The organism is Wolbachia endosymbiont of Rhagoletis cingulata (genome assembly GCF_048537655.1).
GTDB lineage: Bacteria > Pseudomonadota > Alphaproteobacteria > Rickettsiales > Anaplasmataceae > Wolbachia > Wolbachia pipientis.
This window is the reverse complement of sequence record NZ_CP175927.1, coordinates 403,701-519,043: the sequence shown is the minus strand read 5'-3', so window position 1 is coordinate 519,043 and position 115,343 is coordinate 403,701. Positions and strand designations below refer to the sequence as shown.

Below are 115,343 nucleotides of genomic sequence, written 5' to 3'. Positions count from 1 at the left end.
TTTCTCTCTTTCTGCTTGATACCATTCTTTCTTACCAAACTTTACTATTTTTGTTTTATTTTCAGCTATTTCCAACCCAAATTTACTTAGTCTTTGTTTCAGTAATTCTAGAAATTCTTTTGCGTCTTCTTCCCTCTCGCAGCCAACTACAAAATCGTCGCAAAACCTTATTAGCTGTAAATATCCTCTGGCTTTTGGCTTAAATTTCTTTTCAAACCATAAGTCCAGCACATAGTGTAAGTATATATTAGCTAATACAGGGCTTACTATACCACCTTGTGGTGTGCCTTGATCGGTTGCTTTATAACATCCAACTTCGACTATTCCTGCCTTTAGAAATCGTTTTATTAACCACAATAAATTTGGGTCAGCTATTCGTTCCCTTAGACAATTCATTAGCCATTTATGTTGAACATTATCAAAGAACTTCTTGATATCCACTTCTGCAATATAGTTAATTGGTTTGTGCATAACTGCTTTATCTAGAGCGTTTATCGCCTGATGACAATTTCTTCCTGGTCGAAATCCATACGAGCTGTCCATAAAGTTTGCTTCATAAATATTTTCTAATATCTTCTTTAGCATTACCTGTACCAACTTATCTTCCGTTGATGGTATTCCGAGACCGCGCTTCTCTTTGCTCCCGGCTTTGGGTATGTATACCCTTTTCACTGGTAGCGGTTGATATTGTTTTCTCTTCATACTATCCACTAGTGTTTTAAGTTTCTCTTCTAGATTTTCTCCATAAGCTTCCACTGTCACACGATCTATACCACAAGCCTTGTTGCGTTTTAGTTCCTTATAACACTCTGCAAGATTCTCTTCATTAATCAAATGAACTAATGATGTAAATTTTACTCGCTTATCTTGCTTAGCCCTTACTGCTATCTGGTTTAGTTTTCCTTGCATACTCCTCTAATCTCTGTTGTATTGGTATAGCAATCCCTATACCAGTCACTATATTGCTAACCGCTTCCCCTTGTATGTGGCTTTCCCACACTCCGAGTACTATCAGTTAGTCCGACTTCCTTTGCATCTTCCTCCAGTCCTCGCCTTTATTGACTTGTTCCAGAGTACCCTTACAGGAATACAAAGGATCTCCCAAGTTCACGTAAGGTCCATCTCAACACATGACGCGGCCTTCGATCCCGATGAGGTGAGTAATATCTTGCCTTAGCGTTATTACCCATGTTGCCTTCCACCAAATGTAAAGTGTCAGCCCCCATGACGCGTGAATTACGGGACTCAATACCTTCACTTTCGTTGCACCCTATGTTGTCCATTCCATTAGCTTTACTACGCTCGTTACCTTACGCAGCATAATGGTTTGTTCCAGGTTGCCGGCTAAGCTTTACCCGTGTTGGATTTTCACCAACTGTTCCTTACGCACTTCTTGGCGCACACACTTCTTGCACCCACCTTTTTCAATTAATTCACTTGAGTCTTGAATTGGCTGTTCTTGTTTATCTGTTGTGTTTAAATTCATACTGTAACTCCTATATTGATTGATAAATTCAGAATATATCATAAGAGGTTGTCCGGAAACTAGTAAATTCAAGCATATTCCCTCTTTAACATAACCCTACTCATAGCTAGGTATATGAAATTCTCAGTGGATGTTGTGAGTAAATCATACTCCTTCGATAGCCTTCTATTCCTATTAACCCAAGCAAAAGTCCTTTCTACAACCCATCTTCTTGGCTGTACTTTAAACCCTTGTTCTCTTGTTGGTAGTAGCTCAGGTGGCGTATCTTTGTGCACCCAAAATCTACATGGAGGCCTTTTAACAATTTCAATATCTATGTCATATTCTTCCTTTATGTGATTCTTTAAATTTCTTCCTTGGTATCCCATGTCAGCCCACATTTTTTTAACTTTAGTATATTTTGTTCTCATATTGTTTAATGCTATTTTAATACCATCTCTATCATTTTCGTTAGCAGCGCCTACGTAACAACCTAGTATAAAACCCTGAGTGTCTGTAATTATATGCCTTTTTCTACCCTTTACTTTTTTACTTCCATCATAGCCTTTGATCCCCCCTTTTCTGTAGTCTTTACAGATTGACTATCTACTATACAGGCACTCGGCTGCTCATTCCTTCCTATTTTTCTTCTACTATATTTTGTAATTTCATAATTCATTTTCTCAAAAATTCCCTGCTTCTTCCATTGCCTGAACTGCTCATACACAGTCTTCCATAGCGGAAAATCATTTGGTAAATACCGCCATTGACACCCTGTACGCAATACATAGAAAATTGCTTCTAATATTTCTCTTTTGCTATACTTTGGCGGCCTTCCTCCTTTCTTGTATGATACTCTGAAGTGTTTTTCTATTCTTGCCCATTCCCTTTCGCTTAGATCTGTTGGATACTTTTTTCTCATCTTTACCCCGTACTAAAATTTCAGATATTATAGCCTTTTACTTGTTTCCGGACAACCTCTAATTCCATCGGCAAGCCCTACTTCTGTTGCATTTTCTCCAAAATATAGCCCTGCCTCTGTTGATCGAATCTTTTCAATTGAAAGACCTCTGTTCCTTGCTATTAGCTGCACAAACATTTCATATAGTCGGTCTACTTCTTTTTGTAAGCTTTCCAGACTTTCAGACGTCATTGGCTCATGCGGATTTAAATCATTCTTTCGACTACCAGCAAAGATTGTGGTGTACTTAATACCTTGCTTTTCATCAAACCTACTTTGATCTATATGACTTGCTATTACTCCTATACTACCAACACCAGAAGTTCTGCTCACAAATACCTTTTCGCTACTCGAAGCAATTGCATACGCAGCAGAATACGCATCGTCATTTGCTATCGCTATTATCCTCTTTTTTCCTCTTGCACTATAGATAAAATCAGCTAAGTCAAATACACCGTTTACCTCTCCTCCTGGACTATCTATATCAAGCAGAATAGTTTCTATATCTTTGTTTGATAATGCTTCTTCTATTTCTTCTTGAATTTTCTCATATGATGTCATTCCCAGAAAATCGTCAAAAGCTCCTGGTTTTTTGGTCAAAATTCCATGTATTGCTATTACTGCTGTTTTTTCTATATTCTGATTTACTGCATGTTTTATATTTTTAAAGATAGGTTGTTTTCCTTTATATAGTGACAACAAGTCAAAGCTTTTTTGCTCTATCATCATCGGCCTACATAGCCAATTGGTTTGTAAAATTTCCATAAAGTAAACGAGATTTATTTTTTTTGTGTCCTGACATCAGAATCAAAGAAAAGGTTGAGAGAATCAGCACGCTTTTGATCTTCTGCTATTTCTTGATCAATTTCTTCTACATCGTAACCCATTTCTGACACTACTTCTGACCTACTCTTAAATCCATTTCTTACTGCCATTTGCTGTGCTTGCTGGTCTTTCAGTGGATCTACCCAATCAAATCCCTGTGGTATCCATTTTACATCTTTAAATATTTGATTATCTGTTGTAGAAAGCTCTCCAGATAAAGTGGCAAGTTCTAGCCATCTACTCCATACTGGTCTGCAAAATTGGAATACTATAATGTTATGTTGCAGCATAGCGCATCTACGACGAAACTCTATTAATCCTGCTCTGATTGATGAATAATTAACTCCTGTTAAATCTCCTGTTAGCTGTTCATATGTTATCCCTGTACCAATCGCTATTGCCCTCAGTTGCTGTCTCATAAATGCTTCATAACTTCCCCCAACATCAGACGGCTCTGAAAATTTTATGTCTTCTCCTGGGTCTAAAAGCTGCATTGTTCCAGGTTCCAGTCCAGATAGTGCTACTCCTTGCTCATTACTTTCACCTTCTCCTAAAATATTTGCTTCTGGATCAAGTCTCGTAATAAACCCTGCAAACATCGCTGCTGTCTTTTTTCTCACTAATTCTGCATCATCGTATTGATCAAGCTCATAAAGCTTTAGCAGTATATTAGAAAGCCATGGCTCTCCTCTAATTTGCCCAGGTCTTAAAGGTTTGTAGATATGTAAAACATCATTTGCCGGTACTCTCACTGATTCTCCAAACGTACTTTCACCAGGGTGTTCTTTAAATAGGTAGTATGCTTCTCTTTGCCCAAGCCTGTTAAACTCAATCCCGTTTCTTATTACATTACCATTTCCTAAAGTTTGATTTGTTTTATTATCTAAATGTTCAGACTCAAGTACTTGCAGTTGTAATGGTACAGAAAATCTATCTTCCAGCTTTCTCGTTCTTAAACGTACAAAACATTCTCCTCCCTCTATCATACTTCTGCATACTAGAGCTTGTAATCCATAAAAATCACTCACTCCGCTACTGTCTGCTTCATCTGTCCATTTCAGCCATAATTCTTGCACCTTCTTTCGAAATTCTCCATCCCTTGCTTTTGATTGCGGTTTTATTCCTGTTCCAATAGAGTTACTTACTATTGTATCAATGATATTTGCTGCATATGGGTTTTTTCTCACCATATCACGTGATCTACTACGTAAAGTTTCAAGGCTTTGAGACAGCAAATTGTTTATACTTCCTAACTCTGGTTGAAAGTGAAAAAATCTTCTTCCTGAGCCTGCTGCATCCCATGCTGAGCTTTTTATCTTTGGTTTGTTAAATAATTGCTTGAAGGTTTTTAGCAGCATTTATAAAATTCCTTTACTCGTTGAAAAAACAATTTTCCTCTTTGGCCTCATGCCTGCAACTTTTAACTCAGCCTTAATTCGTTGTCTTAAATTCAATAAATCCTTTATTTGAACTTCCCCGTACCGCACAACATGGTCACCATATGCAATTGATACCACTCGTTCTCCGCTTTGCAGTTTTTGAATTGCTTTCTCAACTTGAGTTAAATATTCTTCACTGTACATTTTGACTACTAAGCCATTTACTCTGTCTTAATTTTTTGGGCTTTTTGCTTTCCATTTTTCCACTCAAACTATTCCATTTACTCTCTGGCCATCTATCTATTCCCAGTGCTATCGATGCTGCTCTTGCGTAAATTCGGCAATCTAGTACTTCATTTCTTTCTCTTACCTTTTGCCACTCTTGTTTGGTATAACCTTTTACTACTTTGCTGACTAATTGCTCTGCCGTTAGCTGCTTAAAATATTCAGGTGCATACTCGGGAAAATGACAATATCCTGGCGGTGTTTCTTCACCATCTTTTAAAATATTAAGTAATTGAAAAAGCTCTGACTTTAATATTGATACTCCTACTGGCCAGAGCTTTATTCCTCTTTTTAGCTTTTGACCACCAACTGTTATATCTACTCTACTTGGGCTGCTAAGTGGTACTAGTGCTTTATTTACACCTTTGACTGCCATTACTCTTCCAGAGCCTTGATGACCTCTTACCCAATTATACACTTCCTGCGTTGCATACCCGGCATCAACTGCCATCATACTTATCATATATTCAAGACCATTTTTACCGATAAAATGATGATTGAGGAGCTCCGAAAGCTTTTTCCATACTTCTCCACTTCCTGTATCTCCTTCAAATACTTGGTAGTCTATTGACCAATTTTCACGGCTTTTTCCCCATGCTACAACTTCTACTTCTAAGCGGTCTTTTTGAACATCTACTCCTGCTGTCAAAACTACTTCGCCTTTTGGTACTGTGCCAATCTGAAAAAATTCTCTCCTGTTAAATAATTGCTTCCAGTCTGGTACTTCTCCTTTATCTACCCAGGTTTCTCCAAGCGTTGTGTTGATCCAAACTTTCAGTAATTGTTCACTTTCCTTTGCATGCAGAAAATCCTCTACTGCTTGTTGCCAACTATACCAGCCAACTGGACTATAAAGACTTGAAAGATGAAATCCTTTTTTCTCACCTTTTACTCCATTAGTAGGTCTCCATTCTCCACGTTCAAGCATCTCTGTCTTCTGATGATTTTCTATTTTGCCGCTACATTCAGTGCAGACATAATGTGCTGTTCTTGAGTCATTATTTTCCCATTTTATTTGTGCCCATTTTAGAACTTGATAGTAATTACAATGTGGACATGGTACAAAAAAATATCTCTTATCTGTTGCTTCAAATTCTTTCTCAATTCTGCTTATTCCATGAATCGTTGGTGTTGATACTAAAAAAATCTTTCGCCGTGCAAATGTATTAGTTCGAGCAATACTGAGCAGTACTGGATCTCCTTCTCCTCCTGAATCTCCTGGGTAGGCATCTATCTCATCAAGAAAGAGATATTTTACTGGCATAGATCGGAGGCCTACACTGCTATTTGCTCCAGTTATTACTACTATTCCACCTGGAAATTCCTTACTTTGCACAGTATTGCCTGAATCTCTTGACCTTGGGTCTTTTACTTTATTTTTTAAACATGGTGTACTCTCTATTAACGGTGCAAATCTTCCTTTTGACCAACGTTTTCCCATTTCAACTGTTGGCTGCACAACTAACATTGGACCTGGTGTTTGATCGATGATATAGCCTATCCAATTGTTACCAGCTTCTGTTCCCCCAATCTGCGCTCCTTTCATGAATACTACTTTTTCTGCTGGTGAGGACGGAGAAAGTGAATCCATGATCTCTTTTAAATAAGGAGTTCTTTCCGTTCTCCATTTACCTGGCTCTGATGCTGCAGTTGCTGCTAAAACTCGATACTCATTCGCCCATTCTGATACTTTAAGCTCTGGGTCTGGTCTTAAACCTTCAGAAAAAGATGTGGCGTATATCATTATCTGCATCTACTCATAATTGGTTCTATCTCAACATCATTAACAGTAGAACTACACTCTTCCAATTCCATAAACATCTTTTTCTGAAATTCGTTTTCTATATATCTTTTGCTCATCTCACTTATCATTATTGCTATAATAAGTGCAAGTATTCCTGTTATTGTTGCAAAAATGATTGCACTACTTATTGTTGTTGCTGTTAACCCTATATATACCGCTATTGCTACTGCACTTACTGAGGTAAAAATACAGATCACATTATTGTATTTTCTTACTTTTGCATCTCTATATTCTATACATCTATAATAAACTGGTACAGACTTGCCTATCTCATCTGGTAATTTGATACTCTTTTCTTTAAATAAAGTTTTTAACAATTCTAAATTATTTGACTTGATTGCTGAGTGCAGAACAGGTGTATAGTTTGCTCCTTTTTTCAGTAGTAATTTTACTACATGTAAATGTCCTTTTTCTGCAGCAAGGTAAATCGGTGATAGACCTTTATTGTTTGAAATATCAATATCAATTTCTTCTTTTAAAATGGACTCTACAAGCTCAATTTCTCCTCTTTGTGCAGCTAAATGTAGTAGACTATTCTTTTCAGAACCGTATTTATTACTCATCAAAGCCTTTTTTATCTCAGGTTTAGCGTAGTCAAATGGTGTCTTACCGTTATCGTCTTTTACCAGAGGGTCTATATCTTCTCGCGTTAGTAAGACCTCTATTGTTTTAAGTCTTTCAGCGTAATGTAGTGGTGTTCTATTTTCGTAGTCTTGCAAATTGACTTGAGCATTAGGCTCCTTTATTAAGCATTTGAGGATATCAAGACATAAATCCCTTTCATCGTAATTAGTATTACTTACAGCTATATGCACAGGTGATAATTTCATCGAGTTTTGTCCTACACGTGCGCTATTTACATCTGCTCCTAGCTCCAGTAATAACTTTACTATCTCCAATTTTTTGTTGTTAACTGCATAGTGCATCGGTGTCTGATTTCGTGCATCAAAAACCTCGATTTCAGCTTTTCCTTCTTCCACTAAAATTTTGACAATATTCTCATGTCCTATACCTGCTGCTAGATGTAATGGAGTATGGTGCAAAGCATTTCGTACATTAACGTCAACACCTTTTCTTATCAAATATCTAACTGCATTAACTTCACCTATCATCGCAGCTAAGTGCAGTAAGCTATCTTCCTCTGATCCGTATTTGTTATTAATTAGCGCTTGTAATATTTCTGCTTTTTTCCCTTCTTTTGCATAATCTAAGGAGGTTTTGCCTTCATTGTCCTCAACAAAAGGATTAATGTTCTTCTTCGTGAGTAATAAATCCACCATGCTTAACTCGTCAAACTCTATAGCGCAATGTAGTGGTGTCTTTCCATTTAATCCTCTGACATTAACATCTAATCCAGGTTGATTAATGAGACACTTTATTAACTCCAAACTTAAGTTATCAGCCATTTTATATTCAAAATCTTTTTTATATTTGAAATTTAGTATTAGATAATTCTTGTAATGAGTTTGTAATCTCTTCAGTTAGCGCCATATGAATCTTTTCAGCGTCACTCAGTGATGCGAGCAGCGCTGAAACTCTATTTGGAATATTAAGCAGATTATCACGGACAACTCTTGCTACATTAAATGCTTCGGTTTTTACCTCCTCTACTGCTACAAGTTCACCAATCTCAGCTTTTGCTTTTGCCTCAAGCAGTTTACCTCGTTCCATTTCATTTTTTATTCGCGTTTTTAGCAACATCGTGGAAAGGTTATTTGTATTTTCGTTTTCTGGATTTTTCCTCCTCAGTGGCTGACTTGGATCTCTTATTGCTGCCACCGCTTCATTTGCTTGTTCTCTATTGATCAAACCATCCTCCAACTTAACTATTCCTTTTTTTACTAAATAACAGACATATTGCTTTGATACTCCTATCTCTCTTGCCCATTCTGTTTGTGTTATTTTTTCCACTTTTTTCTTACTGTTTTTCTTCTTGAATTTGTGCAAAAGTTTTGCCAGTACCAGAAAGAATTGCCTCCCTACCTGTGTATATTTGCCAACGTTTTATCGTTACATCTACAAATTTTGAATCTAGCTCTATTGTTCTGCAGATTCTTCCTGTTCTCTCGCATGCAATCAGTGTACTTCCAGAGCCGCTAAATGGATCAAGAACTATGTCTCCTGATCTGCTGCTGTTTACTATTGCTCTCTCCATGAGCTCTACTGGCTTCATCGTTGGGTGTAGTGTATTGTGCGTTGGCTTATCATAAAACCACAGATCACTTTGATTTCTTCCTCCATGCCACTCACGTTTATTGCCCCTTTTCCATCCATAGAGCATTGCTTCGTATTGTCTCTGATAATCAGATCTTCCTAGCGTAAAGTGATTCTTTGCCAAAATTATAAATGTTGACCATTTTCCTCCTGCTTCCTCAAATACTTTTTGCAAAGTTGAAAACTCTGATGATGATATGCAGATGTAAATTGCTCCTTTCGTATATGCTAAAATATGGGAACAGATATCATAGAGAAAAAGCTCATACTTTTCACCTTGATTATCGTTTAATATTTTTTTATCTTGACTGCTACCATAATCAACGTTATACGGAGGATCACACACAGTAATATCTGCCATTTTATCATCTAACAGCGCTTTATATGATTCAACTACAGAGCTATCACCACAATAGATTCGATGATCACCTAAAATCCATAGGTCACCTGGTTTTGTTACTTCTACTTTTTTATCATCAACAGCCAAGTCAGAAAGATCTTCTTCTTCACCTTCTAAATCATCAAGAAAGTTTTGAACTTTTTCTAGCTCAAATCCAGTCATTTTAAGATCAAACTGTAAATCTTCTAATTCTTGAATTTCCACTCTCAAAAGATCATCGTCCCACTTTGCCCAATTAGCTGATTGATTTGCGAGTAATCGAAAAGCTTTAGTTTGTGGTTCATTTAAATTATCACTTAAGACCACTGGAATACTCTCCATTCCCAATTTTCTTGCCGCTTTGAGTCTTAAATGACCATCAACCACAGTTCCATCGCTTTTTGCAACTATTGGTATACGAAAGCCGAATTCCCTGATTGAAGCACACATTCTATTTACTACGTCATCATTTTTACGTGGATTACGCTCATATTCGACTAGATTTCGAATAGGATAGTAGTGGATTGCTAAATTCATATAATTTAAATTCTTAATAATTAAAAAGTTAATATTTAAAATATCTCTGACGCTAAAGAAGGCCTGAGGTCAGCACCACCAAACCCGCCAGTATGGCCGAAAGGACCCACTTTTTATGAGCTTATTAATATCTTTCCATAACATAGAACATCAAAGCTAAAGCGTCTGCTTGATTATCATCTCTAGGTGAAAAACCTTTTTCACGTATCGCTTCAATAACTTCACTCTTACTTGCATTGCCTTTGCCTGTGATAAAGCGTTTTATAGTCTTAACAGGAACACTCTGATAGGGAATATGATTCTCTTCACACCAAGCAGAGAGAACTGCAAGAAAACCACCATAACAATGCGCTGCATCAGTTCCAAGGTGTCTTCTCACTTCCTCAAAATAAACTGTTTCAATACTTGGAAATTTTTCTTTCATTTCATTCAACCACTTACGAAAATTTAGAAATACCATGCCACCTCCACTAAAACGACTAGTATGAAAACTCTCACTGCCACTTTGAACTATTCCATCATGTAGAATAGCCCATCCGGTTTGTTTCCCTAAATCTAGTGTTAGTATTGACATTCTGTAAGATATTTGTTTGGAGGTAGCCTAAGCAATAACATGGACACTTAAGTTACCTCTTGAAAATAGTGGGAGTGAAAATTACGAGTTTCAAACTTTCATACCCCTCTACTAATATATATCGCAAAAACTTCACAGAATGTTCAAAAAAATATTATTTTTTATGTTTTTTCAAATTACGCTGAACAAATTCATTTCATTTTGCGATTAATTACTTATGAGGAAACAGAAAAAATCCCTGATAAGTTTTAATGGAGAATTTATGAATATTTCATGCGATTTCAACAATACTATTTCACAAAGTTATCTACCATCATCAGAAGAAACAGCGAACATAAAATTAAGGCTTCTGGCCGATCTCAGATCTTGTCTTTCTTACTTGCTACCAAATGGGGTTTTTCATGGTAATAGGTTTTATGTAGGTGATGTACATGGTAATCGAGGAAAAAGTTTAGTAGTAGAATTAACTGGTAGTAAAGCTGGGCTTTGGAAAGATTTTGCAACAAATCAAGGTGGTGATATTATTGATCTTTGGGCAGAAGTACACTCCAAAACAGAATTTCATGAGATAATGGCTTCTATAGCTGAGTGGCTTGGGTATAACAAAAAATATACAGAGAAGCAATACATTGACGAAGACTTTGAGAAATTTATTACCTACAGTTGGAATTATTATGATGAAAATGGTCAGGTGATTGTAAAAGTTTACCGTTCTGATTTTCCTGGAAAGAAAAAAGTATACAAGCCTTTTAATGTTAAAACGTTGAGTTATAAAGCACCTGATACAAGACCACTATACAATATCCCTGGTATTTTGAAGTCTGATAAAATCATTCTTGTTGAAGGTGAAAAATGCGCAGAAGCACTAATAGAAAAAGGAATTACTGCAACAACCACAATGTCTGGAGCAAATGCAGATGCGGACAAAACTGACTGGTCACAACTTAAAGGCAAGCATATTGTTATTTGGCCGGATAACGATGAGCCTGGTAAACAATATGCTGAAAATGCTACTACAAAACTTCTCAGCTTAGGTATTGCATCGCTTTCTATAGTCAAAATTCCAGAAGGTAAACCAAAAGGTTGGGATGCTGCGGACTATGTACAAGAAAACACAAATGTTTCTGACTTCATTGAAAATAACTTGAAAAAGGTAATTATTAGACCACCACTGAACATTTTAGACTGGAGTGCAGATCGTTTTGTAGGTCCAGTACCAGAGCAAAAGTTTCTTGTTGAAGGAATATTTCCTTTGGGTGTTACTTCAATAGTAGCTGCTATGGGAGATACAGGTAAGGGTATGCTACTCCTCGATTTGGCGCTTAAGGTTGCAAGTGACACAGATCAGATATGTGGTTTTGGTTCACCTGTTACTGAACATGGATCAGTAGTAATCTTTTCAGCAGAAGATGATGCAGGCGAGGTACACCGTCGGCTTGAACGTCTTGATCCTGAATGTAAAAGATTAAAATTTAAAGATAAGCTGTTTATAGTACCACTACCAAACGTAAGAGGATCACTGACAATACTGAGAAGTATTCGTGGTAAAATTATTGAAGTTTCGCCTGAATTTGAGTCTATAATAAAACAACTTGATAAAATTAAAGATCTGAAATTAGTTGTGTTTGATCCTCTTGCATCGTTTATTCATGCAGACATAAATGCTGATCCTGCTGTAGAAGATTATCTAATGTGTTTATTGTCTGATTTAGCATGTAGTACCGGAGCTTCGATAGTTACTGCTCATCATCTGAGAAAACCAAAAGGAGAAAAGCCTATATTAACTGCTGAACAAGCACGTGATGCAATTAGAGGCACATCTGCTCTTGTTAATGGTGTCAGATGCTCATATGCTTTTTGGCCAGTAGAAGGTACAGCTAAGCCAGAGATCTTTCAATCAATAGGAGAAGCTCCAAGACAGAATGCGTTATTTTATGGAGCAGTTGTTAAGGCAAATGGTTTAGCTGACCGAACTGTACGTACTTACCTGAGAAACCAAGAAACAGGGCTATTAGAAGATATAACAGTGCAACTAAAAGGTAAAAATGCTAGTGAAAAAGACCTTAAAATGTATCTTGTTGATGCAATTGCAAGATCTGCTGTTGCAGGGCATCCATTCACTCATACAGGAAATACAGGAGTATACAAACAACGGCACAGATTACCTGATATTCTTCATGGTCTAGGGAGAGATAGACTAGAGCGTATAGTACAAGAACTTCTACAAACAAAGAAGTTAGTAAAAGGAATGTCTACAGGCTCGAGAGAAGATAAATGGCTTGATGTTAGAGAAGGCCCTTTTGCTCGTGGTGTTGGAAAATTTACTCATGGAGCTGAAGGTATTATACCAAATCTCATTGCTAACAAGACAAATTAGAAACAGCCCTTTTTGACTATAATTGAAGAGTTTAAGCAAATTCATAATATGTTCTATTTGTCTTTCCAATAACAAAATTAGTTGTAGATAAAATTACGGGTAAGCTCTTCAAGCATCTGAGGGTTTACCCTATTTTTTTATTACAAGCATTGGAATACATTATATATTATAACTTCAACTAGAAGTTGATAGAATATATAAAAAATCATACCACTAATAATTGAATTATGTTCCTATTCCTGCGTTACTGAATCAGTAATCAGAAATTAAGGAATGAAAAATACCTCTAGAAACCTAAACTTTATACTCTCTATTCCTAAAAGTGTTCCTAGAAAGCACCCCTCTAAAGTTGGCCATTATGGCTGATTCTACGTTCCTAAAACCCTTATATTATTATATAATATATATGAGTAATAAATAAAAGTAATAATAAATATAAATAATAGTAAATTACAAACAGTATAAAATGTTAATGAAAGTAAAAAGACTACAAAAATATTACTAAGATATTTAAATTGAATAAAAAAGAACAAATGACTCACAATAGCGTTTTTAAAAGATTCTACGACTTTAAGGTCAATTATACTACCTTGAACTAAAGAACGCTTATAAACCACATGGAGAGTAGACCGGAGGAACTTCCCCACCAGTCTCTCACAGAACTGCGCGTGAAGTAGAGTGGGCAGCCAGCGAGTTACTTGTTAAGTACTTTTCCAACAACCCCTCTCCGAACCACGCATGATCGTTTCCGTATCACGTGGCTCTCCAATAATCTAACGTTTTAAGGAGTCACCATCATATTTTCCATATTGGATTTTCTTATGGCATTCATGACAAACAACAAGAGTCTTCCTCTGTCGTTCAATCATTCTCTTTTTCCATTTCGGTAGCTCAGTATTACGTTTACCTAGCAAATCAGCAAGTTTACGTACGTGATGTACTTCAATCTGCTCTTGTGATTTACATAATTCACAAGTTTGTGCCAATAGTCTTTGCTCTATTTCACTACGCTTATTCCATATTGGTATAAGGTTATCACTTATACTTACCCATTTATTCCATTTTAGTGACACAGCACCAAAGTGTGTAATTAATGGTATCTTTGATGGTAAACGATCTACTCTGACTTGGATGACTTTTCGTTTTTCACCTTCGTCGTTTTCAATCATTGCACCAAATTTTCTATAAATTTTCCTGCAAGTTGTTTTGTATTTAGATGCTAAAGTCTTTACTAATGATACTTCCATCACATACTTCAAATAACTTAGTGTGTGAAGGTTGTAGGCCATTTTGTAATATTGTACAATTCCTCGATATTCAGTTTGATACTGAGCAACAATACTGTAAGCTGTATCAAGTGTACGTTGAGGTAAATGTATAGGCTTTCCACAACGCATATATTCAGAACACTTTTTCTGCTTTATATGATGTGGTACACGTAACCCAATACTACCGTTAATACATCGTTGTGTCCGATGATCATGTTTATCATCTGCATGCAAGACGTGTATTTTATAACCTAAAAAATTGGCTTTGCTATCACACGCGTGTGTAATAAGCGTTTTATCTTCATTAAGCATAAGTTTGAGCTCCTCATTGAGGAATTTAGCAATCTCATTTTTAATTTGTTCAGCTTCATTTTTTGGTCCTGCAAACCCTACCAGAATATCATCAGCATACCTAACATACCAAAGACGTCGATAATTTAGATCACAAGAATCCTTAGATGGCATACCCTGCACTAATTGACGCAGTTGTTTTGCTTGATCCCAGTTCCCTTGTTTTCTCATCATCGATACTTGCATGGTTAACCTTAAATATTTTGGATTTGTCTTTCTTCGCTTACCTCGGTTATTTGCTGGTATTAGTATATGTTCCACATGTTTATCTAACCGATCGAGTAATATGTTACTCAAAATTGGACCAATAATAGAACCTTGTGGTACCCCACTATGACTCTTATTGTACTTCCAATTTTCCATATATCCTGCTTTTAGCAGTCGATTGATTAGCTGAATAAAACGGTTATCTTGGAAGCTTTCACTCAGTATTTTCAACAACATAGTATGATCAATTGAGTCATAACATGCACTGAGATCTCCCTCTATAAACCATTTTGTACCTCTGCCTTTTTGCATTACTGCTCTTAATGCAGTGTGGCATCCACGCTTTGGTCGAAATCCATGTGAACATTCACTAAATTTAGGCTCATAGTAGGCTTCCAATATTAATCGGATTACTTCTTGAAGTAACTTATTTGACCATGTTGGCAATCCTAACGGCCTGCGTTTACCACTCTTCTTTAAAATATAGATACGTTTTACTGGTGTCCACCGATATCGCTCATAGCGTAAATCCTCTATGATTTTATCGATTTTCTCCAAAGACATACCATCAACTGTTTCAGTTGTCACACCTTCTGTCATAGCACCTTTATTACGACAAAGTTTGCCATACGCTCGAAGGTAAAGATCACGCTGATAAAGTAGGCGATATACGTTTTTAACCGGCAAATTTCTTTGTCCACGTTCACGTATAATGTTAAGTATTGTTTCAGCTTTCCGCATCTTGCGTACCTCCCAATTTCAACATTCAATTATCTGTCACCCTTTGCCCTGTATGTGGCTTTCCCACGCTCCCCGGTGATTCGTTACTTTCACGACTACTACGATGACTCCGTAACCATAGAACTCGCGTTCCTTAGGTCATCCCATGTTCCGTCACTAAGAACTGTTCTAGATCAACTTAGGTTTTCCATTCATCCTCTTAAATAAGTTCACTACTTATCGTTCTACAGCCAGAATGTCACACAAACGAAAGTTTAATCTGTGCTTACCGTAGACATGGGGTTTTAAATGCGATACCCATGGATGTGAAGTCCCACCCCTGAAGATTAGAATTCAAGCAGTTTAGCTTTAACCATATTGATCAGGTGTTGCAAGCCGTTATCTTACACATCTTCAGATAACTCTCGCTTTACATACATGCTCTTGTCCTCCTTCCCTTTCGGGTTAAAGTTAGTTGTTCACCTCGAGGCCATTTATTCTGAACCCCGCTTAGCTCTGCTAAGTATTTCTTAATGCGTACCACGGCGCACCCTCGCGACTCACACAGCTCCCATTATTCAGTCTTTTGACCTAAAGCTAGTGTCCAGTGGTAAAAAGTATTTGTCCCTTCTTTCCTCATTTTTCCTAGAAGTTGCCTCGCTAGTCTTCCATGATTTCGAAGCTTCTTATACTTTCTTCTGACCCACTTTTCTAGGTGCTGCTCTATGTTTCTCAGAGGTTTATATATCTCTTTCCTGTAAAACCTGCCATAGTACTGATACCAGCCTCTGACTATTGGATTTACTGTCTTTGATATTTCCTCTAATGTTTTGTGTGTATTTCGTAGTATTTTCCAGGACCTTATGGTTGTAGTAATATTTTTCTTGGCCTTGTTGCTAATTGCGGGAAGAAATGAAACAAAATGCTTTCCTATTTTATTTCTTGCTAACCTGGGTCTAAATGTGTAACCCAGAAAATCAAAACTTTGTTTAGGAAATTCATTTTTCCTATTGTCATCCTTGCAGTACACAATTTGTGTCTTTGCAGGATGTAATTTTAGCTTATACTCAGCCAGTCTTTCTTCAATTGCTACCCTCATAAATTCCGCCTGTCTACTACTCTTGCAGTGCACTATCGCATCATCTACATACCTCTCAAATGGTATTGTTGGGCACTTTCGTCTCATCCACTCATCAAATACATGATGCATAAATATGTTTGAGATCAGCGGGCTTATTGAACCTCCTTGCGGAACTCCTTTATCCCTAACTACCTTACTTCCATCTGCTTGCTGAATTGGCGCTTTCATCCATCTTTCAACATACAGTATGACCCATTTGCAGTCTGTGTGCCTTTTGATAGCTCGCAATGCCAACTCGTGGTCCAAATTGTCGAAAAATCCTGCTATATCAAGATCTATCGTCCAATCGTACCACCAGCATCTTTTCCTCGCAGTTCCTACCGCATCCAGTGCAGATTTGTTTGGTCTATAACCATATGAATCTTCATGAAACTTCGGGTCTACTAACGGTTCTAGATACATTGTAGCTGCTGTCTGCGCTATCCTGTCCGATACTGAAGGGACACATAAAATTCTTTGTCCCCCTTCTGTACCTTTTGGTATTGCTACAGCTTCTACAGGCTCTGGAAAATAACTTCCAGATGACATTCGATTCCATAGCTTGTACAGATTATCTTTTAGATTTTCTTCAAACTTTGTTATCGTAACCTCATCTACACCAGCAGCACCCTTATTTTTCGATACTTGTTTATAAGCTCTCCAAATAACTTGCTTCGGTATATCAAAAGACTTTGTTTTACTCATTAACTCCTCCCTTTCGGTTGATAAATAATTAAAACTGAATAACTCAGCCCCTTCGCTCCATTTCCATTACAGAAATTTCTTCACTACTACGAGCTGATCCGCCCCTGTTCTTCGCATCGGTACTCTCATCCTTGAAGTTTAGCTTCTTGGATTTCTCCCTTATCATCGAAATGACAGGTTCCCGCAGTTCTACACAATAGCCCAAAATGGATCCGCGCCACCTATATGCCGGACGCCATCTATCCAGTAAACAAGTTTCCGATAGATTTATCCCAGGTTAGGCTAGAACACCTGGTTTTGACATCTTCTATGAAGTTTCGACACTTCATCAGTGGTTCATTTGCATTCGCCTCTCCATTTTACACATGACGCATAATTGCGCCTTTTCCATAACGCTCACTACCATGGCTCTTTACCAAAGCAGCTTATGGCTGTTTGAAGCCTGCTCTTGTAAACCGGCTCCGAGGGACCTACCCTCATCTATTGTGCAGCTTCAACTGATCGCTTCTACGGCACACCTAATCCTCCAAAATTTTATTTTACCCAAAAAAACTCTTTTCTTTCTCTCCACTTTTTCTGGGTAAGGTCACTACTGCTATTCCACGTCAAGAACAACCATAAGTTCATTAGGGTTCACATAACCTAAAGCATTTTTTGCTTGCTCATCAAGCAGATCTAAATCTAAGCTTTTTTCATATAAGCCAAATACTTTGTTGTCCAACTTTTCCTTTTCAGAAGAGACATCCTTTAGCAAAAGTTTATTGTACTCGATTTCTTTTTTTAAATCGATTAACGTCAATAAGCCACGTTTACCTGTAATTGTGCTAATGCTGAAATATAATGTAAGGGAAGAAATGAGTAAGGCTGCGCTTAAACACAGTAATTTTTGCTTCTTTTTAGATATAAGCACCGTACTTTCACATATAAAAAATATATAACATGAAAAGGTGAACAAAAAGCTAAGAACCTTGACGCGCTTTACACCTTGGCTTTACCTTATTTATAATGTAAATCTTACCACCCCTTTTCACAACTTTACAATTTTTATCTCTGTTACGATGAGATTTTAGCGACCCTTTGACTTTCATATCTATAGTAAGAATTAAATTACTTTACATTATAATCACTTATCAAGAGTTAGTCAATTGATAACATTTTATTAAAATATTGTATAATTGTTGCTGATACTTCTTCGATCGACTTTTGCGTGACATCGATAATTGGCCAGTTATTCTGTTTAAAGAGCTCCTCTGCTTCTTTAATTTCCTTTTCTACTTTCTCAGGGTTAGCATATATATTATTATCTTCGTTGTTAATTGAAGTAAGTCTATTTTTGCGTATTTCTATTAGCCTACTTACGTCTATTGTTACCCCTATCGTTAGTTTATTTTTTAATTTTGCCAAGTCAACATAAAAGGGTACTCCACTAACAAAAGGAATATTTGCAACTTTATAGCCTCGGTAAGCTAAATACGTACTGGTGGGAGATTTTGATGTACGTGAAACTCCAACCAAAATTATATCTGCTTTATCAATATCTTGAATATTTTGTCCATCATCATGATTAATAGTGTAGTTTATTGCCTCAATGCGCTGAAAATATTCGTTATTTATCTCAGTATGCAAGTCAAGCTTTTCGTCTTTTTCAATTTCAAGATAAGACGAAATTTCTCTAATAATATGTGATAATATTGCTCTATAGGGAATTTTCAACTTTATACAGTTATCTTTTAGATATTTTCTTAGCTCATCATCAGTAATAGTGCATATAACAAAATTATGCTCATCACTTTTCCTATTAATTTCCTCCAGAATTTTGTCAATCTGCTCTTCTCCTTTTACAAAAGACCAAACATATTCGATCGTTTCTACAGAACGAAAGTGTTTCAGAGCTGATTTTGCAACTGATATAACAGTTTCACCACTTGAATCTGATACTAAGTGTAGATTAAGCTTTTTAAGGGTCATATACTAAAAATAATAGCTAGCAATCTGCTACTGAAATTATGCTAATTTGTTGACCTACGTAAATATAGAAAAACTATCCTGTTGATAAAACTCAAACTAATTGGTAAATTCTTAACACAATTATTCTCAAAACGAATGTTTTTATTAAAGCCTACAAATTTCTCTTATTTTTCTAAGAAAGCTCTACCTTGGCTTGGGGTTATTTGTTTCGCATGTTTTTTAATTGGAATGTCTTTGGCGTTATTCTTCTCTCCAGAAGATTATAAACAAGGAGAAATTGTACGAATCATGTACATTCATGTGCCTTCTGCATGGCTTGCTCTTGGAATATATGGATTAATTGCATCACTTGGTTTCATTTCATTGGTATGGAACAATAGCATTGCTAGTGTCTTGGCACATGCTGCTGCTCCTGCAGGGACAGTCTTTTCGGCAATATGCTTAATCACAGGCAGCATCTGGGGAAAAGGAACCTGGGGCACTTGGTGGGTATGGGATGCAAGGCTTACTTCAATGCTGATTTTATTTTTCCTATATGTTGGCTACCTTTCATTGTGGAGCGCTTTTGATAATGAAGCGAGGGCAGAAAAATCAGCAGCAGTATTTGCCATCTTTAGTGCTATAAATATTCCTATAGTAAAATTTTCCGTGAATTTATGGTCCACTCTCCATCAGCCAGCAAGCATTTTGAGAAAAGGTGGAATAGCAATAGAAAGTTCCCTGCTGTTGCCACTGGTTGCAATGTTTATGTTTTGTGCCACATTTTTTTTAGTAGTGTGGATACTGTATTCACTTTACTTAATTAATTTATATAAGATAAAGAGAGAAATCAGTATGCGGTATTAGGCCGAGAGATGAAAATAGAACACACCACATCACCAAGTAGCAAAGACATTGAATTCCTACTCAAAAAGATTAATGAAGAAACCGTTGATAAAGGTACGTGTAACCCATTTGCTTTTTTTATTCGCGATGATACTGAACAAATTATTGTAGGTTGTAGCGGTTTTGTTATCTATGGTTCAATTTACACTGACTTGCTTTGGGTGCACTCTGATTATAGAAGAAAAGGTATGGGAAAGCAGCTAATGGAAGAAGTTCATGATTATGGTCGTGAGATGCACTGTAAAATAGCAACCGTTGCAACCATGAATTTTCAAAAAGCGAAAGTATTTTATGAAAAGCTTGGGTATAAGTGTGATCTTGTACGTCCAGGGTATGTTAACATGTATATTTTTGAAGAAAGTGTTGTGAGATGCACTGTAAAATAGCAACCGTTGTAACCATGAACTCTAAAATATTTAAAGAGCCTACTAATATCTTTAAGGTAAATGTTCATGTGATTCCGCAGAATAATTCTGTTTTTTGATTCTATCTGTCCATTTATCATTTTCTATATCTTGTTTGTTGGTTGCTTTTTTTTCTTGCTCAACAATTGCCTTATCTATCTCCTTATGAATTGCATCAATTGCATTAATCGCACCTCCTTTTTTGTATACTTCGCTTTTCCCTTCAATAATTAACTTAATAAAAGTATTTACAACAGACTGCACTTGATTATGATTAACCTGACCTTTTGTCAAAGAAGGTAAAGAGCCTAATTCCATCAATACTTCTGGTGCTGTTTTATCTTGAGTGGAAAGTCCTAAATTATCTGCTACTTTACTTATTAATAACTCTCTGTGTTCTTTATTATCTTCCAATTTAGCATAATCACTCAATAGATCTATAACGGTAGATACTCTGACTTCAACAACATCATCAACATCTTCATCTTCTAGAGCAACTCCTGACCCCAATAACCTCTCTCTGAGATTTTCGCTTAAAAGATTGATAAATTCTTCATTTGCATCTGATCCTGTGGTTGATATTGTACCATCTAAATAGTTACTTTGAGCACCGAAGCCATGCTCTATTTGTATTTTTGTCTCAGGTTTAAATCCTAATTTTGCACAGAATTTCTGAAAATATTCTTTAATAATGTCAAACAAGCTCTTGCCATTATCTTTATAATTTTTTAACTCTTTAGGAATAGTAAGTGACAATTTACCATCTCTGTATGTTACAAAGTCTTCACCATTGTGAGATTCAATTGTAAATTCCAATGAACTAGACAGATTACATATCTTATCGCCATGCATAACTTGATTTTTAACAGAGAGTATTGGTAGCCTCATATCAGATCTAATTCTCACATTATTTTGGTTAGCACAATCAATATTTATTACTTTTTTAGGATTTTCTACTATGAACGACTGTCCAAGTGCAAGTTGGGTTTGTATAAATGGAGCAGCCTCATACCCTGCTTGATTACAATTGGTAACTAGCTCTTCTAAAATAGCATCACTTGGAACTTCTGCCCCAGCGTATCTGAACATTTTTTTGAAAACTTCTTTTGCAAAGGAACGGTAATCCTTGTTTTCATCTTTCTCTGTTGGTAATAGATGGATATACCTTTGGCCAGCATTGTAAAATTCTTCAAATTCTTTCTTATATGAATCGGTTTTTTGATGATTGGCAGTTTTGGAATTTTCACAGTGATTTTTCCATAGCTCACCCAATGCATTACTTACAAGCTCTTTCTCAATATCTTCGAGTACTGAAGCAACAAAAGCTTTGCCATGATCCGTATCTATTTCTCTTGTTCCTTTTTTGTTAAATATTTCGTCATTATATATATCATCACTATTAAAAAGTTCGCTTTTGCGGTGCTTAGCTCCTTCCTTAAATGCAATAATAAGATTTTTATCTATTTCTTTTCCGTTAATAATAAAATTCATCCTTTGAAAATCTAAGAACATTGTTTCACCGGAATTCGCTAATTTATTATCTTGATCTGCTCTTAATTTACTAAAATTGAACTCTTTAGCTGTGGCCTTTAATCTAACTACTGGACTCTTATTATTTTTTCCTTTTGTCTCTTTCATAAATAACACCTTACTGTAAATATGCTGTAAGTTATATCATATAATGATGAATAATTTGGTAATATATTAAGAAAATCGACAGTATATTTCTTTATTTAAGGGGTGTAGGAAAGGCGTAGATTTCTCTTTCCATTTGTAGCGTACTGCATTAATATTTATGTATTAATCTAGAAAATAATGATGAATAACATTGTAATTGTTGGTCTGCAATGGGGTGACGAAGGCAAGGGTAAAATAGTAGATTATCTTTCTGAGAATGCAGATGTAGTTGTGAGATTTCAGGGAGGAAATAATGCAGGGCACACTATAGTAGTAGATGATGAGGTTTATAAATTAAATTTACTGCCCTCTGCTGTTTTGAGGCCAGGCAAAATATCTATCATAGGAAATGGCGTTGCTCTTGATCCACACGCTCTAATCTCAGAAATAGAGTCATTGAAAGTTAAAGGAGTAGACGTAAACTATAACAACTTGATGGTATCCGAGAGCTGTCCATTAATACTTAGCATACATAAGGACAAGGAAAAGCTATTTGAAGATTTAAATGGAAATCACAAAATTGGTACAACAAACAAAGGGATAGGGCCATGTTATGAAGATAAAGTTGGAAGGAGAGCTATACGCCTTTGTGACTTAGAAAACGCAGATGAGCTCAATAAAAGAGTGGATACTCTTTTGAATTACCACAATGCTATCAGGAAAGGCCTTAACTACCAGGTGGTTAAAAAAGAAGAAATATTAAAGGAAATTCAAGAGATTTCAGAAAAAATTCTTTCATATAAAAAACCTGTGTGGAAGATATTAAATGACTTGATGAAAGAAGGTAAGAAAATAATATTTGAAGGTGCCCAAGGCGCATTTTTAGATATCGACCACGGAACTTACCCTTTTGTTACTTCAAGTAATACTGTAGCATCGCAAGCAATAACAGGCTCAGGGTTATCCTCCAATGCTTACATTATTGGTGTGGTAAAAGCTTATACAACAAGAGTGGGCAATGGCCCATTTCCTACTGAGCAGAAAAATGAAGTAGGAGATAGCTTGTTTACTATAGGTAAGGAACTTGGAACAGTGAGCAATAGAAGAAGGCGTTGCGGATGGTTCGATGCAGTTTTAGTGCGCCAGGCCGTACAACTCTCTGGAGTTTCAAGCATTGTATTAACCAAATTAGATGTGCTTAATTCTTTTGATACAATTAAAATATGCACTGGTTACAAGTATAGCGGAAAAATGTATGATTATTTACCCGCATCGCATTCAATACAAGGGGAATTAGAGCCAATATATGAAGAGTTTCCTGGCTGGAAAGAAAACACTCAAGGTAAAAGGTCGATTGAAACATTGCCTATCAATTTAATAAAATATATAGAAGGGTTAGAAAAATTAATAGGTGTACCAATTCATCTAATCTCAACTAGTCCAAAGAGAGAGGATGTTATTAAGCTTAAAGATTTCTGAAAACGTCTTTGTATCTTAGAGCCTGTACGTAATCTCAAAAAAGAGATAAAGTGAGAGGATAAAGTATATAAAGTAGGATATGCGAAGTTTATAACCAAGTGACATAAGTCGAGAAAAGTTTGAGATTATTGTAGCAGATCTGGAATCTTGCAGAAAGAAGACAAAACCAAGAACACTTGATTTACATGATATATTTTGTGGAGTGTTATACGTGTTAAAAAGTGGTTGCCAGTGGAGAATGGTATCAAAAGAGTTCCCAAAATGGCGCAATTGTTACGACTATTTTAAGAAGTGGAGTGAAAAACCAGATGTAAATAAAGAAAGTGTTCTGGAGCTGGTATTAAAAAAAAATAATTGCGACAAAACAATGGTCGGAAAAGCTTCTGCATAATTGATGCACAGAGTATAAAAAATGCAGATACTGCTGAAGCTATGATGCAGGCAAGAAGATTTCAGGGCCGTATTGCAGTAGATACGCAAGCATGCAATTTATACAACAACAGCAGAGATAACTGACCGTAGCAGTGCTGTGAGAATGGTCGAAAATGCAAAAGAAAACCTCTCGGGAGTTAAAAATGTACTGGTTGATGCAGGCTATACTGGAGAGAATTTTGTAACTCAAATAAAAACGATTATTGGTGCAACCGTTGAAGTGATCAAAAGAAATGAATTACGTTCCTTTGTTGTATTGCCCAAAAGATGGGTTGTGGAGCGATCTTTTGCTTGGTTAGAAAAATGTAGAAGATTGTGGAAAAATTGTGAGCGAAAACTCAATACTAGCCTACAAATGGTAGTTCTGGCTTTCACTGCCTTACTTCTGAAAAAATTATGAACAGGCTCTTACTAACTCTTATCTAATAAAAAAAATACTTGTGTAACTTCGAATAGTCTATTATGCAAGACAACAGTATAAACATGTAGTAAGAAATGTATAATGAAAAATAAAAGCTCAAGTTTAACACTTGCAGTTATTTTTACACAATTAAGTAATCATAAAAGTTAGTGTAGGGCGAGGTTATACAGTTTGATTTCTTTTAATATATGTTAATTGGTATAATATAAATATAGTTAAGGAGGTGTATTATGATTGGAAGTTTGGCTAAAGAAGAAAAAACAGCAGAGGCAGGAAAAACAGGTGATCAACTTGAAAAGTGTATTGGACCAACTTCACTGAATAGGGAGGTTTATTACTCTACGCTTATCTACTATACATTAAAAGAGTTATATTCACAATTAGGTGATATCTCTTATGCTAATAAAACAAGATCAGAAAAAGAAATAATCAATTTTTATGTTCTACCTCAATTTGCACGTTTTAAAGAAATTATTGATGAAGATATAAAAAAAGATCCTTCGTTTGCAAATTCTGCTATTGTAAAGTTTTGCTCCTCAATTATAAAAAATAACAAATTACTTAAAGAATTAGAAGAAGTTAGTATTCCTGCCAAAAACTCTAGTGTAAAGGCAAGGGTAAGCTTTCAACTAAAAAATCTGAAAGAAAAGGTGTGGTTCTTAGGAAAACTAAAGGAAAAAAAGAATTTCACTTACGTGCAGAGGGCTTTTGGGGATAAGTGGAGTTTTTATGACCTAATAAATGATGGAGATTTTAAAAAAACGTACATAGATAAAGCAGTAACAGAGTCTGCTAATAAGAGCTTTAAGGAAGATATAGATAAATGCATAAAGTTGGCAGAGCAGGGAAAAGAAGCTGCAAGTAAATATCTTGGAGAGAAAGGCGTAGAGTTTCGAGCTTATTACACAGAAACTGATAACACTCATAGAGTTTTGAATATCAATCTTATTAATTACAATAGAAGTGAGCAAACCAGGATTAGTGACATTTTACAGCAAGAGAAAGATATTAAAGAGCTGAATATCTATTGCAATAAAAAACATGAAATACACTTTCATCGGAAAGGTAAGGAAAGATATTATGAATTTAAAGAGGGCGCATATTATGAAATGAAAAGCACTTGGCCTGTAAAGGATGGATCCGAAATGTGTACCATGATTATGAATGTGAGTAGCGATGGCATAACTGAAGTACTAAAATTTAATGATGAAGATTTTGTGCTATCGGATGAGATCTTAGAATTAATAAAGCAAAACGATGAATTATATATTCAAGGTCTCTCCTTATATGATGCTGTACTAGAAAAAGGTAAGGCTGCTGATGTTGTACCTACTGCTAATAATAATTTTCAAAATGAGTCTATAGCGGCCTATCGCGAGGAACCAGAGGGGGAATTAGACCCTAAAGTTGATGCTGACAATAGCCTTCCTCCTTCTATTAATAGCAATGCATCAACTCAAACGGAAGTCAATTTACAACACACTGAAACTCAAACAGAAGTTGCTTCACAACAAATCGAAACTAAAACGGAAGTCAATTTACAGCACACTGGAACTCAGACAGAATTTGCTTCACAACAAATGGATGAATTGATTTTAAATAATCAGATGCTGTCCGAAAAAAACGTTGAATTGAAGCAAGAAATGTCAAATTTGAAAAAAGAAGCTGTTGAATTGAAGCAAAAAATAGAAGCAGGGTTGCAAGTGATAAATAAAAAGCACCATGAATTAATACAAGAAAATCAGCGACTACAGGAGAAACTAGAAACAACCCAAGCATAAGCTAATCAAACAATTGTAAAGTTAGAGAAGCAGAATAGCAATTTACAAGACAGGTTTGAAAAAGAGGAGCAAAAAAACACGGAATTGCAAACTGAACTGGCACAAAAAAATGAAGAATTAGCAGGTGTGTTAAAAGAGCTACAAGGGAAAGCACAAGAACTTAAAGGTGTATATGAAGAAAAAAGAAAGCTAAAGGAAGAGCTGAAAATTGTTAATGCAGGAAAGAAGAATTTGGAAAAAGAGCTAAATCAAGCACGAGAAGATGCGGAACAGATAATGGTTGAACGACGCCAGCAGAAAGAGCGCTTGAAAGATCAGCTAAGAGAATTAGATCAGGAATATAAGGTACAAGTAGAAATTGAGCAAAAGATTAAAGAATCAGATAGGCAGGATAGCGATTTACAAGATACACTTGGAGAAGAGAGACTAAAACTCAACATTGAAGAACTAGAAAACGAGTACGAGGAATTTCCAGGAGATAAGGTGCTTACACTTGAACTCACTAAAGATGAAGATAAAGTCGAAGAGTTAAGAAACGAGCTAGAGCGTGAGAAAGAAAAGTGTAAACAATTATTAGAAGAAGAAAATGAATGGGGTGATGAATTGGTAGGAATGCTTGATGGACTGGAAGAAAAAATTCGTGCTGATGAACAAAGGAGCTTCAACAATCAATTAACGGGAGAAATTTCTAATGAGTCTGGTAATGCTCCACGACAGAAGAAAAGGTTATCCAAATCTTCAAGCGTTGATAATGAGTCTTATGTTCCACTGAGAGAGAAGACAACATTACTCAGATCTTTAAGCGTTGATAGTGGACTTGATAGCGATGAAGAAAATTGTGATAATGATTTATCTTTCAACATAAGTCCTATAAGTTCTATTGAGAAGGTGGCAGAGAGTAGAAACGTAGGTAGGGTATCATTGTGAAGATGGTTGGGGTTAAGTTGCAACTTAAGTGGGGCGCAAAAGGTCTTTTGTGTTGATAATAATTTAAAATCTATAGTAGACTAAAAAAGATTATTAAATTATAATATAACATATGATAAAAGACGAGAAATCGAAAACAATTTTTGAAGTGGAAGGGGCAGTAACTGCTTTACTACCTGCAGCAGAATTTAGAGTGAAACTGGACAATGAACATGAGATTATCTGTCATGTATCAGGGAAAGTGAGAAGAAGTAAAATACGCATCATTATAGGGGATAGGGTGTTAGTTGAGATGAGCATTTACGATAGGAATGCGAGAAAGGGTAGGATCATTAGAAGGCTTAAAGGTACAAGTGACAGAACGATCTCTAAATAATCTTATTCTTGCTTCATCATCGAAAAGGCGTATAGCTTTACTAAAACAAATAAACATTGAGCCAGGTTTAATTTTGCCAGCAGATATAGATGAAGCCCCTTTAAAAAAGGAACTTCCGAAGGATTACTCAATCCGTATGGCAAAAAGTAAAGCTGAGAAAATACAAAGTTTAAATCCAAATTATTTTGTGCTTGGTGTTGATACAGTTGTTGCTTGTGGTAGAAGGATATTGCTCAAAGCTGAAAACGTTGAGCAAGCAGAAAAATGTATCCGCTTGTTATCAGGAAGAAGGCATAGAGTATACACCAGTGTATGTCTATTAACTCCCGATCAATCTAAACAACATATCAGGACTGTGGTTACAATAGTGAAATTTAAACGTCTCAGTGAACAAGAAATTAAGTATTATTTAGCATCAGAAGAGTGGAAAAATAGGGCGGGGGGATGCAATATACAAGGCCTAGCTGGAGTGTTCGTATTGTTCTTACGCGGCTCCTACTCTTCCGTTATAGGGTTACCATTACATGAAACCTATTGTTTGCTAAGCAATTATTTTAACTTCAATTTATATTGAAATACCTTTATTAGTATCTTTTTTTTGTTGTGACTCAGCAACCTGTTTAGCCCAATCTAGTGGTCTTTTATTTCTGTTAGCTAATGCAATTCTATTGCGATCATAACCATCAGTGTGTTCTGTTAAAGTATCTCCTCTTTCTTCTTCTATTACTCCAGCTTTCAGTTGTGCTTCATCTTTCTCTAGTAATTTATATAGTTCGCTATTTTTATCTACAGTTGGATTAGTGTCATTATTTTCTCGTTCTGCCACTGTTTTTTCTAACCACTTACGTATAGGGTCATATTGTTTACCTTCTCCTATCTTTTCTAAAATGTTTTCTGAGAATGAATCTTTAGGAATATTTTCTTTAGTAGCCTGTTGTGCCGGTTCTCTTAACCCTTTATCCGGGTTTCCCAATGCTCCTTTTAACTCACTCGTATCTCCGATTTCTTTTGGTTCAATGTTTTCTAAGCTCTTCTTTAACTGTTCAGGATTTACTTGAGATTGTTCATTATTGTCATGAGTTGGAGATGAATAGCCCGAATCGTTTGCTTTTATGTCTGTTGAGCTGTCTTTTAGCAACCCAACTTCTCTCAAGCGTTTTTTAGTTTCTTCGCTAATCTGACTCTGATCAGCTGATTTTAACCCGAGATTTTCTTGACCTAATGTATTTTTAAGTTCTTCAAATAGAGTTAGATTACTTTGTCTAATATGTTCTTCTAATTTCCTTCCTACCTGTTTTAAATCTGTTTGAGATTTACTATCACTATTAGTTGGAGATATATAGCCTGAATCACTTATACTATTTGGTGTTGAAGCAGAGACACTAATAGTTGGACCTTCCACTATTTTTACATCTGCTAAATCGTCTTTTTGCAATCCATCTTCTTTATCTTGTGACAGTTTATCAGTAGGATCAACTTGCCTTAATCCTCTATTATCCTGCTGTGATCTATCTCTGATTTCTTTAAGAAGATTTTCAGGTGGAGTTTGATCACTTTGTTCAATGTTCTCTAAGCTCTTCTTTAACTGTTCAGGATTTACTTGAGATTGTTCATTATTGTCATGAGTTGGAGATGAATAGCCCGAGTCACTTTTATTATTGAGTGCTGTAGCAGAGAGCGGCTGTTCACTTTCTTTCCACTTAGCATCACTAGCATCTTGGTTATCACTGTTATCTGGAGAAGATGAATAAGGAATTATGTCCTTTAATGTCTCTAACGGTGATGGGTTATTTTTTCTACTTCCTGCAATTGATGCTTTTCTATCATCAACATCAATGTGCCGTAAGTTGTTTTTCTTGAAATTTCTGATGTCTTGTAACAGATCGCCTTTGCTATTTCCTTCTTGTTGCTGGGTTTTAGGTTGTTGCTGATCATTAGGTGTTTGCTCACTTCTATCTGGTTTTTGGCTTCCAGGTACAGCATGTCCAAATGTAGGATTGTCATACCGTTCATCTTCTTGCCTATTATCTTGATTGTGGCTTACAGACTTGGTGAAAGTAGAACTATCTGAAGAATCAGAAGTTGCACCTTTTTGCTGATTATTAGGTGTTTGCTCATTTTCGCGCAAGTCATCTGGTTTTTGGCTTCCAGATTTGGCTCCCCCTTGCTCATCGAAAACACCTTTTTTAGGTGGTAGTGAACTAGTTCTAGGTGGAAGTGGCGGAGGAGTTTTTTTGTTCTGAGGATTCTCCTCAAAAAGCGATTGTAGGTTATAAACTTGACCTCCCGAATTTGCTTCTCGTGCTGCTTGTCTAAGCTCACGCTTTTCTTTAGCCTCCTGAGAATTAATTTTATCGTCAAAATCTTTTCCAATTCCGCTATCGTAAGACTGCCTTCTGCTGTTAGATTGTAGTCCAAAATGTGAATGGTGGTCTTCTTTTTTTTGAGTTATATCAGTAGCTTGAACGCTAACACCTCTATTAACATCAATTCTTGTTGTAGTTTCAGATGATAGCTCGTTACTGTCTTTATTATGTTGCATCTCATTCGCTTTTCCTTGTCCTTTCTCCCTGAATTGTATTTCATGCAAGAATAAACCACCTATTTTTACATCTCTGTTTACTTCTAACCGTTCTAGAGAAAAATCATCACCTTTAACAAGGTCTACACCGTTAGCATCAATCTTAATTTTGATCTTACATTCCTTCCCCTCCGCATACCACTTTAAAGTCATTTCATATGAACCATCAGTTACGACATAATGTCTTATTTTTTTCCCTTCTTCCTCGGCAACAAAACCATGCATTCCGCTCTTTCCATCACTATGCAATGTTGAAAATCCCGAGATTTCATTCTTCTCACAAAAATCACTGTTTAAAAATTCGCTGATTTTAAACTCTTTTTTGTTATTTCCCAGCGTAATACTTGCGTGATTACCGTATATTGAAACTCCTGCAACATCATCAACATACTCTTTCAACCTTTCTTTAACTTCACTTTCAAGGTCTTGTCCAGCTTTCTTTGTCTTGTCGCATTTCTGAAGAATAACTCCATATGCTTTATCTTTGTTTTCTTCTTCGTCCCAATTCCAGTTGGCGTGTTTTGTTAAAAACTTTACTGTGTTAAAATCAACTCTAGCATTATAAATTGGGTCGTCTTCCTTTTTTATTTTATCAAATAAAGGAAAAATTTCTTGAATGCGCTCATTATAAATGTGTTCTTGTTGTGTATCGTTAGTGCCCATATATCCCTCACTAATAACCCTCTGCCTTTAGTTCTAGCTAATACTAGCTAATATAATTATCACAAGCATTGGTTGAATTTTTATTAAGGAAGGTTGTGTTACTAATGTGATGACACAAGCTATTTTATGGTAACATCAAACGATTTAAGTTGTCATTCCAGTCTGGAATCCAGCCTTTCACGCACCCCATCAAAAATGTTGTGTTTTAACATAAGATTAGCTACTTTTATGCTCACTAACTTAGTGCCAATCAAGATTCCTGGATCCCAGTGTCTGTGCACTGGGATGACATCCTTCTTGGCGGAAATCACTCTTATATCACAACAGCTGCATAGCCTAAATTGCTTTAGCTATAGCTCTGTTTTTGCAACTTCAAATATCTGCTACTCATAGTAAACACTTCTGGATCTTGAGAGGTTAGCTTGAGTATAGCGAGTATGTTGATAAACAACAAAGCAGCAATCGAGATATCAGCAACATCCCATAGCAACCGGACTTTACCTATCGCACCAAGCGGAATGATCATGGTAAAAATTACAATCCAGATTTTAGTGTATTTATTATCCATAGACACATAGCGTATTGTCTGTTTTGAGCAAAAAAACCAAGTAAAAATAGTAGTAAAGGCAAAACAAAACATTATGGCCATAATTAAATAGTCAATATAGGGCCAATTCATAGCTTTTCTAAAAGCAAATATGCACATGTTAGTACTCTCTAAATCAGTGACCCAAGAATCTGTGACAAGCAGTACCATTGTTGTAATAAACACTATGAATGCAACTATAAAAGGCGATATTATTGTGATTAGGCTCTGTTCAATAATAAATTTATTATTATTTTTCTTAGGAACAATTGAAGAATGTACGATTCCTTCGAGGCCAAGCCCTATATCTGTTGCAAAAATACCTCGCAAAGTTCCAACTTGAATAATAGTCAACATTTCTAAAATCAAACCTAGAGATAAACCAGAGTTAAAGCTACTAGTTGTAAAAAAACTGCTTGTTATTAGTTTTAGAGAAGGAAGAATATTTTCACTAAATTTAAATAATATGATACCGCAAAGTGTGAGGTAACTTACCGTCATTATCGGTATCATAGCCGATATAAAAATTTTAATTTTTTTTAAGCTGAGAGCTGCAACAACAAAAAATATTATGGCCATTACAATGCCACCAACAACTACAGGCACATCTATCATATTAAGTGGTATTGATAGAGAATTTACCTGAACAAGGTTACCAACTGTTATTGAAACCATCATCATGATAACTAGAAAGACAATTGTGGCCTTCCTAGAGTTAAACGCATCAGTCATGTAGGCTACAGGGCCACCTATAAACCGTTCGTTCTTTTCCTTTCTGGTTTTTATACTTAGATAACAAGTGACATATTTTATCACAGAAGTGATAACAATAATTATTGCCATCCATAAAATAGAGCCCGGTCCTCCGGTTTTTAGAGCAACAGCAGTTCCTGAAATATTTCCTACTCCTAAATTTCCCCCTAAAATTGTAAACAGAGCGGCTATAGAAGAAAATTTATTTTCTCCTTTTTTAGCTCCAAGGAGTGAAAGGGCGTATGGTAATCTAAATACCTGTAGCCATTTTAGTTTAATCGATAGGTAAACACCAGCAACTAGCATGAGTAATATTGTTGGCAGTAATAAAACAAACTTTACTGTATCCATCTGTAAAAGTGAGATTTTTATTTGAGTATACAACAAAAATTGAAAATACCTAACCTATTTTCTATGTATGACTTCGTTTCCGTCATTCTAGAAACCTTTTCTTGTCATCCAAGTAGCGTGACACATAACTGTACGAACATTGTAATATGGTACAATGTTAAGACGATGTCATTCCAGTGCTTGACACTGGAATCCAGCTTTTAATGCAACCCCTCACCAAAAATATTGTGTTTTAACATAAGGTTAGCTACTTTTATACTCACCAACTTAGTGTCCAATCTGGATCCCAGTGAGCTTTGTTGCATAGCAGCAGAAAAATTAGTGATTACTGACAAAATTCATTATAAATAGCGATTTAACTGTTGAAGAAAAAATATGCCACAAAAAATGAGGGTCAGTAACCATAGCGAATATAACAAATTTCTAGAAAAAAGAGGAAATATTTTTCATTATATCAACGAAGCCATAGAAAAGTGGTACGAGAATGGTCCAAAAATACCAGGTGGCAACAATATTTATAGCGATAAAGTTGTAATTTTGGTGCACATAATAACTTGTTTATTTAGAATAGGCCTGAGGCAAACAGTTGGGTTTATAGCAGGATACCTTGAGCAAATTGGGAAAAATTTGCAAGTTATCAGCTATTCACAATCATCAAGAAGGTTTAAGAAACTCAATATTAAGATCAATGATTGCAGAAAATAATATGGAAGATATCGAAATTGCTATAGACAGTACAGGAATTAGTATATACAACAACACTCCTGGTCATAGCAAAGAAAATAGCGAAGATAGAAAGTATCGCAGCTATGAACAGACAAGAAAATTGCATGTAATGTTGAATACAAACAGCAAAAAAGCCATAGCTGTAAAATACAGTAACGGCTGATCACTATGGAGCTTGTGATTTGCTAAAAGAAGTCGATTTTCAGTATGTCATAAAAGTACTATATGCAGATAGGGCATATGACAGAGAAAAGCTCTATAAGCTGTGTAATCAATATGGTATAAAAACGAAAATTCCTCCGAAAAACAACGCAACAGAGCATCCAAAGTTAGACTATATGGCTGAGAGAAATTCTGCAGTCAAGCTCATAAAGTCATATGATGAAGATGGTATAAAGAAGTGGAAAAAAGAGATGAGTTATGGAAAAAGATCTTATATAGAAGGTTTTTTCTCGCGATTAAAAAAGACATTTGGATTTAGTTTTAGGAACAAATCTGAAATGAATCGTGAGAGGGAACTGCTACTCAAATGTTATTTGCTTAACAAATTTACTGAAATAGGCATGGCTAAATTTGAGATAGCTTCATAAATTTATTGTGCGTTACCTACTATCCGAAGAGCGATGCAACAAAGCCATCCCAGTGTCTGGGCACTGGGATGACATCTTTTTTCTTGGTACAAATTACTCTTATATCTCAATGTTCGTACAGTTAGTGCGTGACACTTGTATCTTTATGATGTGAGGCATTAGAGCTAAAATACCTCACAGGGAGGGTGAAGCTGATGCGACACTAATGCCATTAAGCCAGATTTTGCTTCCCTCCCATAGAGTTAAAGACTGAACAGTATCTTTTGGAATTATATCCCGTATTACAAGGTTAGTCTAAACTCTCAGTTTATTTATAGTCTTGGAGGCAATTTTATGCAAGTAAATGCTATTTTGGGTGTGGATATTTCAAAAAAGAAATTTGATGTTTGTTTGTTAGTGGACAGTAAAAAACGACACAAAGTCTTTCAAAATAATCAAGATGGTTTTGCAAAACTTGTAGTTTGGTGCAATGGCCATGGAGCAAATCTTACTCATTTATGTCTTGAAGCAACTAGTTGGTATGGAGAAGATTTGGCTACTTTTATGCACGATTTAGGACATAATGTCAGTATAGTAAACCCAGAAAGCTTTTGGCAAAAGTGAGCTGCTCAGAAATAAGACAGATAAATCAGATGCAGCTATGATAGCTAGATTTTGTATCGCCAACAAACCTGCTCTTTGGAAGCCCATTGCACCTGAAATGAGGCATTTGAGGGAGCTTTACCGTTGCATGCAATCGCTAAAAGATGATAAGGTGCAACAGACAAATCGCTTGGAAAACAAAAATATGCATTCCAGTTGCAAAGAAGCTATATCTAAAGTAATTTTGGCAATAGAGGAGCAAATTATTGTTCTCGAAAAAGAAATTAATGAGCATATAAATAACTATCCACATCTAAAAAATATGGTGGAAAACCTTAAGACTATAAAAGGTATAGGATATCTTACTGCTGTTGCTGTTGTCGCAGAAATGCCATCAGTTGATAACTTTGACAATGCTAAACAATTTACAGCTTTTGCTGGTCTAAATCCAGGACATTATCAATCGGGATCGTCAGTAAGTAAGAGAAGTTGCATATGCAAAATAGGATCTGAGCGTATTCGAAAAGCTCTTTATATGCCAGCTATAGTAGTCAAAAACCATAATAATCATTTTCAAAAGTTTTGTCAGCGTCTAGCAAGTAAAGGCAAATGTCCAAAAGTCATAGTTCTTGCGTTAATGCGAAAATTAATGCATGTCTTTTTTGGTATTCTTAAAAATAATCAACCATTTAATTGTAATTTTGTTGGATAATTTGTTTGACAGCAGAAACAGTATCTGGGATCTAAATTTTTTATGCGAAACCATTATGTTTATATACTTGTAGGCCCAAGTTCCTCACATAGTGAACAAAAAAGTAAATGAGATTCCAGTGTCACGCGCTGGAATGACACCTACCCCATGAGAACTCTATTTTTCATACCACTCATTTATAAGTTTATTGATATCAGAATCTATAAAATCCTTTAATGGTTGCCTGATTTTTATCTCAACATTTTTAGGGATGCACCTATCTTTACATATCGCATAATTTATATGGAAGTTAAGGTCAATATACCCTTGATTTAAAAATATATTCATCTTAAAGGGAAATAATACCATATCCTCATATACGTTACTTACAAACGTCTCTCTCCCTACTTTATCTTTATGTTCCTTTGGAATAGGCCAGTGAATATTTATATCTGATGCATTACCTTTGTAACTAATAGACGTGGGAAGGCCAAAATCTCCAGGATCTTTATAATATATGTGCCAGCCTGGTTCTACTGTAACCTTTATTGCACCTTTAAGAGTGAAGCTTGCTTCATTTATCTCGCCAATAAGTAAATCAAATTTTGCAATTTCCTCGTCAGCATATAGTTGAGCGCAAGAAAAAAATAAAAATAATATTAAATATATATATATTTTCATTAAGGTAAATTTCTCCTTTTATAGAGAAAGTAATTTAGATTTTAATTATTATATTTAATAGTATTATATAGATTATTTATTAATATAGCATTATGCTATAGCTAAACTGACTTACGACAATCTGAAAAACGACAAATTCGTCATTCCGCTACTTGTTAGCGGAATCTATGCCGAGATACCGCGAATGAATCCACAACTGTACGAACATTGTGATTTTGGCCCATAAGGAGGTTGTCATCCCAGTGCTTGACACTGGGATGGCTTTGTTGCATCACACTTTATGAGATGGTGATTTATGGTAAATTCATGTAACTATCTCAAATTTAGCCATACCAATATCAGTGAATTTATTAAGCAAATAGCATTTAGTTCTTTTTCTCGATTTATCTCAGATTTATTCCTAAAACTAAATCCGAATATTTGCTTTAATCTTGAGAAAAACCCTTCAATATAAGATCTTTTCCCATAATTTACTTCTTTTTTCCATTCTTTCATGCCATCTTCACCGTATAATTTTATTAACCTAATAGCAGCATTCCTGTCAGACATATAATCTATTTCTGGATGTTCTGCCGCATTGTTTATTGGTGGAATTTTTGTCTTTATATCATATTCGTTACACAACTTATAAAACTTGTGCCTATCACATGCTCTATCTGCATATAGTGCTTTTATGGCATGCTGAAAATCAACTTCTTTTAGCAAATCACAAGCTCCATAGTGATCAGCCGTTACTGTATTTTACAGCTATGGCTTTTTTGTTGTTTATATTCAACATTACGTGCAATTTTCTCGTTTGCTCATAGCCACGATATTTTCTGTCAGTGCTATTTTCCTTCAGGAGTGTTGTTGTATATACTAATTCCTGTACTGTCTATAGCAATTTCGATATCTTCCATATTATTTTCTGCAATCATTTATCTTAATATTAAGTTTCTTTTGATGCTTGTGAATAGCTGCAAATCTCTTCCTATTTGTTGCAAATACCCTTTTATAAACCCGACTGTTTGTCTTAAACCAATTCTAAAGAAACTGACGATTATATGCACCAAAATCACAACTTTATCACTATAAATATAGTTGCCGCCCTGCATTTTTGGACAATTCTCGTACCAATTTTCTATGGCGTCATTGATATAACAAAAAATGCTTCCTCTTTCTTGGAGAAATTTGTTATATTCATGGCAGTTACTGACTCTCATTTTTTGTGGCATATTTTTTCTTCAACAGTTAAATGGCTATTTATAATGAATTTTGTCAGTAACTGCCAGTTCTTTTCACTTGAGCGATGCAACAAAGCCCACTGGGATCCAGAAAATTTGATTGTGTACTATACAACATTTTCGATTAAAAGCTGGATTCCAGTGTCAAGCACTGGAATGACATCACAGGGGCACTGGAATTTTTGTTTCAATATTTGTACATTAGCCATGCATCTGAACAGATACTGTAAATTAGCTATATTACATTAGCCCATCAGATGAGTTGTAATGGTTATAATTGTCTGATAAGTGATCTCTAACATCGTGACCTAACTCATTGGCATCAGGCTTAACTTCGTGATCTAACTCATTAGCATCGAGCTTAAACAAAGAAGGATTATCATCAGATTGTTGATTAGACTCTTTCTCTTTCGACCCAAATAACCATGAAAAGAGTGATGAGATAGAATCAATAATGGATTTAATTGTTGAAAAAATATTGGATAAGAAATTACTGGGTTGCTGAGTATCCTCTTCGGCTGATTCTGGTTCAGGCTCTTTTCCTGCTGTGTCATCCACATCTTCTTCAGGTTTACTTCTGCTTATAAGTGTCTTATCTAACCATTTGAATATATTCTTGTCTAGATTATGAAAATACATTTGACTTATCTCCTTATTTTCATCAACGTAAATCACTAAAGTTGTATTCTCATTCCCCAATCCATCACATTCACTAACGAGCGATTCATGAGAGTTCTTAATGTCTTTGATAAATTGAAGTTTTTCTTCTTCTGCTGAAAGATAATCTCTGTGTTCTGCTCTATAAGTGGTGCCTTTGTATTTAAAACTAAACATTGATTCACGATCTTCATATTCATCTAGTCCAGAATTCTTGACACGTTGTATAATTTGAAATTTCTCTTCTTCTGAAAGGTCCTTGAGGTATATACTACCAGTTGTATCTTTATATTTAAATTTAAACATCCATCCATGGTCTTCATATTCATCTAGTCCAGAACTCTTGACACGTTGTATAATTTGAAATTTCTCTTCTTCTGAAAGGTTTAGGCGGTATACACTACCAGTTGTACCTATGTATTTAAAAATAAAACTCCATCCATCGTATTTATATTCATCTACACCCATCTGCTTGCAAATAGCTTTATAATTTTTTTCTTCTACTTCTCGTCCAACAACATTTGCTATGAGTTCAGTATCCAGAATACTCAAAGTTTGGACTGTTGCCGATGGTGAAAAACACAATTGAAATATGTGGCCTAGCTCATGACCTAGAACAAAATCCATGGCACTTTGCTTATATGTCAGAATATTCTGACAATCTGTTACTCCTCGTGTAATATATCCTGGACCACCATCTTCATCTAAGCCGAGAAGATTGTTATACTTTGTATAATCGCTTCTATTATTAAAAATGTGAACCGTTATATTGTAACTTGCATTACTATTTTTCAAGCAAAACTTTTCTTTAAATGCTTCATAGGCAGTTTTAATGTCTGTTTCTATTTGGTTTTATTCCTGCTCAGATAAGTTGTCGTATTTTATAGTACAATTTATATACCCGTATTTAACGGTAAAGCTGTTAGACAAAACATCATGTATATTTGTGGAAAAATAATTGAACTGCTTTGACTCAGCTTCCTTATACAATTGATGCCCATATTTATCCCTAGAATACTTTGGTAGTTTAGGTACTTTGGCAATTAAGTTTTTGTTACTATCAAAAAAAGAAATATCAGAATTACCAATCCTAAAATCCTTTATAGATTGCCCGCAAGTGCCATCATTTGCACAATCATGATTATCTTTCTTATTAAACCATGCGTTGGTGTATTTTTCCATTTTGATACCTCACTACCAAACCTTACTATATTATTATCTTGGTAAAAATCATAATAATTCGTTAACTTGTATTTTAAATCTGTATCAAATGTGCTTTTCTCGTAAGGTATCAATTGTGAAGTAATTAACTTTATTTGTTTAAAATTTTGCTAAAATAGCTCTTTTTATACTATGTTTTATATAGCTAAACTGACTTAGATTTACTGACAATTTGAAAAACAAAAATTCGTCATTCCGCTACTAGAGGTTGTCCGGAAACAAGTAAAAGGCTATAATATCTGAAATTTTAGTACGGGGTAAAGATGAGAAAAAAGTATCCAACAGATCTAAGCGAAAGGGAATGGGCAAGAATAGAAAAACACTTCAGAGTATCATACAAGAAAGGAGGAAGGCCGCCAAAGTATAGCAAAAGAGAAATATTAGAAGCAATTTTCTATGTATTGCGTACAGGGTGTCAATGGCGGTATTTACCAAATGATTTTCCGCTATGGAAGACTGTGTATGAGCAGTTCAGGCAATGGAAGAAGCAGGGAATTTTTGAGAAAATGAATTATGAAATTACAAAATATAGTAGAAGAAAAATAGGAAGGAATGAGCAGCCGAGTGCCTGTATAGTAGATAGTCAATCTGTAAAGACTACAGAAAAGGGGGGATCAAAGGCTATGATGGAAGTAAAAAAGTAAAGGGTAGAAAAAGGCATATAATTACAGACACTCAGGGTTTTATACTAGGTTGTTACGTAGGCGCTGCTAACGAAAATGATAGAGATGGTATTAAAATAGCATTAAACAATATGAGAACAAAATATACTAAAGTTAAAAAAATGTGGGCTGACATGGGATACCAAGGAAGAAATTTAAAGAATCACATAAAGGAAGAATATGACATAGATATTGAAATTGTTAAAAGGCCTCCATGTAGATTTTGGGTGCACAAAGATACGCCACCTGAGCTACTACCAACAAGAGAACAAGGGTTTAAAGTACAGCCAAGAAGATGGGTTGTAGAAAGGACTTTTGCTTGGGTTAATAGGAATAGAAGGCTATCGAAGGAGTATGATTTACTCACAACATCCACTGAGAATTTCATATACCTAGCTATGAGTAGGGTTATGTTAAAGAGGGAATATGCTTGAATTTACTAGTTTCCGGACAACCTCCTATAGTATTTTCTAAAACGAATGATAAACGTCTAAAATGGTATTACCAACTAAAAGGTGTAAGTTTGTACATTGATGCATTAGAGGTCTGAGGCGACTTTTGATGGTGTGCCAACAATGCTCTATCGGATTTAGATCTTACTATTACCCACAAATATAAATGTTTGTTGCATAGCTCTTAATGGCATAACTTTTGCTTGAAATAACTGTTTATATGGTGCAATTTACAGCTTTTAGTTGCTAAAATTATAACTCTTAGTTTAATAATTTTAATCTAATAAGCTTTCAGGTTAATAAAATTAAATTATTTGAGTAAATACAATACTATGTTTTTATTTGTGGGTAATAGTAAGGCTTAAAGCAAAATGTAGTACGAACGGTAGGTGGATCTAAAAGATCGAATTACAATCCTGTATACAGCATTTTGCATTATTGTTTGATTATATTTATAGGTACAAAAATGGCTAGAATAATTTTCATGGGAGTAGATGTTTCCAAGGAAGCATTGGACATCTCAATTAATGGCAAGCATAAGCGCATAGCAAACGTGAGTGATGCTATATCTAAGTTTATAGAAACAAATATAGTCGATTTACCCATCAAGTTATGTGTAAGCTGGTGGCTATGAAAAGCTCATTATAAAATTGTTGCAAGATAACTGTCCATAAAGCTCACCCGAATCGGGTATATGCATTTGCCAAAGCTTGCAATCATTTTGCAAAAACTGACAAGTTAGATGCTAAATTACTGGAAAAATACGCTGAATTTGTCAGTAAAGACGGTGAAGTAAAAGGATGTATAATTTCACAAAAGCAAGAGGAATTAAAGGAGCTGGGGGCAGTTGAGCGTAATTTAAATGATGCAATTCATGCAAACAAGTGTCGCCTGCAAAGTGCGACGGGAAAAGCTAGAGAATACATAGAAAGACAGATAGGGTTTGCTGAAAAACAATTGAAAGAAATTAGGCAAGACATAGAAGACGCAATAGCTGAATTGAAAGGAAAAAATGAGCTTTTAATCAGCTATAAAGGTATTGGATCAAAGACGGCGAGCGTTCTACTGACAGAGGTGCCTGAGCTTGGTAGATTAGAGAATAGAGAAATTGCATGCTTAGTTGGAGTTGCACCTAAAACTAGTGAAAGTGGAAGAAAAGTTGGCAAAGCTCAAATCAAAGGAGGCAGGTTTTATGCAAGGAAAGCACTATACATGTCAGCTCTTGTTGCTATGCGCCACAACAGAAAAATGAAAGCGTTTTATCAGCGTTTGGTTGATTCTGGCAAAGCTGCTAAGGTTGCATTAGTTGCTGTCATGAGAAAAATTATCGTTTGTTTAAATGCCATGATAAAAAATAACAACTTTTATCTTGACTCTTAAGACGGTAGATGACAGACCATTGATTGTATGGGTTCCATCTGTTATATATAATCTTTTTGAATACGAAGAAAACTGATGAATGAGTATGATATTACGGTTATAGGTAGCGGTCCTGGTGGTTATATAGCGGCAATTAGGGCGGCACAGCTTGGGTTTAAAACTGCAATTGTGGAAAAAGAAAAAAATTTAGGCGGTATATGCTTAAATTGGGGATGTATACCAACAAAATCACTGCTTAGAGCATCTGAGGTTTATAGGCTAATAAAAAGATCAAAAGAGTTTGGTATAGAAGTAAAGGGAGCGAATTTTGATATACAATCAATAGTGAAATACTCAAGAAACGTTGTTGATAAATTGTCAAGCGGTGTTGCATATTTGATGAAAAAAAATAATATCAAAGTTCATCAAGGTTTTGGTAAACTTGCAGGCAATGGTACTATAAAAGTCGTTAGCGATAAGGAAGAACAAGAAATTGTTTCCAAGCATATCATTTTAGCAACAGGCGTGAGGGCACGGAATCTGCCTGGAATAGAGGCAGATGGAGATTTAATATGGAATGCGCAGCACGCTATGACTCCAGAGAGATTACCAAAATCGCTACTAATTATAGGGTCTGGTGCAATTGGAATAGAATTTGCAAGTTTTTATAGTACTTTGGGGGTTGATGTAACAATCATAGAGATAAAGAGCACTATTTTGCCGCTGGAGGATAAGGACATTTCAGATTTAGCACAAGAAATATTCACAAAACAGGGGATAAAAATATATACAAACAGTAGCGTAAAAGCTCTTACTAAAAGTAAAGACTCTGCTCAAGTGCTACTAAGTAGTGGTGAGAGCAAAGAATTTGAGAGGGTGATTGTTGCGGTTGGAATTCAAGCAAATATTGAAAATATAGGTTTAGAAAATACAAAAATTAAATTAAGCCCTTCTGGCTTTATTGAAACGAATGAATGGTATGAAACTAGTGAATCAAATGTGTATGCAATAGGTGATGTAGCTGGCCCACCATGTTTAGCACATAAAGCGAGCCATGAAGCCGTGATCTGCATTGAAAAGATTGCTGGTAAAAATGCTCATGCGTTAAAAAAAGAATGCATACCAAATTGCACTTATTCTCATCCACAAATAGCGAGCATCGGCCTTACTGAGGAACAGGCAATAAAAGGTGGGTATGATATAAAAATAGGAAAATTTCACTCTAACTTTAATGGTAAATCTGTTGCACTCAGTGAAACTGAAGGGTTAGTGAAAACGATTATAGATAAAAAAACCGGAGAAATTCTGGGTAGCCACATGATAGGTGCAGAAGTAACGGAGTTAATTAGCAATTTTGCTCTTGCAAAGCAACTAGAAGGAACAGACTTCGACATAAAATCTACGATTTTTCCTCATCCAACCATTTCAGAGATGATACATGAATCAGTGCTTGCTGCAGATGTTAAATAGTTGAACTAACGTTCCATCGTTTTAGAGTTGTCAATGTCTTGAGTAGTAGTTTGATTAGGCACTTTAGTTTCAATAGATTGATTACCACCAGCATCAGAATTCTGTAACTCTTCTTTCAATCCCTTAGCTGCTTCTTTAACTTCAAGCTTTGCCTTTGGATGAAGATCTTCTGGGCCTTTTCCTTTAGTATCCAAACCTTGTTGTAGATTAGTGCTTTTCATTTTATTATGCTGCTCGTGCTCAGGTAGGTCAACGACCGAATTGAAAAGAATTTTTATTATATTTTTTAGCAGTTCTAAAAAACCTCCGCTTCTGCCTTCTCTTTGTTCTTGAGGTTTATTTTTCTCATTAGGTTCTTTTTTACTATTACTTTTAGGCATTTTTAACTCAACTATCATAACGCTTAATAAAATTCTACGTGCAAATTGTTAAATAACAGTTAACAATCTAGGATTTATTATTTACAGATGGATATTATTTTAGCAACAGGTGGCACAGGTGGGCATATCTTTCCGGCCATAGCTTTAGCAAAAGCACTAAAGACACAAGGATACAATTGCATATTATTCACTGATAAAAAAACAAATAAAAATACCGACATAGAAAGCTACACCTTACCATTACGTAGACCAAGCAGCAACAAATTTAAGTTTTTCCTTTTCTTGATATACAGCTCTATGTTAGCACTGTATCAAGTAAGAAAATTAAAACCAAAATCGGTCATTGGTTTTGGTAGCTATGCTTCTTTTCCAACTCTTCTTGCAGCAAGAGTTCTTTCTATACCTATAATTTTACATGAACAAAACACAGTTTTAGGGAGAGTAAATAGATTCTTTTTCAAGAGTGCAAAATTAATTGCAACCAGCTTTCCGGAGACTAAATATGCAGAGGGCAATAAATGTATTTTTACAGGAAATTTTGTTGATATAAAAGCACAGAGCCATTCTAGCACTGAGAAAGTCCTAAATATATTGGTCATAGCAGGCAGCCAAGGTGCAAATTTTTTTGATGATGTAGTAAGCAGCGTAATTTGTGATTTACCTATTAAAATGAAAAAGAAAATTAGAGTGACGCAGCAATGTACGAAGAAAAATGTAAACAAGGTCAAAAGTCTATACAAAAGTGAAAAGATCGATTGTGAATTGAGTGAATTTTTTGATGATATGGAGAATAGACTGGCCAATGCTCACTTGGTAATTAGCAGAGCAGGAGCAACTTCAATAGCAGAGATCACTCTTGCTAGGCGTTCTGCTATATATATTCCTTACCCTTACTCAAAAGATAATCACCAATTTTATAACGCAAAATATATTGAAGACTCGAGAGCAGCTATAATAGTTAAGCAGAATAGTGAAGCAAAAAAAAATCTAACAGAGGTACTATTTGATCTATTAAATAATTCTCAAAAATTGCGTGATATGACCAATAGTACAGAAAAAACAGGGATAAAGAATGGGACTACTGAGTTTGTTAAGGTGATTGTTCACAGGTTTAGTTGATGGCTGCTTGCTTTTTCTTCAAACACGTCCCAAAGATCCTTTTCTAGCGATATATTATACAATTTATTGATATAAACTACTCCCGTGGGTGAAGTTGTGTTAATTTCGAGCAGGAAGTCATCTATAATATCAATACCAACAAATATTAGCCCTCTTTTCTTTAATTCAGGACCAATTTTGTTACATATTTCATTGTTTCTATCGTTCATTTGAGCGGGCTCAAAACTTGCTCCAAGTCGCATGTTTGTTCTGATCTCTCCACTGATTTTTGGAATTCGTTTCATTACACCAATTGGTTGGCCATAAAGTAGCAATATTCTTTTATCTTTATCTATGTTTTTACAAAATGATTGTGCAATCACAGGGCATTCGTATTTTGCTATCATGAGATCCACTACTACTTGAATACTATTCTCATCTTGTATTCTTATCACATCGTTTCCTCCATAACTATACAATGGCTTCAGAATAATATCTTGATAGTTGTAGTAGAAATCTCTAATCATTGATATATTTTCAGTAATCAAAGTTGGCGGAATTAGTTCTGGAAATAATGAAGTTATCAATTTTTCAGGACAATTTCTTATTTCTGTTGGATTGTTAATTACCAATGCGCTAGTTTTTTCTAAGATATATGTTGTTGTAATGTAACGCATATCAAAAGGTGGATCCTGTCTGATAAATATGATGTTCATTTCATTCAAGTTGATAGCTACATCTTTTTTGGAGATAAAACTAAAATCATCAACGCTGACTTTCTGAGCAAAAGCAATTGGATAGTTTAGCTTTAGTGCTAAATTATCAGGAGTATAAACAAAAATTTCATACCCCCTCCTTTGTGCTTCTTTTATTAGCGCAAATGTAGTATCAGTTTCAAAATTTATATTTTCATCCATCTGAAAGGCAATTTTCATTTATGTTCTCTACCTATTGTCACAACTGTACAAATGTTATAATTTGAAAGCGATTTTTGCCTAATGGCGTAACTTACTGTACCTGTATCGTACATAACTTACAACTTGTTTTACTCCCTTTACTTTTCTTGCAATTGCTATTACAGCTTTTAATTCCGCTTTATTTTGGGCTATACCCATCAAATAAACAACTCTATCAACCGTATTAACGCTATAATTAATTGACTTAATATTTCTTTTTCCCAGGAGTCTTGTTCTTATTTCCGCTGTTATCATGCCATCTACAGTGGTGTCTAGCATGGAAGCCATTTGAATTGGTATTACTCTTATTTCATTTATCACTTCTTTAATTTCTTTTTGCTGCCAAGCTATTTTTTCTGCTGTAAGTTGTTTTTCAGGAGTGTCAACACTTCCAATGAGCAATACTCTTCCTTCACTTACTTTAACCTTTATGGATGAAAATAGCCCATGTTTTAAGAGCCCCTTATTAATTCTGATGACCATAGTCGTATCATCAATGATATTTCCCAAGGATTTGTCCTGCATTGTTATTGCTGTTGCTGCCGCTGTAGCCACCACACCACCTATTATAAGGGTTGTGCAACCACTTTGTGTAATCAAAAAAATTGCGAGTAAGAAGCTTGTTATTAATCTCATTATTGATTTTCAGGGTTTAGAGCTTTCATTAAGAAATGTTAATAAGCTTTTTTGATTGTGTAAATACCATAAATTAAGTAAGACTTTAAACCTTGAATATTTTTAATGGAATACCTATAATAGGGTACTAAAAATTTCTTGCGGATATGGCGGAATTGGTAGACGTGCCAGGTTTAGGTCCTGGTGAGCTTGCTCGTGGGGGTTCAAGTCCCTCTATCCGCACTTTAAAGTCATGTAACTTAGGTTTTAAGGGAAAATTTATAATCACTAAATACACTTTTGTTTGTGTAAAAACCTGTTCTTAAGGATTGTGTTTAACTTAAATTCTGGTAAAATGACTCTATTAAGATATGAATTAAAATGTTAATAAATGAATTATGATGTCTAATAATATACCTCAAAATACAGTCGAAGTAAGTAGCGTATATACCTACAAAGAGCTTAGTATAGATAAACTAAAGTATGAGTATGAAATCACAGTTGGTAGTGATTATATAAAACAAAAGGTAAATTCCAGGTTGCAAGAGATAGCAGAAAATGCAAAATCACCTGGATTTAGGGCTGGAAAGATGCCCTATGACCTTGTTGTTGCAAATTATAAAAACGAGGCTTTGGAATATGTGATAAATAATACAATTGATTATTGCTCAAGTGATTTGATGAAAAAAATTGAAGTCAAGTCTCACATTTATCCTAAGGTTGATGTTATATCATTACCAGATCTGGGCAAAGAAAATGAGGAGGGCAATTTTGTATACAAGCTATCTTTTGAGTCGATGCCTGAAGTACCAGTGATAGATCTTGACAAAATAAACTTAAAGAAAATTGAAGCAAAGATTGAAGAGGAAGATATAAAAGAATTTATTGATTCCATTAAAACAAAGTTCCCCAATTTCGCCTCTGTTGATGATGCTTCTTATCAAGCGAAAGATGGGGATAAATTGATAATTGATTTTGAAGGGCGGATTAGGAATAAGCTCTTTCAAGGTGGAAGTAGCAAAAATTTTGCCGTTAATTTAGGGTCTGGCACATTTATTAATGGTTTTGAAGATCAATTAACTGGTATGAAAAAGGGAGAAACAAAGAACTTTAAGTTGAAATTTCCTGAAAATTACCAAGCCATTTCCCTTGCAGGACAGGAAGCTGATTTTTCTGTGCGAGTTAATGAGATTCAAATTGCCAAAGATTTTGAAAATGATGATGAAATAGCTAAGAGTATTGGGTTTAAAGATTATTCTTTGCTAATAAATCATGCAAAAAAAATGATTGGTGATCAGTGCACCGAAATGAGAAATCTCTTAATTAAAAAGGAGCTGTTTGATTATTTGGATGCTAATTATAGTTTTGATTTACCCACAGACATAGTAAAACAGGAGCAACAAAGAATGGAAGGAGAATTGGGTGCTCAAAATGATTCTCGTAAAGAAGCTGAAAAACGTGTAAAGCTTGCTATGTTATTTATGAAATTTAGTGCAGAACATAAAATATCATTAACTCAAAATGATGTTTTGAGTGTTATTGTAAATCAATATGTCAGTAAAGATGTGCAATTTGACAGAGTACTTAAGCATTTTGAATCAAATAAACAATTTCAAGAATTAGTTAGAGGGCAAGCGCTTGAGTATAAAGTGACAGATTATATAATAGAAAAAGTTAGTAAAGAAGAGCAGATTGTTTCTGTGAAAGAATTAAAGGAATTATTTGATAATATTTAATAGGGAAAGGTATGACTCTTATACCAATTGTAGTTGAACAAACTAGTCGCGGTGAGCGCGCTTATGACATATATTCAAGACTAGTGAAAGAAAGAATAATTTTTGTAACAGGTCCTATTGAAGACAATATGGCCAGTGTAATAGTAGCACAGCTTTTATTTTTAGAATCGGAAAATCCCGATAAAGACATTTGTATGTACATCAACTCACCAGGTGGTGTTGTAACTGCTGGTTTGTCGATCTACGATACAATGCAGTATATAAACCCAGACGTTTCAACTTTATGTATAGGTCAAGCTGCGTCTATGGGTTCTTTATTGCTTGCAGCTGGTACAAAAGGTAAGCGCTACTCTCTACCTCATTCAAGAATTATGATACATCAGCCATCTGGTGGTTATCATGGTCAAGCAACTGATATAGAAATACATGCTAATGAAATTTTGCGGGTTAAGAAAAAACTAAATCAAATTTATGAAAAACATACTGGAAATTCACTGAAGAAAATTGAAGGAATGATGGAAAGAGATAAATTCATGGATCCTGAAGAAGCAAGGAAAATTGGCTTAATTGACAGGGTGATAGCTGAGCGTACAGATATTGAAATTGAAAATATTAAAGTTAAACAAAAGGTGGGTTAATGGATAACAATAATGATTTACACTACTGTTCTTTTTGCAACAAGGCGCAAGATGAAGTAGATAAATTGATTACTAACTCTTCGGATGGTTTAAAGGTGTTTATTTGTAATGAGTGCATAGAATTATCCCATAAAGCAATAAGTCAAAAGAAAGATAGATCTTTTAATTCAGATCGTATATCTGATATGAAGCTATTACTAAAGAAACCTGAGGATATAAAAAACTTTCTCAGCAAGCATGTTGTAGGTCAAGAACACGCGCAACACGTTTTATCTGTAGCTATGTATAACCATTGTCAATCCATGGTACAATTTCATGCTATAAGTGATATTGAAATCGAGAAGTCAAATATAATGCTTATTGGTCCCACTGGTTCTGGTAAGACTTTGCTAGCCAAAACACTTGCTAAAGTTTCAGATGTGCCATTTGCTATGGCTGATGCGACAACTTTAACTGAGGCAGGTTATGTGGGTGATGATGTAGAAAGCGTGTTGTCGCGTTTATTACAAGCTGCAAATTATGACGTTGTAAAAGCACAGCGTGGTATAGTGTTTATAGATGAAATAGACAAAATTACAAGAAAATCTGAAAGCACTTCAATAACCCGTGACGTTTCAGGTGAAGGGGTCCAGCAAGCTCTGCTTAAGATTATGGAGGGTACAGTTGCTTATGTTCCGCCACAAGGAGGGCGAAAACACCCACAACAAGAGTTTATACAAGTGGATACTAGTAACATACTGTTTATTTGTGGAGGAGCTTTTGAAGGCCTCGATAAAATTATTGAAGCGAGAAAAAAGGGAACGTCAGTTGGCTTTGGAGCAGATATAAGTCAGTCTAAAGAGCAAAAGAAAAAGAATGCTTTACATGATGTTCAACCTGAAGATTTAATCAAATTCGGTTTAATACCCGAATTTGTAGGGCGGGTTCCAATAACTGCTGTTTTAGATGAGCTGGATCATGAAGATTTAATACATGTGTTGACAGAGCCAAGGAATGCACTAATAAAACAGTACAAAGCATTGCTTGCGTTTAGCAAAGTAAACCTTGAGTTTTCAGATGAAGCAATATCAGCTATTGCTAAAAAGGCTATAAGCTACAAAACAGGTGCAAGAATGTTACGTGCTATCTTGGAGTCACTTTTGCTTGACATTATGTATACATCGGGAAACGGAGGCTTTGAAGGTAGCACTATAGTAATCACTAAGAAAATGGTAGAATTAGGAAAAGCAACGGTTAATCATAATAACAATGGCAATGTTATAACGGTTAATGATTAATTTGAGGCATATATTATGAACATTGAACGTGCTGTAAGCTCTAGTTTTACTGCATTGCCAGTATTACCTTTAAGAGATGTAGTAATTTTTCCAAATATAATGGTGCCTTTATTCATAGGCAGAGAAAAATCTGTTAATGCACTAGAGTATGCAATAAGTAGTAGTAATCACCAAAATGAGATTTTTCTTGTAGCACAGAAAGATGGCTCTGTTGATAATCCAGAGCCTGAAGATCTTTATGAAGTAGGTGTGTTAGCAAGCATTGTACAACCGTTAATAAAATTACCTGACAATGCAGTAAAAGTTATAATCCGGGGGATAAGAAGGGGAAGAGTTGTAGAATATATTAGCTCTCATACTTTATTACAAGCCAGGGTAGAGTTAGACAATTATTATAAAGAAGATGAAGACAATATTGATTTAGAAGCTTTAAGGCGGTCTGTTGTAGACGCGTTCGATAGCTGGTGTAAGCTAAACAAGAAAAATCAACCCGAGGTTGCCATTAACTCCATTGATCAAATCAAAGAAGTTGATCAACTTGTAGACACGGTAGCTTCACATTTAAATATAAAAGTATCAGATAAACAAAGTATACTTGAGGCTTATGACCCAGAAGAGCGTTTAAAAAAAGCTTTTGCTTTTATTGAGAGAGAAATGAGTATTTTGAACGCACAAAACCGTTTATATAAGACAATTAAATCGCAAGTTGAAAGCACTCAGAAAGTTTACTACCTTAACGAGCAATTGAAAGCTATACAGAAAGAATTAGGCGAATTTGAGAATGGTGATGAAGGGAATATACTCAATGAATTTGAAAAAAAGATAAATGAAACAAAGCTTTCTCAGGAAGCAAGAGAGAAAGCTATAACTGATTTGAAGAGATACAAGAAAATGAATCCCATTTCTCCTGAAGCTACAGTTATATCTAGTTACTTGCATTGGTTGCTTGAGTTGCCATGGGGAAAGTACAAAGATGCAAAAATTAACTTAAATGCAGCTAAGAAAATCTTAGATGAAAATCATTATGGCATAGAGAAAGTAAAAGATAGAATAATAGAATTTTTAGCGGTATTAAAAAGAGTAAAAGAGATAAAAGGTCCTATACTTTGCTTAGTTGGACCGCCAGGTGTTGGTAAAACTTCTTTAGCTAAGTCTATGGCAAGAGCAGTAGGAAGAGATTTTGTTCGCATAGCTCTTGGTGGTGTGCGTGATGAGTCTGAGATACGAGGGCATAGGAAAACTTATATTGGCTCAATGCCTGGTAAAATCATTCAACACATGAAAAAAGCTAATTCATGCAACCCGCTTTTTCTGCTTGATGAAATAGATAAGATGGGTTCTGATTCGCGTGGCGATCCTGCGTCTGCATTACTTGAGGTTTTAGATACTGAGCACAATAAACACTTTACGGATCATTACTTGGAAGTTGAGTTTGATCTTTCAAGTGTAATGTTTGTAGCTACGGCAAACAGCTTAAATTTACCACATCCTTTGCGTGATAGGATGGAAATTATACAATTGTCCGGGTATACTGAAGATGAAAAAATCAGTATTGCTACACACCACCTTATTCCGAAGTTAAAGAAGGAGCATGGTTTGTATCAGAAGGAATGGGACATAACTAATGAGGCGTTATACGAGTTGATACGTTTATATACACGTGAAAGTGGTGTGCGGAGTATGGAAAGGGAGCTTGCAAAGCTCATGAGAAAGGCAGTTAAAGAAATATTGACTGATAAAAATAAGAAAATATCCGTAGGGGTTGACAATTTACAAGATTATTTAGGGGTACGTAAATATACCTTTGGCATTGCGGAAAATGAGAGTTTAGTAGGAATAGTAACTGGGCTCGCCTATACTGAAACAGGTGGTGATATTTTGATGATAGAATCAGTCCTAATTCCGGGCAAGGGAGAAATAAAATACACAGGAAAGCTTGGAGAGGTTATGCAAGAATCTATAAAAGCTGCGTATAGTTATATTCGATCAAATTGTTTGTTTTTTGGTATAAAGCCCGAAAAATTCCAAAATAATGATATACATTTGCATGTACCTGAGGGTGCTGTACCAAAAGATGGCCCTTCTGCTGGCGGCGCGGTATGTACGTCTATTGTTTCTCTTATGACAAATATACCAGTTAACAAAAATGTTGCTATGACAGGCGAAGTGACATTGCGTGGTAGAGTTTTAGCTATCGGGGGCTTGAGAGAAAAATTGCTTGCAGCGCTCAGAGGATCAATCAAAACTGTGATTATACCAAGTGAAAATGAGAAAGATATGCAAGAAATTCCGGCAAGCATCAAAGAAGGGATCAACGTAGTTTTTGCTAAGAATATTGATGAAGTTATGAAAGTTGCTTTAATGCACCCTACTACTCCAATTAATGGTGATGATAATCAAAATAGTGTGCCTTCCTCTATAGAAAATAAAGATGATACTTTTCCTATATCGGAAACATTGAAGCATTAGATTAAGAAAATATTATCAATCTCCATTTCTCTTTTATCCGGCAAGAATCTACCAGCTTGTGCATTCCATAAGGATATGACTTGCTTTGTTGTTATGTCATTCATATTTTTTACTTATTCTATCTCCCAGTTTTATTCAAGTAGATGATATATTATAATAGTCCTTTTCATGGAAACCTTTTCTGGTAGATTGCTTTCTAGAAAAACCTTGGTCAAGGTGCTAACTGTGGTTTATAATAATATAAATCATATCATAGTTGATTTGCGTTTATCAGAGCTGGAGTAGAGGTATGTTTTATCTTACAAATTTTTTGCCTATTTTACTGTTCCTATTTCTTTTTGTAGGAAGTGGTATATATTTTACTATTCTTGGCGTGTCAAATGCTTTTTATCAGTTATCTCCACTGGTAGCCATTGTTCCTGCCATAGCTCTGGGTTGGGTTTTATACAAGGGCAATACTGAAGAAAAAATGTATGCCTTTCTAGATGGGGTAAGAGATCGTAATATTATCACTATGTGTATCATTTTCTTACTTGCAGGTGCATTCAGTGAAGTAACTAAAGCAATCAGTAGTGCTGATGCCACAGTTAATTTGGCTCTTTCATTTATACCAACACAATTTTTACTCATAGGATTATTTTTTGTAGCAGCTTTCATCTCCACTGCTATTGGTACATCAATGGGCACCATTGCAACAATTGCTCCTATTGCAGTTGAACTGACACAAGCTGGGATTTCTCCTTCCTTAGGAGTTGCAACCGTTGTAGGAGGAGCAATGTTTGGCGACAATTTATCTATTATCTCTGATACTACAATTGCATCTGTGATGTCTCAAAAGGCTGATATAAAGAAAAAATTAAAACTGAATGCAAAAGTGGCACTAATTGCTTCTATATTCACAATAATTATATTATTTTATAGCTCAAGCAATAGTGCTGCTATTTCAGTTAAGGAGTATTCTTTATTGCTTGTGACTCCTTACATAATACTTATATTGCTTGCAAACTTTGGAATAAATGTATTTACGGCATTGGTTTTAAGCATAACTTTTGCTGGAATCATTGGATTTATAAATAACAACAATCATGGTTTATTGTTTTTAAGCCAAAACATCACCAAAGGGTTTATGAGTATGCATGAAATTATGCTACTGTCATTGATGGTTGGCGGGCTTTCAGGACTGGTAGGTAAAAATTCTAAGGAGCTTGCAGATAAACTTTCATCTTGGGTTATGATACAACGTGGTGGACAAAAAACTGCGCAATTATTTATTGCAAAAATAGTCAGCATATTTGATATTTTACTTGCAAATAACACCATCGCTATAATTTTTAGTGGTGAAATTGCTAGAGATATTGCTAAGAAATATGAAATACCGCCTCACTATAGTGCAGCATGGCTAGGCATATTTTCTTGTGTATTTCAAGGATTAATACCGTATGGCGCTCAATTGCTTTTGGCTAGCACTATTGCTGGAGTTTCACCTTTGGCAGTCGTGCCACACGTATACTATTGCTATGTTTTAGGTATTATTGCAGTGTTATATATTGTATTGAACAAAATTGAGAAAAAAGATTGTGCTTAATATACAAGACAACGCTCCGCTCTGTAGAAAATGGATGTTCTTGGCAGTATGTGCTCTTGCTTGCTCTGGGTTACTGTCAATAATTGTTATTTTTCTACGATTGCCTTTTATCTCCTCTCTTGTTCCTTCTGCACAATATATTTTTGATAATGCGCTGGTAATACACGTGAACTTGTCAATTTTAGTGTGGATGTGCTCTATAATATCTCTGCTCTTTATCATAAACCTACAAAATACCAATAGTTGGTTTAACTTTTCATGGGTTCTATCAACCCTTTCGATGCTGCTCATGTTTATATCCGCATTCGTTCCAAACACTGAAGTTATCAAAAGTAACTATATTCCCGTATTACAAAACAAATTATTTTTACTTGGACTCAGTTTATTTATTGCCAGTATATTAGTAAATACAATGCTAGCATACACATCAAAAAAAGAGGTTTCATTTCTCTCTGTTGGGCAAATTGGGCTAGTTATTATACTTGTATCGTCATTTCTTTGCTTTGTTTTAGCATATAATAATATGCCTCCAGGTCTATATCACTCAGATAATAATTTATTTTACGAATATCTCTTTTGGGGAGGCGGACATTTATTGCAGTTTGCTTTTACTCAAGGAATGTTTTTAGTCTATTTAATAATGCTAAGTTCCAATGATATTAGTTTAGCTTCAAACAATAAAATTACTATTTTACCACTATTTATAAACACGATTTTAGCTGTAGGCGCACCGTTTGTATATTTTGTTTATCCAGTTGATAGTGCCAAGTTAATACAGTTTTTTACTTGGCATATGAGGATTGCTGGAGCAGTTTTGCCGTGCTTTTTGATAATATTAGTGTGCTACAACATCAGAACTTTTATTAATGATAAAAGCAACTATTTATTACATTCATTTTTGTTGTTCACTTATGGAGATGTGCTCGGAGTGTTGACTATTGAAGGTAATGTCACGATTCCTGCTCATTATCACGGTTCTGTAGTTGGTATCACTATAGCTTTTATGAATTTTGTCTACTGGATGTTACCTAAATTAAACTTTAAAGAGATAAAAAGTTCCATGGTAAGATTACAGATTTATGCCTACAGTATAGGGCATTTTCTCCATATCACTGGCCTTGTGTGGCTTGGTGGATATGGTGCTTTAAGGAAGGTTGCAGATCTGCCAAGTATTTCGTCAATGTTAGCACGCACGTGCTTCATTATAGGTGGCGCTATATCAGTTGTTGGTGGAATGTTGTTCGTAATAATTGTGCTTTTACATCTGTTAAAAGGCAAAGCGCGTACCAACTGACCCATAGAAACAAAAAAAACTTCCTTGACAAACTCCGCCAGCCCCCTTATCATGAAACTGAAGCTATTTATTTATCTTCTCTGTACAGATTAAATGACAAAAAAACTCACGTATCTGGCGTCCCATGTTTAATTTTTTGCACTATGTGCACCTTATGTCTTTATAAAATTTCTAAGTTTTTACCTAATATAAGCTGAAATGCGCTTATAAAGCATTTAAAACATCAAAAAACGCCGATTTAAAAAATGGATAGTGAATAACTAGCTACCCTAGGGTTTCTTTTGCCTTTTTTTCTGTTTAGTAAATTTCTTAATGTTTATAATTTAGATTAGTTGCGGCTTAAAAGCAACTAAATCGCGGTTATTAAGCGTTTAGAATAAAAAAACGCCATACTTGAAAGTATAATGTAAGTAATTAGCCAACCACGGGGCTTCTTTTGCCTTTTTTTTCATTTGGTAAATTTTTTAATATTTATACGGAAGGTAGCGCGTGACGCTGGAACCCCAAAAAAAGGATGATGTCATCCCAGTGCTCCTTTTTTTGTCATCCGAGTAGCTGACACTGTCCTCCTTTGTCATCCCAGTGCCCAGACACTGGGATCCAGCATTTCACGCAATCCCATCAAGAACGTTGTATTTTACATAACACTTTTATGCTTACCAACTTAATAAAATTCCTGGATCCCAGTGTCAGCTACTCGGATGACAAAAAAAGGAGCACTGGGATGACAGGAGAGGGAGGCTACTTGGATGACATCATAGGGGCACTGGGATGACACCATTCTTTTTCCTGGATCCAAATAGTCAAGGCACTGGAATGACAAAAAAAGGAGGCACTGGAACGACAAAGTGGAGTGTCTGCTTCTGTCATCCTATGATAGCTAAAAAGACCTGGTCACGCGCTGGAATGACACCGAAGGGGCTACTGCCCTCTTGGATGGAGACCAGTGTCAGCTACTTAGATGATACCTTTTTTCTACTTAGTTTAGGTTATGCAGAAGTCTAATACAATTATAGAACAAGCTTAAAAATTCTGGTAAAGTAGTTTTATTTACAAAGAAAGAATATGCTACTTGAAATTGAAAAGCGCAGCATAACAAATGCATTGTGGAAGTTGCAAGAAGCAGATCAAAGGCAAATCTTAACCCTTACACAGAGATTTGAGTTACCAGAAATATTAGCAAGAATATTGGTTACTCGTGGTGTTAACATAGAAAATGCAAGCGACTTCTTATATCCACTAATCAGATCGCTATTACCAGATCCCTTTCACCTTCTTGATATGGATAAAGCTGTTTCTCGTATAATACGGGCAATAAAAAATGATGAAAACCTTGCAATATTTGGTGACTATGATGTTGATGGTGCAACGTCGTCAGCATTGATTAACAGGTACCTGAGAGCAATCGATATACACTCTATAATCTACATTCCAGATCGTGTTGATGAGGGTTATGGATTAAACACAGATGCTTTATTACAACTTAAAAAGAATGGAATTGATTTATGTATTTCCGTTGATTGTGGTACGCTTGCATATCAACCAATAGAAGATGCAAAGGCTTTTGGTCTTGATATTATAGTTGTTGACCATCACCTTGGTACGGAAAAATTACCAAGCGCCGTAGCAGTTGTGAATCCAAACCGCCTTGATGAGAGCTCTCCTTATAATAACCTAGCAGCAGTTGGAGTGTCATTTCTGCTAATTGTTGCTCTTAATAAAAGCCTACGTGAGCAAGGATTTTTTACCAACAAAAAAGAACCAGATTTATTTGATCTGTTGGATTTGGTTGCCCTGGGAACTGTCTGTGATGTTATGCAGATCACAGGCCTCAATAGAGCACTTGTCTCACAAGGATTAAAAGTTATGTCAACAAGAAAAAACGTTGGCTTGCGTGTTTTATTTGATGCTTTGGGAATCCTTGAAAAACCAAGTGTTTCTCGATTAGGGTTTAGTATTGGGCCATGCATAAATGCTGGAGGAAGAATTGGAGAAGCATCGCTTGGTGCAAGGTTGCTTTCCACCGATGATGAAGAGGCACATTCAATCGCGCTAAAATTAATAGATTTGAATAATGCAAGAAAAGTGTTAGAAAATGAGGCTCTCTTGGAAGCTACAGCACAAGCGGAAAAGTCTGCCCAATCAGGTGCGAATTTTATAATGATAAGTGGCAATTGGCACCAGGGAATAATTGGTATAATTGCATCAAGGCTAAAGGAGCAGTTTCACTTGCCAACAGTAGTGATATCTTTAAATAATGGAATAGGAAAAGCAAGCTGTAGATCAATTTTGGGAGTTGATATCGGTGCTGCAGTCCTTTCCGCAAAGTTTATAAATTTGATTATTGAAGGTGGTGGCCATAGTATGGCGGCAGGATTTTCAATTAAAGAAGACAAAATAAATGATTTGCATGATTTTTTTACTGAAAGATTTTCAAACTCTATAAATGAGAAAACTTTAAAAGCTGATAGTATAGTAACTGCTAAAGCAATAAACTTATCTCTGTGGAACCAACTGCAACGCTTGGGACCATTTGGAGTTGGAAATCCTGAACCAAGGTTTATTATCCAAGGAGCAAAGATAAGAAAGCCTGAAGTTATAGGAGTTGACCATATAAAATGTTTTATTGCTGATGATAATGTTATGGTAAGAGCTATTGCATTTCGTTCTGCAAATACTCATCTTGGCTCTGCTATCATGCAGGGTAATGTTAAAGCTATTTTGGGTAAAATCTCTATGAATTACTGGAATGGCAATGAATTTGTACAATTTTTAATAGAAGATGTATTGACCATAAGTTGAGTGTATCTGTTCAGCAGAGTGGCAAAATAGGTAGACAAGATAAACCAAAAAATCGAGAAAAAGTGAGTTTACAACAACTGGTGTCATGAAATTATCTGACACTGATTTCCATCCAAGAGGGTGTCATCCCAGTGCTCCTATAATGTCATCCCAGTGCGTGACACTGGGATGACACCCTACTTAACCGTCATACCGCGATTCATTCGCGGTATCTCTTAGCCGCTAACAAGTAGCGGGATGACGAGCTTATCGTCATGCCACTGCGAACCGTCATACCGCCGCGAACCGTCATACCGCGATTCATTCGCGGTATCTCTAGATCCCGCTAACAAGCAGTGGGATGACGAGCTTATCGTCACGCCGCCACGAACCGTCATACCGCGATTCATTCGCGGTATCTCTAGATCCCGCTAACAAGCAGCGGGATGACGAGCTTATCGTCACGCCGCCACGAACCGTCATACCGCCGCGGCGCTAACAAGAGATCCCGCTAACAAGCAGCGGGATGACGGTTGTCGTTTAGCCATAAACATTAAAAAATTTACCAAATGAAAAAAAAGGCAAAAGAAACCCTAGTCATTGTCTATTTTCAGTATTGGCGTTTTTAAGTCTTAAACACTGCAATTTAGCTGCTTTTGAATGCAACTAACCTACGCTGCAAATGTTTAAGAAATTTACTAAGCAGAAAAAAAGGCAAAAGAAACCCCGTGTTAGCTAGTTGTCACTCTCTAATCCTGCAAATTGGCGTACTATACTGTCTTAAACGACTTATAAGCGCGTTTCAGCTTATATAGGTAAAAACCCAGAAATGTTGTGAAGACATTAAGACTTCAACGTCTTAACGCACTTGACCCCACCAGCATATAAATTTGCATGGCTCTTTCCAGTATTAAGCAATGCAAATCCAATGTTGTCTACACTAGAGCGCAGTTCCCCTATTTCCTCATTGTTTTCATTTGTCACTTTAGTGCCAATATCTGGAAGTGCGTTATCCCCCTCAACAAGGTAAAGTTTTCTTCTGAATATTTCTTGTCTGCTCATTCGATTTACAACTTCCTGACCTATATAACACCCCTTATTAAAGCTTATACCGTTTACTTTATCGATTAAAAATTGCAGCGGAAACGATGAATTCTGCACCATATCTTTCGCTCCATCTGGAACGAGATTTTGAATTCTGACTTTTTCATACTGAGTAAAATCCCCAACCGGCTCTTTCATTTCATCTTTATGTATGATCCTCATTCCTAGCAGCTTGTGCCTTGGATCTTGAAAAATAACTTGTGACTTACTACTACACTCCGCCAACTTAGTATTAAACAAAACCCCAACCTTATATAGTGCACTAACGTCTTTAATCTTTACCCTCAAATAAGTTTTAAGTAAATCTAGTTTCTCGATTATTTGCTGCAAGTGCATGTTTTCGCACTCCAAGAGGGTGTATTTACCATATTCAATAAGAAAAAAATCATATAGATATTTTCCCTGAGGGCTAAGCAATAAAGAGTAAATGGCTTTTTGGCTATCCAACTTATTAATATCATTGGTTATAATACCCTGCAGAAAATCTCTAGTGTCAGGCCCATATAGCACTATCACACCACGACTTAAAAATGGTATATAACTCATGAAATCTCTATAAATAAATCTAAATTTTATTATATAACATTAGGCTCTTTTAGAAACTGCTTTTGGCGTGCATATTTTATAATGGCGTGCATATTTTACAAGCTCCAGCCCTTGAAATCTAACTTACGAGTATATATATATAAACTCATAAGTTAATTTGTTGATGAGGAAAAACAAATGTCAAGTATAAGTTTAAATGTATTAGATGATAGCGTGCTGATCAAGCCTATTAGCGAAGAAAAGCAAGGTGGAATTGTGCTTCCATCAAGTGCTGAAAAGAAACCTACTAAAGGTGAAGTTATAGCAATTGGTGAAGGTTCACGCAATTCAAGTGGCGAACGCGTAACTTTAACTGTGAAAGCTGGTGATAAAGTGTTCTATCGCCAATGGGCTGGTACAGAAATAGAACATAATAATGAGAAGCTTATCGTGATGAAAGAGTCCGATATACTTGCTGTCATTAAGTAGCAGTCTTTATTTTACTAAACTGAAACAAAGCGCAACATAGCGCATTGTAAATGATTTTATTATAGTTTTCTAAATTTTTTATTAACAAGAGGTGATAAAAATGACTAATGTAGTAGTATCAGGTGAGCAGTTGCAAGAAGCCTTTCGTGAAGTTGCAGCAATAGTGGATTCAACGGTAGCAATAACTGCAGGACCTAGAGGAAAAACAGTAGGGATTAATAAGCCCTATGGAGCACCAGAAATTACAAAAGATGGTTATAAGGTGATGAAGGGTATCAAGCCTGAAAAACCATTAAACGCTGCGATAGCAAGCATCTTTGCACAGAGTTGTTCTCAATGTAACGATAAAGTTGGTGATGGTACAACAACGTGCTCAATACTAACTAGCAACATGATAATGGAAGCTTCAAAATCAATTGCTGCTGGAAACGATCGTGTTGGTATTAAAAACGGAATACAGAAGGCAAAAGATGTAATATTAAAGGAAATTGCGTCAATGTCTCGTACAATTTCTCTAGAGAAAATAGACGAAGTGGCACAAGTTGCAATAATCTCTGCAAATGGTGATAAGGATATAGGTAACAGTATCGCTGATTCCGTGAAAAAAGTTGGAAAAGAGGGTGTAATAACTGTTGAAGAGAGTAAAGGTTCAAAAGAGTTAGAAGTTGAGCTGACTACTGGCATGCAATTTGATCGCGGTTATCTCTCTCCGTATTTTATTACAAATAATGAAAAAATGATCGTGGAGCTTGATAATCCTTATCTATTAATTACAGAGAAAAAATTAAATATTATTCAACCTTTACTTCCTATTCTTGAAGCTATTGTTAAATCTGGTAAACCTTTGGTTATTATTGCAGAGGATATCGAAGGTGAAGCATTAAGCACTTTAGTTATCAATAAATTGCGTGGTGGTTTAAAAGTTGCTGCAGTAAAAGCTCCAGGTTTTGGTGACAGAAGAAAGGAGATGCTCGAAGACATAGCAACTTTAACTGGTGCTAAGTACGTCATAAAAGATGAACTTGGAATCAAGATGGAAGATCTCACGCTTGATGATCTTGGTACGGCTAAAAATGTTAAAATTACTAAAGATAATACCACAGTTGTCAGCGAAAATAGCGATTCTGACAGTGTGAAAGCTAGAATCGAGCAGATTAAATCTCAAATTGAAACTTCAACTTCTGATTATGATAAAGAAAAGCTAAGAGAACGTTTAGCGAAATTATCAGGTGGCGTTGCTGTGCTCAAAGTTGGTGGAGCAACTGAAGTGGAAGTTAAAGAACGTAGAGATAGAGTCGAAGATGCGCTGCATGCAACAAGAGCTGCAATTGAAGAAGGTATAGTTCCAGGTGGTGGGGTTGCGCTTCTTTATGCTTCATCTGTTCTCGACAAATTAAAAGGTGCAAGTGACGAGGAACAAATAGGCATAAACATTATCAAGAAAGTTCTCAGTGCTCCAATTAGAAGGTTAGTCAAAAATGCTGGTCTTGAATCTGCTGTTATAATTGACTATTTGATTAAGCAGAATGATAAAGAGCTTATATACAACGTTGAGGCTATGAATTACGCTAATGCATTTACAGCTGGTGTGATTGATCCAGCAAAAGTGGTGCGTATTGCTTTTGAAACAGCGGTATCTGTTGCGAGTGTGCTGATAACTACTGAATCTATGATAGTTGATGTACCAAGCAAAGAAAATGCTTCATCTCCTATGGGTGCAGGAGAAATGAGTGGCATGGGTGGATTCTAAGTAGAATGAAACCGTGGAGCAATTGCTCCACGGTAGTTCCAAAAAATCTCACATTTTACTATTCGTTAAAGGTAATACGTTTGGTGCAGAAATGCACTACTGTTTGCATCCGTTTCACTCCTTTATATTGTGGTTGTCTAATAACAAAAAGGCAGCATAAGAAAACTATAACCCCTAGTATATTTATACTATAGCTGACCCAAGCAACACGTCATACCGCGATTCATTCCACAACTGTACGAACATTACAATATGGCACATAGTAAACGATGTCATGAAAGTAGCTGACACTGGAATGACACCCTTTTGGATGGAAACCAGTGTCACGCACTGGCATGACACCCATTTGTTCCTATAGTTGTCTTTTCTCGTCTACCTTATTTTGCCACTCTGCTGAACAGATACAATTTACAACCACCCCCCTACCCTTTTTAGTTGTTCAGCAAATATAGAGAGGTTAAAGGGAGTGGTATTACTTAAACAACTAAATAAAAAACCAGGTAGATCATTCTGAAATTCTTGCATTTTTGTCCATAATTTTGTTAAATAACTTCCCTTTTGGTCATATCGAACCAAATTTCTTTTTCACACCACCTTTTAAGCCACTTTCGTTAGTTTTTGTCATAATGCGATCAAACACTCCCAATAACCTCTTTAATAGGTTTGGAGTTAGCGAAGAGATAAGATCAACAGATACGTTATTGTTTTTGTCATCACCACTTGCTTTATAGTCTATTGAAACGATTCCCCTACTTTTCCCACCAGTAAGAAGTTTTCCAATTATAGGAATTTTTAACAAAGATTTATTAATTAAATATGCTGGTATTACTTGTCCTGCAACCTGGAATTTATAATTTCTAATATCGAGCTTACCACCAGTGCTAATACCTAACTCCGCCCCTTCAAGCCAAGATTCTTCAATTTCAATAGTGCCATCTTTGTATGAAAAAGGTGCATTACATTTGTAAAAGTATACACCTTCATTTTTTATGGCATTTACAATGCCAGGCAATGAAGACATCGACAATAAAGTAGTAAGTAGTGGAGCATCTTTGATGTAGAAATTGCTAATGGATAACGTACCATAATGTTCTCCACTTTCTCTCTGAGGAGAGAGATAAAAAGACAATTTGCCGTTTTTAATTGATTTACTAATGCCTAAGGAACGCAAAAGCATACCTGAATTATCCGCATATATTTCGAGCCCTATTCCACTGTATTCTGCTAGTATGTTGCTGCTATCTTCCAGAAACTGCCCTGTAAATTGACTTCCATTGCAATTACCTTTAGTACAGGTTACATTCAGCTTAGCATTTTTGATAACGATGCCTTCTTTCATAATTACATTGTCAACATTCATACTAATCTCTATATCTTTATTTAATCCATTACTGTTTTTGCCAAGCAAGCCTAAAATATCACTTAAGTTAATTTCCTCACCATAAATAGTTATGGCATTTTTCTCCTTACCTGATTCAATTTCTATACTAAAATCATTATCAGGCAATTTAAAGCTACTAGAATTTAAATATAAATTTCCATTTTCTACTCTTCCGCTGAATTTTATATCTAGGTCATTTCCTACAATGTCTAATTTATCTACTAACAATTCACCTGCTCCTTTTAACCTTGTAGAAAACAAAATTTTATTGTGATCTTCAAAGCGATTTTTCCACCCTAAGTAGCTTGAATGTGATTCAAATTCTGATAAATCTATATCACCATTAACATACCCCGTCTTATCTTGATTTATCACTGACTCTAAATTTGCACTGACATAGCCACTATCAAAATTAAATATTTGAGCGGGTAAATCTCCGGTCAAATTCCAGGCGAAACTTTCATTCCTATTGCTACTTTTCAGGTCAAATAATAGCTGTGTGTTATTCACCATACCACTACCATTTAAATCTATAAAGTCACTGCCAAAACTAAGCTTAATATCATATTTACCAAGACTTGCATTATAGACGGCCAAATTGTCAATTTCAGAATGAAAATTTGCTGAGAAGTCTACTTTTTTGTCATCAGCATTTAGATTAAAAATGCGAAAATTAAATACGGATTTTGCCATTCCACTTACTTTATCCCTTTCAACCTTCACCACATCATCCAGCTTAAATCTTATAGGCTCATATAAACCATACGCATCACTTACAGCTTTGCCATTAATGGTTAGAACTGAATCTTCCTTATTTAGAGATTTCATTTCAATATCACCACCATTAACAGTGAAATTCTGAAACTTAGCGCTATTTACAGTAATTTCAAGATCGTTATTCTTGATGATCAAATCACCCTTTAATTCCTTTACTTGCTCAAAATCTTCATCAAATTTTACGCTACCGTTTTCTATATCAGCAACAATTACAATGTCTGACAGATCGTCATCAACCAAATTGTTAATTTTGCCATTGAAACTTACAATGGTATTTAAAACATCCCCATCAATATTATCACAATACCAGCTTTTAAATTTACTATTTACTACACTATCTGGTATATAAGTACATAAATCCTTTGCAGCAAACTTACTAATATTAATTCTAAGCAAAGCATGACTTGTACTAAAGTTCATTTTGCCTATCAAAGAGAGATACGTGTCATTTAACTTAAAATGGAAGTTTTTTACACTAATAATTCCATCACTATATGTTAAATTTATATTTACATTAGTTAAGGCCAAATTTTTGTTCAAATAATTTTCTGTATTCAATACGTATATATTTCCATCTACAATTTCATCCTTTTTATTAATTTTCACTGAGAAGCTTCCTTTGAATCCTATATTTTTGTCCAAATTGTAGCTTTTAACTAATGTAGAAAACTTGCTCAATAGTCCCAATTTTAGATCATAAAATGTCCCGTACACATTTAGCAAATTGTTGCGATTTTTTATCGTAATTGATAAATCATCCAAAAATCCCTTTCCATCTTTTGTATTCACATGAATATCTAAAACATTAAAATCTTCCCCCTTCCCTATATATAATTTATCAATAAAAAATTCATCTTCTGTGCTTTTATCAATAGCGATGTTAGTAAATTCAATTTTTGAATCCGCATTTAAGTCAAAAAAAAATTCCCTTATTGTTTTTAATAGATTTTTTGCACTACTTTCTGTCATCTTGAAATTCTTCCCTGTCATCCCAGTATCTTTTTTTCCTGTCATCCCAGCACTCGTCCTTGTCATCCAAGTAGCTTGACTACTTGTTTCTTTTTTTCTAGATTCCAGCGTCACGCGCTGGAATGACACCGAAGGAAGGCGGTTACTACTTAAATAATGATTATCCAAAAGGTCTAATGAGTTTTGCGGATTAACATTAGTTTCTTCTCTCTTGATACATACATGCACATTATCAGCTGAAACCTGAGAGAGATTTGTGCTAGCTTTAAATAAGGAACTTAACTTAAAATGTACAAAAAGCTCAGGAACTTTTATAGTAAAATTAGGGTTTGCTATTGCCAAATCCGTAATGACTAAATACGGATCTTTGCCATCTTTCTGCCAAACAACTGAGGTATTCTCCATATTAACGCTTGAGCCAACAAATATTTTTGATATTTTATGTTTAACATAAAAATCAATATAATTAATATTGATTTCTAAAGGCTTAAAAAAAATAAAGAAGCACAATATGAATAATAAAGCTACGGAAAATAATATAGTAATTTTTTTAAGCATCGATTATTGCTTTTCTTGCTAAACTATCAGCCTCCTCATTATACTTATCGCCACTGTGTGCTTTAACCCACTTCCAATCAATTTCGTGTTGTGAAGCAACGTTGTCTAGCTCTTTCCACAATTCCATATTTTTTACTGATTTTTTATTACTTGTTTTCCAGCCATTCATTTTCCACTTATTTATCCATTCTGTTATGCCATGCTTAACATAAAGACTATCCGTATATAAATTAATATTACAAGAAAATTTCAATACTTTCAGCCCATTGATCACCGCTGTTAACTCCATTTTATTGTTTGTGGTATTTTCTTCTCTACCATAAATGTCTTTTCTGTAATCTTGAAATAATATGATAGCTGCCCATCCTCCCGCTCCAGGATTACCAGAACACGCCCCATCCGTATATATTATCACTTCTTTTTTACTCATCTTTGTTTATATCGGTTAACAAAGTATATAGTTGCTTTTATGAAAGCACAATTTCTAAAGGTAGTTTAAGCTGCACCTTTAAATTTTATTATAGAAACAAAAAAAAGTGTGACAACGAGCATTACCAAAAGGAAAAGTAAAAAATAGTTTTTATGCTTCTGCCGTTCTTTCATAACTAAAATAAATCAATAGAACAAAAAATAATACTGGCGAATAGGGAAAATAGATAAGAAATTGAATAAGAAAACATTTTTTTCTGTGAGCTGTGATTCTTGAACTTCATAACAGATACAGCGTACCAAATAAAAACGCAACCTTCAAAGGTTGCCATGCTTAGATAAAGTAAAGCCTTTTTCAAAAATAGAGCCGGAAGCAAGCTAGTTAGCACCAGCAAAACACTATAAATTAATATATATTTTCTTGTTTTTTCCGGACCATAAACAATATTGAACATTGGAATCGATGCCTTTGCATAGTCTTCAGACTTATTTAAAGATAGGGCCCAAAAGTGTGGTGGAGTCCACATAAAAATTACTAAAAATAAAATGAAACTTTCCCAACTGACAGAATTAGTCACAGCTGCCCAGCCAATCATTGGAGGGAAAGCACCTGCTGCACCACCGATAACGATATTCTGCGGAGTACGCCTTTTTAGCCAAATTGTATATATGAAAACGTAAAATAATATGCTAACAGCAAGCAAAGCAGCAGAAATATAGTTTACTGCTATTGCCATGATAAATACTGACAATATTCCAAGAGTTATACCAAATTCAAGCGCACTTTCTGCAGAAACTCTACCTGAGGGTATAGGGCGGTTTTTTGTCCTTTCCATGAGCAGATCTATGTCTCTGTCATACCACATATTTATAGCACCTGCAGATCCTGAGCCAAGAGCAACACATATAAGAGATATTAGTGCTAGAAAAGGGTGCATACTACCTGGTGCAGTAACCATACCAGCAACTGCAGTAAATACCACAAGATACATTATCCTTGGCTTCAGCAAACGCCAAAAATCCAGTATTGTTGATTCAACATTTAGCAAAACACTTGTGTACATTCTATTTTACCACTGGTGGCTTTTCGAAAGTATGAAAAGGCGGTGGTGAAGATACCGTCCATTCCAAGGTGTCACCTTCCCAAGGATTATCTCCAGCTTTCTTGCCCCATTTAAAAAGATGTATAACTATAAACACAAAAAACATAACTGAAACAAAGGACATATACGAACCAATTGAGGATATATAATTCCAAGGGATAAACGCATCAGGATAATCAGGTATACGCCTTGGCATACCAGCTAATCCTAAGAAATGTTGAGGTAAAAAAGTGATATTGGTGCTAATAAAAGTAAGCCAAAAGTGGATTTGACCTAAGCGCTCATTATATTGTTTACTCGACATTTTACCAATCCAATAATAAAAGCCAGCAAAAGCTCCAAATAATGCAGCAAGTGACATGACATAATGGAAGTGAGCAACAACATAATAGGTGTCGTGCAGGAGCTTATCTATTCCACCATGAGAAAGAATTATTCCCGTTATGCCACCGCCAACAAACATGAAAATAAAACCTAGTGCAAATAGCATAGGGGTCTTAAACTCAATTGCTCCACCCCACATAGTTGCAATCCAGCTAAAGACTTTTACACCAGTTATAACACCGATAAAAATTGTGGTAGTGCTAAAAAATGCAGCAGCGTCAGCACTAAGCCCAACAGTGAACATATGGTGAGCCCAAACCATAAAGCCAAATACTGCTATACCTATCATTGCATAAACCATCCCTATGTAACCAAATACAGGTCTGTGAGAAAAAGTTGATACAACCTGACTTATGATGCCAAATGCAGGAAAAATAATTACGTAAACTTCTGGATGACCAAAAAACCAAAATAGATGTTGAAATAACACAGGATCGCCGCCACCGGCAGGATCAAAAAAGGAAGTACCAATATTGCGATCAGTAAGAAGCATAGTTATAGCACCGGCAAGCACTGGTAAGGCAACAATCAACATAAATGCTGTTAGCAAGACAGACCAAACAAACAGTGGCATCTTAGTTAATGACATTCCTTTTGTGCGCATGTTAAATATAGTAACTATAAAGTTGATCGCCCCAACAATTGACGACATACCAGCAACATGAAGTGCAAGTATAGCAATGTCAACTCCTGCACTTGGATGGGACATTACCTGTGATAGAGGTGGATATAAAGTCCAACCTGTACCTGGACCTTCACCAATAAACACTGAGAGAATGAGCAAAATAAAAGATGACACTAATAACCAAAAACTTAAATTATTCATACGAGGAAATGCCATATCTGGTGCGCCAATCATGAGAGGTACAAACCAGTTACCAAATCCTCCCATGAGGGCTGGCATTATCATAAAAAACACCATTATCAACGCATGCCCTGTAACCATTACGTTATATAATTGATAGTTATTGTTAAGTATATTAATGTGCATTAGCTGAGTGCGAATAATCACCGATAATAATCCACCAATAATTCCAGCTAATATGGAAAAAATAATGTACAGTGTCCCTATATCTTTATGATTGGTGGAAAACAACCAACGCTTTATGCCCTTTGGCACGTCACTCATATCTATACTCCAAATTTAACTCACTAATTTTCTATTTTCAATCCACTTATTAAAATCTTCTTTGCTTACTGCTTCAACAACAATTGGCATAAATCCATGGCCTTGACCACACAATTCGTAGCACTGCCCATAATAAACACCAGGCTTTTTGATATTAAACCACGCCTCATTCAGCCTACCTGGTATCGCATCAATTTTTACACCGAAAGCCGGTACTCCCCAACTGTGTATCACATCTCCTGCTGTAACTTGTAAACGAACGTTAGTATTAACGGGTAAAATGATGTTGTTATCAACAGAGAATAGCTTTAAATCTCCTTCGATAAAGTCTTCTTTTCCCTTAATATAACTATCAAATGACACACCTTGATATTCTGGATATTGGTAACTCCAATACCATTGATGGCCAATAACTTTCAGTGTTATATCAGCTTTCGGTATTTCTTCCTGTAGCTTCAGTAATTTAGCGTTTTCAAAGGCTAATATTCCAACAATGATAGTTGGTATAACAAACCAAATAATTTCTAAAGGAACACTATGGGTAGTTTTACTTATGTTTGTTACTTTGCTTTTACGAAAGCGAAACGCTATATAAGCAAGCAGCGCCCACACAAAAAGCATTATTGTAACCATCACAAGCATCACAAACGAATGTGACCTAACTACAGCCTCCATTACTTCAGTTGCAGGAGCAGGAAATCCAAATTGCCAGGAAGTAGGAGCAGAGGCAACAGATATATTTGAGTAAAATATTATCAATAGTGCAAATAACTTCACCATATCTTTTGTTTGTTTGCTATAAAACTAAGTGATATACTGTATAATAGTATATATAAACTTACTATGCAAATAGAGATTAGTGATGGTTAATAATTTTTTAGCATTCAACAAGTATAATAGTACAATACTAATTGAGGAAAAAAGCATTTACATAAATCTATTGTAAGTAAAAATATTATAATATTTTAAATCAAGTATTTACTTTAAGTAAATTCTATAATAAGTTTAATAGTGTCTGTTACTGCTAATAACCCTCTAGCCTCACACCTAAAAGCAGTAACAGACACTATTAAACTTTATGACAAGTTTATAATCTGTAAGATCAAAGTCTTACAAGTTTCTTTATTTCATTATACAACGAAATCTTTAGAGAAGCCAAATGGGCAAAGTTTCATGAAGGTCTTTGGCATCTCTTAGCATAGATCCCTTACTTAACCATCATACCGCGATTCATTCGCAGTATCTCAAAGCATAGATCCCGCTAACACGTAGCGGGATGACGATTGTCGTTTAGCCATAAACATTAAGAAATTTACCAAATAAAAAAAAAGGCAAAAGAAGCCCCGTGGTGGTTGGCTATTTACTATGTACTAAAATATCGGCGTTTTTTTTGACCTTATCCAGAAAAAGTGGAGAGAAAGTTTGGAATGTTTTTCACAAAGAGAATGATGAATCAAAATGCTCAGGAATGCAATAGTTAATAGTGACGTTGTTTGTTATAAAAAATTTCTATGTATTCAAATATTGCAGTTCTAGTTTGTTGAGCAGAGTGTTGTGAAGTATCAATAAGTATTTCTCTTTTCAATGAGCTAAAGAAGCTTTCCACAACAGAATTGTCGTAACAACAACCTTTATGACTCATCTATGTTTTTTATGGATAAGAGATATTGATAACCTTGCAAAGTATATTGTGAACCTTGATCACTATGTAATAGTAGATTTTTGGCAGGTTTACGCTTGTTAACGGCCATTAATAAAGAGTCCATAACCAATTGTTTATTTATTGAACTGCTCATTAACTACCATGCGTGAATATAGATCGATTATTGTTGCCAAATATAGCCATCCTTCTTTGGTTTTTATATAAGTAATCCCATACTTTATTTGGTTGATCAACAATAAAGTTTTGATCTAGTATATTGGGAGCTACAGCTCTATTATCTGTTTGTTGTTTTTTAATTTTAAACTTTCTTTTCAGTATAGCCCTGATGTCATTTTTCTGCATAATACTTTGCACCGTTTTCAAATTGCAACTTTTACCCAAAGCCTTCAATTCAGCATGAATTTTAGGAGCTCCATATCTACATTTAGAAGCTTGATATATTTTTTGAATATCTGCTAATAACTCTTTATTTGCTGATTCTCTACTGCTTATTTTTCTTGTGGTCCACTTATAGTAGCCACTAGCAGAAAATCCTACATAATTCCTGTACTTTATAGCAGTTACTATATAAAAAAATATTTTACTCTTTTTGACTGGCCAGGGCTTTTTTTAAAATGTCTCTTTCTCTTGTTACTTTTGCTAACTCTTTCTGTAAATCAAATCTCTCTTTGTCATAAGGTGCTACATCTGGAAATGCATTTGCCGCTGACTTTTTTTCGTTATATTTCTTCATCCATTTTCCTAATACACTATCCCTTATTCCTAGATCTCTTGCTACTTTTGCAACTGGTTGACCTACCTTTCTTTGTTCATTTGCCAGCTTAACAGCTTCCAATTTGAATTCTGCTGTATATTCTCTTGCCATTTCTAATCCTCCAAAATTTTATTTTACCCGAAAAAACTCCTTTCTTTCTCTCCACTTTTTCTGGGTAAGGTCAATTCGGAACTCTATTTCTTTTTTACGATCTTTACTTTTATTCTTATTGTTCATATAATATACCCTTCACTAATAATAAATTATTTTTAAATGTTTACTGTTATTTTCTTAGCAGTATTGGCATAAAGCCATAGCTTTTGGGTGAAGTCAAATCAAATTTTCAATTTTTTTTTGTTTATTTTTTTATGAAAAGGTAGAAGATATTAATAGCTGCTAATTTCTTTAAACGATGTTGTCGTAGATTCGTATTTTTATACACCAAAAAGGGTATCTTTGATGTCTCCTACAGCTCCAAACTCATAGCATCCATTTGCCGGCCTTTTAAGGCGCTTTATAGAAGGGTTAATAAAAGATGTACAAAAGGACGTCTAAGGTGCGTAGTAGCATTCTAAAGCCATCTATGGGAGACATTTTTTTCATCAACGCATTCAAAACTTAAAAAAATAAAAAACTTGAACATTTCTTCAGAATTATGTATAATTATTAATGCTTTTTAAGGTTCTTTCTTATGACTTTTTCTAAGTTTCTTGATCCCAAAAATGATGTATCGTTTAAGCGTATCTTCGGTACTGAAAAAAATAGAGATATCCTTATTCACTTCCTCAATGATATTCTTGGCTTTACTGGTAAAAATGAAATAAAGGATATAGAGTTTTTAAGTACTATTCAAGACCCCGATATCGCCGCTAAAAAGCAAAGTATTGTTGATGTTCTCTGTAGAGATTCTACAGGTGCTCAATACATTTGCGAAATGCAGGTCGCTAAAACTAAAGGCTTTGAAAAACGTGCCCAATACTATGCTGCTAAAGCTTACTCAAGGCAAGCTGATAAAGGTGACCAGTATCATAACCTTAAGGAAATTATCTTCATTGCTATAGCAGATTGTGTACTGTTTCCTAATAAATCTGAGTACAAATCAAAGCATACTATTCGAGATGAAGACACTAATGAGCATGATCTAAAAGATTTCTATTTTATATTTATTGAGTTGCCAAAATTTCCAAAGAATAAGGAAGATCAGTTGGAAAATATAGTTGAAAAATGGGTTTATTTTTTTCGATATGCAGATGAGACTAGTGAAGAAGAGCTGGAAAAAATAATAGGTAGTGATGTAATAATTAAAAAGGCCTATGAAGAGCTAAATAGATTCAACTGGTCAGAAAAAGAATTTATTGCCTATGAACAGGAAATAAAACGTATTCTTGATGAACAGGCTGTCCTCGCTCAAAAACTTGATGATGCTACTGAAAAAGGTAGAGAAGAAGGTAAAGAAGAAGGCATCCAAATCGGACATGAAAAAGGCAGAAAAGCAGAGAAAATCGAAGTGGCAAAGAACTCACTTAAGGCCGGTGTCTCTATTGATGTTATCGCTCAAATTACCGGCCTTTCGATAGATGAAATTCAAAAATTAAGGAATTAATACTTTACCTTGACCTCTAGCTTGAGTTAAATGACATTGAACAGAAGTATTATTTAGATAACTTTTAGGCTCCAAGCTTATTTGTTGTTCTTTTACGTCACTCACTTCTAATCTGCTTAACATTTGTTGCATTAATTGATTTATTACTGGGTCTATTCTTCTATTAAATTCAGCCATAAACTTATCAAACTTTTTCGGACTTAATCTACCGGGATCTCCGGGTTCTCTACCAGGCAATGCTTCCTCTGCGTATGATTTTAAAATCCCTGAAATTTCATTAAATTCACCACTCCTAATTTTTTCATTAATCTTCTCAAATAATTTCTCAAAATTAATATCTAAGCGGTGCATTTTTATACCACCTTTCGATTCAGCTTGCTTCTCTAATACTTCCTTGAACGACTTTATAATATCCGATGTGTAAAAAAGAGCCTTTACAGGATTAACATCAGAAAACTTAGGAAGAGGACACTTTTTATCTAGAAAAGCTTGTAACAAGAAAAACATCAAGCTAGCATTATTACTCGCACAAACTTCACGACTAAATTGGCTAGTATATTGGATATTTGGGTTTCTTACTGTATCAGAATGATTGGAGCTACTTCCTGCTGTACCAGAACGGCTAGAGCTATTTTCTGAAAATGAAGGCAACGCAGCCCTTAAAGGGGAAGAGATAAACTGAAAAACACCTTTAACAGCATCTATCCATGAAGACGGCTTACTTGCTCCGCTTGTAGCTCCTATTTTGTTATAGCCTATTTCGTCACTTTGCGATGAATTGTCTGATGCATTATCATAAGATAGATCACACTTAGCTTCTTTTGTAATACTATATTGTACATCACGCTTCTTGCGAGTAGATCCACAATCCTCAATTTTCCATTGACATGGACTATCTTTGCCCCTGGCCTCCAAGTAAATACTCTCCTTCTATCCCTATCATGGCTAAGATAATCACTAGCAGGATATAAATACTCATTAAAATAAGTGCTTTTTATATATATGTTGTTACCTTCAGGTTCAAATTTCCATTGACATGAACTATCTTTGCCCCCTGGCCTCCAAGTAAATACTCTCCTTCTATCCCTATCATGGCTAAGACCATTACCAGCAGGATATAAATACTCATTAAAATAAGTGCTTTTTATATATATGTTGTTACCTTCAGGTTCAAATTTCCATTGACATGAACTATCTTTGCCCCCTGGCCTCCAAGTAAATACTCTCCTTCTATCCCTATCATGGCTAAGATAATCACTAGCAGGATATAAATACTCATTACTATAGTAAACACTTTTAATACATACCTCCGATGAAAATACTGCATTCTTTACTGACTCTGGTAATTCTCCTTTTATCCTTTCAAGCTCAGATTTTTTTTCCGAATGAACATTATGGTAATTACTCATCTCCATAATTCTTTTTACATAACGGGCTAACCTAAACTCCGCATTTTCTACACCTTTAACTTCAATACTAGCTCCAATATTGAGAAGATTTGTAACTTCACTAACATTCCCACTTTCTACAGCAGCAAATAAAAGTCTATCATACTCACTTTGCTTTGGTCCTAAAAAGTTTACTACTTCTGACTGACGAGAGGTATTTGCTACATCTAAAGGTTTTCCACCATCCTTATTTTTAGCTCCAATGTTAGCCCCCTTATCTATAAGAAATCTAATTATCTCTAAATGACCTCCTTCAGCAGCCCTATGCAAAGATGTGTAACCATCACTATCTCTAGCTTCAATATTAGCCCCTTTCTCAAGAAGTTCTCTAACGTCACTAAGGCGTCCTGCTCCTGCAGCACTAACTAATAAATCATCATTGTTTAAAGTCATTTGTCCCTCCACATTTATAAAAACTTACCTAACTTAACTAAGCAATCACACTATAACAAGCCACTCTTACCCTGAGCTTTTTTCTTTCCTCAAGCAACACAGAAAGGACCATCTTCCCTCAAACAAGAATTCTGGAATGCCCTCACATAACATAGCCCGCTCACAAAAGTAAAATTACCTTAGCCATCACACACTTACATACCATAAAAAATTAGTAATCTAATGTATTTCAGGAATAGTACTCCACTTTTAAAACTTGTCAACCCCTAATTTAAAATTTTTTTGAAATAATTTTTGATGAAAATTTTTAATGAATTACTATTAATTTAATATTAAATATTACTAAGAACCTAAATAATACAACCACTTTCAGCAATAAAAACCAGCTAGCATGAGAAGATTTTTTTGGAAATCGATTGGTCTTGCAAATATGCTTAAAATCTTCGTTTCAAGCCCTGGATGTAAATTTATTTGCCTTTTTTTGACTATTTGGGGTTCCTTCTCTATCTCTTGGTGTTAAAAGTTCAAATGAATCTGCACTTGTACGTAAAGCCTTTGCATTTCTCCCATTTTTTCTATTATTTTCTTCACTTTCAGCCAATAAGTGGTTTTCTATTTCACCTTTTTATATCAATTTATTACTTTCTTTTTGATTTGACACACTTTTTTGAACATCTCTATTGTGGAACAAACTTTCTCTTGGTTCTCCAATTTAGACACATGAGCAAAGATTGTGAGCTTTCTCCTCTTACTTCAAAAACCAATATCTTCTTTAATATGATTACTTCTATGTACTTACTAAATTAGGCTACTTAAATTCCTTAGGCAGGTTATAAACGGATACCTTTGCTGAGCTTTCAAAGCTCTTTATAGAGGTAGGTGATTCTAATGTTCCAGGTACGTCATCATAATCAGATAGTTGCGTAGAAATTGAATTCGTCCTAATACCCTGAGATGTACCTTCTTGAAAATGAAGTAATTTATTTTCCAACTTATCTCTTGCTTCTCTAAAACTGTCCAATTTTTTTTGCAAGCTAACACTTTCTTCTTTATACTTTGAAAGTGTTAAATCGATAAAATGATTACACAACACTATTAGACCTGTAGCACTAGAAAATAACAACAAGAGAGGATGAATGGTAACACCTGGCATATCTCCACTTCTTGCATCATGAAAATTTTTATACATATTAAGACAAGAGCCAAAAGCTGCAGAGCATACAAAAGCAAGTTTTGTTCTGCACAGGAAATACTCGACTTGCGCTAATTTTTCATTGCAATGTGCTAATTCTTTACGCAAATCATTAATTTTATCACTATAATACCTAATAAACAATTGTTTTGTTTCTTCATTATTAACATATTTCCATGCTCTGTAAGATCTTCCATCTATGAGCTCAACGTTTACATGCTCTGATTTTAGAAGCGCACTAATTGCGTTACTACTTCTAGAACGCACAGCTTCATGTAGAGGTGTGTAATCGCTTTTAACATCTTTCCTTCTGTTAATATTTTCATAAGTTAAATACTTGAAAAGAGCCGAAATACATTCTGGGTCATTACCTTCAATAGCCAGAGTAATTGCATCTTTTCCGTCTTTATCCTTAGAATTAATAACTTTAGAAAGCGGCTTTTCATTTTCTTGCTTATCTTCAAAATACTTGCACTTATACACCTTATTCGAACGATATGGCTCCTTAAGAATACACAAAAGTTCTTTTACAAGATCAACCTGATTTTCTTTAATAACCACATGCAAAAGTGTGTTTTGATTTTCCTCATCTTGTAACAGTAAAACATCATACAAATAAGCATTTTCATGTAGATAACTAATCTCTTTATTGAAACGTGTTTTATCTATACCTTCTCTTCCTCCTTTACAGATACTGAAGAGTCGTAAACTACCTTCCAAAGCATTGTGATCAATTGCAGAGGCACGTTGCCTTCTGTATAAAATTGGCGCTCCTTCTACGCAAACACTTCCGAAGTAACGAGCAATAGGGGAATGGATACATGCACTTAAAAAATTAGTAAGAGGGTTACAAGTGTTCACACCATTCCTACCTTCAAGCAGTCTAACTACATCTAATTTATTATACGAATCAGCATAGTATAAAGGATCCCGATCATAACAGTCCTTAGCATCAATTATAGCATCACATTCAAGAAGAAGTTTAGCTACATCTAAATGACCTTCCCTAGCAGCATAATGTAAAGGTGTTCTAGCTTTTTCATCCATGGCCTCAACTTTAGCACCTTGGCTTATAAGAAAGCTAACCATACCCTCTCTATTGTAGTAAGCAGCATAGTGTAGAGGAGCTATACCCAAACGGTCTTTAGCATTAATTATAGAATCATGGTCAAGAAGAAGTTTAGCTGCATCTAAATGACCTTCCCCAGCAGCATAATGTAAAGGTGTTTTATCTTCTTCATCCATGGCCTCAACTTTAGCATCTCGGCTTATAAGAAAGCTAACCACATCCTCTCTATTGTAGCAAGCAGCATAGTGTAGAGGAGTCATACCAAAACGGTCTTCAGCATCAATTATAGCACCACGGTCAAGAAGAAGTTCAGCTACATCTAAATGACCTTTCCCAGCAGCATAATGTAAAGGTGTTTTAGCTTCTTTATCCACGGCCTCAATTTTGGCATCTTGTTTTATAAGAAAGCTAACCATATTTTTTCTATTGTGGTAAGCAGCATAGTGTAGAGGAGCCATACCAAAACAGTCTTCAGCATCAATCATAGTACCACGGCCAAGAAGAAGTTCAGCTACATCTGAATGACCTTCCCTAGCAGCATAATGTAAAGGTGTTTTTCTACTATCATCTTGAACGTTAACCTTAGCATTTCTACTGAGAAGAAGTTTAAGGACATACAAATTACCCTTACAAGAAGCTACACACAAAGGCGTTTGATTGTTTATACCTTTAGCCTCAATATTAGCACCTCCATCAAGAAAATCACTAACCTTTCTAATATCTTTTCTTTCTATAGCAGAAAATAAATATTTATCTAGCTTTGCTCTCAAAAAGTTTGCTACTTCTGTGTTACCAAGCTCATTTACTATGCGTAAAGGTGTCTTAACATTATTATCCTTAGCTAAAATGCTGGCACCTTGATCAACAAGAAATCTAACCATATCGTATTGACCTGCACTAACAGCATAGTGTAGAGGTGTCCAATTTTGGTCACATCTAATGTCAATATCAGCACCAATACTAAGAAGAAGTTGAGCTACATTTACACTATTTTTACAGGCAGCCCAGGACAGCAAAGGCAACTTATCTAAAAGTTCACGATTAACATTATATTTATCAATATGTTGATCAATATATTCCTCCAACCGTTTAAAGTCGTCATTTTCTATAGCATGCGTAAAATCCGTTGTAAGGCTCGTTTGATCTTTCATAAACTATATAAAAAAAACTATTTTCCTACTCAGTACAATACTCCATTTTTAAAACTTATCAACCCCTATTTAGAAATTTTTTATGGAATAATTTTTGATGAAAGTCTTTAATATATTGCTACTAATTTAGCAATATATACTGTTAAAAACCTAAACAATATAACCATTTCCAGCACCCAAAACCAGCAAGCGTGAGAACAATTTTTCTTGGAATCGGTTGGTCTACCATGTGTACCATACGAACTTTTTTATATGGTGATTCTACCATACGCTAAAATCAGCTATATTAGCCTACTTCATCCATATCTACATACGAACTGTTTTGCCTAAGCTTATGGAAATAATTTAAATCTTCTATTTTTATAACCTTATTTTTACGCAACTTGTTCTCAAAAATATACGATCTTTTTTGAAGGAGTAAATAATTCAATTCTTTATAACACTAGCTAGCATGGTATCTTCACTAAAATATTTTTTGAAAAAGTTAGTTGACTTATAAATAATTCTCTATTAATATTGGCATGTGTTTATTCATTTTGCTGAAGTTGCTCCTTACAAGTTTGTTGTAAAAAAACTTCAGCAGTTTCCGTACTCCTTTAAAGCATAATCCATCATGCTCTTATAGTAGTGATATCAAATATAGGTCTTAACCATGTTAATTTATAGTAAAATTAGCTCAAATTTGGAGTCATAAGCAACTTTTAACCTATCTACATACTCCATTGTTACTCACCATAAAAACTTAACAAAAATATAAGTAGTAAAAAGATTATGGTTATTGATTTAATGTTATATATTGCATATAATGTATTATTTATGTTTAGAGGGGTAAGTATGGGTGAGTCTACTGGAATGATAAAATCTATCATCATCTTTAATAGGCAACCATTTGCTTGTAATGTGTTGGCTTTTGTACTCTACTTTATCTCTTAGTGAAACTTTAAGTTCCATATCCTGCACACAAAGAAATCCATATTTATACCAACATTCGTTATGGGGAACACAAATGATAAATTTATTTAACTTCGCAATTATAGGCAAAAACAGCTCTTTTTCATGTGTTTCATAACTAACGGAAATTTGTATTAGAAAAATTATGCTTGCATCAGCCTTTATTCATGCTAGTTATTGTACATAATGTATTTATAGATTGAGGGAATATGGTGTTAGAATATATTTTAGATACTAAGCAAGTTTATAAAAAAAAGCCATTTGGTCAGTTAGCTGATGAAGAACAGCATACAGAACGTTTTGGTCAGTACACCATTGAAGGTAATGCATCATCGTTAAGTCAAGAACAAAGTGATGATGACTGGCATGAGTCCGTTATTGAAGACAAAAATACTGTTGTTGAAAGTTCTTTTATTCCAGAAAACTCAATTTTGATGAATTTAGCAAATCTGTTAACTGAGAGCGAAAAAGTTTCGATTGATGAATTTCATGAAAAGATGGAAAGTATAATGAAACGGTTTCATGAAAATAGATACGAAAATTCTGCAAAGGTAACTCTAGAAAAGATGGAACGTTTAATAGATGAATATTTGAAAAGAAAAATAAAGCTAAATTTACGCTGTGATCAATATGAATGCACTGTGTCAAATTTTGTATTCAAAAAAATAATTGATATTGCTAATGCCAGTAGTGTTATGCGTATAACGCCTACTACTAGATCACGGTATAAAAATGATAGAGAAGAGGCAATAGATGAGTGGGAAGAAGCTTTAGAACCTTTATTCAATATTGTCAATAAGCTACTATCAGCAGGTGCAAAAATAGAGTCTGATTTTTACAATGATAGAATGATAGATGAAATTATGTGGGGAAGTGATGAGCCTATTTTTACAGAGTGTAAAAAAATTAAGGACAAACTGAAAAGTATCGCATATGAAGGTTTAATAAATAAGAATGAACAAGTTCAAGATGATGATCTGAAAGTAGAAGTAGATAACAATCTTGTTTTTTTCAGATGGCCACAAAATAGTATCGTTGAAGTTACAAAGGTTATGAATAGTAAGGTGAATGAAAATTTCAGTATAGAAAGTAGCATCTTACAGATCGGGGAAAGTATAATAAGAGTTGAAAGCATAGGAAGAAAAAGAAATTATACAGATGTCTTAGGAGGTGGCATTGAAATGTCCTTTATCACTGAAGTAGGCAAGATTAGTATTCATCTATGTCCTAGTGATGAAGGTAGTAATATAATAAAAGTAAATCTTGATGAAGAGAACCAGGAGAAGTTTGACAAATTAAAAGATCAATCAAGTTTAGGGGAAAGCTGCCTTTTAGGAGGGAAAAGTGTTCTACAAGCTATAAAAGATAAAGGTTTTGAAAGAAACGGTCAAATACTTATAGAGTTAGCTGAAACTATTAAACAATCAGATTTTGTAGTGAAAGAATCAGGTATTCCATCTACTCTTATGAGGCCAATCAATAGTTTAGACCAACTGCAAAAGATGGGGGCTTCGAAAGAAATAGCAGTGTGTTAATAAAGTCAACTAAAATTATTAAACAAAAGAAAGATCTTGGAGGGTAAAAAAATTGATGTATCTTCAAAGCAAGATTTTTTGAGGTATAAACCATACGCTCAAGGTGAGGAGAAATAGTAGGGGAATAAGTGTTGAGTTAATAATTTAGAGGTTCTTCTAAAGAAATTATTTTCCTTTCTTGGTATTTATTCTTTTATAGATATAGCCTTTTGTGTTTGATTCAAAAAAGACTGACTGCTCCACACTTTCTACTTTCTCGAATTTTGTGTTTGATTGAATTGACTTTTATGATATCTACAGAATTTCCTTTATCAAACCAACTACATGATTCAACGGAAGAAGGGCTATCAGAAACATTAGGCTGTTACGCAATAATTTTGAAACTCTGAGGTCGTTTCACATGTAAGTTAAGATTATCACTATTTTCATTATATAATTAAGCTTTTAACACTGATTTTCCTCAATTTCTAGCACATCTATCTCCTGTTGCTTTTGTAAATTAAGACCATAAAATTTCTCTAATTGCTCACTCCACAATATCGGTATTTCCCTCAAGTCAGATAACTTCAAACCTCTTGGCTGCCTCCCATTTACTATTTCTTCTTTAATTTTTGGTGCTAAATAATTTAACCTTAAAATTTGCTGTATACGTCTTGTACCTATATTAATTTTGGCACTCAGCTCTTTTATATTTGCGTATTTTCCTTCCTCTAGTTGCCGTTTCCATAGGTGAGCTCTCACCACTGCTTTTAGCAATGCATTATTTGTTTTTCCTTCTGGCTCGATTACTGTGCATTTGTTTCCTTTCTTCTTTATTGATATAAATTTTTCCTCTGATTCAGAACTTACTTCTATTTCATCTTCTTTTACCATTACTCCCTTTATTAACTTTTTCACTACTTCTTTCTGTCTTCTAAAACTTAAATTTTTCCATTTTTCTTCGGTCTTTTCTTTCCAATCTTCATATAGCTGCTCCGCTTTCTTCATTACTTCTTTTTCTACTTCTCCAGCAACTATTGTTCGATTTATTGATTCACAATTCTTCCCCCTTAAGTGATTATTACATATGTAGTATCGATACCTTTTATTCTCTTTTTTTGAGTACGTTAGCGTCATGTTTACATCACAGCTTTTGCACTTAATTATTCCCCTAAGTAGCGCTTCCTCATATTTTGCTTTTCTATATGGTTGATTCTTTATCAATTCTTGTGCTTTTTGCCATTTTTCTTCTTCTATTATTGCTTCATGCTTTCCTTCATACTCTTTCTCATAATGCCTGATTTTTCCCATATATATTGGATTTGTTATTATTCTTCTCACCGTCGCTTTTTTAAAGATATCTGCTTTCGTTCTGTAACCTTGACTATTCAATTCCCTTGCCAGTTCTGCCATTGACTTCAGCTCCAAATATCTTTCAAATATATGCTTTACTGTTTTTGCTTCTTTCTCATTTATTATTAATTCTTTATCTTTTACATCATACCCTAGCGGCAAAGTTCCTCCCATCCATAACCCTTGCTCTTTTGATGTTGCTATTTTATTTTTTACCCTTTCTACGATCATCTCCCTTTCTAATTGTGCTGCTCCTGATAATACCGTTTGTACAAATTTTCCCATTGGCGTATTATTGTCAAATATTTGTGTTACTGCTACAAAATTTACTCGGTGCCTTCTAAAAAATGACGTCACTTCTATGCTATCTTTTGTTTCCCTTGATAGTCTGTCTAGTGTGTACACTACTACACAATCTACTTCTCCTCCTTTAACATCTTCAAATAATTCCTTTATCGCTGGTCTTTCTAAATTTTTCCCTGAATATCCGCCATCATCGTACCTTTTGGCCAATGCTACCCAGCCTTCTCTGCTCTTTATGTACTTTTCACATGCTACTCGCTGGGCATCAAGACTGTTAAACTTTTGTTGGAGAGTAGACCGGCGGAACTTCCCCACCAGTCTCTCGCAGAACTGTGCATGAAGTAGAGTGGGCAGCCAGCGAGTTACTTGTTAAGTACTTTTCCAACAACCCCTCTCCGAACCACGCATGATCGTTTCCGTATCACGTGGCTCTCCAATAATCTAACGTTTTAAGGAGTCACCATCATATTTTCCATATTGGATTTTCTTATGGCATTCATGACAAACAACAAGAGTCTTCCTCTGTCGTTCAATCATTCTCTTTTTCCATTTCGGTAGCTCAGTATTACGTTTACCTAGCAAATCAGCAAGTTTACGTACGTGATGTACTTCAATCTGCTCTTGTGATTTACATAATTCACAAGTTTGTGCCAATAGTCTTTGCTCTATTTCACTACGCTTATTCCATATTGGTATAAGGTTATCACTTATACTTACCCATTTATTCCATTTTAGTGACACAGCACCAAAGTGTGTAATTAATGGTATCTTTGATGGTAAACGATCTACTCTGACTTGGATGACTTTTCGTTTTTCACCTTCGTCGTTTTCAATCATTGCACCAAATTTTCTATAAATTTTCCTGCAAGTTGTTTTGTATTTAGATGCTAAAGTCTTTACTAATGATACTTCCATCACATACTTCAAATAACTTAGTGTGTGAAGGTTGTAGGCCATTTTGTAATATTGTACAATTCCTCGATATTCAGTTTGATACTGAGCAACAATACTGTAAGCTGTATCAAGTGTACGTTGAGGTAAATGTATAGGCTTTCCACAACGCATATATTCAGAACACTTTTTCTGCTTTATATGATGTGGTACACGTAACCCAATACTACCGTTAATACATCGTTGTGTCCGATGATCATGTTTATCATCTGCATGCAAGACGTGTATTTTATAACCTAAAAAATTGGCTTTGCTATCACACGCGTGTGTAATAAGCGTTTTATCTTCATTAAGCATAAGTTTGAGCTCCTCATTGAGGAATTTAGCAATCTCATTTTTAATTTGTTCAGCTTCATTTTTTGGTCCTGCAAACCCTACCAGAATATCATCAGCATACCTAACATACCAAAGACGTCGATAATTTAGATCACAAGAATCCTTAGATGGCATACCCTGCACTAATTGACGCAGTTGTTTTGCTTGATCCCAGTTCCCTTGTTTTCTCATCATCGATACTTGCATGGTTAACCTTAAATATTTTGGATTTGTCTTTCTTCGCTTACCTCGGTTATTTGCTGGTATTAGTATATGTTCCACATGTTTATCTAACCGATCGAGTAATATGTTACTCAAAATTGGACCAATAATAGAACCTTGTGGTACCCCACTATGACTCTTATTGTACTTCCAATTTTCCATATATCCTGCTTTTAGCAGTCGATTGATTAGCTGAATAAAACGGTTATCTTGGAAGCTTTCACTCAGTATTTTCAACAACATAGTATGATCAATTGAGTCATAACATGCACTGAGATCTCCCTCTATAAACCATTTTGTACCTCTGCCTTTTTGCATTACTGCTCTTAATGCAGTGTGGCATCCACGCTTTGGTCGAAATCCATGTGAACATTCACTAAATTTAGGCTCATAGTAGGCTTCCAATATTAATCGGATTACTTCTTGAAGTAACTTATTTGACCATGTTGGCAATCCTAACGGCCTGCGTTTACCACTCTTCTTTAAAATATAGATACGTTTTACTGGTGTCCACCGATATCGCTCATAGCGTAAATCCTCTATGATTTTATCGATTTTCTCCAAAGACATACCATCAACTGTTTCAGTTGTCACACCTTCTGTCATAGCACCTTTATTACGACAAAGTTTGCCATACGCTCGAAGGTAAAGATCACGCTGATAAAGTAGGCGATATACGTTTTTAACCGGCAAATTTCTTTGTCCACGTTCACGTATAATGTTAAGTATTGTTTCAGCTTTCCGCATCTTGCGTACCTCCCAATTTCAACATTCAATTATCTGTCACCCTTTGCCCTGTATGTGGCTTTCCCACGCTCCCCGGTGATTCGTTACTTTCACGACTACTACGATGACTCCGTAACCATAGAACTCGCGTTCCTTAGGTCATCCCATGTTCCGTCACTAAGAACTGTTCTAGATCAACTTAGGTTTTCCATTCATCCTCTTAAATAAGTTCACTACTTATCGTTCTACAGCCAGAATGTCACACAAACGAAAGTTTAATCTGTGCTTACCGTAGACATGGGGTTTTAAATGCGATACCCATGGATGTGAAGTCCCACCCCTGAAGATTAGAATTCAAGCAGTTTAGCTTTAACCATATTGATCAGGTGTTGCAAGCCGTTATCTTACACATCTTCAGATAACTCTCGCTTTACATACATGCTCTTGTCCTCCTTCCCTTTCGGGTTAAAGTTAGTTGTTCACCTCGAGGCCATTTATTCTGAACCCCGCTTAGCTCTGCTAAGTATTTCTTAATGCGTACCACGGCGCACCCTCGCGACTCACACAGCTCCCATTATTCAGTCTTTTGACCTAAAGCTAGTGTCCAGTGGTAAAAAGTATTTGTCCCTTCTTTCCTCATTTTTCCTAGAAGTTGCCTCGCTAGTCTTCCATGATTTCGAAGCTTCTTATACTTTCTTCTGACCCACTTTTCTAGGTGCTGCTCTATGTTTCTCAGAGGTTTATATATCTCTTTCCTGTAAAACCTGCCATAGTACTGATACCAGCCTCTGACTATTGGATTTACTGTCTTTGATATTTCCTCTAATGTTTTGTGTGTATTTCGTAGTATTTTCCAGGACCTTATGGTTGTAGTAATATTTTTCTTGGCCTTGTTGCTAATTGCGGGAAGAAATGAAACAAAATGCTTTCCTATTTTATTTCTTGCTAACCTGGGTCTAAATGTGTAACCCAGAAAATCAAAACTTTGTTTAGGAAATTCATTTTTCCTATTGTCATCCTTGCAGTACACAATTTGTGTCTTTGCAGGATGTAATTTTAGCTTATACTCAGCCAGTCTTTCTTCAATTGCTACCCTCATAAATTCCGCCTGTCTACTACTCTTGCAGTGCACTATCGCATCATCTACATACCTCTCAAATGGTATTGTTGGGCACTTTCGTCTCATCCACTCATCAAATACATGATGCATAAATATGTTTGAGATCAGCGGGCTTATTGAACCTCCTTGCGGAACTCCTTTATCCCTAACTACCTTACTTCCATCTGCTTGCTGAATTGGCGCTTTCATCCATCTTTCAACATACAGTATGACCCATTTGCAGTCTGTGTGCCTTTTGATAGCTCGCAATGCCAACTCGTGGTCCAAATTGTCGAAAAATCCTGCTATATCAAGATCTATCGTCCAATCGTACCACCAGCATCTTTTCCTCGCAGTTCCTACCGCATCCAGTGCAGATTTGTTTGGTCTATAACCATATGAATCTTCATGAAACTTCGGGTCTACTAACGGTTCTAGATACATTGTAGCTGCTGTCTGCGCTATCCTGTCCGATACTGAAGGGACACATAAAATTCTTTGTCCCCCTTCTGTACCTTTTGGTATTGCTACAGCTTTTACAGGCTCTGGAAAATAACTTCCAGATGACATTCGATTCCATAGCTTGTACAGATTATCTTTTAGATTTTCTTCAAACTTTGTTATCGTAACCTCATCTACACCAGCAGCACCCTTATTTTTCGATACTTGTTTATAAGCTCTCCAAATAACTTGCTTCGGTATATCAAAAGACTTTGTTTTACTCATTAACTCCTCCCTTTCGGTTGATAAATAATTAAAACTGAACAACTCAGCCCCTTCGCTCCATTTCCATTACAGAAATTTCTTCACTACTACGAGCTGATCCGCCCCTGTTCTTCGCATCGGTACTCTCATCCTTGAAGTTTAGCTTCTTGGATTTCTCCCTTATCATCGAAATGACAGGTTCCCGCAGTTCTACACAATAGCCCAAAATGGATCCGCGCCACCTATATGCCGGACGCCATCTATCCAGTAAACAAGTTTCCGATAGATTTATCCCAGGTTAGGCTAGAACACCTGGTTTTGACATCTTCTATGAAGTTTCGACACTTCATCAGTGGTTCATTTGCATTCGCCTCTCCATTTTACACATGACGCATAATTGCGCCTTTTCCATAACGCTCACTACCATGGCTCTTTACCAAAGCAGCTTATGGCTGTTTGAAGCCTGCTCTTGTAAACCGGCTCCGAGGGACCTACCCTCATCTATTGTGCAGCTTCAACTGATCGCTTCTACGGCACACCTAGCCTCCATTCTTTTATCTTTTTTCCTATTTTGTAGTATATAGAACCAACTTTTCCTTCAATACATTCATCAGCAGAGAGGCCAATTGTTTTTACAACAATATCAACAGAAACTCCTGCTTTAACCAAACCCTTTGCAATTTTTACTTTCTCTGCTTTTTTACTACTTTTTTCACTAATTTGAACAAACTTGGTTAGTAAACAAAATATTTTACGTAACTCTTGATCATTAATCTTTTTATATTCTCTTATTAAATTTAGTTCTTCATTTCCAAGGTAGATCTTCTCATTTGATACAGGAATGAGATCCTTAATATTAATTGATAATACCTCCGCCATAGAGCATAACTTCTCAATCGAAATTTTTCGTATTCCTTTTTCGTATTGTAGCACTACTTGATACGTTACACCGATTTTCTTCGCTAAATCTTTTTGAGTATAACCTCGCTTTAACCTCCAGCTTTTTACATTTTGTGCTATTTTGTACCCTATTGAGATATTTGCCATAAATATTATACAGGTTAATACTACCAAATAAAGATATACAAAAACTTCTATGTTTTAATTTTAGTTGAATATTTCTTCAGAATTGTGTATAATTATTAATGTTTTTTATCTTATTTTCTCATGGCTCTTTCCAAGTTCCTTGATGCTCGCAATGATTATGCCTTCAAAAGAATATTTGGCACCGAGAAGAATAAAGATATCCTCATTCATTTCTTGAACGATATTTTAGGCTTTACTGGCTTAGCTGCTATTCGCGATGTTGAATTCTTAGCTACCATTTTGGACCCTGAGATTGCCGCTAAAAAGCAAAGTATTGTCGATGTTCTTTGTAAAGACTCTCAAGGTTCAAGATACATTATAGAGATGCAGTTCACTAAGACCAAGGGCTTCGAAAAGCGTGCTCAATATTATGCTGCCAAAGCCTACTCAAGTCAAGCTGATCAAGGTGATGATTATCATAACCTCAAAGAAATTATCTTTATTGCTGTTGCTGATTGTATTATTTTTCCAGATAAGACTGAGTACAAATCTAATCATGTCATTTTAGATCAAAATAGCTTTGAACATGACTTAAAGGATTTTTACTTCGTATTCATAGAACTACCAAAATTTACAAAGACCAAAGAAGACCAACTAGAAAGTATAGTAGAAAAATGGTGTTATTTTTTCCGATATGCATCAGAAACAAGCGAAGAGGACCTAGATAAAATAGTTGGTAGTGACGTAATAATAAAACGAGCTTATGAAGAGATGAATAAGTTTAATTGGTCAGAAGAAGAATTACTAGCATATGAGCAAATGAAAAAACGCATAATGGATGAGATTGCTGCTTTCGCTCAAAAATTTGATGAAGGTGTTAGGATTGGAGAAGAAAGAGGCATCCAAATCGGCCATGAAAAAGGTAGACAGGAAGGCAAGGCAGAGGGAGAAAAACAAGCTAAAATAGCTGTGGCAAAAAACCTACTTAAAGCTGGTGTCTCTACTGATATTATATTACAAACTACAGGTCTTTCTCATCCTGAAATTTCACAACTCAAAGAAAAAACATAATATTCCTACTTATTCACTTTAACATTTATGAAAACCTTTCCTAAGTTAACCATGCCCCGTAATTAAGAGTCTAATGAACTGTCTAAAACAGCTATAAAGATTGCACAAAGAATTATATAAATTACTATCATAACGTTACCCAAACTTCTATATCAAAGCTACGTGCTGTAAGCTCAATATGGAAAACACATCAACCATTTAGCATTTAATGTCTACTTCATCCATTTTAGTATTAAGACTATCAAACTTGCTACTGGTTGTTTCCCTAATTATTTTGGCTACCCTCACTTTAAATTTTCCACTACTTGGCATATTATAGCTCCACCTCTTATATTATAACCTACCTATTGAGATTACCTCCAAGCTTGGTTACTCCTATCTCAGAAAGACAAGTTGATACTTTATCCTTTGGTAGAACATTTGTACAAAAGCACTTCTTGCACTTTTCTAAAACATTATCTAACCCAACATTACCACTAAATTCAACTCCTCTTTCAAGACTTGCTATTATTTCTGGATACGCACCTTTAAGTTCAACACGTATTCTAGCTTGTTCTTTTGAGTCTAGGTTTCTTATTTTACCTTCTACAAATGAATCAAATTTCCTAAGAGCAAACTCAACTGCAACTTTTCTACTTGGTATAACTTCTATTCCTTTACTTATTAAATTTTGATAGCGTCTACTTGGAGTATTATCTAACACATCGGCAACACAATTCGCAAGAGCAATATTTTCATTATTTAGGAAATTATTCCAACCAACAGATGATGTACTTTTTGGTATGTTTTTATTATCACTTTTTACATTATTTTTATCTGCAATGTTGTATTGAGTAGGTAATCCAGGAATTATAGAAAAAGTGCTAGCTGCTAAGTTTTTTGCCCAAGAAATACAATTATTTATCCATGAAGATGGTCTTGTGCCACTACTTGCTGCTATCTCATGTTGATTACTTGAATCTATAGCAAGAGTTTTACGTGATAAGTGATTCTGATAACGATTGTGATCTCCATAGTGATGACGGCGTTTGCGTTGTAAAGGTTTTCCTCTTTCTTCCCTGAGCTTTTTTTCTAAATATTCCACAATATTATTGTGCCCCTTGTCTTTCGCAATATCTAGCGGTGTTTTACCGTAATCACCTCTAGCATCAAGATTAGCATGAGCATCGACAAGAATCTTCACTATATCAAGATTGTGAGCATTAACAGCATAATGTATAGGCGTACTATGATCCCTGTTTTGAGCGTTAAGGAGAGTAGACCAGTGGAACTTCCCCACCAGTCTCTCGCAAAACTGTACGTAAACCTCTTGATTTATACAGCTTCCATTATTCAGCCTTTTGGCCTAACCCTAGTGTCCAGTGATAGAAAATATCCGGAGACCTCTTTCTCACCTTTCCTAGAAATTGTCTTGCTAGTCTTCCGTGACTCCTGAGTCTCTTATATTTCCTTTTCACCCACTTTTCTAGATGCCGCTCTATATTCTTTAGAGATTTGTATACTTCAGTTCTGTAAAATTTGCCATAGTACTGATACCAGCCTCTGACTATTGGATTTACTTTTCCTGACATCTCCTCTAATGTTATATGCGTATTTCGTAGCATTTTCCATGACCTTATGGTTGTAGTAATCTTTTTCTTGGCCTTGTTGCTAATTGCTGGGAGAAATGAGACAAAATATTTCCCTATTTTATTTCTTGCTAACCTGGGTCTGAATGTGTAACCCAGAAAATCAAAACTTTGTTTAGGAAATCCACCACTCCTATTGTCATCCTTACAGTACACTATCTGTGTCTTTTCAGGATGTAATTTCAACTTATACTCAGCCAATCTTTCTTCGATCATTACTTTCACAAACTCTGCCTGTTTCTCTGTTCTGCAGTGCACTATCGCATCATCCACATACCTCTCAAATGGTACCGTCGGGTAGTTCTTTTTCATCCATATATCAAACACATGATGCATGAATATATTAGAGATGATTGGGCTAACTGAACCTCCTTGCGGAACTCCTTTATCCCTAACTACCTTACTGCCATCTGCTTGCTGAATGGGGGCTTTCATCCACCTCTCAACATACAGTATGACCCATTTGCAGTCTGTGTGCTTTTTGATAGCTTGCAATGCCAAGCCGTGGTCCAAATTGTCGAAAAATCCAGATATATCAAGATCTATCGTCCAATCGTACCTCCAGCATCTTTTACGAGCTGTATCTACCGCATCCAGTGCAGACTTATTTGGTCTATAACCATATGAATCCTCATGAAATTTTGGTTCTACCAGCGGCTCTAGATACATAGCAGCAGCCGTTTGCCCTATCCTGTCGAATACTGAAGGAACACATAAAATTCTTTGCCCTCCTGTATCTTTTGGTATCGCAACAGCTTTTACCGGCTCTGGAAAATAACTTCCGGATGACATCCTATTCCATAGTTTGTACAGATTATCTTTTAGATTTTCTTCAACCTTTGTTATCGAAACCTCATCCACACCAGCAGCACCTTTATTTTTCGATACTTGTTTATAAGCTCTCCAAATAAGTTGCTTTGATATATCAAAAGACTTTGTTTTACTCATTAACTCCTCCCTTTCGGTTGATAAATCATTAAAACTAAATAACTCAGCCCCTTCTCTCGATTTCCATTACAGAAACTTCTTCACTACTACGAGCTGATCCGCCCCTGTTTTTCGCATCGGTACTCTCATCCTTAGAGTTTAGCTCCTTGGATTTCTCCCTTATCATCGAAACGACAGGTTCCCGTAGTTCCACACAATAGCCTGAAATGGATTCATGCCACCTTTATGCCGGACGCCATCTATCCAGTAAACAAGCTCCCGATAGATTTATCCCAGGTTACAAACGACCCCCTGGTTTTGACGTCATTTAAAAGGTTTCGACACTTCATCAGTGGTTCACTTTCGTTCATCTCTCTATTCCTTACATGACATATAATTATGCCTTTTCCATAACGCTCACTACCTTGGCTCTTTACCAAAGCAGCTTATGGTTGTTTGAAGCCTGCTCTTGTAAACCGGCTCCGAGGGACCTACCCTCATCTACTGTGCAGCTTTTGCACTTAGTTTGCTCTTACTTGAACATTCTTTGTATCTCTACGGCACACCATTTGCACCATAATTGAGAAGTAACTTCACTACATATGGCCTGCAGTATTCAACTGCTACATGTAAAGGAGTTTCATAAAATTCCCCACTTTTAACTTCAGTACTAGCACCATTTTCAAGAAGGAAAAGAGCTCCACCATCATCACCTATTTTAACAGCTAAATACAGTAGTGTATTTCCATACTTGTTCTTGGCATCAATGTTAGCACCGCGGTTAATAAGACCTTTAATTCTATCACGATCACCTATACTATCTCTCAGTCCTATTTCTGTGAACAATTGTCTCTCTAGGACTAATTCTGGGTGTTCTAAAGCTTCAACTATATTTGTGTAACCTGCTCGAGTAGCCATGACCAAAGGTGTTTCGCCGAAAATATCCTGAACTTCAATATCAGCACCTCTACCGAGGAGAAATTTAACTGTATTTAATTTATTTCCTTCTACAGCTTCATGTAAAGGTGTCCTACCAATATTGTTTACACTTCCCATATTATTAGTATTTTTGTCTAAAAAAAATTCAACTATCCTGAGTTCACTGCTGTATCTGGCAGCTACGTGTAGAAGTGTATTACCATATTTGTCTTTGGTGTTAATATTAGCTCCATTATTAAAGAGAAACTCAACTATATTAAGTTTATTATAACTAGCAGCAGAATATATAGGTGTCCATTCATCAGTATCTTTAACTTCAATGTTAGCACCTCCACGAAGGAAAATTTCAACCATACCAATATCTCCTTTTTCAACAATAAAATGCAGAAGTGTTTTACCATCAGTACCTTTAATTACAGAATTAACATTAGCCTTCTTATTAATTAGAAGATCAGCAACCTCTAAGCTTCTTCTCAATACTGCATAGTGTAGTGGTGTATAAACTTGCTTGTCAGTATCATCAATACCTACTCCTTTGCTAAGAAAAAACTCTATAATATCTTTACTATCATTCTCAGCAGCGACATGTATAGGCTTTTTACCATAAGGACCTTTATCTTCAGCATTGATATCAGCACCTTTCTTTACCAAAAACTCTGCAACTTCTAAACGATCCTTAAATGCAGCCCAATGTAGTGGTGTCCAACTGTACTTATCTCTAGCATTAACATTAGCATTCTGATTAGTCAAATCCTTAACTGCATCAAGATCGCCATTCTGTACTGCAGTCAATAGCTTTTCATCTAAAGCTGATTGTACTTCTTCTATCATTTCTACTATATTTGTGTAATCTTCTTTTTTAGCCAGATCTAGAGATGTTTTACCGTTTTTATCTTTAACTGCAATACTCGCACCTTTCCTGAGGAGGAGTTCAACCGTATTTGGTTTATTTCCTTGTATAGCTAAATGTAAAGGCGTTCTACCGTCATTAGTTATATCATTAATACCACTAAGATCTCTGTTCAAAATAAACTCAATCACTTCAAGTGTACCATCATGTTGAACAGCTACGTGTAAAGGTGCTTCACCATCTTTGTTTTTAGCCTTTAAGCTAGCTCCCTCTTCGACAAGATATTCTACTACTTTTACATCACCATTATTACAAGCGTTATGTAAAGGAGTATTATTACTGTTATCTTTAGCTTCTAAACTAGCACCTTGGTTAACAAGAGCCTTGACTCTATTAAGATCATCACCGTTTGCTACAGCCAACAATTCTTTATTTAAACCTGACTGTGCTTTTTTCAAAAATTCTTTTATATTTTCTTTAACAGCCAAGTCTAAAGGTGTGTTACCATCTTTATTTTTAGCCTTTAAGCTAGCTCCCTTTTCGATAAGATATTCTACTACTTTTAAATGACCATTTTGAGAAGCATAATGTAAAAGAGTGTTACCATTGCTATCTTTCACCTCCAAGCTAGCACCATGGCTAACAAGATCATCAACTTTATTAGGATCACCATTTTTCACCGCAGACAACAATTCTTCATCTAATCCTGATTGTATCTGCTTTATCATTTCTACTATATTTATGTAACCCTTGTGATCAGCCAACTCTAAAGGTGTTTTATTGTCTTTATTTTTAGCCTTTAAACTAGCTCCCTTTTTGATGAGATATTCTACTACCTTTAAGTGACCATTACTACAAGCATTATGTAGAGTAGTATTATCATTATTGTCTTTAGTTTCTAAATTTGCACCTCGAGCGATAAGATCTTTTACTTTATCAAGATTACCATCCCTTGCATTAATTAACAATCCTTGATCCAACCGTGCTTTCTCCAAAACTTCTATCACATCTTCTTCAGTAGCTAAGTCTAAAGGCGTTTTGCCATACATATCTGTAACGTTGACATTAGCTCCCCTATCAAGAAGAAGTTTGACTACACTCAACCTGTTCGCATCAACAGCAAGATGCAAAGGCTTTTTATTATCTTTGTCTTGAGATTCAATGTCAGCACCTTCATCAAGAAGAAATCTAACCATATTCAAATTAGCCTCTTGAACAGCAAAATGTAAAGGTGTTCCTTGAACCGTTGTTTCATTATTAAATTTAGCGCCGTTACTAATAAGAAGTTTGACCACATCCCATTTACCTGATTGAGCAGCATAAAGTATTGGCGTGTAACCAAAATCATCTTGAACTTCAATATTAGCACCTCTATCAAGAAGGAATTGGATCATGTCTAAATTATTTCCTGATGCAGCAAAGTGTAAAAGTGTTTGATCTTCCTTATCTTGAGCATCAATATTAGCACCTTTATCAAGTAAGAGTCTTACTATGCTCCATTTACCTGATTGAGTAGCAAGAAATATTGGTGTGTAACCAAACTCGTCTTGAACTTCGGTATTAGCACCTCTGTCAAGAAGAAATTTGACCTTATCAAATTCACCCGCTCCGGAAGCAAGATGCAAAGATGTCCTACCAAGTTTACCTTGAGCATTTATGTCTCCACTGTTTGAAACATCTAAATGTATAAAACTCTTTTGTGAATTAATAATAGAACTCACATTATTTAATTCATCAATACTACCTGAATTACGTATTTTATCTATTTCGTTACTTAATAATATTTCTTTGTCAGCAAATTTTATAGATAATGTTTCCATTTTAGGTTCTTTATAGAAATCTTTAAAACGTATAATACACAACTCACTTGCCTCTATATCAGCTATATCAGTATTAAAGGCATTGGTAACTATCAAGTCATAGTTATCGTGAAGATAACTATATTGACCTGCTTTTTTAGATATAAACAGCTTATTCTTTTCTTCTACTTCCTGAGGCGTTACTACAATGATTCTTTTGTCAGAGATTAAAAGTGAAGGCTTTAAATATAGACTATTGTCTATTTCCATCGGTGCATTATCAAAAATAATTTGTAATTTTTTATACCACCTATTTACAAGTGCATTTTTCAGCCTGATTGTTATTATATCTTCTTGCAAGCCGGTAGCTGATATAGATAACTTAATTAATAAATGACTTTTGTCTTTAATAACCGTTGGTATCGGTTTTATACTCAAATCCCTATCTACTTGCTTTACCAACTGACGTAAATCTAATATACTTCTTAAACTTTTCTTTCCATTGACATCATCATTAATGACTATCTCTTGAATAGGGAAATTTTCGATATCAAGTGTTTCATGACCTGAAGTAATTGCACATACATTGTTTCCGCTTAGAATAATATTTTTTCTCCCACTTGCATTGAGTTCACTACATACATCTCTCCTCATAGAATCGGCAGCGTTGCTTCTCCCTCTATTATTTAAATAACTATCTAAATCTAACTTATTTTTTGACTGATTTAAAAAGGTATGCCTTTCAACATCTTCAACTATAGCAGATATTCTACTTGCTATTTGCTGACTATTTTCTTCAGTTAATATTAACTGATAGTCCACTACAGTTTGATTATAACCATTTAATTCTCGTATGCTACGTCTCTTGCGAGTAGATCCACAATTTTCAATTTTCCACTTAAATTGACCACCCTCTTCATTTGAAGGCCAGGTAAACACATACCGCCTGTTATTGTTAACTTGGAAAGTAGAAGCACTATTAGGTGAATATAAGTACCTTCCATACTTAACATTCTTTAGATACACATTATCACCGTCAAGCTCAACCTTCCATTTACCATCTTTTCCTACCATTGAAGGCCAGGTAAAGACGTACCGCCTGTCACTGTCAAATTGGAACTTAGAATAATCATTAGGTGAATACAAGTACCTTCCATACTTAACATTCTTTAGACACACATTATCACCGTCAAGCTCAACCTTCCATTTACCATCTTTTCCTACCATTGAAGGCCAGGTAAAGACGTACCGCCTGTCACTGTCAAATTGGAACTTAGAATAATCATTAGGTGAATACAAGTACCTTCCATACTCAACATTTTTAATACATACCTCTGAAGAAAATACTGCATTTCTCACTGATTCTGGTAATTTGTTTTTTAGCTTTTCAAGATCAGATTTCTCTTCTGAATTGACCCTAGGCATTTTCATGGTCTCTCTAATAGAGTAAGCTAATTTAAATATTGCACCATCATTCTCTGGTATTTTGTCAAACACAGCTATGTAACCTGGAATAAACTGACCAATATAATTGTGACTGCCTATAAACTTTAATATTCCTTCTATACCTACACCTGCGTATGTGTCATTTACAGCTTCCTTAATTGCTTCATTAAACAACCTTTCATCAAAATTATAAACCTTATCTATAGGTTCAATGGTCGAAGCACTACGACTATGCAGCATACCATCCTTTAGCACCTTTTTCGCTGAACTTTTTATCGAACCTCTTAAACTACTTATACAAAACTCTACCGACCTTTTTGCGTTAGATGGAATATTTGCTTGGTCAACAACTTCCTTCTTTAAAAATTCAACCTGTTTTATCATTTTAAATGCATCATTACTTTTAGTCTTGATCCTGTTACAAAGAAGTTCAATTACACCTGAGTCATTATTGTAAGCGGCTAAATATAGAGGTGTTCTACCATCGTTGTTTTTAGCCTCGATATCAGCACCTCTATCAAGAAGAAGATTAATTATATTTTGCTTGGCTTCTTCAACAGCCAAATACAGGGGTGTCTTACCCTCCTTACTTCTAATTTCAATATTAGCACCTTTATCTATAAGAAAGCTAACCATATCAAGATTGCCGTAATGAACAGCATAGTGTAAAAGCGCCCAATTATCATTATTGCAACTAGTTAAGGCATTAATGTCACCTTTCTTCTCTAAAAATGATTTTAATATACTTTCGCTTAATTTCACATTACCGTTGTAAACGGCATAATGCAGAGGCGTCCATTCTTGTGAACACTGACTTTTATGTTCGACATCAGCCTTACTTTTTTTAGCAGTTTTATCAAGAAGAGTTTTAACTTCATTCCATTTACCTTCATAAACTGCTGTGCTTACCAATGGTTTCAATACCCCCAATCCTGAAGTTATCATCCACTTATTGCACTGATCTATTATGTTTGAATCATAACCATTCAGCAAAAGGTTATTTTCTAACTTTTCAAGCAATGTTAAAATCTGATTACTATTTGACGTTATATTTTTGAGTTCCTTAATTTGCTCTAAACTACAGGAATCTTCTGTAAAGCTAACCCGGTCTTGCAGTGAAGGAAAACCAAGACATTGATGTACTGGATCTCTATTTTCTCTTTCAAAATCGTCAACTGATATTAAACATTTAAAGTCATTTTCTACTTTAGGGGTATATTTACTTCTATTTTGATAATTTTCTGAAGCTTTATCAATTAGGTATTGTACTTTTCCTACTTCAGATAAGCTAAACCTATCTAATCTACGGATTGTTATTGGTTCTAAACCTAGATCAAATTCCAATGTAGCAATTCTATAAGATTCATTGTTATTCCAACTTTTTATATTGATTGTGTGATTGGATACTTCATCAGAAAACACCAAATCTGTGTTACTACTAGAAACTCTAATCCGATCTGGAGTAATATTCTTTAGTATCATTACTCCTATACGCTTTTCATCTTCCTCTATCGAATTTAAAGTACCATTTTGATTATGTGTAATATCGACAGACTCAGTGAAGTCTATAGTGTATTCTTTTACAGTTTTCTCATAATCACTCTTAAGTTTATCTTGATAGTCCATTATTCCATTAACTTCCTGCTGTAAGCCAAGATATGGGGAAAAATTACCATCATTCCACAGAAAAAAACTAACGTTTCTCCATTTACTTTGATTATCATAAAAATTTTCTACTTTTATTATAAAAGGAACCTCGTTATTCCTTATCAGTAAAAGATGATCTTTATTTCTATATCGCTCAATATCTTCAAGACGGGAATCTATCACTACATGATCATCTTGAAAATCTTTAGGTAACACAAACATATTCTGAGTTTGTGTAGCCTGTAAAAAAGGAACTAATTTACCATTTCTCGAAGAAGAGGGAGAACATGATATTGACTGTATATTAGGGATAAAGTTTCTCCTTTTTTATTCATAATTACGAGATGTCTATAATTACGATCTTGAAGATAGCTTTTTACTTGAATACTAGTATTATTATAGTTTAAATGTAAGTTACATTGTTGGACTAAAAAATCTTTTTCAACCTCTGGCATAAATAGCGTATCCGCTTTTTCATCATCTGAATAATTATCAATCTGAATTTCTTTGTTACCTATACCATCAGCAATAATATACACGTCACTTCCTTTTCCTCCTCTCGCAAATATAGTACCTTGATCGAAGTTCATTACATCATCTTCCTGAGAACCAAAAACCATATTTGGAACTGCACTATTACCATGATTCTGTACTCTATCTCTGATAACACTAAAGACTTTGTAATCCTTGTTATTGTTTAGAATTTTCTTGTAATGACTTTCAACATTGTCAAAATTATCTAAGGAATGTTCTGAATGTAATTCAAATGAAGTAATTTTTATAGTTGATGAGTCTGATCTTTCAATCTTAGGAACAATATTACTACCATTTTTGTCTATTAGCGCAAAGTGAGGTTTATTACTGCTTTGCTCGACATAATTTTTTACATCAAGAGTAAATTGATTGTTTTGACCAAAATTTATTTTTAAAGATAAAGTATTACTATTTGTAGAGTAAGTTATTTGATCACAATCACCTAATAAATCAATTTCCGGAAAAATTACAGTTCCTGTTCCATCTACATCAATTTCTGAATATAAACCCTTACCTTTGTAGTCTGCAGCTTTTACGTAAAAAGTATAATTGCTCTTTCCACCCTTAACTGTAGTATACGGCGAAATAATTACTTTTTTACAATTTTCAACTACATCTTTCTCATTTTTATTAGAACCACCACTACTATCTATGATAACGTCACGATCATCGATTCCTGTAAAGTGTTCAGAGTAACCCATGCACGAAATCTCATCCACCTTGTTCTTTCTTCCAACATAGTAATAGTTAAAAACGCCATTATTACCAATTTGATCATCGATTAGCCAACGACCATTTACTCTTGCCTTTAATGACCCAGAGGCACTAGGCTTAAAACGATAGTTAACATTCACTCCTATAACTGTATCTTTCAATTGGCTCAAATCAAGTATATTAACAGAATTACTTCCACCAATAATTTTACCTGAGAAGTCAACGTTATTTACAACAAACCTATTTACTACCACCAGTTATGTTTGCTGTACCTAAGCCAATTAGAAAATTATTGTTCCACTCGTTACTTCCAACGATGGTACCTCTGTCCACATTGCTTAAATCATAAATAATTGTTTTGTCCTTTTGCATCATATTTACTCTCTTATCATGGCTAATAACCATTGCATTATCACAATAGTACTTAGCCGATGGAACTGAGCTTTTAATACCCTTTTCGTAATCTTGACTAGTACTGTGCGGCAAACAAATCATGCTAGCACCTTCAATATAATCAGGTATAACACGCGAAAGATCTTGTGTATTGGCATTTTTCCTATTCATCATAGTCGTTGCATAATCTGGACGAAGAGTATTACCGTTTATTTTTCCAAGACCAATACCATAAGCAACAACATTACTAGGGTCATTATTTAAAGCGTGCCAAACTCCTTTAGCTAGACTATTAACCATTTCCTTTCTTGCTGCAAGATGTTGTACATCTTGTGGTATAGGTTGAAAAGCAAATGTATGCCAAAAAATACGCCAATTTTCATCATGGGTTGTATCATACTTTTTCTCGTACTCCACGATATTGCTAACACCGCTATAAACCCCAGAAGCTACCATCAATGCGACTCCAACTGCAATACCAACACCAGGCATACCAAGTGCTGTAAGAGCAACACCAGACACAAACGATATAGTGGAAAAAGATATAGTTGCTATATTATCTCTTATTTCTTTCCCTCCACATGGATTATCACTATTCTCCCTTTTTTTACAATCTACAAGATTACTTGCTGACACCCCTATATCAACAATATCAAAGACACCAGCTATAGCTCCTGCCGTACCTCTTGCTATCGCACTTCCAAATTTTACCCCTACAACCCGAATAGCAAATTTTGTCTGTTTACCTAAAACACCTGGTATAATTTTTCCCACAACCTTTTCAGCTGATGTTACAACTTTTGGAGCAATTTTAACCATTACATTCTCAATTGGTTGAGATGCAAAAGACCATCCTATTCCGCCTAAATTTAATCCACAATCCGTTGCTGTTCCATCCTTGCAAGATACAATAGCACCATGAATTCCTCTTATTAATTGTATTCCACCTGCAGCATTCATTAACCTACTCTTTAATTTCGGGTTTTTTGTTAAATCACTGCTTTGCCGTAAAACGTCACTATATAAATCTTTGATACGCTCATTCTGAATATAGCGCTCGTATCCTTGATCTCCAATCACTTTGTCAAGTAAGTACCTGTGATCACCTTCAATACTTTTATCTCCAATAAACTCTACTAGCTGAGCATTTTTTCCTTCATCTTGACCACTTTTAACATAAGTAAGAAACTTTTCACTATCAATTATAATTTTGTCTACATTATTTTCATCTACCTTTCCTTTACTAAATTTCTCCACATCATCTTTTGAAAATAAACAATTATTAGTGCTCCTTTTACTTCTACTACCTCGCCCTATACAAGCATCTAGGTGAGATCTGGGTTGTTGTGTTTCAGCAAGTACAGCCTCTAAGTTAGCTATACGTTGTGGATCTATACTTAATGCCCCTGAAACATCTTTCCTCATATCTATAAAATAATTCTCATCTCTTCCTTGAACTTGTAAACGATTACGTATTTCATTAGGAATGTTACTTCTACCTTCCTGCAATACAGCATTAATATCTCTAGCATTTTCCAATGCCCATAAGCCGCAATTGTGACCATCTGTTTGTTGAGTAATATAAACATCATTAACGTTAATTTGAGCATCTTGTAAAACTTGACGAATACTATTTGGAACATTATTACCCAATGAGTCTGCATAATATCCATCATATTGCCCATTTTGATGGGAAATGATTAACGTAACCCAGTGATTATTATCTAAATTAACAATTAAAGTTAATGGCCTTTTTTCACCACCTCTTACGCTATTTTGAAACTGTTGCAATTGATTGACTATGTGTTCTGGTGATCCCACTATTTCAAATAATGTGTCAGCTCCATCAATTCCATAACCATATTTTGTTCTTGCAATATCAGCTATATCATATTGCTGCAGCCAATAGTCATAATGTTCTGCTGCTGTTGCAGATTCTAAAGTCCGCCAATCTTCTTCTTGTATAGATGAATATTCGATTTTATGTATTACTTCTTCTACTAATCCTAAAGGCTTCCCCTTGGGTTTATCAATAACTTTATCACCACCAATCAGAAGTACAGAACTATGGACTACTTTAGCAGGAACAAATTTATCACTCATTAGTATTAAAGAATTTTTGTCTTTAGCCTTCACATTAACAACTACACCCATGAAAAGCATTTTGTCACTATCTGTGATTGCTTTCAGTGCTGCCCCTTTAGCATATCTAATATTTTGTTCTTTTGTTAATTTATCAACTTCCTGTTTCAGCTGATCTTGATTTAAGTTTTTATCTATAAGCTTAAATTCCAGTGCTATAGGAGTATATTCTTTAGTACCCTGAGGTGAAGGACCAATACCTTGAATTACCATATCTACACGACCACCTGCTCCTACTTGAAATTCAGGTATAATTACAGTCTTTGCAGAATCTTCTTGTTTTGTGGCAGTCTCTTTTAGCTTTAAATCACTGTAGCTACTAAGTAAACCATTAAGCACAGCTTGCAATCTTGCTTCATTAGTAATCAAATCTTTAATAGGGTAAACCGTATCTGCCACTTCACTAAGCAACACTTTATAGGCTTGCAATGAAACCTCACCGTCAGAAGCATGTTGAGAAGTGATTGCTTGATCAAGTTTTGCCTTCAATTCATCAGAATTAGGTATCTTAAGAAAACTACCTGCAAATTGTTGATCTGCACTACTTGGTTTATATTTGCTTATCTGTTCTATTTCAAAAAGTTCTTCAAAAGATAACCCTGTTTCATATTTTTTAAGACTCATTTTAGTTTCTATGACATTGCCTACTCCTCCTATTCCAGGTATGTTCAGCACTGGAATTTTTTTATCAGCATAGAATTCTTTTGTATTGGACTCTCGTATATGAAAAATGAATGCTGTGTTTTCTTGCCCTTCATTACCTTGAACAAATATTAATGTTGTAACAGGGCTTTTAGATAAAGTGTACTCCGTTCCCTGAGGCCAATTTAGCGGATACTCATTATATGAATATATATATTTTTTCACGTTACCCTGATCTTGACCAATCTTGTTAATTAAAATTGATTGACCTAATATATCTCTACTGAAATAGTAATGATCTTTTGTTTCTTTATTCGCTGGAAAAGTATGGTATTCGCTTGATAACAAATCTTTTACCTTTCGCTTAAAAACTTCCTCAGAAATTGATTGATTATCCCACTCGCCAACTAGTTCGATAAATTCCTCCATCAAAGGAGCTGGTGGTTGTTTTATAGGTTTTACTTCAGTTTTAAACGGTTCCGCATTATCTAAATTCAACCCAACAGCAATAGCATTATCTGCATTGGTTAAAATCCTCATCTTATTTGGTCTAAAACCTTTTATATAATCTTCAGCTTGTCTCAGCGCATCACTTGGATCAACTTGTCCTTCAGTTCCAGCCTTAAGTTCAATAAGAATTGGAACTGAATCAACAGCGCGATTAGGCCCACGAACAAGCAAAACAATATCAGCGTAACCTCCTCCAGCAAACTGCTCCAGATAGAGTTTGGTATTATCACGATATCGAAAATTATCAAATACTCCTGCTACAAAGCCATGTTGATCAGCTTCACGAGCCTTAATGCCGTAAACATTGCCTTGTAAATTTAAATTAGCATGAACTTCTTTTATGTAAGTTAGAATTTCTTTAAGATTATCCTGAACTTGATCTATTTCTGCATCTGGACTAGCAAGCTTTTCAATATAACTTTCCAGATAGACAGATTTATCTAACTTTTTTGTCACTTCTTGAAACTTTACTGTAGGCTTGATGGGTTGATCTACAATCTTCTTTTTACTTTCCACCTTAATATTTATTTTTGCATCTTCTCCATCACTCTTTAAGGTATATCCCTTTTCTGAAGTCATTCTAGATAACTCCTTCCTAACATCATCACTAAGATCTTTACCTGACTTACTCAGAAACTGCTTGATTTCATCGAAAACCTTGCCTTTTAATTGATCACGACTAATCTCGATTGTTTTAACATTACCATATACATTCTTAGCTTTATACTCTAACACACCATCCCTTTTCAGATATAAGTATAACTTCTTTGATTTAACATCTTTGTCTGATTTAGGTTTGCTTTTTACTAACTCATATTTGTCTTTTAGAATTTTTATCACATCAATTTGAAGCTTACGAGCATCCAATTCAGTATAATCTCTACCCATTACACTCTTGAACTCGCCCTTGGTAAATTCAAAACTCTTAGTATTTGTTTGTTTAGAATGTTGAGCTTCTATATCTTCAGTGAAAATAAAAACATGTATTCTGGATTCTGTTTCTGCTACAACCTTTAAAGTTCTTGCTTCCTCAAAACGAAAGTGCAATTTTTTTATTCCTAGCTTGTCATTAAGTCTAGTGTCTAATACACTGGAAAAAGAACCTAAAAATCGATGAGAAAAAAAGCCAGGTTTTTCACTAGAATGTAAATAGGATGGTATTTGATCAACCAATGACTGATATCTTGCTTCAAAAGATTTATCCAGTGAATCCTCTGCATCAGAAGTTGAAGAATCTACCTTACTAAAAAGTAACTCCATTAGCTCGAAATCTTGTGGTTTTTCTTGCTGTTGATTGTTCTTAACCATAACTAGCCCCCGGTTTTAACCTTTTACAAATTTTATCCTCACTAAGCTCTTTGCATGCTTTCGTTTAAGTCTAAGCAACTGAATTTCCTAAAACAGAAACACTATACTTTGCTTCTAATATCAGTAACTTCCTGTTTTACAGATTCTACATCTAATGATGAACTTGGTAACTGACTATCACCTGCTCCACGATCCAATTGCGTGTTTCTAACTCTAATAAACACCTCATACTCTGACTTGTTGCGTTCCATAATAGACTGCATTTGCTCCTGACTAAGAGAATTGATAATTTCTGACACTACTTTAGTAGCTTTGTTTTCCTTGATAAGATGAACAATTAAATCTCTGGATGATAATCTTATGCTTAGATTATGTAAATAGTGTTGTCTATGAGCCTCAAAGCCAGGACGATTCCACATTGAGGTAAGCATGTCACTACCAGACTTAATAAAACTATCACCTGGTACAGAAACAAGTGAGTCCAATGCTCCAAACATTGATGTACTATAAGCTTCAGGAGATAAATCTTCTGAATTTAAATGTTCAAATAGCTTTTTGGCATTTTCAAAAGAATGATTTCTTCTTAATACACTTAAAGTGCGGTAACACCTGTGTTGCTTAAAATCCCTTTTCAATAACTCATGATACTTATCTTCATGAAGGTAACGTAGACAGAAATCAATCATGCTAACATCATCAGTAGAAAAACGCCCTTTATTATATGCTACCTCCATTAATAAATCTTCTTTCCTTTTTGGGGATACAGAACCAATTGACTGTAACTTATTCCAGAAGAATTCCAAAGCTTCAACATGCTTTTCCAGCATTGCACATTTAAAAGCGTAAACGTATGGATGCTCATTATTTAACTTCAACTGATGTTCCTGGTTATTCATAGCATGTGACCAGTAGATCATTAAAGCACCTTGATCACATCCCTTAACTAGACTCTCTACTGGTTTACTACCTAATGTTAATTTAAATTCTTCAAAAATAGCTCTTATCTCGTCTTCAAAACAACACCAGCAGGCAATTCTGTAGCGATCAAAGGGTCTAATAAGACTTCTTTGCCCATCTAAAGTTTTCAAGGCTAACAATTTTTCCCCGAAAGCATACCTATTGAGTCTAATTTGTCCTGAAGCATCTTCTATCTTCCAACAAGTTTCATCTTCTAAAACTTTCTTAAAAAGGGGTGGTATTATTGTGCTATCCCATTTATTCAGCAATGTCTGATATGCAATACACCATCTTTTAATCTCTAACTCTTTAAGCCCTTTATGAGGATCATCCTCTTTAATGGAAGTTAGTAATACCTTTTGTACATTTTCGTAACCCATACTTACCTCCTAACAAGATTTAATATATTTTAGACATGTTGCTCTACCTTTAAAACTTTGTCAATTACCATTATGTATAGAAAAATTTTCTAACCCAAAGTAGTTTTAGGCAAAAGACCCTTAATAGACTCAATACATGAGATTTTATTTATTTTGAATTTTGTTTCGTCATGAGCTTGTCTTCATTATTCTTCCGCAAGTAAATCAATATTAATTTAGCAAAATATATTATTAAGATCTCAAGCAAAATAACCATTTCCAGCGCTCAAAATCAAGAGACGTGAGAAGAGTTTGTTTTGGGATGCGTTGGACTACCACTCGATACATACGAACTTTTTTATATAGTAATTTCACTGTGCGCTAAAATCAGCTATATTGGCTCACTTTTGCTAAATTTATATACGAACTGTTTTGCCTAAGCTTATTGAAATAATTTAAACCTTCTATTTTTATAACCTTATTTTTACGCTGCTTGTTCTCACAAATATATGACCTTTTTTGCAATCTTAGGAAGAGTCAATAATTCAATTCTTTATAACACTAGCTAGCATGGTATCTTCACTAAAATATTTTTTGAAAAAGTTAGTTGACTTATAAATAATTCTCTACTAATACTGGCATGTGTTTGTTTATTCTGCTGAAGTGGCTCCGCAGGTTACTGTATAAGCTTCAGCAGTTTTTGCACTTCTTATAAAGCATAATCCATCATATTCCTATATATTAAATATAGCTAGTGTTCTCAATTTTGTTGATCTATAGTAAAATTGGCTAAAACTTCCAGTAATAAACAACTTTTAACCTAATAGTACTCACCATAAAAACTTAACAAAATCTTAATCATATGAGTAGTAAAAAGATTATGTTGAAATTAGCTTGACCAATATTATATATTGTACATAATATATCATCTATCTAGGCTAGTAGGAGGTATGATATGATTGTTAATGAATGTATTACTGGGCAAGATAAAAAAGCATATGAGCAAAAGCTAGGAGAAGATTTAAGCGCTGACAAAATATTAGATGAAGAGTATCAATTGATAAAAAAACATCTTTTTTCATCGCTTAATTCTCGTCTTTTAATGGATAGTAAACTTTCGTTTGAGGGTATAGTATGTACATGGATTGCTAGTACACCTAATTTAACAGGAAGTCAAAAGGAGAAGTTAAATAGAGAATTACTAAACATCGTTAAAGGTTTAGATCCATGTCATTATGATCAAAAAGAAGATAGACATTGTGAGTACTATATTGAAAAACTTAAAAATTTCCTACAAAGCAATAAGAATAATCAAGACCTCAAAGCTGTTCTTAACCTTAAAAGAGGAGAATCTGGATTAACAGTATTGCATCTAGTATCTTCTGTAGGTAAGGTAACTCAAGGATATAATGAAACTGTAGATTTACTCCTAGAGGCAGGTGCTAATCCTAACATACAGAGTGATAAAGGAAGGACTCCCCTGCATTATACTGATGTTCTTGCTAGTGCAGCTTCTCTTTTAAAAGGAAAGGCCAACCCTAATATACAAGATCACAGAGGAGAAACACCATTACATCATGCCGCTAGTATTGGTCATACTGGCTATGTTAATTTACTCCTAGAGAAAAAAGCTAATCCTACCATACAGAATAGAAAAGGGGAAACGCCACTACAAGTTGCAATTGATAATCGTTACTATTATATTGAAGAATGCTTTTTCACTAATGACCAAAAGAGTTTGAGTGCGCAATTATATTGTATACTTGATAAATATTTTAGTACATATGACGATTGTATCTGGAGCAAAGATGAGGATCGTTCAGGTTATGCTGCTAACCTCATTAACCTCACTAAAAATTTAAAAGAGTTTCTAGGTAAACACAAGAATAGCGAAGACCTGAAGGTGATTTTTAGTATTCGAGAAAGAAACGGTAGTTCGAAAATACTTAATTATGCTCGGTGCATTAATAAGAAAGTAGTAGATTTATTCCTATCAGCAGGAGCAGGTAGTTTTTGCAAGAAAGAAGCTTCTCTCTTAGATTGTCGTGGATCTTTTTATAGTGTGGGAGAAAAGTATTGTTTAAAATCAACTTTATGGAATACACCGAATCAGGTAAAGCTGAATGAATTTTTAAGTAAGATATCTGAAGTTCAAGATATGTATAGACTAGAAGAAATCGTAAATGAAGCTATAAGCTCCGGAGTAAGGATTGGTTTTTCTAAGCAGTCTTCTCAAGGTAAAAAAGCATACAATTTTGTAGATCATGTAATAGAAAAAATCAGTAAGCTAGAGAAAAATCCTAAAGTTGCCAGCAACATAATATGTAAGTTGGTATCAAGAGGAGCAGTGTTTAACAGTAAAATTGGTATTGGTGTAATTGATGCACTGGAATCAGAATTTAATGATCATAAAGCTAATATGGTAAAAGTTTATGAAAATTATATTAGCAATACTCATAAGTTTATTGAATTGGCGAAAAGTACCACCAATGGTGAGTTGCATGATGTAAGAATAGATAACTCTACTCTCTACTTAGAATATTCTGGAGACAGCATAATAGATGTTGCAAAGATTACAGATAGAGCAGGAAATTTAGGATTAACTCAGGGAAGCATAGAATATGAAAGAGATATAATAAGGATTGGTAAAAGTGAAGTAGAAATTCAAATCGAAGGTGGAATAAGGTATTACACAGATCTTATAGAAGGCAGCGATATAGTATTAACCTTCTATACTAGTTTGGGAAATGTAGATGTTAGACTGTATCCTGACGTACAAGATAAAAGTAAAATTATAGTCGAAGTGAGTAATAGAGAGGAAGTATTAGAAAAATTCAAAGGTCGAAAAAAAGAATTAAGTAATGATTGCGTACTTGGTGAAGATTGGGTTTATGATGCTATTGAAAATGGGTACTTTGAAAGATCTGGTGGATTAATGCGTCCTGAAGTAATAAGCGAGTCTAACAACAAAAAGGTTTCATGGGCAGAACGTGAAGAGTTAAGAAGAACTTCTGATTCTAGGGCTAGGTAGATCATAAAAGTTGAAGATTATTATTTAAATATAAACTACTATAATTTATAGATTAAGGAAGTTGTACCAATGTCTTCTAAGAATACTCTTTTATATTGTTTTTAAGCTGGCTACAAAATGAGGATATGGAACATACAATTTGGCTGAGCTGCCTTTTACACTCCAGGTCTACTATTAAAATATGCAGCTAAAATTGGATCATTTTCTACCATTGTTGCACCTAATATGCTAAAATCTTCATTACTTGTATTGATATTTTTACACAATTGATTTTGTAACATTTATTTGCTCTTCTATATCAATTTCAACATCTTTTTATGTGGCCCTTTGTAGTAGCTCCTTTTGCAATAACCTTTTTTAATTTTCTGTCACATACTTTTTTCGATGTTTTTTCATATTGTTGTTTTTATAAACGTTACGACGCTAAGCCGTAAAACTTCTCCATCTGCTCACTCCACAGCATCGGTATTTCTCTTAAATCAATCAATTTCAAATCTCTTGGCTGCTTTCCATTTACTATGTCTTCTTTAATCTTCGGCGCTAAATAATTTAACCTTAAAATTTGTTGTATTCGTCTTGTACCTATATTAATTTTGGTACTCAGCTCCTTCACACTTGCATATTTTCCCTCTTCTAGCTGACGTTTCCACAAATGAGCTCTTACCACTGCTTTCAGTAGCGCATTGTTTGTTTTTGCTTCTGGTTCTACTACTGTGCATTTGTTTCCTTTCTTTTTTAACCACATCGATATAAATTCTACCTTATCCTCTGAACTCATTTCTATTCCATCTTCTTTTACCATTACTCCTTTTATTAACTTTTTCACTACTTCTTTCTGTTTTCCAAAACTTAAATTTTGCCACTCTTCCGCTTTTTCTCCCAATTTTCCATATAGCTGCTCTGTCCTCCTAATTACTTCTTTTTCTACTTCTCCAGCAACTATTGTTCTATTTACTGATTCACAATTCTTTCCTCTTAAATGATTGTTGCATACGTAATATCGATATCTCTTATTCTCTTTTTTTGCATACGTCAACGTCATGTTTACATTACAGCTCTTGCACTTAATTATTCCCCTAAGTAGCGCTTCCTCGTATTTCGCCTTTCTATATGGTTGATTCTTTATCAATTCCTGCGCTTTTTGCCATTTTTCTCCCCCTATTATTGCTTCATGCTTTCCTTCATACTCTTTCTCATAATGTCTTATCTTTCCCATATATATTGGGTTTGTTATTATTCTTCTCACCGTCGCTTTTTTAAAGATATCTGCTTTCGTTCTGTAACCTTGACTATTTAGCTCCCTTGCTAGTTCTGCCATTGACTTCAGCTCCAAATATCTTTCAAATATATGCCTTACTACTTTCGCTTCTTTCTCATTTATTATTAATTCCTTATCTTTTACATCATATCCAAGCGGCAAAGTTCCTCCCATCCATAGACCTTGTTCCTTTGATGTCGCTATTTTATTTTTTACTCTCTCGACTATCATCTCTCTTTCTAGTTGTGCTGCACCTGATAACACTGTTTGTACAAATTTTCCCATTGGCGTATTATTGTCAAATATCTGCGTTACTGCTACAAAATTTACTCGATGCCTTCTAAAAAATGATGTTACTTCGATGCTGTCTTTTGTTTCCCTTGATAGTCTGTCTAGTGTGTACACTACTACACAATCTACTTCTCCTCCTTTAACATCTTCAAATAATTCCTTTATCGCTGGTCTTTCTAAATTTTTCCCTGAATAGCCACCATCATCGTACCTTTTTACCAATGCTACCCAGCCTTCTTTGCTCTTTACGTACTTCTCACATGCTACTCGTTGCGCATCTAAACTGTTAAACTTCTGCTGGAGAGTAGACCGGCGGAACTTCCCCACCAGTCTCTCGCAGAACTGTGCATGAAGTAGAGTGGGCAGCCAGCGAGTTACTTGTTAAGTACTTTTCCAACAACCCCTCTCCGAACCACGCATGATCGTTTCCGTATCACGTGGCTCTCCAATAATCTAACGTTTTAAGGAGTCACCATCATATTTTCCATATTGGATTTTCTTATGGCATTCATGACAAACAACAAGAGTCTTCCTCTGTCGTTCAATCATTCTCTTTTTCCATTTCGGTAGCTCAGTATTACGTTTACCTAGCAAATCAGCAAGTTTACGTACGTGATGTACTTCAATCTGCTCTTGTGATTTACATAATTCACAAGTTTGTGCCAATAGTCTTTGCTCTATTTCACTACGCTTATTCCATATTGGTATAAGGTTATCACTTATACTTACCCATTTATTCCATTTTAGTGACACAGCACCAAAGTGTGTAATTAATGGTATCTTTGATGGTAAACGATCTACTCTGACTTGGATGACTTTTCATTTTTCACCTTCGTCGTTTTCAATCATTGCACCAAATTTTCTATAAATTTTCCTGCAAGTTGTTTTGTATTTAGATGCTAAAGTCTTTACTAATGATACTTCCATCACATACTTCAAATAACTTAGTGTGTGAAGGTTGTAGGCCATTTTGTAATATTGTACAATTCCTCGATATTCAGTTTGATACTGAGCAACAATACTGTAAGCTGTATCAAGTGTACGTTGAGGTAAATGTATAGGCTTTCCACAACGCATATATTCAGAACACTTTTTCTGCTTTATATGATGTGGTACACGTAACCCAATACTACCGTTAATACATCGTTGTGTCCGATGATCATGTTTATCATCTGCATGCAAGACGTGTATTTTATAACCTAAAAAATTGGCTTTGCTATCACACGCGTGTGTAATAAGCGTTTTATCTTCATTAAGCATAAGTTTGAGCTCCTCATTGAGGAATTTAGCAATCTCATTTTTAATTTGTTCAGCTTCATTTTTTGGTCCTGCAAACCCTACCAGAATATCATCAGCATACCTAACATACCAAAGACGTCGATAATTTAGATCACAAGAATCCTTAGATGGCATACCCTGCACTAATTGACGCAGTTGTTTTGCTTGATCCCAGTTCCCTTGTTTTCTCATCATCGATACTTGCATGGTTAACCTTAAATATTTTGGATTTGTCTTTCTTCGCTTACCTCGGTTATTTGCTGGTATTAGTATATGTTCCACATGTTTATCTAACCGATCGAGTAATATGTTACTCAAAATTGGACCAATAATAGAACCTTGTGGTACCCCACTATGACTCTTATTGTACTTCCAATTTTCCATATATCCTGCTTTTAGCAGTCGATTGATTAGCTGAATAAAACGGTTATCTTGGAAGCTTTCACTCAGTATTTTCAACAACATAGTATGATCAATTGAGTCATAACATGCACTGAGATCTCCCTCTATAAACCATTTTGTACCTCTGCCTTTTTGCATTACTGCTCTTAATGCAGTGTGGCATCCACGCTTTGGTCGAAATCCATGTGAACATTCACTAAATTTAGGCTCATAGTAGGCTTCCAATATTAATCGGATTACTTCTTGAAGTAACTTATTTGACCATGTTGGCAATCCTAACGGCCTGCGTTTACCACTCTTCTTTAAAATATAGATACGTTTTACTGGTGTCCACCGATATCGCTCATAGCGTAAATCCTCTATGATTTTATCGATTTTCTCCAAAGACATACCATCAACTGTTTCAGTTGTCACACCTTCTGTCATAGCACCTTTATTACGACAAAGTTTGCCATACGCTCGAAGGTAAAGATCACGCTGATAAAGTAGGCGATATACGTTTTTAACCGGCAAATTTCTTTGTCCACGTTCACGTATAATGTTAAGTATTGTTTCAGCTTTCCGCATCTTGCGTACCTCCCAATTTCAACATTCAATTATCTGTCACCCTTTGCCCCGTATGTGGCTTTCCCACGCTCCCCGGTGATTCGTTACTTTCACGACTACTACGATGACTCCGTAACCATAGAACTCGCGTTCCTTAGGTCATCCCATGTTCCGTCACTAAGAACTGTTCTAGATCAACTTAGGTTTTCCATTCATCCTCTTAAATAAGTTCACTACTTATCGTTCTACAGCCAGAATGTCACACAAACGAAAGTTTAATCTGTGCTTACCGTAGACATGGGGTTTTAAATGCGATACCCATGGATGTGAAGTCCCACCCCTGAAGATTAGAATTCAAGCAGTTTAGCTTTAACCATATTGATCAGGTGTTGCAAGCCGTTATCTTACACATCTTCAGATAACTCTCGCTTTACATACATGCTCTTGTCCTCCTTCCCTTTCGGGTTAAAGTTAGTTGTTCACCTCGAGGCCATTTATTCTGAACCCCGCTTAGCTCTGCTAAGTATTTCTTAATGCGTACCACGGCGCACCCTCGCGACTCACACAGCTCCCATTATTCAGTCTTTTGACCTAAAGCTAGTGTCCAGTGGTAAAAAGTATTTGTCCCTTCTTTCCTCATTTTTCCTAGAAGTTGCCTCGCTAGTCTTCCATGATTTCGAAGCTTCTTATACTTTCTTCTGACCCACTTTTCTAGGTGCTGCTCTATGTTTCTCAGAGGTTTATATATCTCTTTCCTGTAAAACCTGCCATAGTACTGATACCAGCCTCTGACTATTGGATTTACTGTCTTTGATATTTCCTCTAATGTTTTGTGTGTATTTCGTAGTATTTTCCAGGACCTTATGGTTGTAGTAATATTTTTCTTGGCCTTGTTGCTAATTGCGGGAAGAAATGAAACAAAATGCTTTCCTATTTTATTTCTTGCTAACCTGGGTCTAAATGTGTAACCCAGAAAATCAAAACTTTGTTTAGGAAATTCATTTTTCCTATTGTCATCCTTGCAGTACACAATTTGTGTCTTTGCAGGATGTAATTTTAGCTTATACTCAGCCAGTCTTTCTTCAATTGCTACCCTCATAAATTCCGCCTGTCTACTACTCTTGCAGTGCACTATCGCATCATCTACATACCTCTCAAATGGTATTGTTGGGCACTTTCGTCTCATCCACTCATCAAATACATGATGCATAAATATGTTTGAGATCAGCGGGCTTATTGAACCTCCTTGCGGAACTCCTTTATCCCTAACTACCTTACTTCCATCTGCTTGCTGAATTGGCGCTTTCATCCATCTTTCAACATACAGTATGACCCATTTGCAGTCTGTGTGCCTTTTGATAGCTCGCAATGCCAACTCGTGGTCCAAATTGTCGAAAAATCCTGCTATATCAAGATCTATCGTCCAATCGTACCACCAGCATCTTTTCCTCGCAGTTCCTACCGCATCCAGTGCAGATTTGTTTGGTCTATAACCATATGAATCTTCATGAAACTTCGGGTCTACTAACGGTTCTAGATACATTGTAGCTGCTGTCTGCGCTATCCTGTCCGATACTGAAGGGACACATAAAATTCTTTGTCCCCCTTCTGTACCTTTTGGTATTGCTACAGCTTCTACAGGCTCTGGAAAATAACTTCCAGATGACATTCGATTCCATAGCTTGTACAGATTATCTTTTAGATTTTCTTCAAACTTTGTTATCGTAACCTCATCTACACCAGCAGCACCCTTATTTTTCGATACTTGTTTATAAGCTCTCCAAATAACTTGCTTCGGTATATCAAAAGACTTTGTTTTACTCATTAACTCCTCCCTTTCGGTTGATAAATAATTAAAACTGAATAACTCAGCCCCTTCGCTCCATTTCCATTACAGAAATTTCTTCACTACTACGAGCTGATCCGCCCCTGTTCTTCGCATCGGTACTCTCATCCTTGAAGTTTAGCTTCTTGGATTTCTCCCTTATCATCGAAATGACAGGTTCCCGCAGTTCTACACAATAGCCCAAAATGGATCCGCGCCACCTATATGCCGGACGCCATCTATCCAGTAAACAAGTTTCCGATAGATTTATCCCAGGTTAGGCTAGAACACCTGGTTTTGACATCTTCTATGAAGTTTCGACACTTCATCAGTGGTTCATTTGCATTCGCCTCTCCATTTTACACATGACGCATAATTGCGCCTTTTCCATAACGCTCACTACCATGGCTCTTTACCAAAGCAGCTTATGGCTGTTTGAAGCCTGCTCTTGTAAACCGGCTCCGAGGGACCTACCCTCATCTATTGTGCAGCTTCAACTGATCGCTTCTACGGCACACCTAGCCCAGAAAGTCAGCCAACTAAAGAAGAAAATGGTCAAGGCTGGTTTGCATGGAGCCTAGGAAAGGTTAAGTCGGCAATTACTGAAGTAGTAGTGATAGGTGCTGATATTACTAAACCATATTGTGCTAAAGTAACTAAGGCACTTGCCACCTAACTTGAATATGTAGACAGCGGTGTGCACCGTCGTTAACTAAAGATAATCCCATCCAGGAGAAATAGTTTTTACACTATTTCTCCTCTTTAGCATCAACCCTCAAAAAAACCGGCGTAGGTTTAGGCAATGTTATGCCTGAACTTACGCACGCGTCGCACAAAGATTTTAAATCTCGTTGTTCTTTCGGAATTTGCAGTTGATTTAGTATCATCTCTGCTGACTTGGGAACGATTGGCTGCAATAAAATGCCTATTATCCTGATATATTCCAGTAACTTGTAAATTACTAAATTCATGCGCTCTCTGTCAGTTTTGCTTAGTGTCCAGGGTGCACTTTTGTCTATGTAGGCATTTGCTTCAGAAGAGATGTTGATGATTAGAAGTATGATATGGTTAAATTCATACTTTGATAGGTGATTCATCACTTGATCGAGTATAGCTTTGCAACCTGGAAGACTTTCTTCACCTTTAAGTAGGCTTTGATCGATTGTTGGTACAATTCCAGAACATTGCTTGTGTAAAAATGAAATTGTTCTTTGTACTAAATTGCCTATGTTGTTTGCCAGTTCTGAATTTATCCGGCTGATCATATTTTTCTTACTAAAGTTGCCATCTTGGCCGAAGCTTGCTTCCCTGAGGAGAAAATAGCGTAGCTGATCAACACCAAACTCTTGAGCGAGGCCAATTGGATCTATGACATTACCAAGGGACTTGGATATTTTCTCTCCCTCGTTCAACCACCAACCATGAACTGCAATTTGTTTTGGCAGTGGCAGGTCTGCTGCAAGGAGAATCGCTGGCCAATATACAGCATGAAAGCGCAATATGTCTTTACCGATTACATGAACGTTGAAAGAGTTGTCAGCTAGGTTTGCAGCGCTTGACACTGGAATCTGCGTTTTCCCTTGGTTTGGTGTCATTCCAGTGCTTGACACTGGAATCTGTGTTTCTGGTTCTGCCCAAAACCTCTTATATTCCTCACCTTCAGTACTAGGGAAACCTATTGATGTAAGATAATTGGTTAATGCATCTATCCAGACATAGATTACGTGTTTGTCATTACCTGGTACTTTTATTCCCCAGTTAAAACTAGTGCGAGAGATTGAGAGGTCAATGAGCCCTGATCTTACAAACGATATCACTTCATTTCTTCTGCTCTCAGGAAAGATAAAACTTGGCTGATTTTCATAGAGTTCCAGTAATTTTTCTTGCCAGTTTGATAAGCGAAAAAAGTAACTCTCTTCTTTTATCCACTGGACCTCAGCACCTGTTGGTGCTTTGCCATCTATCAGCTCTGACTCCTGATAAAATGCTTCATCACGAACTGAATACCAACCCGAATAGGAATCCAAATATATTTGCCCTCTCTCTTCAAGTCTATTCCATAAAGCTATAACTGCTTTTTTGTGACGTTCCTCCGTAGTGCGAATAAAATCGTCATACTCAAAATTCATGAACTTAGCCAATTCTTTAAATGAAACGCTCACTTCATCTGTAAATTCTTTTGGCTGCATTTCCTTTGCTTTAGCTGCTTTTTCTATTTTTTGTCCATGTTCATCTGTACCAGTGGTAAATTTGACATTTTTCCCAGCTAGTT

The 115,343-nt window shown here is 35.3% G+C and carries 78 protein-coding genes, 1 tRNA gene and 10 pseudogenes (2 of these 89 cut by a window edge); 30 read left to right on the top strand and 59 right to left on the bottom strand.

The genetic code is table 11. The annotated features are described in order from the left end of the window. The 11 genes and pseudogenes from ltrA (ACJZL3_RS02450) to ACJZL3_RS02400 all read right to left on the bottom strand — a co-directional run. On the bottom strand, positions 1-909 hold the 5' portion of the coding sequence (ltrA, locus tag ACJZL3_RS02450; protein WP_419198903.1) for a group II intron reverse transcriptase/maturase. 405 nt of this gene lie to the left of the window's left edge; the window shows 909 of its 1,314 coding nt (coding positions 1-909); its start codon is at positions 907-909; its stop codon lies off the left edge, out of view. 442 nt (positions 910-1,351) lie between these two features. Further along, positions 1,352-1,486, bottom strand: a complete 135-nt coding sequence (locus ACJZL3_RS02445) for a hypothetical protein (protein ID WP_419198902.1) — start codon at positions 1,484-1,486, stop codon at positions 1,352-1,354. A gap of 68 nt (positions 1,487-1,554) precedes the next feature. Then, positions 1,555-2,387: pseudogene (locus tag ACJZL3_RS02440) on the bottom strand (IS5 family transposase). Positions 2,388-2,447: 60 nt separating this feature from the next. Next, positions 2,448-3,191 (bottom strand): annotated as a pseudogene (locus tag ACJZL3_RS02435) (S49 family peptidase); the annotation flags it as partial. Positions 3,192-3,205: 14 nt separating this feature from the next. Further along, positions 3,206-4,609, bottom strand: a complete 1,404-nt coding sequence (locus tag ACJZL3_RS02430) for a phage portal protein (RefSeq protein WP_419198901.1) — start codon at positions 4,607-4,609, stop codon at positions 3,206-3,208. Then, positions 4,610-4,834 carry a gpW family head-tail joining protein gene (locus ACJZL3_RS02425; protein WP_077188541.1) on the bottom strand — a complete coding sequence of 75 codons (225 nt, stop codon included), beginning with the start codon at positions 4,832-4,834 and terminating at the stop codon, positions 4,610-4,612. Continuing rightward, positions 4,824-6,659: a phage terminase large subunit family protein gene (locus ACJZL3_RS02420; RefSeq protein WP_419198900.1), complete on the bottom strand. Its 1,836-nt coding sequence runs from the start codon at positions 6,657-6,659 to the stop codon at positions 4,824-4,826. The genes ACJZL3_RS02425 and ACJZL3_RS02420 overlap by 11 nt, the downstream gene beginning before the upstream one ends. Further along, complete coding sequence (locus ACJZL3_RS02415; RefSeq protein ID WP_419198899.1) at positions 6,659-8,125, bottom strand: ankyrin repeat domain-containing protein; 1,467 nt, start codon at positions 8,123-8,125, stop codon at positions 6,659-6,661. The genes ACJZL3_RS02420 and ACJZL3_RS02415 overlap by 1 nt, the downstream gene beginning before the upstream one ends. A 19-nt stretch (positions 8,126-8,144) precedes the next feature. After that, entirely contained in the window at positions 8,145-8,630 is a 486-nt protein-coding gene (locus ACJZL3_RS02410; RefSeq protein ID WP_419198898.1) for a hypothetical protein, read from the bottom strand. A 7-nt stretch (positions 8,631-8,637) separates the two neighbouring features. Beyond that, a complete protein-coding gene (locus ACJZL3_RS02405; RefSeq protein ID WP_419198897.1) occupies positions 8,638-9,849 on the bottom strand; it encodes a DNA modification methylase in 1,212 nt (403 codons plus the stop codon). A 124-nt stretch (positions 9,850-9,973) separates the two neighbouring features. Then, the gene (locus ACJZL3_RS02400) at positions 9,974-10,423 is read right to left on the bottom strand and encodes a crossover junction endodeoxyribonuclease RuvC (protein WP_264377085.1); all 450 of its coding nucleotides are present in this window, start codon (positions 10,421-10,423) and stop codon (positions 9,974-9,976) included. Between the two features lie 262 nt (positions 10,424-10,685). Between ACJZL3_RS02400 and ACJZL3_RS02395 the strand changes: the two genes are divergently transcribed. After that, the gene (locus ACJZL3_RS02395; RefSeq protein ID WP_419198896.1) at positions 10,686-12,800 is read left to right on the top strand and encodes an AAA family ATPase; all 2,115 of its coding nucleotides are present in this window, start codon (positions 10,686-10,688) and stop codon (positions 12,798-12,800) included. Positions 12,801-13,573: 773 nt separating this feature from the next. On the opposite strand, the gene ACJZL3_RS02390 is transcribed toward ACJZL3_RS02395, so the two are convergent. The 6 genes from ACJZL3_RS02390 to ACJZL3_RS02365 all read right to left on the bottom strand — a co-directional run bounded on the left by ACJZL3_RS02390 (position 13,574) and on the right by ACJZL3_RS02365 (position 19,139). Then, a complete protein-coding gene (locus tag ACJZL3_RS02390; RefSeq protein ID WP_253309139.1) occupies positions 13,574-15,367 on the bottom strand; it encodes a reverse transcriptase/maturase family protein in 1,794 nt (597 codons plus the stop codon). A 553-nt stretch (positions 15,368-15,920) separates the two neighbouring features. After that, positions 15,921-17,171, bottom strand: coding sequence for a group II intron reverse transcriptase/maturase (ltrA, locus tag ACJZL3_RS02385; RefSeq protein ID WP_419198671.1), 1,251 nt, complete (start codon positions 17,169-17,171; stop codon positions 15,921-15,923). Positions 17,172-17,214: 43 nt separating this feature from the next. Beyond that, positions 17,215-17,337 carry a hypothetical protein gene (locus ACJZL3_RS02380; protein WP_419198591.1) on the bottom strand — a complete coding sequence of 41 codons (123 nt, stop codon included), beginning with the start codon at positions 17,335-17,337 and terminating at the stop codon, positions 17,215-17,217. Between the two features lie 429 nt (positions 17,338-17,766). After that, complete coding sequence (locus ACJZL3_RS02375; protein ID WP_010962526.1) at positions 17,767-18,081, bottom strand: FtsB family cell division protein; 315 nt, start codon at positions 18,079-18,081, stop codon at positions 17,767-17,769. A gap of 49 nt (positions 18,082-18,130) precedes the next feature. After that, on the bottom strand, positions 18,131-18,259 hold the full coding sequence (gene ykgO / locus ACJZL3_RS02370) for a type B 50S ribosomal protein L36 (protein ID WP_006279631.1): 129 nt from the start codon (positions 18,257-18,259) through the stop codon (positions 18,131-18,133). 49 nt (positions 18,260-18,308) lie between these two features. Next, a complete protein-coding gene (locus tag ACJZL3_RS02365; RefSeq protein ID WP_006280267.1) occupies positions 18,309-19,139 on the bottom strand; it encodes a pyruvate, water dikinase regulatory protein in 831 nt (276 codons plus the stop codon). A 135-nt stretch (positions 19,140-19,274) separates the two neighbouring features. Between ACJZL3_RS02365 and ccmC the strand changes: the two genes are divergently transcribed. Further along, positions 19,275-19,985 (top strand): heme ABC transporter permease CcmC, encoded by a 711-nt coding sequence (gene ccmC / locus ACJZL3_RS02360; RefSeq protein WP_010962525.1) that lies wholly within the window; start codon positions 19,275-19,277, stop codon positions 19,983-19,985. Between the two features lie 8 nt (positions 19,986-19,993). Next, positions 19,994-20,410, top strand: coding sequence for a GNAT family N-acetyltransferase (locus tag ACJZL3_RS02355; protein ID WP_083250453.1), 417 nt, complete (start codon positions 19,994-19,996; stop codon positions 20,408-20,410). Between the two features lie 51 nt (positions 20,411-20,461). Here the strand turns inward: ACJZL3_RS02355 and ACJZL3_RS02350 are convergent, their stop codons facing one another. Continuing rightward, positions 20,462-22,066, bottom strand: coding sequence for a hypothetical protein (locus ACJZL3_RS02350; protein ID WP_174515883.1), 1,605 nt, complete (start codon positions 22,064-22,066; stop codon positions 20,462-20,464). A gap of 180 nt (positions 22,067-22,246) precedes the next feature. Between ACJZL3_RS02350 and ACJZL3_RS02345 the strand changes: the two genes are divergently transcribed. The 6 genes and pseudogenes from ACJZL3_RS02345 to ACJZL3_RS02320 all read left to right on the top strand — a co-directional run bounded on the left by ACJZL3_RS02345 (position 22,247) and on the right by ACJZL3_RS02320 (position 28,035). Continuing rightward, the gene (locus ACJZL3_RS02345) at positions 22,247-23,524 is read left to right on the top strand and encodes an adenylosuccinate synthase (protein ID WP_070357042.1); all 1,278 of its coding nucleotides are present in this window, start codon (positions 22,247-22,249) and stop codon (positions 23,522-23,524) included. Between the two features lie 103 nt (positions 23,525-23,627). Next, positions 23,628-24,356: pseudogene (locus ACJZL3_RS02340) on the top strand (IS5 family transposase). Positions 24,357-24,607: 251 nt separating this feature from the next. Beyond that, positions 24,608-26,158 (top strand): hypothetical protein, encoded by a 1,551-nt coding sequence (locus ACJZL3_RS02335; protein ID WP_419198895.1) that lies wholly within the window; start codon positions 24,608-24,610, stop codon positions 26,156-26,158. 84 nt (positions 26,159-26,242) lie between these two features. Next, positions 26,243-27,085 (top strand): hypothetical protein, encoded by an 843-nt coding sequence (locus ACJZL3_RS02330; RefSeq protein WP_264706055.1) that lies wholly within the window; start codon positions 26,243-26,245, stop codon positions 27,083-27,085. 112 nt (positions 27,086-27,197) lie between these two features. Beyond that, positions 27,198-27,461: a translation initiation factor IF-1 gene (gene infA, locus ACJZL3_RS02325; RefSeq protein WP_007550159.1), complete on the top strand. Its 264-nt coding sequence runs from the start codon at positions 27,198-27,200 to the stop codon at positions 27,459-27,461. Further along, positions 27,439-28,035: a Maf family nucleotide pyrophosphatase gene (locus tag ACJZL3_RS02320; RefSeq protein ID WP_010082554.1), complete on the top strand. Its 597-nt coding sequence runs from the start codon at positions 27,439-27,441 to the stop codon at positions 28,033-28,035. Before infA ends, ACJZL3_RS02320 begins: the two co-directional genes overlap by 23 nt. On the opposite strand, the gene ACJZL3_RS02315 is transcribed toward ACJZL3_RS02320, so the two are convergent. The 3 genes from ACJZL3_RS02315 to ACJZL3_RS02305 all read right to left on the bottom strand — a co-directional run bounded on the left by ACJZL3_RS02315 (position 28,027) and on the right by ACJZL3_RS02305 (position 32,395). After that, on the bottom strand, positions 28,027-30,705 hold the full coding sequence (locus ACJZL3_RS02315; RefSeq protein WP_095742669.1) for a hypothetical protein: 2,679 nt from the start codon (positions 30,703-30,705) through the stop codon (positions 28,027-28,029). The genes ACJZL3_RS02320 and ACJZL3_RS02315 overlap by 9 nt on opposite strands. Positions 30,706-30,857: 152 nt before the next feature. After that, positions 30,858-31,016 carry a hypothetical protein gene (locus ACJZL3_RS02310; protein ID WP_419198894.1) on the bottom strand — a complete coding sequence of 53 codons (159 nt, stop codon included), beginning with the start codon at positions 31,014-31,016 and terminating at the stop codon, positions 30,858-30,860. A gap of 35 nt (positions 31,017-31,051) precedes the next feature. Next, a complete protein-coding gene (locus ACJZL3_RS02305) occupies positions 31,052-32,395 on the bottom strand; it encodes an alanine:cation symporter family protein (RefSeq protein ID WP_038198671.1) in 1,344 nt (447 codons plus the stop codon). Between the two features lie 375 nt (positions 32,396-32,770). Here ACJZL3_RS02305 and ACJZL3_RS02300 point away from each other — a divergent pair. Both ACJZL3_RS02300 and ACJZL3_RS02295 read left to right on the top strand, forming a co-directional pair. After that, positions 32,771-33,711, top strand: a pseudogene (locus ACJZL3_RS02300) (IS5 family transposase). A gap of 333 nt (positions 33,712-34,044) precedes the next feature. Further along, positions 34,045-35,005 (top strand): annotated as a pseudogene (locus tag ACJZL3_RS02295) (IS110 family transposase). A 156-nt stretch (positions 35,006-35,161) separates the two neighbouring features. On the opposite strand, the gene ACJZL3_RS02290 reads toward ACJZL3_RS02295, so the two are convergent. Both ACJZL3_RS02290 and ACJZL3_RS02285 read right to left on the bottom strand, forming a co-directional pair. Beyond that, complete coding sequence (locus ACJZL3_RS02290; RefSeq protein ID WP_015589109.1) at positions 35,162-35,665, bottom strand: protein-disulfide reductase DsbD domain-containing protein; 504 nt, start codon at positions 35,663-35,665, stop codon at positions 35,162-35,164. Positions 35,666-35,969: 304 nt separating this feature from the next. After that, positions 35,970-36,813: pseudogene (locus ACJZL3_RS02285) on the bottom strand (IS5 family transposase). On the opposite strand from ACJZL3_RS02285, the gene ACJZL3_RS02280 reads away from it, so the two are divergent. Then, positions 36,709-37,137 (top strand): WPE palindromic element domain-containing protein, encoded by a 429-nt coding sequence (locus tag ACJZL3_RS02280; RefSeq protein ID WP_244226859.1) that lies wholly within the window; start codon positions 36,709-36,711, stop codon positions 37,135-37,137. The pseudogene ACJZL3_RS02285 and the gene ACJZL3_RS02280 sit on opposite strands and share 105 nt — an antisense overlap. Here the strand turns inward: ACJZL3_RS02280 and ACJZL3_RS02275 are convergent. Both ACJZL3_RS02275 and ACJZL3_RS02270 read right to left on the bottom strand, forming a co-directional pair. Beyond that, a complete protein-coding gene (locus ACJZL3_RS02275; protein WP_419198893.1) occupies positions 37,129-38,340 on the bottom strand; it encodes a hypothetical protein in 1,212 nt (403 codons plus the stop codon). The genes ACJZL3_RS02280 and ACJZL3_RS02275 overlap by 9 nt on opposite strands. Before the next feature lie 57 nt (positions 38,341-38,397). After that, positions 38,398-38,727, bottom strand: coding sequence for a hypothetical protein (locus ACJZL3_RS02270; RefSeq protein ID WP_419198892.1), 330 nt, complete (start codon positions 38,725-38,727; stop codon positions 38,398-38,400). A gap of 302 nt (positions 38,728-39,029) precedes the next feature. Between ACJZL3_RS02270 and ACJZL3_RS02265 the strand changes: the two genes are divergently transcribed. From ACJZL3_RS02265 to lpdA, 3 genes and pseudogenes are all read left to right on the top strand, one after another. Next, positions 39,030-39,862 (top strand): IS5-like element ISWpi1 family transposase gene (locus ACJZL3_RS02265; protein WP_094189578.1). Its coding sequence is split into 2 segments (ribosomal slippage): positions 39,030-39,399 and positions 39,399-39,862, totalling 834 coding nucleotides; the frame shifts between segments, so codons are not numbered across the junction. 484 nt (positions 39,863-40,346) lie between these two features. Further along, positions 40,347-41,260, top strand: a pseudogene (locus ACJZL3_RS02260) (IS110 family transposase). 75 nt (positions 41,261-41,335) lie between these two features. Continuing rightward, on the top strand, positions 41,336-42,709 hold the full coding sequence (lpdA, locus tag ACJZL3_RS02255; RefSeq protein WP_010962518.1) for a dihydrolipoyl dehydrogenase: 1,374 nt from the start codon (positions 41,336-41,338) through the stop codon (positions 42,707-42,709). A 5-nt stretch (positions 42,710-42,714) separates the two neighbouring features. Here lpdA and ACJZL3_RS02250 read toward each other — a convergent pair whose 3' ends face one another. Next, on the bottom strand, positions 42,715-43,107 hold the full coding sequence (locus ACJZL3_RS02250) for a hypothetical protein (RefSeq protein WP_006279962.1): 393 nt from the start codon (positions 43,105-43,107) through the stop codon (positions 42,715-42,717). Between the two features lie 69 nt (positions 43,108-43,176). Between ACJZL3_RS02250 and murG the strand changes: the two genes are divergently transcribed. After that, positions 43,177-44,208, top strand: a complete 1,032-nt coding sequence (murG, locus tag ACJZL3_RS02245; protein WP_419198891.1) for an undecaprenyldiphospho-muramoylpentapeptide beta-N-acetylglucosaminyltransferase — start codon at positions 43,177-43,179, stop codon at positions 44,206-44,208. Here murG and gshB read toward each other — a convergent pair. Both gshB and ACJZL3_RS02235 read right to left on the bottom strand, forming a co-directional pair. Then, complete coding sequence (gene gshB / locus ACJZL3_RS02240; RefSeq protein WP_038198626.1) at positions 44,193-45,122, bottom strand: glutathione synthase; 930 nt, start codon at positions 45,120-45,122, stop codon at positions 44,193-44,195. The genes murG and gshB overlap by 16 nt on opposite strands. 60 nt (positions 45,123-45,182) lie before the next feature. Further along, positions 45,183-45,779, bottom strand: a complete 597-nt coding sequence (locus ACJZL3_RS02235; RefSeq protein ID WP_010962515.1) for a BON domain-containing protein — start codon at positions 45,777-45,779, stop codon at positions 45,183-45,185. Between the two features lie 140 nt (positions 45,780-45,919). Here ACJZL3_RS02235 and ACJZL3_RS02230 point away from each other — a divergent pair. From ACJZL3_RS02230 to ACJZL3_RS02200, 7 genes are all read left to right on the top strand, one after another. After that, positions 45,920-46,001 (top strand) — tRNA-Leu (locus tag ACJZL3_RS02230). 158 nt (positions 46,002-46,159) lie between these two features. Then, a complete protein-coding gene (tig, locus tag ACJZL3_RS02225; protein WP_010962514.1) occupies positions 46,160-47,494 on the top strand; it encodes a trigger factor in 1,335 nt (444 codons plus the stop codon). 11 nt (positions 47,495-47,505) lie between these two features. Further along, positions 47,506-48,132 carry an ATP-dependent Clp endopeptidase proteolytic subunit ClpP gene (gene clpP, locus ACJZL3_RS02220; RefSeq protein WP_006280254.1) on the top strand — a complete coding sequence of 209 codons (627 nt, stop codon included), beginning with the start codon at positions 47,506-47,508 and terminating at the stop codon, positions 48,130-48,132. Further along, on the top strand, positions 48,132-49,409 hold the full coding sequence (gene clpX / locus ACJZL3_RS02215; protein WP_006279985.1) for an ATP-dependent Clp protease ATP-binding subunit ClpX: 1,278 nt from the start codon (positions 48,132-48,134) through the stop codon (positions 49,407-49,409). Before clpP ends, clpX begins: the two co-directional genes overlap by 1 nt. A gap of 15 nt (positions 49,410-49,424) precedes the next feature. Beyond that, a complete protein-coding gene (gene lon, locus ACJZL3_RS02210; protein WP_138264758.1) occupies positions 49,425-51,878 on the top strand; it encodes an endopeptidase La in 2,454 nt (817 codons plus the stop codon). A gap of 289 nt (positions 51,879-52,167) precedes the next feature. Then, positions 52,168-53,463, top strand: coding sequence for a Na+/H+ antiporter NhaC family protein (locus ACJZL3_RS02205; RefSeq protein ID WP_419198889.1), 1,296 nt, complete (start codon positions 52,168-52,170; stop codon positions 53,461-53,463). 34 nt (positions 53,464-53,497) lie between these two features. Then, positions 53,498-54,757: a cbb3-type cytochrome c oxidase subunit I gene (locus ACJZL3_RS02200; RefSeq protein WP_010962509.1), complete on the top strand. Its 1,260-nt coding sequence runs from the start codon at positions 53,498-53,500 to the stop codon at positions 54,755-54,757. A gap of 741 nt (positions 54,758-55,498) precedes the next feature. Here the strand turns inward: ACJZL3_RS02200 and ACJZL3_RS02195 are convergent. Continuing rightward, positions 55,499-55,627 (bottom strand): hypothetical protein, encoded by a 129-nt coding sequence (locus ACJZL3_RS02195; RefSeq protein WP_419198888.1) that lies wholly within the window; start codon positions 55,625-55,627, stop codon positions 55,499-55,501. Between the two features lie 195 nt (positions 55,628-55,822). Between ACJZL3_RS02195 and recJ the strand changes: the two genes are divergently transcribed. After that, positions 55,823-57,559 (top strand): single-stranded-DNA-specific exonuclease RecJ, encoded by a 1,737-nt coding sequence (recJ, locus tag ACJZL3_RS02190; RefSeq protein ID WP_419198887.1) that lies wholly within the window; start codon positions 55,823-55,825, stop codon positions 57,557-57,559. 822 nt (positions 57,560-58,381) lie between these two features. Here the strand turns inward: recJ and ACJZL3_RS02185 are convergent. Beyond that, the gene (locus tag ACJZL3_RS02185; protein WP_010962504.1) at positions 58,382-59,188 is read right to left on the bottom strand and encodes a YgfZ/GcvT domain-containing protein; all 807 of its coding nucleotides are present in this window, start codon (positions 59,186-59,188) and stop codon (positions 58,382-58,384) included. Positions 59,189-59,374: 186 nt separating this feature from the next. Here ACJZL3_RS02185 and ACJZL3_RS02180 point away from each other — a divergent pair, with 186 nt between their 5' ends. Together ACJZL3_RS02180 and groL are read left to right on the top strand one after the other, a co-directional pair. Beyond that, positions 59,375-59,656: a co-chaperone GroES gene (locus ACJZL3_RS02180; RefSeq protein WP_173862895.1), complete on the top strand. Its 282-nt coding sequence runs from the start codon at positions 59,375-59,377 to the stop codon at positions 59,654-59,656. A 100-nt stretch (positions 59,657-59,756) separates the two neighbouring features. Then, positions 59,757-61,406, top strand: a complete 1,650-nt coding sequence (gene groL / locus ACJZL3_RS02175) for a chaperonin GroEL (RefSeq protein WP_010962503.1) — start codon at positions 59,757-59,759, stop codon at positions 61,404-61,406. 562 nt (positions 61,407-61,968) lie between these two features. Here groL and ACJZL3_RS02170 read toward each other — a convergent pair. From ACJZL3_RS02170 to ACJZL3_RS02145, 6 genes and pseudogenes are all read right to left on the bottom strand, one after another. After that, the gene (locus ACJZL3_RS02170) at positions 61,969-65,091 is read right to left on the bottom strand and encodes an AsmA-like C-terminal domain-containing protein (RefSeq protein WP_010962501.1); all 3,123 of its coding nucleotides are present in this window, start codon (positions 65,089-65,091) and stop codon (positions 61,969-61,971) included. Beyond that, the gene (gene rnhA, locus ACJZL3_RS02165; RefSeq protein WP_010082655.1) at positions 65,084-65,521 is read right to left on the bottom strand and encodes a ribonuclease HI; all 438 of its coding nucleotides are present in this window, start codon (positions 65,519-65,521) and stop codon (positions 65,084-65,086) included. The genes ACJZL3_RS02170 and rnhA overlap by 8 nt, the downstream gene beginning before the upstream one ends. Before the next feature lie 175 nt (positions 65,522-65,696). Continuing rightward, positions 65,697-66,584: a heme o synthase gene (locus ACJZL3_RS02160; RefSeq protein WP_155968887.1), complete on the bottom strand. Its 888-nt coding sequence runs from the start codon at positions 66,582-66,584 to the stop codon at positions 65,697-65,699. Between the two features lies 1 nt (position 66,585). Beyond that, positions 66,586-68,136, bottom strand: a complete 1,551-nt coding sequence (gene ctaD / locus ACJZL3_RS02155; protein WP_419198886.1) for a cytochrome c oxidase subunit I — start codon at positions 68,134-68,136, stop codon at positions 66,586-66,588. A gap of 15 nt (positions 68,137-68,151) precedes the next feature. Beyond that, positions 68,152-68,916, bottom strand: a complete 765-nt coding sequence (coxB, locus tag ACJZL3_RS02150) for a cytochrome c oxidase subunit II (RefSeq protein ID WP_010962498.1) — start codon at positions 68,914-68,916, stop codon at positions 68,152-68,154. Between the two features lie 654 nt (positions 68,917-69,570). Further along, a pseudogene (locus ACJZL3_RS02145) lies at positions 69,571-70,664 on the bottom strand (IS3 family transposase). A gap of 580 nt (positions 70,665-71,244) precedes the next feature. On the opposite strand from ACJZL3_RS02145, the gene ACJZL3_RS02140 reads away from it, so the two are divergent. Further along, on the top strand, positions 71,245-72,156 hold the full coding sequence (locus ACJZL3_RS02140; protein WP_015589128.1) for an Rpn family recombination-promoting nuclease/putative transposase: 912 nt from the start codon (positions 71,245-71,247) through the stop codon (positions 72,154-72,156). Here ACJZL3_RS02140 and ACJZL3_RS02135 read toward each other — a convergent pair. From ACJZL3_RS02135 to ACJZL3_RS02120, 4 genes and pseudogenes are all read right to left on the bottom strand, one after another. Further along, on the bottom strand, positions 72,145-72,807 hold the full coding sequence (locus ACJZL3_RS02135; RefSeq protein WP_220468173.1) for a hypothetical protein: 663 nt from the start codon (positions 72,805-72,807) through the stop codon (positions 72,145-72,147). The two genes, ACJZL3_RS02140 and ACJZL3_RS02135, sit on opposite strands and share 12 nt — an antisense overlap. Positions 72,808-72,911: 104 nt before the next feature. Continuing rightward, positions 72,912-73,997: an ankyrin repeat domain-containing protein gene (locus ACJZL3_RS02130; RefSeq protein ID WP_264329545.1), complete on the bottom strand. Its 1,086-nt coding sequence runs from the start codon at positions 73,995-73,997 to the stop codon at positions 72,912-72,914. Positions 73,998-74,402: 405 nt separating this feature from the next. Then, a pseudogene (locus ACJZL3_RS02125) lies at positions 74,403-74,622 on the bottom strand (transposase); the annotation flags it as partial. A 183-nt stretch (positions 74,623-74,805) separates the two neighbouring features. Further along, positions 74,806-77,409 carry an ankyrin repeat domain-containing protein gene (locus ACJZL3_RS02120; RefSeq protein ID WP_208571662.1) on the bottom strand — a complete coding sequence of 868 codons (2,604 nt, stop codon included), beginning with the start codon at positions 77,407-77,409 and terminating at the stop codon, positions 74,806-74,808. Positions 77,410-78,569: 1,160 nt separating this feature from the next. Here ACJZL3_RS02120 and ACJZL3_RS02115 point away from each other — a divergent pair. Beyond that, positions 78,570-79,895, top strand: coding sequence for a hypothetical protein (locus tag ACJZL3_RS02115; RefSeq protein WP_419198885.1), 1,326 nt, complete (start codon positions 78,570-78,572; stop codon positions 79,893-79,895). A 444-nt stretch (positions 79,896-80,339) separates the two neighbouring features. Here ACJZL3_RS02115 and ACJZL3_RS02110 read toward each other — a convergent pair whose 3' ends face one another. The 5 genes and pseudogenes from ACJZL3_RS02110 to ACJZL3_RS02090 all read right to left on the bottom strand — a co-directional run. Further along, positions 80,340-81,845 carry a recombinase family protein gene (locus tag ACJZL3_RS02110; protein WP_419198884.1) on the bottom strand — a complete coding sequence of 502 codons (1,506 nt, stop codon included), beginning with the start codon at positions 81,843-81,845 and terminating at the stop codon, positions 80,340-80,342. A 126-nt stretch (positions 81,846-81,971) separates the two neighbouring features. After that, complete coding sequence (locus ACJZL3_RS02105; RefSeq protein ID WP_253309139.1) at positions 81,972-83,765, bottom strand: reverse transcriptase/maturase family protein; 1,794 nt, start codon at positions 83,763-83,765, stop codon at positions 81,972-81,974. A gap of 553 nt (positions 83,766-84,318) precedes the next feature. Beyond that, positions 84,319-85,569: a group II intron reverse transcriptase/maturase gene (gene ltrA, locus ACJZL3_RS02100; protein WP_419198617.1), complete on the bottom strand. Its 1,251-nt coding sequence runs from the start codon at positions 85,567-85,569 to the stop codon at positions 84,319-84,321. A 43-nt stretch (positions 85,570-85,612) separates the two neighbouring features. Further along, a complete protein-coding gene (locus ACJZL3_RS02095) occupies positions 85,613-85,735 on the bottom strand; it encodes a hypothetical protein (RefSeq protein ID WP_419198591.1) in 123 nt (40 codons plus the stop codon). Positions 85,736-86,088: 353 nt separating this feature from the next. After that, positions 86,089-86,595: pseudogene (locus ACJZL3_RS02090) on the bottom strand (helix-turn-helix domain-containing protein); the annotation flags it as partial. Between the two features lie 120 nt (positions 86,596-86,715). Between ACJZL3_RS02090 and ACJZL3_RS02085 the strand changes: the two are divergent. Further along, positions 86,716-87,645, top strand: a complete 930-nt coding sequence (locus tag ACJZL3_RS02085) for an Rpn family recombination-promoting nuclease/putative transposase (RefSeq protein WP_419198883.1) — start codon at positions 86,716-86,718, stop codon at positions 87,643-87,645. A gap of 340 nt (positions 87,646-87,985) precedes the next feature. On the opposite strand, the gene ACJZL3_RS02080 is transcribed toward ACJZL3_RS02085, so the two are convergent. The 7 genes from ACJZL3_RS02080 to ACJZL3_RS02050 form a co-directional block, all read right to left on the bottom strand. Next, positions 87,986-88,924: an ankyrin repeat domain-containing protein gene (locus tag ACJZL3_RS02080; protein ID WP_419198882.1), complete on the bottom strand. Its 939-nt coding sequence runs from the start codon at positions 88,922-88,924 to the stop codon at positions 87,986-87,988. A gap of 49 nt (positions 88,925-88,973) precedes the next feature. Continuing rightward, positions 88,974-90,221: a group II intron reverse transcriptase/maturase gene (gene ltrA, locus ACJZL3_RS02075; protein WP_419198601.1), complete on the bottom strand. Its 1,248-nt coding sequence runs from the start codon at positions 90,219-90,221 to the stop codon at positions 88,974-88,976. 43 nt (positions 90,222-90,264) lie between these two features. Next, complete coding sequence (locus ACJZL3_RS02070) at positions 90,265-90,387, bottom strand: hypothetical protein (RefSeq protein ID WP_419198602.1); 123 nt, start codon at positions 90,385-90,387, stop codon at positions 90,265-90,267. Between the two features lie 368 nt (positions 90,388-90,755). Then, positions 90,756-97,103: an ankyrin repeat domain-containing protein gene (locus ACJZL3_RS02065; RefSeq protein ID WP_419198881.1), complete on the bottom strand. Its 6,348-nt coding sequence runs from the start codon at positions 97,101-97,103 to the stop codon at positions 90,756-90,758. 32 nt (positions 97,104-97,135) lie between these two features. After that, on the bottom strand, positions 97,136-98,383 hold the full coding sequence (locus tag ACJZL3_RS02060) for a hypothetical protein (protein ID WP_419198880.1): 1,248 nt from the start codon (positions 98,381-98,383) through the stop codon (positions 97,136-97,138). Next, positions 98,370-103,124, bottom strand: coding sequence for a hypothetical protein (locus tag ACJZL3_RS02055; RefSeq protein ID WP_419198879.1), 4,755 nt, complete (start codon positions 103,122-103,124; stop codon positions 98,370-98,372). The genes ACJZL3_RS02060 and ACJZL3_RS02055 overlap by 14 nt, the downstream gene beginning before the upstream one ends. A gap of 101 nt (positions 103,125-103,225) precedes the next feature. Continuing rightward, on the bottom strand, positions 103,226-104,461 hold the full coding sequence (locus ACJZL3_RS02050) for a hypothetical protein (RefSeq protein WP_419198878.1): 1,236 nt from the start codon (positions 104,459-104,461) through the stop codon (positions 103,226-103,228). Positions 104,462-105,395: 934 nt separating this feature from the next. On the opposite strand from ACJZL3_RS02050, the gene ACJZL3_RS02045 reads away from it, so the two are divergent. After that, positions 105,396-107,471 (top strand): ankyrin repeat domain-containing protein, encoded by a 2,076-nt coding sequence (locus tag ACJZL3_RS02045; protein WP_419198682.1) that lies wholly within the window; start codon positions 105,396-105,398, stop codon positions 107,469-107,471. Positions 107,472-107,626: 155 nt separating this feature from the next. Here ACJZL3_RS02045 and ACJZL3_RS02040 read toward each other — a convergent pair whose 3' ends face one another. From ACJZL3_RS02040 to metG, 7 genes are all read right to left on the bottom strand, one after another. Continuing rightward, positions 107,627-107,752: a hypothetical protein gene (locus ACJZL3_RS02040; protein ID WP_279630789.1), complete on the bottom strand. Its 126-nt coding sequence runs from the start codon at positions 107,750-107,752 to the stop codon at positions 107,627-107,629. A gap of 134 nt (positions 107,753-107,886) precedes the next feature. Further along, positions 107,887-109,347 carry a recombinase family protein gene (locus tag ACJZL3_RS02035; protein ID WP_419198683.1) on the bottom strand — a complete coding sequence of 487 codons (1,461 nt, stop codon included), beginning with the start codon at positions 109,345-109,347 and terminating at the stop codon, positions 107,887-107,889. 126 nt (positions 109,348-109,473) lie between these two features. Continuing rightward, on the bottom strand, positions 109,474-109,773 hold the full coding sequence (locus ACJZL3_RS02030) for a hypothetical protein (RefSeq protein ID WP_419198684.1): 300 nt from the start codon (positions 109,771-109,773) through the stop codon (positions 109,474-109,476). 66 nt (positions 109,774-109,839) lie between these two features. Further along, complete coding sequence (locus ACJZL3_RS02025; protein ID WP_419198685.1) at positions 109,840-111,267, bottom strand: reverse transcriptase domain-containing protein; 1,428 nt, start codon at positions 111,265-111,267, stop codon at positions 109,840-109,842. A 553-nt stretch (positions 111,268-111,820) separates the two neighbouring features. Beyond that, on the bottom strand, positions 111,821-113,071 hold the full coding sequence (gene ltrA, locus ACJZL3_RS02020; protein ID WP_419198671.1) for a group II intron reverse transcriptase/maturase: 1,251 nt from the start codon (positions 113,069-113,071) through the stop codon (positions 111,821-111,823). A gap of 43 nt (positions 113,072-113,114) precedes the next feature. Next, a complete protein-coding gene (locus ACJZL3_RS02015) occupies positions 113,115-113,237 on the bottom strand; it encodes a hypothetical protein (RefSeq protein ID WP_419198591.1) in 123 nt (40 codons plus the stop codon). A gap of 583 nt (positions 113,238-113,820) precedes the next feature. Beyond that, positions 113,821-115,343, bottom strand: the 3' portion of a protein-coding gene (metG, locus tag ACJZL3_RS02010) for a methionine--tRNA ligase (protein ID WP_419198877.1). Its footprint extends 115 nt past the window's final position; 1,523 of the gene's 1,638 nt are visible here — the last part of the coding sequence; the start codon falls outside the window, past its right edge; its stop codon occupies positions 113,821-113,823.

Coding starts and splice junctions, on each gene's coding strand:
- coxB (WP_010962498.1), bottom strand. CDS start 68,916: ATGGTGAAGTTATTTGCACTATTGATAATATTTTACTCAAATATATCT.
- ACJZL3_RS02420 (WP_419198900.1), bottom strand. CDS start 6,659: ATGATATACGCCACATCTTTTTCTGAAGGTTTAAGACCAGACCCAGAG.
- ACJZL3_RS02040 (WP_279630789.1), bottom strand. CDS start 107,752: ATGTTACAAAATCAATTGTGTAAAAATATCAATACAAGTAATGAAGAT.
- ACJZL3_RS02025 (WP_419198685.1), bottom strand. CDS start 111,267: ATGCGGAAAGCTGAAACAATACTTAACATTATACGTGAACGTGGACAA.
- ACJZL3_RS02400 (WP_264377085.1), bottom strand. CDS start 10,423: ATGTCAATACTAACACTAGATTTAGGGAAACAAACCGGATGGGCTATT.
- ACJZL3_RS02095 (WP_419198591.1), bottom strand. CDS start 85,735: ATGATAAGGGAGAAATCCAAGAAGCTAAACTTCAAGGATGAGAGTACC.
- ACJZL3_RS02335 (WP_419198895.1), top strand. CDS start 24,608: ATGATTGGAAGTTTGGCTAAAGAAGAAAAAACAGCAGAGGCAGGAAAA.
- ltrA (WP_419198617.1), bottom strand. CDS start 85,569: ATGAGTAAAACAAAGTCTTTTGATATACCGAAGCAAGTTATTTGGAGA.
- infA (WP_007550159.1), top strand. CDS start 27,198: ATGATAAAAGACGAGAAATCGAAAACAATTTTTGAAGTGGAAGGGGCA.
- ACJZL3_RS02405 (WP_419198897.1), bottom strand. CDS start 9,849: ATGAATTTAGCAATCCACTACTATCCTATTCGAAATCTAGTCGAATAT.
- ACJZL3_RS02315 (WP_095742669.1), bottom strand. CDS start 30,705: ATGGGCACTAACGATACACAACAAGAACACATTTATAATGAGCGCATT.
- rnhA (WP_010082655.1), bottom strand. CDS start 65,521: ATGAGTAAAAAAGAAGTGATAATATATACGGATGGGGCGTGTTCTGGT.
- ACJZL3_RS02425 (WP_077188541.1), bottom strand. CDS start 4,834: ATGTACAGTGAAGAATATTTAACTCAAGTTGAGAAAGCAATTCAAAAA.
- ACJZL3_RS02120 (WP_208571662.1), bottom strand. CDS start 77,409: ATGAAAGATCAAACGAGCCTTACAACGGATTTTACGCATGCTATAGAA.
- ACJZL3_RS02140 (WP_015589128.1), top strand. CDS start 71,245: ATGACTTTTTCTAAGTTTCTTGATCCCAAAAATGATGTATCGTTTAAG.
- ccmC (WP_010962525.1), top strand. CDS start 19,275: ATGTTTTTATTAAAGCCTACAAATTTCTCTTATTTTTCTAAGAAAGCT.
- ltrA (WP_419198671.1), bottom strand. CDS start 17,171: ATGAGTAAAACAAAGTCTTTTGATATACCGAAGCAAGTTATTTGGAGA.
- ACJZL3_RS02280 (WP_244226859.1), top strand. CDS start 36,709: ATGCACCAAAATCACAACTTTATCACTATAAATATAGTTGCCGCCCTG.
- ACJZL3_RS02200 (WP_010962509.1), top strand. CDS start 53,498: ATGTTCTTGGCAGTATGTGCTCTTGCTTGCTCTGGGTTACTGTCAATA.
- ACJZL3_RS02270 (WP_419198892.1), bottom strand. CDS start 38,727: ATGGAAAAATACACCAACGCATGGTTTAATAAGAAAGATAATCATGAT.
- ACJZL3_RS02390 (WP_253309139.1), bottom strand. CDS start 15,367: ATGCGGAAAGCTGAAACAATACTTAACATTATACGTGAACGTGGACAA.
- ACJZL3_RS02185 (WP_010962504.1), bottom strand. CDS start 59,188: ATGAGTTATATACCATTTTTAAGTCGTGGTGTGATAGTGCTATATGGG.
- ACJZL3_RS02055 (WP_419198879.1), bottom strand. CDS start 103,124: ATGGTTAAGAACAATCAACAGCAAGAAAAACCACAAGATTTCGAGCTA.
- ACJZL3_RS02115 (WP_419198885.1), top strand. CDS start 78,570: ATGGTGTTAGAATATATTTTAGATACTAAGCAAGTTTATAAAAAAAAG.
- groL (WP_010962503.1), top strand. CDS start 59,757: ATGACTAATGTAGTAGTATCAGGTGAGCAGTTGCAAGAAGCCTTTCGT.
- ACJZL3_RS02195 (WP_419198888.1), bottom strand. CDS start 55,627: ATGACAGAAGCAGACACTCCACTTTGTCGTTCCAGTGCCTCCTTTTTT.
- ltrA (WP_419198671.1), bottom strand. CDS start 113,071: ATGAGTAAAACAAAGTCTTTTGATATACCGAAGCAAGTTATTTGGAGA.
- ACJZL3_RS02065 (WP_419198881.1), bottom strand. CDS start 97,103: ATGTTTGTGTTACCTAAAGATTTTCAAGATGATCATGTAGTGATAGAT.
- gshB (WP_038198626.1), bottom strand. CDS start 45,122: ATGAAAATTGCCTTTCAGATGGATGAAAATATAAATTTTGAAACTGAT.
- ACJZL3_RS02205 (WP_419198889.1), top strand. CDS start 52,168: ATGTTTTATCTTACAAATTTTTTGCCTATTTTACTGTTCCTATTTCTT.
- ACJZL3_RS02395 (WP_419198896.1), top strand. CDS start 10,686: ATGAATATTTCATGCGATTTCAACAATACTATTTCACAAAGTTATCTA.
- clpP (WP_006280254.1), top strand. CDS start 47,506: ATGACTCTTATACCAATTGTAGTTGAACAAACTAGTCGCGGTGAGCGC.
- recJ (WP_419198887.1), top strand. CDS start 55,823: ATGCTACTTGAAATTGAAAAGCGCAGCATAACAAATGCATTGTGGAAG.
- ACJZL3_RS02445 (WP_419198902.1), bottom strand. CDS start 1,486: ATGAATTTAAACACAACAGATAAACAAGAACAGCCAATTCAAGACTCA.
- lpdA (WP_010962518.1), top strand. CDS start 41,336: ATGAATGAGTATGATATTACGGTTATAGGTAGCGGTCCTGGTGGTTAT.
- ACJZL3_RS02355 (WP_083250453.1), top strand. CDS start 19,994: ATGAAAATAGAACACACCACATCACCAAGTAGCAAAGACATTGAATTC.
- lon (WP_138264758.1), top strand. CDS start 49,425: ATGAACATTGAACGTGCTGTAAGCTCTAGTTTTACTGCATTGCCAGTA.
- ACJZL3_RS02365 (WP_006280267.1), bottom strand. CDS start 19,139: ATGACCCTTAAAAAGCTTAATCTACACTTAGTATCAGATTCAAGTGGT.
- ACJZL3_RS02105 (WP_253309139.1), bottom strand. CDS start 83,765: ATGCGGAAAGCTGAAACAATACTTAACATTATACGTGAACGTGGACAA.
- ACJZL3_RS02415 (WP_419198899.1), bottom strand. CDS start 8,125: ATGGCTGATAACTTAAGTTTGGAGTTAATAAAGTGTCTCATTAATCAA.
- clpX (WP_006279985.1), top strand. CDS start 48,132: ATGGATAACAATAATGATTTACACTACTGTTCTTTTTGCAACAAGGCG.
- ACJZL3_RS02050 (WP_419198878.1), bottom strand. CDS start 104,461: ATGGGTTACGAAAATGTACAAAAGGTATTACTAACTTCCATTAAAGAG.
- ACJZL3_RS02130 (WP_264329545.1), bottom strand. CDS start 73,997: ATGACTTTAAACAATGATGATTTATTAGTTAGTGCTGCAGGAGCAGGA.
- ACJZL3_RS02290 (WP_015589109.1), bottom strand. CDS start 35,665: ATGAAAATATATATATATTTAATATTATTTTTATTTTTTTCTTGCGCT.
- ltrA (WP_419198601.1), bottom strand. CDS start 90,221: ATGAGTAAAACAAAGTCTTTTGATATATCAAAGCAACTTATTTGGAGA.
- ykgO (WP_006279631.1), bottom strand. CDS start 18,259: ATGAAAGTCAAAGGGTCGCTAAAATCTCATCGTAACAGAGATAAAAAT.
- ACJZL3_RS02380 (WP_419198591.1), bottom strand. CDS start 17,337: ATGATAAGGGAGAAATCCAAGAAGCTAAACTTCAAGGATGAGAGTACC.
- ACJZL3_RS02170 (WP_010962501.1), bottom strand. CDS start 65,091: ATGCTTAAAAAAATTACTATATTATTTTCCGTAGCTTTATTATTCATA.
- ACJZL3_RS02160 (WP_155968887.1), bottom strand. CDS start 66,584: ATGTACACAAGTGTTTTGCTAAATGTTGAATCAACAATACTGGATTTT.
- ACJZL3_RS02345 (WP_070357042.1), top strand. CDS start 22,247: ATGAATAACATTGTAATTGTTGGTCTGCAATGGGGTGACGAAGGCAAG.
- ACJZL3_RS02015 (WP_419198591.1), bottom strand. CDS start 113,237: ATGATAAGGGAGAAATCCAAGAAGCTAAACTTCAAGGATGAGAGTACC.
- ACJZL3_RS02305 (WP_038198671.1), bottom strand. CDS start 32,395: ATGGATACAGTAAAGTTTGTTTTATTACTGCCAACAATATTACTCATG.
- ACJZL3_RS02070 (WP_419198602.1), bottom strand. CDS start 90,387: ATGATAAGGGAGAAATCCAAGGAGCTAAACTCTAAGGATGAGAGTACC.
- murG (WP_419198891.1), top strand. CDS start 43,177: ATGGATATTATTTTAGCAACAGGTGGCACAGGTGGGCATATCTTTCCG.
- ACJZL3_RS02350 (WP_174515883.1), bottom strand. CDS start 22,066: ATGAAAGAGACAAAAGGAAAAAATAATAAGAGTCCAGTAGTTAGATTA.
- ACJZL3_RS02045 (WP_419198682.1), top strand. CDS start 105,396: ATGATTGTTAATGAATGTATTACTGGGCAAGATAAAAAAGCATATGAG.
- ACJZL3_RS02085 (WP_419198883.1), top strand. CDS start 86,716: ATGGCTCTTTCCAAGTTCCTTGATGCTCGCAATGATTATGCCTTCAAA.
- ACJZL3_RS02430 (WP_419198901.1), bottom strand. CDS start 4,609: ATGCTGCTAAAAACCTTCAAGCAATTATTTAACAAACCAAAGATAAAA.
- tig (WP_010962514.1), top strand. CDS start 46,160: ATGTCTAATAATATACCTCAAAATACAGTCGAAGTAAGTAGCGTATAT.
- ACJZL3_RS02235 (WP_010962515.1), bottom strand. CDS start 45,779: ATGAGATTAATAACAAGCTTCTTACTCGCAATTTTTTTGATTACACAA.
- ACJZL3_RS02250 (WP_006279962.1), bottom strand. CDS start 43,107: ATGATAGTTGAGTTAAAAATGCCTAAAAGTAATAGTAAAAAAGAACCT.
- ctaD (WP_419198886.1), bottom strand. CDS start 68,136: ATGAGTGACGTGCCAAAGGGCATAAAGCGTTGGTTGTTTTCCACCAAT.